This window comes from Dyadobacter sp. CY356 (genome assembly GCF_021440195.1).
Lineage (GTDB): Bacteria > Bacteroidota > Bacteroidia > Cytophagales > Spirosomataceae > Dyadobacter.
In genome coordinates, this window is record NZ_JAJTSZ010000001.1 from 403,701 (window position 1) to 519,043 (window position 115,343).

Annotated in this window: 100 protein-coding genes and 2 tRNA genes (2 of these 102 cut by a window edge); 56 read left to right on the plus strand and 46 right to left on the minus strand. The window is 41.9% G+C overall.

Annotated features, from left to right (window positions below; genetic code table 11):
• The 5 genes from LXL81_RS01725 to LXL81_RS01745 form a co-directional block, all read left to right on the plus strand.
• On the plus strand, positions 1-182 hold the 3' end of the coding sequence (locus LXL81_RS01725; protein WP_234644977.1) for a tRNA1(Val) (adenine(37)-N6)-methyltransferase. 541 nt of this gene lie to the left of the window's left edge; only the last 182 of its 723 coding nucleotides appear in the window; its start codon lies beyond the left edge, outside the window; it ends in the stop codon at positions 180-182.
• A 63-nt stretch (positions 183-245) separates the two neighbouring features.
• Entirely contained in the window at positions 246-1,220 is a 975-nt protein-coding gene (locus LXL81_RS01730) for a glycosyltransferase family 2 protein (protein ID WP_234644978.1), read from the plus strand.
• Between the two features lie 50 nt (positions 1,221-1,270).
• Positions 1,271-1,882 (plus strand): inorganic pyrophosphatase, encoded by a 612-nt coding sequence (locus tag LXL81_RS01735; protein ID WP_159466805.1) that lies wholly within the window; start codon positions 1,271-1,273, stop codon positions 1,880-1,882.
• Positions 1,883-2,124: 242 nt separating this feature from the next.
• Positions 2,125-3,720 carry a peptide chain release factor 3 gene (locus LXL81_RS01740; RefSeq protein ID WP_234644979.1) on the plus strand — a complete coding sequence of 532 codons (1,596 nt, stop codon included), beginning with the start codon at positions 2,125-2,127 and terminating at the stop codon, positions 3,718-3,720.
• A 95-nt stretch (positions 3,721-3,815) separates the two neighbouring features.
• On the plus strand, positions 3,816-4,163 hold the full coding sequence (locus LXL81_RS01745) for a hypothetical protein (RefSeq protein WP_234644980.1): 348 nt from the start codon (positions 3,816-3,818) through the stop codon (positions 4,161-4,163).
• Between the two features lie 288 nt (positions 4,164-4,451).
• Here LXL81_RS01745 and LXL81_RS01750 read toward each other — a convergent pair whose 3' ends face one another.
• From LXL81_RS01750 to LXL81_RS01765, 4 genes are all read right to left on the minus strand, one after another.
• Positions 4,452-4,814 carry a DUF4890 domain-containing protein gene (locus tag LXL81_RS01750; protein WP_234644981.1) on the minus strand — a complete coding sequence of 121 codons (363 nt, stop codon included), beginning with the start codon at positions 4,812-4,814 and terminating at the stop codon, positions 4,452-4,454.
• 68 nt (positions 4,815-4,882) lie between these two features.
• Positions 4,883-5,626 (minus strand): DUF3307 domain-containing protein, encoded by a 744-nt coding sequence (locus LXL81_RS01755; RefSeq protein WP_234644982.1) that lies wholly within the window; start codon positions 5,624-5,626, stop codon positions 4,883-4,885.
• A complete protein-coding gene (locus LXL81_RS01760) occupies positions 5,619-6,260 on the minus strand; it encodes a SatD family protein (RefSeq protein ID WP_234644983.1) in 642 nt (213 codons plus the stop codon). Before LXL81_RS01760 ends, LXL81_RS01755 begins: the two co-directional genes overlap by 8 nt.
• Positions 6,261-6,339: 79 nt before the next feature.
• Positions 6,340-6,627 (minus strand): hypothetical protein, encoded by a 288-nt coding sequence (locus LXL81_RS01765; protein WP_234644984.1) that lies wholly within the window; start codon positions 6,625-6,627, stop codon positions 6,340-6,342.
• Positions 6,628-6,808: 181 nt separating this feature from the next.
• Between LXL81_RS01765 and LXL81_RS01770 the strand changes: the two genes are divergently transcribed.
• Positions 6,809-9,838 carry an amidohydrolase family protein gene (locus tag LXL81_RS01770; RefSeq protein ID WP_234644985.1) on the plus strand — a complete coding sequence of 1,010 codons (3,030 nt, stop codon included), beginning with the start codon at positions 6,809-6,811 and terminating at the stop codon, positions 9,836-9,838.
• Between the two features lie 46 nt (positions 9,839-9,884).
• The gene (locus tag LXL81_RS01775; RefSeq protein WP_234644986.1) at positions 9,885-11,222 is read left to right on the plus strand and encodes an amidohydrolase family protein; all 1,338 of its coding nucleotides are present in this window, start codon (positions 9,885-9,887) and stop codon (positions 11,220-11,222) included.
• A 108-nt stretch (positions 11,223-11,330) separates the two neighbouring features.
• On the opposite strand, the gene LXL81_RS01780 is transcribed toward LXL81_RS01775, so the two are convergent.
• The 6 genes from LXL81_RS01780 to LXL81_RS01805 form a co-directional block, all read right to left on the minus strand.
• Entirely contained in the window at positions 11,331-12,173 is an 843-nt protein-coding gene (locus LXL81_RS01780; RefSeq protein ID WP_234644987.1) for a S1 RNA-binding domain-containing protein, read from the minus strand.
• A gap of 149 nt (positions 12,174-12,322) precedes the next feature.
• Positions 12,323-13,654, minus strand: coding sequence for a TolC family protein (locus tag LXL81_RS01785; RefSeq protein WP_234644988.1), 1,332 nt, complete (start codon positions 13,652-13,654; stop codon positions 12,323-12,325).
• Positions 13,655-13,695: 41 nt separating this feature from the next.
• Positions 13,696-16,791: an efflux RND transporter permease subunit gene (locus LXL81_RS01790; RefSeq protein WP_234644989.1), complete on the minus strand. Its 3,096-nt coding sequence runs from the start codon at positions 16,789-16,791 to the stop codon at positions 13,696-13,698.
• Between the two features lie 36 nt (positions 16,792-16,827).
• Positions 16,828-17,937: an efflux RND transporter periplasmic adaptor subunit gene (locus LXL81_RS01795; RefSeq protein ID WP_234644990.1), complete on the minus strand. Its 1,110-nt coding sequence runs from the start codon at positions 17,935-17,937 to the stop codon at positions 16,828-16,830.
• Between the two features lie 153 nt (positions 17,938-18,090).
• Positions 18,091-19,341, minus strand: coding sequence for a chorismate-binding protein (locus LXL81_RS01800; RefSeq protein ID WP_234644991.1), 1,251 nt, complete (start codon positions 19,339-19,341; stop codon positions 18,091-18,093).
• A 61-nt stretch (positions 19,342-19,402) separates the two neighbouring features.
• Positions 19,403-19,828, minus strand: coding sequence for a hotdog fold thioesterase (locus LXL81_RS01805; protein WP_234644992.1), 426 nt, complete (start codon positions 19,826-19,828; stop codon positions 19,403-19,405).
• Positions 19,829-19,911: 83 nt separating this feature from the next.
• Here LXL81_RS01805 and LXL81_RS01810 point away from each other — a divergent pair, with 83 nt between their 5' ends.
• The 4 genes from LXL81_RS01810 to LXL81_RS01825 all read left to right on the plus strand — a co-directional run bounded on the left by LXL81_RS01810 (position 19,912) and on the right by LXL81_RS01825 (position 23,560).
• Positions 19,912-20,556 (plus strand): histidine phosphatase family protein, encoded by a 645-nt coding sequence (locus LXL81_RS01810; protein ID WP_234644993.1) that lies wholly within the window; start codon positions 19,912-19,914, stop codon positions 20,554-20,556.
• Positions 20,557-20,660: 104 nt separating this feature from the next.
• On the plus strand, positions 20,661-21,734 hold the full coding sequence (locus LXL81_RS01815) for a sensor histidine kinase (protein ID WP_234644994.1): 1,074 nt from the start codon (positions 20,661-20,663) through the stop codon (positions 21,732-21,734).
• 84 nt (positions 21,735-21,818) lie between these two features.
• Positions 21,819-22,553, plus strand: coding sequence for a LytTR family DNA-binding domain-containing protein (locus LXL81_RS01820; RefSeq protein ID WP_234644995.1), 735 nt, complete (start codon positions 21,819-21,821; stop codon positions 22,551-22,553).
• A gap of 200 nt (positions 22,554-22,753) precedes the next feature.
• The gene (locus tag LXL81_RS01825) at positions 22,754-23,560 is read left to right on the plus strand and encodes a DUF3298 and DUF4163 domain-containing protein (RefSeq protein WP_234644996.1); all 807 of its coding nucleotides are present in this window, start codon (positions 22,754-22,756) and stop codon (positions 23,558-23,560) included.
• 1 nt (position 23,561) lies between these two features.
• Here LXL81_RS01825 and radC read toward each other — a convergent pair whose 3' ends face one another.
• From radC to LXL81_RS01845, 4 genes are all read right to left on the minus strand, one after another.
• Complete coding sequence (gene radC / locus LXL81_RS01830) at positions 23,562-24,266, minus strand: RadC family protein (protein ID WP_234644997.1); 705 nt, start codon at positions 24,264-24,266, stop codon at positions 23,562-23,564.
• 70 nt (positions 24,267-24,336) lie between these two features.
• Positions 24,337-25,797: a hypothetical protein gene (locus LXL81_RS01835; protein ID WP_234644998.1), complete on the minus strand. Its 1,461-nt coding sequence runs from the start codon at positions 25,795-25,797 to the stop codon at positions 24,337-24,339.
• Between the two features lie 228 nt (positions 25,798-26,025).
• Positions 26,026-26,772: a zinc ribbon domain-containing protein gene (locus LXL81_RS01840; RefSeq protein WP_159466785.1), complete on the minus strand. Its 747-nt coding sequence runs from the start codon at positions 26,770-26,772 to the stop codon at positions 26,026-26,028.
• A gap of 106 nt (positions 26,773-26,878) precedes the next feature.
• Positions 26,879-27,979: a Nif3-like dinuclear metal center hexameric protein gene (locus LXL81_RS01845; RefSeq protein WP_234644999.1), complete on the minus strand. Its 1,101-nt coding sequence runs from the start codon at positions 27,977-27,979 to the stop codon at positions 26,879-26,881.
• Positions 27,980-28,138: 159 nt separating this feature from the next.
• Here LXL81_RS01845 and LXL81_RS01850 point away from each other — a divergent pair.
• The 4 genes from LXL81_RS01850 (at position 28,139) to LXL81_RS01865 (ending at position 30,077) form a co-directional block, all read left to right on the plus strand.
• Positions 28,139-28,215: transfer RNA gene (locus tag LXL81_RS01850), tRNA-Asp, on the plus strand.
• A 25-nt stretch (positions 28,216-28,240) separates the two neighbouring features.
• A tRNA-Asp gene (locus LXL81_RS01855) sits at positions 28,241-28,314 on the plus strand.
• A gap of 190 nt (positions 28,315-28,504) precedes the next feature.
• Positions 28,505-29,092 carry a transposase gene (locus LXL81_RS01860; RefSeq protein WP_234645000.1) on the plus strand — a complete coding sequence of 196 codons (588 nt, stop codon included), beginning with the start codon at positions 28,505-28,507 and terminating at the stop codon, positions 29,090-29,092.
• The gene (locus LXL81_RS01865; RefSeq protein WP_234645001.1) at positions 29,064-30,077 is read left to right on the plus strand and encodes a transposase; all 1,014 of its coding nucleotides are present in this window, start codon (positions 29,064-29,066) and stop codon (positions 30,075-30,077) included. Before LXL81_RS01860 ends, LXL81_RS01865 begins: the two co-directional genes overlap by 29 nt.
• A gap of 182 nt (positions 30,078-30,259) precedes the next feature.
• On the opposite strand, the gene LXL81_RS01870 is transcribed toward LXL81_RS01865, so the two are convergent.
• From LXL81_RS01870 to LXL81_RS01880, 3 genes are all read right to left on the minus strand, one after another.
• The gene (locus tag LXL81_RS01870) at positions 30,260-31,459 is read right to left on the minus strand and encodes a tail fiber domain-containing protein (RefSeq protein WP_234645002.1); all 1,200 of its coding nucleotides are present in this window, start codon (positions 31,457-31,459) and stop codon (positions 30,260-30,262) included.
• A gap of 172 nt (positions 31,460-31,631) precedes the next feature.
• Positions 31,632-32,279 carry a hypothetical protein gene (locus LXL81_RS01875; protein ID WP_234645003.1) on the minus strand — a complete coding sequence of 216 codons (648 nt, stop codon included), beginning with the start codon at positions 32,277-32,279 and terminating at the stop codon, positions 31,632-31,634.
• A gap of 22 nt (positions 32,280-32,301) precedes the next feature.
• Positions 32,302-33,279, minus strand: a complete 978-nt coding sequence (locus LXL81_RS01880; protein WP_234645004.1) for a T9SS type A sorting domain-containing protein — start codon at positions 33,277-33,279, stop codon at positions 32,302-32,304.
• 404 nt (positions 33,280-33,683) lie between these two features.
• On the opposite strand from LXL81_RS01880, the gene LXL81_RS01885 reads away from it, so the two are divergent.
• The 9 genes from LXL81_RS01885 to LXL81_RS01920 all read left to right on the plus strand — a co-directional run bounded on the left by LXL81_RS01885 (position 33,684) and on the right by LXL81_RS01920 (position 38,431).
• The gene (locus LXL81_RS01885) at positions 33,684-34,292 is read left to right on the plus strand and encodes a recombinase family protein (protein ID WP_234645005.1); all 609 of its coding nucleotides are present in this window, start codon (positions 33,684-33,686) and stop codon (positions 34,290-34,292) included.
• Entirely contained in the window at positions 34,292-34,465 is a 174-nt protein-coding gene (locus LXL81_RS01890) for a hypothetical protein (RefSeq protein ID WP_234645006.1), read from the plus strand. Before LXL81_RS01885 ends, LXL81_RS01890 begins: the two co-directional genes overlap by 1 nt.
• A gap of 62 nt (positions 34,466-34,527) precedes the next feature.
• A complete protein-coding gene (locus tag LXL81_RS01895; protein ID WP_234645007.1) occupies positions 34,528-34,737 on the plus strand; it encodes a hypothetical protein in 210 nt (69 codons plus the stop codon).
• 49 nt (positions 34,738-34,786) lie between these two features.
• Positions 34,787-34,978 (plus strand): hypothetical protein, encoded by a 192-nt coding sequence (locus LXL81_RS01900; protein WP_234645008.1) that lies wholly within the window; start codon positions 34,787-34,789, stop codon positions 34,976-34,978.
• Positions 34,979-34,980: 2 nt separating this feature from the next.
• Entirely contained in the window at positions 34,981-35,265 is a 285-nt protein-coding gene (locus LXL81_RS01905) for a type II toxin-antitoxin system YafQ family toxin (RefSeq protein WP_234645009.1), read from the plus strand.
• Between the two features lie 1,529 nt (positions 35,266-36,794).
• On the plus strand, positions 36,795-37,052 hold the full coding sequence (locus LXL81_RS29230) for a sulfatase-like hydrolase/transferase (protein WP_409013843.1): 258 nt from the start codon (positions 36,795-36,797) through the stop codon (positions 37,050-37,052).
• Positions 36,994-37,224, plus strand: a complete 231-nt coding sequence (locus LXL81_RS01910) for a hypothetical protein (protein WP_234645010.1) — start codon at positions 36,994-36,996, stop codon at positions 37,222-37,224. The genes LXL81_RS29230 and LXL81_RS01910 overlap by 59 nt, the downstream gene beginning before the upstream one ends.
• The gene (locus tag LXL81_RS01915; RefSeq protein ID WP_234645011.1) at positions 37,221-37,469 is read left to right on the plus strand and encodes a sulfatase-like hydrolase/transferase; all 249 of its coding nucleotides are present in this window, start codon (positions 37,221-37,223) and stop codon (positions 37,467-37,469) included. Before LXL81_RS01910 ends, LXL81_RS01915 begins: the two co-directional genes overlap by 4 nt.
• Before the next feature lie 5 nt (positions 37,470-37,474).
• Positions 37,475-38,431: an NAD(P)/FAD-dependent oxidoreductase gene (locus tag LXL81_RS01920; protein WP_234645012.1), complete on the plus strand. Its 957-nt coding sequence runs from the start codon at positions 37,475-37,477 to the stop codon at positions 38,429-38,431.
• A gap of 326 nt (positions 38,432-38,757) precedes the next feature.
• Here LXL81_RS01920 and LXL81_RS01925 read toward each other — a convergent pair whose 3' ends face one another.
• The 10 genes from LXL81_RS01925 to LXL81_RS01970 form a co-directional block, all read right to left on the minus strand.
• Positions 38,758-41,016 carry a TonB-dependent receptor gene (locus LXL81_RS01925; RefSeq protein ID WP_234645013.1) on the minus strand — a complete coding sequence of 753 codons (2,259 nt, stop codon included), beginning with the start codon at positions 41,014-41,016 and terminating at the stop codon, positions 38,758-38,760.
• Positions 41,013-42,344, minus strand: a complete 1,332-nt coding sequence (locus tag LXL81_RS01930; RefSeq protein WP_310589541.1) for a HupE/UreJ family protein — start codon at positions 42,342-42,344, stop codon at positions 41,013-41,015. Before LXL81_RS01930 ends, LXL81_RS01925 begins: the two co-directional genes overlap by 4 nt.
• A 7-nt stretch (positions 42,345-42,351) precedes the next feature.
• Entirely contained in the window at positions 42,352-43,590 is a 1,239-nt protein-coding gene (locus tag LXL81_RS01935; protein WP_234645014.1) for a DUF3500 domain-containing protein, read from the minus strand.
• Positions 43,591-43,701: 111 nt separating this feature from the next.
• The gene (locus LXL81_RS01940) at positions 43,702-44,814 is read right to left on the minus strand and encodes a DUF3500 domain-containing protein (protein ID WP_234645015.1); all 1,113 of its coding nucleotides are present in this window, start codon (positions 44,812-44,814) and stop codon (positions 43,702-43,704) included.
• A 153-nt stretch (positions 44,815-44,967) separates the two neighbouring features.
• Entirely contained in the window at positions 44,968-45,672 is a 705-nt protein-coding gene (locus LXL81_RS01945) for a LytTR family DNA-binding domain-containing protein (protein ID WP_234645016.1), read from the minus strand.
• Entirely contained in the window at positions 45,669-46,850 is a 1,182-nt protein-coding gene (locus LXL81_RS01950) for a sensor histidine kinase (RefSeq protein WP_234645017.1), read from the minus strand. The genes LXL81_RS01945 and LXL81_RS01950 overlap by 4 nt, the downstream gene beginning before the upstream one ends.
• Positions 46,851-46,946: 96 nt before the next feature.
• Positions 46,947-47,534, minus strand: coding sequence for an RNA polymerase sigma factor (locus LXL81_RS01955; protein WP_234645018.1), 588 nt, complete (start codon positions 47,532-47,534; stop codon positions 46,947-46,949).
• A 174-nt stretch (positions 47,535-47,708) separates the two neighbouring features.
• Positions 47,709-48,008, minus strand: coding sequence for a DUF3500 domain-containing protein (locus LXL81_RS01960; protein ID WP_310589542.1), 300 nt, complete (start codon positions 48,006-48,008; stop codon positions 47,709-47,711).
• A gap of 138 nt (positions 48,009-48,146) precedes the next feature.
• Positions 48,147-48,398, minus strand: a complete 252-nt coding sequence (locus LXL81_RS01965; RefSeq protein ID WP_234645019.1) for a hypothetical protein — start codon at positions 48,396-48,398, stop codon at positions 48,147-48,149.
• A 234-nt stretch (positions 48,399-48,632) separates the two neighbouring features.
• Positions 48,633-49,484, minus strand: a complete 852-nt coding sequence (locus LXL81_RS01970; protein ID WP_234645020.1) for a ThuA domain-containing protein — start codon at positions 49,482-49,484, stop codon at positions 48,633-48,635.
• A 179-nt stretch (positions 49,485-49,663) separates the two neighbouring features.
• Here LXL81_RS01970 and LXL81_RS01975 point away from each other — a divergent pair, with 179 nt between their 5' ends.
• Positions 49,664-49,900, plus strand: coding sequence for a hypothetical protein (locus LXL81_RS01975; RefSeq protein WP_234645021.1), 237 nt, complete (start codon positions 49,664-49,666; stop codon positions 49,898-49,900).
• 144 nt (positions 49,901-50,044) lie between these two features.
• Here LXL81_RS01975 and LXL81_RS01980 read toward each other — a convergent pair whose 3' ends face one another.
• Positions 50,045-51,793 carry an alkaline phosphatase gene (locus tag LXL81_RS01980; protein ID WP_234645022.1) on the minus strand — a complete coding sequence of 583 codons (1,749 nt, stop codon included), beginning with the start codon at positions 51,791-51,793 and terminating at the stop codon, positions 50,045-50,047.
• A 378-nt stretch (positions 51,794-52,171) separates the two neighbouring features.
• Here LXL81_RS01980 and ppk1 point away from each other — a divergent pair, with 378 nt between their 5' ends.
• Positions 52,172-54,196 carry a polyphosphate kinase 1 gene (ppk1, locus tag LXL81_RS01985; protein ID WP_234645023.1) on the plus strand — a complete coding sequence of 675 codons (2,025 nt, stop codon included), beginning with the start codon at positions 52,172-52,174 and terminating at the stop codon, positions 54,194-54,196.
• 76 nt (positions 54,197-54,272) lie between these two features.
• Here ppk1 and LXL81_RS01990 read toward each other — a convergent pair whose 3' ends face one another.
• Genes LXL81_RS01990 through LXL81_RS02000 form a run of 3 tightly spaced genes read right to left on the minus strand, consistent with a single transcriptional unit; the run spans position 54,273 to position 57,597 of the window.
• Positions 54,273-55,436 carry a glycosyltransferase family 4 protein gene (locus LXL81_RS01990; protein WP_234645024.1) on the minus strand — a complete coding sequence of 388 codons (1,164 nt, stop codon included), beginning with the start codon at positions 55,434-55,436 and terminating at the stop codon, positions 54,273-54,275.
• Between the two features lie 2 nt (positions 55,437-55,438).
• Positions 55,439-56,425, minus strand: a complete 987-nt coding sequence (locus tag LXL81_RS01995) for a lysylphosphatidylglycerol synthase transmembrane domain-containing protein (RefSeq protein ID WP_234645025.1) — start codon at positions 56,423-56,425, stop codon at positions 55,439-55,441.
• Positions 56,426-56,436: 11 nt separating this feature from the next.
• Positions 56,437-57,597, minus strand: coding sequence for a glycosyltransferase family 1 protein (locus LXL81_RS02000; RefSeq protein ID WP_234645026.1), 1,161 nt, complete (start codon positions 57,595-57,597; stop codon positions 56,437-56,439).
• 479 nt (positions 57,598-58,076) lie between these two features.
• Between LXL81_RS02000 and LXL81_RS02005 the strand changes: the two genes are divergently transcribed.
• Together LXL81_RS02005 and LXL81_RS02010 are read left to right on the plus strand one after the other, a co-directional pair.
• A complete protein-coding gene (locus LXL81_RS02005) occupies positions 58,077-61,358 on the plus strand; it encodes a TonB-dependent receptor (RefSeq protein WP_234645027.1) in 3,282 nt (1,093 codons plus the stop codon).
• Between the two features lie 16 nt (positions 61,359-61,374).
• Complete coding sequence (locus LXL81_RS02010) at positions 61,375-62,904, plus strand: RagB/SusD family nutrient uptake outer membrane protein (RefSeq protein ID WP_234645028.1); 1,530 nt, start codon at positions 61,375-61,377, stop codon at positions 62,902-62,904.
• A 181-nt stretch (positions 62,905-63,085) separates the two neighbouring features.
• Here LXL81_RS02010 and LXL81_RS02015 read toward each other — a convergent pair whose 3' ends face one another.
• Entirely contained in the window at positions 63,086-63,370 is a 285-nt protein-coding gene (locus LXL81_RS02015) for a DUF3606 domain-containing protein (protein WP_234645029.1), read from the minus strand.
• Between the two features lie 136 nt (positions 63,371-63,506).
• Between LXL81_RS02015 and LXL81_RS02020 the strand changes: the two genes are divergently transcribed.
• Together LXL81_RS02020 and LXL81_RS02025 are read left to right on the plus strand one after the other, a co-directional pair.
• Positions 63,507-63,998, plus strand: a complete 492-nt coding sequence (locus LXL81_RS02020; protein ID WP_234645030.1) for a CinA family protein — start codon at positions 63,507-63,509, stop codon at positions 63,996-63,998.
• 61 nt (positions 63,999-64,059) lie between these two features.
• Positions 64,060-64,731, plus strand: a complete 672-nt coding sequence (locus LXL81_RS02025) for a DUF6766 family protein (protein WP_234645031.1) — start codon at positions 64,060-64,062, stop codon at positions 64,729-64,731.
• Between the two features lie 76 nt (positions 64,732-64,807).
• Here the strand turns inward: LXL81_RS02025 and LXL81_RS02030 are convergent, their stop codons facing one another.
• Both LXL81_RS02030 and LXL81_RS02035 read right to left on the minus strand, forming a co-directional pair.
• A complete protein-coding gene (locus LXL81_RS02030) occupies positions 64,808-65,488 on the minus strand; it encodes a DsbA family protein (protein ID WP_234645032.1) in 681 nt (226 codons plus the stop codon).
• Between the two features lie 20 nt (positions 65,489-65,508).
• On the minus strand, positions 65,509-66,468 hold the full coding sequence (locus LXL81_RS02035) for a manganese catalase family protein (protein ID WP_234645033.1): 960 nt from the start codon (positions 66,466-66,468) through the stop codon (positions 65,509-65,511).
• 418 nt (positions 66,469-66,886) lie between these two features.
• Here LXL81_RS02035 and LXL81_RS02040 point away from each other — a divergent pair, with 418 nt between their 5' ends.
• Positions 66,887-67,408: a DUF4142 domain-containing protein gene (locus tag LXL81_RS02040; RefSeq protein ID WP_234645034.1), complete on the plus strand. Its 522-nt coding sequence runs from the start codon at positions 66,887-66,889 to the stop codon at positions 67,406-67,408.
• 81 nt (positions 67,409-67,489) lie between these two features.
• Here the strand turns inward: LXL81_RS02040 and LXL81_RS02045 are convergent, their stop codons facing one another.
• Positions 67,490-67,909: a response regulator gene (locus tag LXL81_RS02045; protein ID WP_234645035.1), complete on the minus strand. Its 420-nt coding sequence runs from the start codon at positions 67,907-67,909 to the stop codon at positions 67,490-67,492.
• A gap of 216 nt (positions 67,910-68,125) precedes the next feature.
• The gene (locus tag LXL81_RS02050) at positions 68,126-68,575 is read right to left on the minus strand and encodes a hypothetical protein (protein ID WP_234645036.1); all 450 of its coding nucleotides are present in this window, start codon (positions 68,573-68,575) and stop codon (positions 68,126-68,128) included.
• Between the two features lie 218 nt (positions 68,576-68,793).
• Here LXL81_RS02050 and LXL81_RS02055 point away from each other — a divergent pair, with 218 nt between their 5' ends.
• The 4 genes from LXL81_RS02055 (at position 68,794) to LXL81_RS02070 (ending at position 71,706) form a co-directional block, all read left to right on the plus strand.
• Complete coding sequence (locus tag LXL81_RS02055) at positions 68,794-69,936, plus strand: zinc-dependent alcohol dehydrogenase (RefSeq protein ID WP_234645037.1); 1,143 nt, start codon at positions 68,794-68,796, stop codon at positions 69,934-69,936.
• 18 nt (positions 69,937-69,954) lie between these two features.
• Positions 69,955-70,434 (plus strand): hypothetical protein, encoded by a 480-nt coding sequence (locus LXL81_RS02060; protein ID WP_234645038.1) that lies wholly within the window; start codon positions 69,955-69,957, stop codon positions 70,432-70,434.
• 38 nt (positions 70,435-70,472) lie between these two features.
• Positions 70,473-71,036, plus strand: coding sequence for a DUF4142 domain-containing protein (locus tag LXL81_RS02065; protein ID WP_234645039.1), 564 nt, complete (start codon positions 70,473-70,475; stop codon positions 71,034-71,036).
• 205 nt (positions 71,037-71,241) lie between these two features.
• Positions 71,242-71,706: a hypothetical protein gene (locus LXL81_RS02070; RefSeq protein ID WP_234645040.1), complete on the plus strand. Its 465-nt coding sequence runs from the start codon at positions 71,242-71,244 to the stop codon at positions 71,704-71,706.
• 14 nt (positions 71,707-71,720) lie between these two features.
• Here LXL81_RS02070 and LXL81_RS02075 read toward each other — a convergent pair whose 3' ends face one another.
• The 4 genes from LXL81_RS02075 to LXL81_RS02090 all read right to left on the minus strand — a co-directional run bounded on the left by LXL81_RS02075 (position 71,721) and on the right by LXL81_RS02090 (position 74,367).
• Positions 71,721-72,206 carry a response regulator gene (locus LXL81_RS02075; RefSeq protein WP_234645041.1) on the minus strand — a complete coding sequence of 162 codons (486 nt, stop codon included), beginning with the start codon at positions 72,204-72,206 and terminating at the stop codon, positions 71,721-71,723.
• Between the two features lie 357 nt (positions 72,207-72,563).
• Positions 72,564-73,346: an NIPSNAP family protein gene (locus LXL81_RS02080; protein ID WP_234645042.1), complete on the minus strand. Its 783-nt coding sequence runs from the start codon at positions 73,344-73,346 to the stop codon at positions 72,564-72,566.
• Between the two features lie 118 nt (positions 73,347-73,464).
• Positions 73,465-73,890 (minus strand): DUF4345 domain-containing protein, encoded by a 426-nt coding sequence (locus LXL81_RS02085; protein ID WP_234645043.1) that lies wholly within the window; start codon positions 73,888-73,890, stop codon positions 73,465-73,467.
• Between the two features lie 48 nt (positions 73,891-73,938).
• Positions 73,939-74,367 (minus strand): response regulator, encoded by a 429-nt coding sequence (locus LXL81_RS02090; protein WP_234645044.1) that lies wholly within the window; start codon positions 74,365-74,367, stop codon positions 73,939-73,941.
• Positions 74,368-74,893: 526 nt separating this feature from the next.
• Here LXL81_RS02090 and LXL81_RS02095 point away from each other — a divergent pair.
• The 6 genes from LXL81_RS02095 to LXL81_RS02120 all read left to right on the plus strand — a co-directional run bounded on the left by LXL81_RS02095 (position 74,894) and on the right by LXL81_RS02120 (position 81,808).
• On the plus strand, positions 74,894-76,462 hold the full coding sequence (locus LXL81_RS02095; RefSeq protein ID WP_234645045.1) for a carbon-nitrogen hydrolase family protein: 1,569 nt from the start codon (positions 74,894-74,896) through the stop codon (positions 76,460-76,462).
• A gap of 579 nt (positions 76,463-77,041) precedes the next feature.
• Positions 77,042-77,629, plus strand: coding sequence for a Crp/Fnr family transcriptional regulator (locus LXL81_RS02100; protein ID WP_234645046.1), 588 nt, complete (start codon positions 77,042-77,044; stop codon positions 77,627-77,629).
• Between the two features lie 92 nt (positions 77,630-77,721).
• The gene (locus LXL81_RS02105) at positions 77,722-78,474 is read left to right on the plus strand and encodes an SDR family oxidoreductase (RefSeq protein ID WP_234645047.1); all 753 of its coding nucleotides are present in this window, start codon (positions 77,722-77,724) and stop codon (positions 78,472-78,474) included.
• Positions 78,475-78,679: 205 nt separating this feature from the next.
• Positions 78,680-79,429 carry an SDR family oxidoreductase gene (locus LXL81_RS02110; RefSeq protein ID WP_234645048.1) on the plus strand — a complete coding sequence of 250 codons (750 nt, stop codon included), beginning with the start codon at positions 78,680-78,682 and terminating at the stop codon, positions 79,427-79,429.
• A 68-nt stretch (positions 79,430-79,497) separates the two neighbouring features.
• Positions 79,498-80,637, plus strand: a complete 1,140-nt coding sequence (locus LXL81_RS02115; RefSeq protein WP_234645049.1) for a Gfo/Idh/MocA family protein — start codon at positions 79,498-79,500, stop codon at positions 80,635-80,637.
• A gap of 16 nt (positions 80,638-80,653) precedes the next feature.
• A complete protein-coding gene (locus LXL81_RS02120; RefSeq protein WP_234645050.1) occupies positions 80,654-81,808 on the plus strand; it encodes an alkene reductase in 1,155 nt (384 codons plus the stop codon).
• 73 nt (positions 81,809-81,881) lie between these two features.
• On the opposite strand, the gene LXL81_RS02125 is transcribed toward LXL81_RS02120, so the two are convergent.
• On the minus strand, positions 81,882-82,547 hold the full coding sequence (locus LXL81_RS02125; protein ID WP_234645051.1) for a hypothetical protein: 666 nt from the start codon (positions 82,545-82,547) through the stop codon (positions 81,882-81,884).
• 89 nt (positions 82,548-82,636) lie between these two features.
• On the opposite strand from LXL81_RS02125, the gene LXL81_RS02130 reads away from it, so the two are divergent.
• Both LXL81_RS02130 and LXL81_RS02135 read left to right on the plus strand, forming a co-directional pair.
• A complete protein-coding gene (locus LXL81_RS02130; protein ID WP_234645052.1) occupies positions 82,637-82,984 on the plus strand; it encodes a helix-turn-helix domain-containing protein in 348 nt (115 codons plus the stop codon).
• Positions 82,985-83,217: 233 nt separating this feature from the next.
• The gene (locus LXL81_RS02135; RefSeq protein WP_234645053.1) at positions 83,218-84,117 is read left to right on the plus strand and encodes an SDR family oxidoreductase; all 900 of its coding nucleotides are present in this window, start codon (positions 83,218-83,220) and stop codon (positions 84,115-84,117) included.
• A gap of 131 nt (positions 84,118-84,248) precedes the next feature.
• Here LXL81_RS02135 and LXL81_RS02140 read toward each other — a convergent pair whose 3' ends face one another.
• The 5 genes from LXL81_RS02140 to LXL81_RS02160 all read right to left on the minus strand — a co-directional run bounded on the left by LXL81_RS02140 (position 84,249) and on the right by LXL81_RS02160 (position 93,398).
• Complete coding sequence (locus tag LXL81_RS02140) at positions 84,249-85,358, minus strand: PepSY domain-containing protein (protein ID WP_234645054.1); 1,110 nt, start codon at positions 85,356-85,358, stop codon at positions 84,249-84,251.
• An 87-nt stretch (positions 85,359-85,445) separates the two neighbouring features.
• Positions 85,446-87,815 carry a TonB-dependent receptor gene (locus LXL81_RS02145; RefSeq protein ID WP_234645055.1) on the minus strand — a complete coding sequence of 790 codons (2,370 nt, stop codon included), beginning with the start codon at positions 87,813-87,815 and terminating at the stop codon, positions 85,446-85,448.
• A 140-nt stretch (positions 87,816-87,955) separates the two neighbouring features.
• On the minus strand, positions 87,956-88,333 hold the full coding sequence (locus tag LXL81_RS02150) for a hypothetical protein (RefSeq protein ID WP_234645056.1): 378 nt from the start codon (positions 88,331-88,333) through the stop codon (positions 87,956-87,958).
• Positions 88,334-88,639: 306 nt separating this feature from the next.
• A complete protein-coding gene (locus LXL81_RS02155; RefSeq protein WP_234645057.1) occupies positions 88,640-89,254 on the minus strand; it encodes a YdeI family protein in 615 nt (204 codons plus the stop codon).
• Between the two features lie 25 nt (positions 89,255-89,279).
• Positions 89,280-93,398: a hybrid sensor histidine kinase/response regulator transcription factor gene (locus LXL81_RS02160; protein ID WP_234645058.1), complete on the minus strand. Its 4,119-nt coding sequence runs from the start codon at positions 93,396-93,398 to the stop codon at positions 89,280-89,282.
• 607 nt (positions 93,399-94,005) lie between these two features.
• Between LXL81_RS02160 and LXL81_RS02165 the strand changes: the two genes are divergently transcribed.
• From LXL81_RS02165 to LXL81_RS02225, 13 genes are all read left to right on the plus strand, one after another.
• Positions 94,006-97,251 (plus strand): TonB-dependent receptor, encoded by a 3,246-nt coding sequence (locus LXL81_RS02165; protein WP_234645059.1) that lies wholly within the window; start codon positions 94,006-94,008, stop codon positions 97,249-97,251.
• Between the two features lie 7 nt (positions 97,252-97,258).
• Positions 97,259-99,073, plus strand: a complete 1,815-nt coding sequence (locus LXL81_RS02170) for a RagB/SusD family nutrient uptake outer membrane protein (protein ID WP_234645060.1) — start codon at positions 97,259-97,261, stop codon at positions 99,071-99,073.
• Positions 99,074-99,224: 151 nt separating this feature from the next.
• On the plus strand, positions 99,225-100,277 hold the full coding sequence (locus LXL81_RS02175; protein ID WP_409013858.1) for a glycoside hydrolase family 43 protein: 1,053 nt from the start codon (positions 99,225-99,227) through the stop codon (positions 100,275-100,277).
• Positions 100,278-100,316: 39 nt separating this feature from the next.
• Positions 100,317-101,405, plus strand: coding sequence for a Gfo/Idh/MocA family protein (locus LXL81_RS02180; protein WP_234645062.1), 1,089 nt, complete (start codon positions 100,317-100,319; stop codon positions 101,403-101,405).
• A 64-nt stretch (positions 101,406-101,469) separates the two neighbouring features.
• The gene (locus LXL81_RS02185; RefSeq protein ID WP_234645063.1) at positions 101,470-103,161 is read left to right on the plus strand and encodes a glycoside hydrolase family 43 protein; all 1,692 of its coding nucleotides are present in this window, start codon (positions 101,470-101,472) and stop codon (positions 103,159-103,161) included.
• An 85-nt stretch (positions 103,162-103,246) separates the two neighbouring features.
• A complete protein-coding gene (locus tag LXL81_RS02190) occupies positions 103,247-103,768 on the plus strand; it encodes a VOC family protein (RefSeq protein WP_234645064.1) in 522 nt (173 codons plus the stop codon).
• 27 nt (positions 103,769-103,795) lie between these two features.
• Complete coding sequence (locus LXL81_RS02195) at positions 103,796-105,361, plus strand: glycoside hydrolase 43 family protein (RefSeq protein WP_234645065.1); 1,566 nt, start codon at positions 103,796-103,798, stop codon at positions 105,359-105,361.
• 59 nt (positions 105,362-105,420) lie between these two features.
• Positions 105,421-107,346, plus strand: coding sequence for an alpha/beta hydrolase-fold protein (locus LXL81_RS02200; RefSeq protein ID WP_234645066.1), 1,926 nt, complete (start codon positions 105,421-105,423; stop codon positions 107,344-107,346).
• Between the two features lie 168 nt (positions 107,347-107,514).
• The gene (locus LXL81_RS02205; RefSeq protein ID WP_234645067.1) at positions 107,515-108,606 is read left to right on the plus strand and encodes an endo-1,4-beta-xylanase; all 1,092 of its coding nucleotides are present in this window, start codon (positions 107,515-107,517) and stop codon (positions 108,604-108,606) included.
• Positions 108,607-108,709: 103 nt separating this feature from the next.
• Complete coding sequence (locus tag LXL81_RS02210; protein WP_234645068.1) at positions 108,710-111,373, plus strand: sialate O-acetylesterase; 2,664 nt, start codon at positions 108,710-108,712, stop codon at positions 111,371-111,373.
• 79 nt (positions 111,374-111,452) lie between these two features.
• Positions 111,453-113,585: an alpha-glucuronidase family glycosyl hydrolase gene (locus LXL81_RS02215; RefSeq protein ID WP_234645069.1), complete on the plus strand. Its 2,133-nt coding sequence runs from the start codon at positions 111,453-111,455 to the stop codon at positions 113,583-113,585.
• Between the two features lie 213 nt (positions 113,586-113,798).
• Entirely contained in the window at positions 113,799-114,503 is a 705-nt protein-coding gene (locus LXL81_RS02220; protein ID WP_234645070.1) for a DUF1080 domain-containing protein, read from the plus strand.
• 64 nt (positions 114,504-114,567) lie between these two features.
• On the plus strand, positions 114,568-115,343 hold the start of the coding sequence (locus LXL81_RS02225) for a sodium:solute symporter family transporter (protein WP_234645071.1). 841 nt of this gene lie beyond the right edge of the window; the window shows 776 of its 1,617 coding nt (coding positions 1-776); its start codon is at positions 114,568-114,570; the stop codon falls past the right edge of the window.

Here is a 115,343-nt window from a genome sequence, read left to right on the forward strand (position 1 = left end):
GGGAACTAACTTTATATCATCAAAAAGGAAAGAAACCTTTTCGGAAATTGATGAGTTTTCAATCGATTGAAAGTGCTGATATCGGGCAGCTTATCGCTGAATTATTTATCTATGAAGAAGATGGGAAAACCTTCCATCCGGAGTTCAGGAAATTATTGAAAGACTTTTATTTACAATTTTGATCAGGAAAAATACGAACTTTGCACCTTAATCAGGGTGTGCAGGTATCACCCCAGTACATATTCATGACTAATTCAGCAATTCAGATATCCGTTGTCGTCCCGCTTTTCAATGAAGAAGAGTCTTTGCCAGAGCTTAGCGAGTGGATTGCGCGCGTGATGAATGAAAATAATTTCACATATGAGGTCCTGTTTATTGATGACGGAAGTAAGGATCGTTCCTGGGATGTTATTGTAGATCTATCTCTGAAAAACCCGCATATCAAAGGGCATCGTTTCGTTCGTAATTATGGAAAAACAGCTGCCTTACAAACTGGTTTTCAGGCTGCTCTTGGAGATGTGATCATCACCATGGATGCTGATTTGCAGGACAGTCCTGATGAAATTCCGGAACTTTATAGAATGATCAAAGAGGATCGATATGATCTGGTTTCGGGTTGGAAGAAGAAAAGATATGATCCGATTACCAAGACAATTCCTACCAAAATTTTTAATGCAGCTACGCGTGGAATTTCCGGTGTAGAGCTGCATGATTTTAACTGCGGACTCAAAGCTTACCGGAAAGAGGTGGTTAAAAATGTTACCATTTATGGGGAAATGCACCGATATATTCCTGTTATTGCCAAATGGAATGGTTTTGGTAAGATCGGCGAGAAGGTAGTACAGCATCAGGCGAGGAAATACGGATACACAAAATTTGGACTGGAAAGGTTCGTTTTTGGCTTTCTGGATTTGCTTTCGATTGCATTCGTCAATAAATTTGGACGGCGTCCAATGCATTTATTCGGCAGTCTTGGAACGCTTATGTTTTTTCTCGGAAGCCTTATTGCTTTTTGGCTGCTTGGAACAAAAATTTATAAAATTTACATTTCCCATGAACAATACCGGAATGTGACCGAAAATCCATTGTTTTTCCTTGCACTGGTAGCAATCATGGTCGGTTCACAATTATTTCTGGCAGGATTCCTTGGAGAGCTTTTTGTAAAACAATCCATATCAAAATCGGGTGACTATCTGATTTCAGAAAAAGCGGGAGAATAACAAAGAAAGATTAGATAATTAAAATTAGATCATATACATTTTACCTTATAATGAACGCAAACGTACACAAAGCCCATCCCTGGCATGGAATTCCGATGGGAGAAAATGCACCGGATCTTGTAACTGCATTTATTGAAATCGTTCCTACGGATACTGTTAAATACGAAATTGACAAGCAGACGGGTTATTTGAAAATTGACCGTCCACAAAAATATTCCAACATCGTTCCGGCACTTTACGGTTTTATTCCAAAAACATATTGCGCGGATAAAATTGCTGAACTGGCAAGAGAAAGATCTGGCAGAGACGTTACCGAAGGTGATGGCGATGCGCTTGATATTATCGTTCTATGCGAAAAAATTATTTCTCATGGTGATATCACCTGCCAGGCAAAACCAATCGGCGGAATTCGTTTGATTGATGGCGGTGAAGCGGATGATAAAATCATCGCAGTTTTGAAAGGTGATGAAGTTTATGGCGCTTACTCAGATATCAGCGAATTGCCGGCAGGTATCGTTGAGCGTCTGAAACACTATTTCCTTACATACAAAAACCTTCCTGGCGAAAAAGCACATATCGAAATCACGAATGTGTATGGCCGTGAAGAAGCGCATGAAGTGATCATGACTTCTGTTGAAGATTACAAGGATTCTTTCTACTGAATACCACCGTTACCCCAGGTAATGATGAAGGTCAGTAATGAAAATAAGCTTTAAGCTGACTGATAGTTAATAATATAGCCGCTCCGGATACGGGCGGCTATGTTTATTTGTATCTTTGTGGAAATTTTGAAAAAAAGGAATTCTTTCGTATCCGTTTTGTTTGGCAATCTTGTTGAATTTTAGGTTTTAAAATTCAGTTAAACAATTTGTTATGACAAAGTTGTGGATAATAAAATATTGTAATGAGTAATATAGAAGAAATAAAAAAACGGCGGACTTTCGCGATCATTAGTCACCCGGATGCCGGGAAAACAACCTTAACTGAAAAACTGCTTCTTTTTGGAGGAGCTATTCAGACGGCGGGTGCGGTTAAATCCAACAAGATCAAAAAAACCGCGACTTCCGATTTCATGGAAATCGAGAAGCAGCGTGGTATTTCGGTTGCAACTTCGGTAATGACTTTTGAATACCGGGATCTGTTGATTAATATTCTGGATACACCGGGTCACAAGGATTTTGCTGAGGATACATATCGTACCCTTACGGCTGTCGATAGCGTAATTCTGGTGATTGACTGCGTAAAAGGTGTTGAAGAGCAAACGGAAAGGTTGATGGAAGTTTGCCGGATGCGTAATACACCGGTAATTGTTTTTGTAAATAAACTGGATAGGGAAGGGCGTAATCCGTTTGAATTGCTTGACGAACTAGAAACAAAACTGGGTATCCGTGTGCGTCCGCTTACCTGGCCGATCAATATGGGTGCTGATTTCAAAGGCGTTTACAGTTTGTTTGAAGAAAAACTTTATTTCTTCAAAATCAATAAAACCAAAATTGAAAGTAACGTCGTTGAAATTAATCTTGGCGACGATAAACTTGAAGAGTTACTTGGTTTAAAAGACGCAATTCAACTAACCGAAGATGTGGAATTGGTTGAAGGTGTTTATGACGAATTTTCCAATGAGGCATATGCAAGCGGACAGCTGGCTCCGGTTTTCTTTGGCAGCGCAATCAATAACTTTGGTATAAAAGAATTGCTGGACACTTTCTGCGAGATTTCTCCGCTTCCCCAGCCGCGTCCAACAGACGTGAGAGAAGTGGAACCGACAGAATCTAAATTCAGTGGTTTTATATTTAAAATCCACGCTAACCTTGATCCCCGTCACCGCGACCGGATCGCGTTTTTGAGGATTTGTTCGGGTAAATTTGAAAGAAGAACTTTTTATCACCACGTTCGTTTGAACAAGGATGTGCGTTTTGCGAGTCCGTTCACGTTTATGGCTTCTGATAAAAGTGTGATGGATGAAGGTTTCCCGGGCGATGTGGTTGGTTTATATGATACAGGGAATTTCAAAATCGGTGATACATTGACCGAAGGTGAAAATCTGAATTTTGCCGGTATTCCAAGTTTTTCTCCCGAGATTTTTAAGGAATTGATCAACCTGGATCCGATGAAATCCAAACAATTGGAAAAAGGCATTCAACAGCTTACAGATGAGGGTGTTGCGCAGTTATTCAATCTTGATCTTGGAAACAGGAAAGTGGTAGGAACAGTAGGGGAGCTTCAATTTGATGTAATTCAATATCGTTTGGAACATGAATATGGTGCAAAATGTCGCTGGGTTCCAATGAATATCACACGTGCTTGCTGGCTTACCGCTGATGAAAAGCCAGCGATGGATGAATTTATCCGTTTGAAAGGAAACCAGATTGCTTTTGACAAAGACCGTAACCCGGTTTTCTTTGCTGAATCTGACTGGATGATCCGTATGAACCGTGAAAATAATCCGAAAATACATTTCCATTTTACGTCTGAGTTTAAGACGGAGGTGGCGTTGTAACGTTACTTTTTCTTGCAAAACCAGTCTTTGTAATCTAATAAGCTTAGCCTTTAATTAATTTCGTTAAATTTGATTATAAACAAAGTTTAGGAATCATGTTAACAACCGAAGTGATACCGTCCGAATTGATCTTTGAAGAAATTGATGGCAGACCTTTATTTTACAAAGGTTACAAGCGGGTTTTGGAAGGTAAGAAGGAACCGGAAAGTATCATGGGCAGCAGTTTTATACAAAGTCTGATCGTTAGTATTGTATGTGCTTATTTAAAGGAAATATTGACAGGATTTCCATATTGGGTTGTTTCCAATGAAGTTGGACTTCATATCTCGGACGGTAATAATCTGGCAAATGATATAGCGGTTTTTGATAAAGGGGCAATTATAGATGTGTTTTCTGAAAACTATGTTTCTGTTGCTCCAAGAATGCAATTGAAGTTGATATAAAAATCGAAACAGAAGATATACCCAATTCGACAGATTATATTTTTTTAAAAAGTGACAAATTAATCGAATTTGGAGTTGAGCGAGTTCTCTGGATATTGACTGGAAGCCGTAAAATATTCATGACGGATCAATCCCGGAAATGGACAATTCATGAATGGGATGAAACATTGCCCGTTTTTGATAATCACGAAATATGCTTAAATGATCTATTGAAAAAAGAGGGAATAATTTAATTGAGGTTTGAAAAAAAAATGTGCTGACAGTCATTCAAACTGCCAGCACATTTTTTTAATTCCTTGGCCCTCTGCCAGCTCCGCCATTTTTCCGGCGTTCTTCCATCGCAGTTTTGTATTTTTCCTGCTGTTCGGGTGTTAGCAATTTTTGTAATTCGGTATTGAAAGTTTCCATTGATTCTCTCATTTTTGACCGGTCGGCATCCTGAGAATTTCTCATTTCTTCCATTTTCTGTGCGCGTGTCAAATTCAGGGTATATACCTGTTTTTGCTGATCTGCCGTAAGTCCAAGGGTCTCTGTCAAATTTTTAGTCTGGTTTTCTGCCCGGGCTTCGGGTGTCATTTTAGCCATGTCGCGCTGTGCGAAAGCTGTAAAACTCGCAAATGCCATTATGATGGCAATAATTCCTCTTTTCATTGGTTTCAAAGTTTTGATACCACGGTTAGAGCAGATTTTAAGAATAAGGTTTAAACAGTGAAGATATTTTAATAAAATAATCTTGTTGCTAATGCAGTACATATTGCGGCAGTATAACTCATCAATGTTCCAACAAGAATATATTCGGATTTTTTGCTGATATATGTTGGTGGAATTTGTTCGGCAGCAGCTTTGTCGTTGTAGCGTAATAGTGATTTTGCCGCAATTAAAAATCCGATAGCCGAATATTGACTGAGTAAAACAAAAACGAATATGAGTAACCTTTCAGACATTCCTATCCAGCGTCCCGCGTTTGCGAGGTTGTCATCGGCATGTGGTAAAAGTTTGTCGAGCTCATCGCGCCAGGGTTTGGTTAACATACCAACCAGAAATGAAACGGGTGAAAGCACGAGAAATGTTCCCGTCAGGATTACGATGATCCTGGCATTATTAAACCATTCTTTCAGGTGATCTAATTCAATAGAAAAGGAACTGGTTAAAATAATGGCTGTTAGTATAATACTTACAAGATGAGCAATTTGATCGCCTATAAACCAGCTTGTTGTTCCCTTTTTGTCAAATTCAAGTTTGAAAATATCAATAATTCCATGAACCAGGCCGAGGATAATGGCGGGAAAAGGGTTTTGAAAATGCCCTAATAAGACGTATGAAGTTATAATGACAATGCCGGTATGAGCATATAAATATTTTGAACGAAAGGATTTTTCTCTTTTATCTATAACCCACGCTGTGGGCTGCCAGTAAAAATCAGCCAGAACATGTGCCAGCAATAACAGTAGGAACTCAATCATTTATTTTGATGTATAGTGCGAGATGTTCAGGAAATGTACGAAGAAAATGCTCCATTGCCCACCATTTTGATGACGTAATGCGTTGACTGACTGCCGGCTGGCTTATAGAAAGCTGTGCAACTATTTCGGAAATATTTTTATTTTGAATAAGTGCCGCTATAACTTCACTTTGCGCTGTTGTCCAGTTTTCCATCAGGGTTTCCAGCAAGTCCATAATAGCATTCAGCGGCTCAGAATTTTGAGGAAGCGCAATACCAATCCGTGCTTTTTGTTTCTTTATGTTGTCAGCCAAATGTCCGGATAACCGGAAGGCTTCTCCATCAGAAGTTCCAGGTCTATCGGTTAATAAATCTAACGTTCCGATACCAATAGCAATCCTTAAATCGCTTTTGGGGGAATAGGATCTCATAATTGTGCGGGATAAAACTGCAACTTTTAAAGTATCCTCCGGATTTTCCAAAACACCTTGAAAGCTATCTCCCCGGTATATTTCAGGCTTTAATAGCCATTTAAATGAACCATTATCATGAATAATAGCAATCAATGCCTCCAGCCATTTTCCAGTTTGTTCAGTAGAAAAATGGGTTGAATTAACCATGTCTGCCGTTATAACGGCCTGATATTTCTTTTTCATATAAGTAAAAAAGCTTATAATTATCAAATATAAGGCTTTTTGCTTATATATACAAAATATAAGGTTTTAGCCTTATATTTTATATTGAAGATTCTACCAGAAACTCCCATTCCTCCTTCAATGAACCTTTAAAAACATCAGCTCCTGCACGCCTGTACCAGTATCCGGCGTTCCATGTATCACCTTCAACTCTGTGTAAATATGCATGGAGACGATCATAAGCTTTTGTACCTTCCTGACTTTGTGCAATGTCGTGGGCAGCTTCCCAATTTTTATTTGCATCATACCAGAGCGCTTGTAAAATCACTGAAATTCCCTGTGGCGGTTCCGATTGTGAAAGACTGGATTTAAATTGATTGTAAGTCATAGAAGTATTAGTGAATTTAATTTGATACAAAAGAACAAACGAGTATTGTAATTCCAAGTACGTATAGCACAGATACTACATTAAATCATTGTCAGACCAATATTTAGTGTTTTCATCGTATATTGTCTAAACATTCCCTTATTATCAATAAACGGTTATCTTTTCCAAAACTCCTATTTCTATGATGAAAAAATTATCAACGTTAGTTTTTGGACTGACCTTAACTTCGTTGTGCCATGCCCAGGAAACTTTTCCCCGCAATGGTACCTACGATGAAAGAACAGGACGATATGCATTTACAAATGCCAATATTGTAGTCGATTCCAAAACAACAATTTCAAATGGAACGCTGCTGATAGAAAACGGAATAATCCGTGAAGTCAGCAAGCAGGTAAAAATCCCGGCTGGTGTTGTGGTGGTCGATCTTAAAGGCAAGTATATCTATCCTTCTTTAATTGATCTGGATTCTGATTATGGAATGCCGGAAGTGAAAAATGAAGCTCGCGGTCGCGGACGCCAGACTCCGCAGCTTGAATCAAATAAAAAAGGTGCTTTTGGATGGAATCAGGCTGTGCAACCAGAAAATGATGCAAGCCAGGTATTTAGTCCTGATTCAAAAAAAGGTAGCGATTTACGCAAAATCGGATTTGGAACGGTATTGACTTATTCGCACGACGGAATCGTAAGAGGAAGTGGTGCAGTCGTAACACTTACAGACGAATCTGCGAATAAAGCGCTTTTGAACGGAAAAGCATCGGCACATTTTTCATTTAGTAAAGGGACTTCCGGACAAAATTATCCGTCTTCAGGAATGGGTGCGGTAGCTTTGCTCCGCCAGAATTATTATGATGCGGATTGGTATGCAAAAGGAGGAAAAGCAAAGGAAACAAACCTGTCGCTGGAAGCTTTTAACCAGATAAAAACTTTGCCTTCATTTTTTGAAACCAGTGATAAGTATAGCCTGCTGCGTGCCGACAAAATCGGTGATGAGTTTGGAACGCAATATGTCATCAAAGGCGGGGGAGATGAATACCAGCGTCTGGAGGAAGTAAAAGCAAGTAAGGCAACGCTGATTTTGCCTCTGGATTTCCCTGCGGCTTATGATGTAACAGATCCCTGGGATGCTGATGCAATTTCAGTCGCGCAGTTGAAACACTGGGAAATGGCACCTGCAAACGCATCGGTTCTTACAAAAAGTGGTATCAGTTTTGCTTTTACAGCTGCTGATTTGAAGAATAAAGCTGACTTCTGGTCTAAAATCCGTTCAGCCATTGAATATGGTTTGCCAAAAGAAAAAGCACTTGAAGCTTTGACAACAACGCCCGCACGTTTGATCAAAGCTGATGGGCAGGTGGGAAGTCTGAAAGTGGGTATGCTGGCCAATTTTCTGATAACTTCTGACGATCTGTTCAGTAAGGATAACGTCATTTACGAGAACTGGATACAGGGAAAGAAATTTATTCTTGCCCCGATAGACGCGCCGGATCTGCGTGGTACGTATTCCTTTTCAATCAATAAAGCGGCAACAGGAAAGATCGAAATATCAGGATCTGCCGAAAAGCCGGATTATAAAGTTATTGTAAAAGATACGGTCAAAATTACACCCAAAGTAATGCTTACCAATGATCTGCTGACGCTGACGTACCAACCTGAAAAGAAAACGCCCGGAACTGTCAGATTAACAGGATGGATTGCAGGAAAAGGTTTGGCCGGAGAAGGTATGTTGCCTGACGGTACGCCGCTTACCTGGAACGCAACTTTGACAGAACCATACAAAATAGTGGCAAAGAAGGATACAGCTGTGGCCAAAATCAAAGAAACCGGCCCTGTATTATATCCTTTTGTCGGTTTTGGAAATGAACAGCTTCCTAAGTCGGAAACTGTATTTGTAAAAAATGCAACGGTCTGGACAAATGAAAAAGACGGTATTTTACAGAATGCTGATGTAATAATCCAGAATGGAAAAATCTCGAAAGTGGGTAAAGGATTATCTGCTCCTTCCGGCGCACGTACGGTGGACGGAACTGGTAAACATTTGACAAACGGAATTATTGACGAACATTCGCACATTGCTTTGTTTGCGATTAATGAAGGATCTCAGACCAGTTCTGCCGAGGTTCGGATGAGCGATGTCATCAATCCTGATGATGTAAATATTTACCGCCAGCTTGCAGGTGGTGTTACAACTTCGCACTTGCTACATGGTTCTGCCAATGCAATCGGTGGACAAAGTGCTTTGGTGAAACTAAAATGGGGTGCCACACAATCAGAAATGCTGATACCGGAAGCTAAAACGATCAAGTTTGCTTTGGGTGAAAACGTGAAGCAGTCCAACTGGGGTGATATAGCCCGCGTTCGTTTCCCGCAAACCAGAATGGGCGTCGAGCAGGTTTATTTTGACCATTTCATCCGTGCAAAAGAGTATGCAAAAGGATGGAAAGATTATAACGGTGCTTCAAAGAAAGCCGGTCTGGAAGTACCCCGCCGTGATCTTGAACTGGAAGCTTTGGCCGAAATTCTTGATAATCAGCGTTTCATCACCTGTCACTCTTATGTTCAGTCTGAGATCAATATGCTGATGCATGTGGCTGATTCACTGCACTTCAAAATTAACACTTTTACCCATATTCTGGAAGGTTATAAAATGGCTGACAAAATGAAAACCCGCAATATTGGCGGATCAACTTTTGCTGACTGGTGGGCTTACAAAATGGAAGTAAAAGAAGCAATTCCTTACAATGCTGCGCTGATGTATCATGAAGGAGTTACTGTGGCGATCAACTCTGATGATGCGGAAATGGCGAGAAGATTAAACCAGGAAGTTGCAAAAACCGTAGTATTTGGTGGCGTGCCGGAAGAAGAAGCCTGGAAAATGGTAACATTAAATCCTGCAAAACTTTTGCATGTCGACAATAGATTGGGAAGTATCAAAGCCGGAAAAGACGCAGATCTTGTGCTTTGGAGCACGCATCCTTTGTCAATTTACGCACGTCCTGAGTTCACAATGATAGAAGGCGCTGTTTATTTTGATCGTAAGGAAGATGTTGCCAAGCAAACAAAAGTAGCTGCGGAGCGTGAGCGTCTGATCCAAAAAATGCTAAGTGACAAGGCAGATGGCAAGCCAACGCAAAAGGCACCAATGACGATGCCTCGTATGTGGCACTGTGAAGATGTCATCGGTATTCATGCTGAACATGAGGAAGGAAAATAAAAGCTTCTGATTTTTTCTTTCATCATTTACTCATTCAAATTGTCTTATGAAAACAAAAAAATATAATAAGCTGAATTCAGTTTTGCTAGGTTTTGCAGCTGCTTTTTGTCTTACAGCAACAGGTTTTGCGCAGAATCCTGCACCTGCAAAACCTCAAACCAGACCTATTATACTGGCAGGTGCAACCATTCACCTTGGTAATGGAAAAGTAATAGAAAATGGTGTGATTGGTTTTGACAAAGGTGTTATTACGCTTGTCGAAGGGGGAACCAATTTGGGTAGCGTTTGGACAAAGGGAGATGTGGAGACGATTGATGTCAAAGGAAAACATATCTTCCCCGGCATTATCTCTATGAACACAACCGTTGGTATCCAGGAAATTGCTTCTGTTCGTGCTACTTTGGATTATTCAGAAGTGGGTGAGATTAATCCGCATGTGCGTGCTTTGGTGGCTTACAACACCGATTCCGAAGTAATTCCAACTTTACGGAATACGGGGATTCTTTTATCACAGGCAGTTCCCCAGGGTGGCGTTATTTCAGGATCTTCTTCTGTGTTTTATACCGATGGCTGGAACTGGGAGGATGCGGTTTTGAAAAAGGATGATGGAATCTGGATCAGCTGGCCTCCATATTTATCAACCAGTTTCAACTATGAAGATTTTTCAGTCTCTTTGAAAAAGAATGAAAAACGTCAGGAAACGATTGATTTATTCAGGAGTACTTTTTCAGATGCAAAAGGATATGCTGCAATCAGCAAACCTTCGCCGATGAATATTCGTCTGGAAGCGATGAAGGATATCTTCGCAGGAAAAGCCAATCTTTATATCCGTGCCGATTATGCAAAGGATATTATTGAAGCGGTGAAATTTGCTCAGGAATTTGGTATCAAAAAGATTGTAATCGTAGGCGGGGATCAGTCATATAAAATAACGGCGTTTTTGAAAGAAAATAATATCCCGGTTGTTTTAAATCAGGCACACAGACTTCCAAATGCAACGGATGAAGATGTTTATCTTCCTTATGAACTTCCGGGAATTCTGACGAAAGCTGGTGTAAAAGTTGCGATCAGTTATGCTGATGAATGGTGGAGAACGCGTAACCTTGCATTTTTGGCAGGCACTTCTTCCGGTTTTAGTGATATGAAACCAGAGGAAGCATTACAGTTGATCACAAAAAATGCCGCTGAAATTATGGGTGTTGATCAATATGTAGGAACGCTGGAAAAAGGGAAACAGGCATCATTGGTGGTAACAGGCGGAGATTTGATGGATATGCGTGGCAATTCTGTTTCTATGGTGTTTATCAAAGGAGGAAAAGTTAACCTGGATGACAAGCAAAAACGTCTGTACGACAAATACAAAGAAAAATACGGACAAAAGTAATTTAGGTTACACAGAGGTACACAGAGAAAAGAGAGAGCCACGGAGATAAAATTTAAATCTCTGTGGCTCTCTTCATTTACTCTGTGGTTCTCTGTGTAACCTGCAAAATTATTCTCCTTCTACCGAATAAATTCCGTCGCTCGCAATTCGTATCAGACCTTGTTTGTATAGGCCGCCAATTGCTTTTTTGAAGACTTTTTTGCTGATTCCAAGTTGTCTGTTTATATCTTCCGGAGCGCTGCTGTCGGATAAGTTCAGATATCCGTTATTTTTTTTCAGGTCATCCAGAATACGTTGTCCGGTGGGTTCTACGACGTTTGCATATCCCTGTTTTTCCAGACTGATATCCAGTCTGTTTTCATCTCTGATTTTTTTGATATAACCTTTAAGGCTATCACCAACGTTTAGTGGTTTGAAAATCTCGTTAGCATATATCAGCCCTTTGTGAAACTGGTTGACAACCACGTTGTAACCAAGATCCGTTTTTTTCCATACAAGCAAATCTACTTCGTCGCCTTCTTTGACAAGCAAACGTTCGTTTTCCAGATATCTGTCCAGTTTGGTTGTTGCGATCAGGCGTGAAGTTTTCTGGTCGAGATATAAAAATACCACGTGCCATTCATCAATTTCCATGGGTGTTGATTGCTCTCTGAAAGGCACAAAAAGATCTTTCTCCAAACCCCAGTCCAGAAATGCGCCATGCTCGGAAATATCTTTTACTCTTAGATTAGCAAATTCGTTCCGGACAATTTTTGGCGTTTCCGTTGTAGCAACCGGACGATCTTCTGAATCGTTATAAACAAAAACCTTGATGACATCATCAATCTGCATGTCATCCGTTTTGTATTTGTTGGGAAGCAGTACTTCTTCACCTTCCACATCACCCAAAAAGAAACCTACGCTTGTATCACGAAGGATGGTGAGGTTGTTATATTTTCCTATAAAAAGCATTCTTTATTATTATTTTTTGACACAAAGGTAACGGTATAAACCCGGATTTGCATTCTATTAATCGACTAACCGATTCTATCTTTTTTAAAACAAAAAAACCACCCGGGAAAAACCCGGGTGGTTGGATCATTTTATGTATAAATAAAATATTACATCAATGTATTTGTCAATCTTTTCAATTCAATTTCCGAAGACTTTGCTGCATAATTAAGATTGATCAAACGGTACCCCGCTTCCTCAAAACTGCGCTGTGCTTCTCTCACATCAATAATGGTTGCCTGAATAAGTTGGAAACGCTGTAATGTCAGGTCAAGCAGCTGCTGACTCAATTTATAATTTGCTTTCTGCGATTCAAGTTGTTCGAGAGAACTTCTGTAAGTCTGGAACATTTTCATAGCCTGTGCAGAATAATCACGAACCAGTACCTGTTTTTGAGATCTTGCAGAATTGGCATTAATTTCCGCAACTTGCTGCTGACGTTTAAAGGTGCTGCCATTGTAAATCGGCACGTTTAAAGTAACACCCGCACTTGGTGCCGAAACCTGGTTAAGAAGCGTAAAACCTGCTGAACTTTGCGCTCTGGTATAGTTATAACCTAAATTTAGACGAACCGTAGGATAACGTAACGCAGCGGTTTCACGAATTATTAACTCGGAAATCCTGATCTGGTTGTCGGCCGCTTTGATATCGGCATTCACTGCAAGTTTTTCAAGTACGTTATCAATGTTCATAGCCTGATCCACCATAATCGTATCCCGGATAGCTACCGGGGACTTTGGGTCGAGTGCGAGCAATCTTAATAATTCTGACTTGGCAACATCAACTGCCAGTTGTTGGTTGGTCAAAGTCTGCGTTAGTGTGTTCAGATCGATTTGTGCCTGAAATAAATCCGCATTGTTTGCCATCCCGGCCGTTTTTCTTACCTCAATAATTTCCAGGCGTTTTTGTGAAGCAACGATAGAGAAACGCACAGTATTCATATAACTCAACTGACGAACGACATCATAATAACTCGTCATCACAGCGGCAATCGTATTCTGTATCTGGGAATTTAATACTTCACTGCTTTGACTTTGAAGTTCAGCAAGACGTTTTTTTGTTGCCACCACTCTTTTTCCGTTGTATAAAAGAATACTCGCAGTAATACCTGCATTGGTGTTGTTACCAGCTGCGCCACGCCTTTTCGTACCAGGCCCGGTTTGAAGTTCCTGGGTGATGTTCTGAATTTGTTCCACATTGGAAGCCGTAGCTGCTATCAAGGGCAGTCCGCCGGCAACGCCATAATTATTGAGTAATGTATTGGCTTCTACATCGTTTTTGGCAATCTGAATTTCCAGACTGTTTTTTAACGCAATCGCAATAGCATCATCCAGTGTTATCAAAGAGTCTGCTGCAACCTGACGGCTCATGGCTGAGCTACCGGTCAGGAGTAGAAAAATTACAATTTTAAAACTGTTGTTCAAGTTTTTGAGCGGGTTCATGCAAAACCTATATTGACTTATGATGATTAAACAATTCGTTTTTAAGCGGTGGCCGGAGCTTCTTCCGCGGCTGCCAGTTCTTCTCTGTGTTTGTTATGTTTAGGGGATATAAAAGTGTATATCGCCGGAATTACAAACAAGGTTAAAATCAGAGAGAATGTCAAGCCACCTACGATTACAACACCCAGTGGCACACGGCTTGTAGCCGCCGCACCTAAACTTAATGCAATCGGCAACGCGCCAAAAGCCGTTGCTAGGCTGGTCATTAAAATCGGGCGCAAACGCTGAGTTGCTGATTCGATAACGGCTGGCAATCGTTTCATACCATGTTCCCGCTTCTGATTGGCGAATTCCACAATCAGGATACCATTTTTTGTCACAAGCCCGATTAGCATGATCATACCGATTTGAGAGAAAATATTGATGGTTAAACCAAAAATATACAAACTCAAAAGTGCTCCTGCCAAAGCAAGAGGAACGGTAATCATGATGATAAATGGATCTGTAAAACTTTCAAACTGACCTGCGAGTACCAGATAAACCAGTAGGAGGGCCAATCCAAATGCAAAACTTGTGTTGGATGAACTTTCTTCATAATCCCTCGAAGGTCCGCTCAATGAGGTTTGGAAAGTTTCGTCCAGCAATTTATTGGCAATGGTGCGCATCGCCAATACACCGTCTCCAACTGTTTTTCCTTCAACAAGAGAAGCAGAAATGGTTGCGCTTTTATACCGGTTGTAGTGATATAATGTAGGTGGGCCGCTTTGCTCCACCATATTCACAACGGCTGTCAAAGGAATATTTTGTCCCCGGTTATTTCTTACATATAGTTTTTCAATATCCGCAGGTTTATCACGATCTGCACGTTCAACCTGTCCGATAACCTGATATTGCTGCCCGTTACGGATGAAATAGGCTAACCTCCGTCCACTGAATGCAGCCTGAATTGTTGCGGCTACATCGGTAGTTGAAAGACCAAGGTCACGCGCTTTTAAACGGTCGATCGTTAACTGAACTTCGGGTTTGTTAAACTTTAAGTTAACATCAACATTTTGAAAAACAGGATCTTTTCTGGCTTCTTCCAAAAACTTTGGAAGTACTTCAGAAAGTTTTGCAAAGTCGAGATTTTGAAGGATAAATTGTACCGGAAGCGCACCACGTGAGCCAATACCCACCGCAATGGTTTGTTCCTGAACAGCAAAAATCCGGGCATCGTTAAACTGCGGAAGTTTTTTATTAATAGCCATTGCAATGTCGTTCTGGCTTCTTTTTCTTTCACCGGCTGGTACCAAACCAATCCGGCCGGAAGCAGCATTAACACCGCCTCCACCAAAACCAGGTGTAGAAGAAAATACAAAATCTCGTTCAGGAATAGAGTCGTTCAGGTAGTTAACAACTTCATCAGCGATACCCTGCATTTTGTCATAACTGGTACCTTCCGGTGCCGACATACTCAGACGGACACTATTGCGATCTTCCATCGGAGCAAGTTCGCTTGGCAAATGTTTGTATGTAAAATATATGATTCCAACACAGACCAATACCAGAACCCAGGCCATCCAGCGTACTTTAATAAAACCGGAAAGCATTCGGTTGTAGCCATTCTCCATTCCGGTGAAAAACGGTTCAGTTTTGTTGTAAAACCATCCGTGACCGGCATCTTTACGGTTCAGGAACACGTTCAGAACTGGTGTAATTGTCAGGGAAACAAAGGCAGAGATCAATACGGCTGATGCCACTACAATACCAAATTCCCTGAATAAACTTCCCACAAATCCTTCAAGGAAAATTACGGGAAGGAACACAACGGCCAGCGTCAGCGAAGTCGAGATAACCGCAAAGAAAATTTCTTTACTACCTTCCAGTGCAGCCTCTCGAATAGGGAGGCCTTCTTCAAGCTTTCGGAAAATATTTTCTGTTACTACAATACCATCATCCACCACAAGTCCGGTTGCCAAAACAATTCCCAAAAGTGTCAGGATATTGATTGAAAAACCGAAAAGGTACATGACAAAAAACGTAGCCACGAGGGAAATCGGAATATCGATCAAAGGGCGTACGGCAACCAGGAAATTCCGGAAAAAGAAAAGAATTACAATAACCACAAGCCCGAACGATATGATCAGCGTTTCTTCCACCTCTTCTACGGACTGACGAACAAGACGGGTATTATCAATCAATACATTGAAAGTGATATCTGACTTATTCGATTTAGCAATCTCTGCAAGGCGTTTATTAAACACTTCCGAAATTTCTACGTAGTTGGCACCTGGTTGTGGAATTACAGCCAAACCTACTGCATATACACCATTATATTTCCAGCTTTGCTCTTCCGTTTCAGGACCAAGCTCAACTTTGGCAACATTGCTAAGCCGGACAATTCCGGTACTGTCATTTTTAATGATAAGATCACTAAATTCCTTTTCAGAAGTCAGCCTTCCCATCGTACGGATGGTAAGTTCGGTTTCATTACCGTAAATTTTCCCTGCGGGAAGTTCTACGTTTTCTGCCGTCAATGTTGTGTTAATGTCATTGAATGAAACATTATAAGCACTCATCTGATCGGGATTCAGCCAGATACGCATCGCATATCTTTTCTGACCAAAAATATTAATGGCACTTACACCGTCAATCGTTTGCAAACTTTGCTGCAAAACATTCTCTGCATATTCGCTCAACTCCAAAAGCCCTTTTGAAGGACTTTGCACCGCCAGAAGCAGGATAAAATCACTATTGGCATCAGCCTTCGCCACAACCGGTGGAGCATCGATATCCTGCGGTAAATTTCGCTGGGCCTGACTTACTTTGTCGCGCACGTCATTGGCGGCAGCTTCAAGGTCAATTTCGAGGTTAAATTCAACCGTAATGTTACTTGAACCGATCTGGCTGGAAGAACTTATACTCTTAATACCAGGAATACCATTGATACTTTTTTCAAGTGGTTCGGTAATCTGGCTTTCAATAATATCGGCATTCGCACCTGTGTAGCTGGTCCGGACGTTTACAATGGGAGGGTCAATGGCGGGATAATCCCTCAAAGACAAAAAGTTATAACCTACCACTCCAAAAAGGATGATGAGCAGGTTCATAACCACGGCTAGTACTGGCCGGTTCAGTGATAATTCCGAAATATTCATAGGTTGGTTGGTCTGGGAATCAGGAACCGAATATCATTATTCAGCTTTTGTTGAATTCAGGGTTTTTACTGCTCTCACTTTCACAGGCGCATCGGGACGGGCGAACAATACCCCTGAAACTACAACGGAATCACCAACGCTGATACCACTTGTAACTTCCACAAAATCAGCCTTACGAACGCCAGTTTGTATGCTGACGAAAACTGCCTTTCCTCCTTTTACCGTAACGACTTTTTTATCTCTCGATTCCGGAATTATACAGTTCGTAGGAATCAGGATACTGCTTTTTTGCGCTCCTGCATTCAAAAGAACCTTCGCAAAAGAACCTGGGCTAGGGCTTCCTGATGCCAAAACTGCTCTCACCGTAATATTTCGTGTCGACTGATCAATGATGGGTTCAGTCGCGATGATCCTTGCTTTTTGTATGGTGCCTTTCTGATCAATAATAACATCAACGGTACTCCCTTTCTGGACAAATGTCTGGTACACTTCCGGTACCGTAAAATCAATCCTTAAATTACTTAACTGCTGCATTGTAGCAATAACTGTCACAGGAGACACATAAGATCCCGCGCTGACTTTTCTCAAACCAACCACACCTGTAAATGGTGCACGAATAATTGTTTTGTCAATTAAAGCCTGGGTATATGCCATATCCGCCTTCAGCGAATTAGAGTTATTGATAGCAAGGTCGTAATCAGCCTGATTAACACCATTAATGGCTATTAGTTTCTTTAACCGATCTTCTGTCACTAAGGCATTATCTAAAAGAATTTTAGATTTATTCATCTGAGCGGTAAGGTCTGCACTGTTGATCCGCCCGATAACTGTTCCTTTCTGGATCGTCTTCCCTTCCGGAACATCCAGAAAAGTCAGAAGTCCGCTTACTTCGGGATGTAATTCTGCAAATTCATTGGCAACAACCGTACCGTTTACTTCAACTTTATCACTCACATTTTCTTTTGATGCAATAATTACATCGACAGTTGTGGGAGCAGATTTGCCGTCGTTTTTTTTGAAAGTATCTTTTTTTTCACCGCAAGAAAAAAGCACAGTGCTAAAAGCGGCAAGGAAAAGAGAAGAAAGAAAAGATTTTTTTAAACTGGATCGATATAGAAAATCCGGACCTGGAAGAATGCAATTCATAAAGGTAGTACTATTTCAAGGTATTTTTAAATTATTAAATTGTTAGGAATAGTTAACAACCAGAAAACGTGCAAGTTTCCTGAATGTTATGTAAATGTAACACGGGTTGGATAGTTTTCTACTATAAAAGTTTAACGGCCCGATGGAATTTTTTTAAAATTCTTTTGCAATCACCTTCAGAAGTGTATCACATTTGAGCTCAGTTTCTTCCCATTCGCGCTCAGGAATTGAGTCTTCCGTAATGCCTGCACCGGCATAAAACGTGGCAGTGCCATCTTTCAGCCGAACGGTTCTAAGATTTACGAATAAATTCGTATCACCTTCAACCTGAACCGGTCCAAGAAAACCGCTGTAAAAAGAACGGTCATATCCTTCAATTTCTGAAATAAATTTAAGGCTTGGAATTTTTGGAACTCCGCAGATCGCAGACGTCGGGTGAAGCAGCCGAAGCATAACCGACGACAGCTCCGGAAAATTGAGTGCGTTGGTATCAACTTCAAAATCGCTCCGGAGGTGATAAAGGTTTCCTGCCAAAACAGTTTTCGGGCCTGTTTCCAGATATTCCCTCAATCGAATTTTTTTAAAGCATTCAATAATGTAACGACTTACCAAAGCCTGTTCCTCAATTTCTTTTTGGCCCCACTTAATGTCATATTTTGCCAGAAGATCTCCGTTTTCGTCTTTTGCTTTTTGAGTACCCGCAAGGGACATGGTTGTAAAAGTCCCCTCTGCCGTTTGTTGTACCAAAGCTTCAGGACTGGCACCTAACCAGATTTCTTTTTGATCTGGTAGATTAACAAGAGAAACAAAAGCATGAGCATATGCTTTTGCCAATTTTTGAAACGCTTTTGCAGGTTGAAAATGCTCAGTGTAGGAAAGTTCTTTTGTTCGGGACAAAACGACTTTATGAAACTGTTTTTGTTTGATTGCAGAAACGGCAAGCTCTACGGTTCTTTCAAAACGTACTTTTGTGTGCTGATCAGGTAGCGTAGAAATAAGCAAAGGCTGGTTTTCAGGATTTTTGCCGGTATCGCTTTTTTTAATTTCAGATGCGGAGTTAATGAGTTTTATAACTTCCGGATGTTCCTCCCCGAGCTTATTATCAAGTTGTTGAAGCTGACCGTTTTCGGAATAAACCGCAATAATATCGCCCTCCATAAAAAGGACGTTTTCATTTTCATTCCAATGAAAGGGACTGATCATGAACCCCGGAGAAAGTTTGTCAACATCCGGCTGGCAGCTGCGGATCCCTTCTCTGATCGATATTAATAATTTTATTTCACTGGTATAAGGAAGTTTCCACATTGCACATGGAAAACCCAGTTCTTTTGCTGCTTTCCAAAGTTCTTCTGCTTCAAAACGTTCTAAAATGGACTGGGCCGTTCTAATTTGTGTCGAAATCATTTATATAATCTTTAAACAGGCAAAGGCCTGCCCTGAATCCCATAACTTAATTTTGTTGAAATTAACGGTTCGCACTTACAATGGCGACTGTCAAACGACTCACGCAAACCAGTTTGTCTTCCTCATTTGTGATTTTTATATCCCAGATATGCGTCGTTCTTCCAACATGTATAGGTGTAACACGTCCATAAACAAATCCGTTCTTTGCCGGCCGCAGATGATTTGCATTTATTTCAAGCCCGACCGCATGTTGATTATCCGGATCTTTCAGACATAAAAATGAAGCAATACTTCCCAGTGTTTCAGCCAGAACAACGGACGCTCCGCCATGCAGAATTCCAAACGGCTGATGCGTGCGATGATCAACCGGCATCCGCGCCACAATATAATCTGTTCCTATTTCCATAAATTCAATACCAATATGATCGGCAATAGTGTTTTTGCTAAAAGAATGAATGGCGTCAAGAGAAATGGATGTTGCGAACATATAAAAATTGTATAAATTTGTACCTGCTATATTAGTCAAAAACAAGGTATTTGCAAAAATAATATTTAAATAATACAATTATTTTGAAAAGAAAGTCTATATATCTCATTCGCCACGGTGAAACTGATCTTAATCGTAGAGGAGTAGTTCAGGGAAGTGGTGTAGATTCTATGTTGAATGAATGGGGAGAGGCCCAGGCTGCTGCTTTTTTTAATGCTTACCAGCATGTACCTTTTGACAAAATATATACTTCAAACTTACAGCGGACGCATCAGTCTGTCCGTGGTTTTATAAAACAGGGAATTCCACACGAAAGTTACGCGGGGCTGAATGAAATTTCCTGGGGCCTCCGTGAAGGAAAAGAACCGAACACCGGAGACATAGGTTACTACCGCGATCTTGTGCTTGCATGGAAAGCCGGTGATTTTGATAGTGCGGCCGAAGGTGGTGAAAGCCCGATCCAGGTACGTGACCGTCAGATTCCGGTGGTAGAAACAATTCTATCCCGCCCGCATGAAAGAAATATCCTTATAGCCATGCACGGCCGGGCAATGCGCGTTTTGCTGACAATTTTGTTCAACCAATCGCTGATTCATATGGATGATTATGAACACAGCAATTTGTGTTTGTACCGCATCAATTATTCGTACGATACCGGTCTTTTTGAGATGGAGGTCAGAAACGACACAACGCATCTGCTTTCACTTGAAATTCCCCAAACCTTGTAGAAGACCGTTTGTGTACGGGCAATTCCATTGATGTATTTATGGCGGAAAACTGGCCGGGGTGTTATACTTTTGTGGCTTAGTTTTTCAGCTGTAACCTTTAACTGATGTCCAAAAGGAAAATATACTGGACTTTGCAAATCGTGGGCTGGACCTTGCTCATTATGTATGAGTTTGTGTTATACACCCTTGAATACGGATTTGACCGCACCAATTTTTATAGCAGCATTGCGAATATTCTTCTGGGCATTACGCTCACACATATTTACAGGCTTGTAATCCGCAGATGGAACTGGTCCACACTGCCTTTGCCCAGGCTTGCCCTGCGGGGGATAGCTTCTGTATTATTTTTAGGTTTAATTATGACGGTGGTCAATCTTCCTCTTGATCGAAAAATTTTAGAAGAAAATCTGATGAACCAGCCGTTCGTTTTCTGGAATTATTATGCCGGCTGGTGTAAGAACTTACTGGCCTGGATACTTTCCTATACGGTTTATCATTATGTTGAACAAAACCGTTTGACCGATTATGAGAAAATCATGTTGAAAACTTCCATGCGTGAGGCCGAGGCGAAAGTCTTACGTTCTCAGCTGAATCCGCATTTTACATTTAACGCACTGAACAGTATCCGGGCGTTGGTTTTTGAAGATCCGTCCCGGGCGCAGATAAGCATTACACAGTTATCCAATATTTTACGAAATTCTCTTCTGGCTGACCGGAGGAAAACGGTTGATTTACAGGAAGAATTAAAAACAGTTGTAGATTATCTTGAACTAGAAAAAGTTCGATATGAAGAGCGTTTACAATATACCATTGAATCCAATCCCCAGGCAGTTTACTGGCAGGTTCCACCGATGATGCTACAAACTTTGGTGGAAAATGGTATCAAACATGGTGTTTCAAAGGAAATGGGTGGAGGTTTTCTGGAAGTAAAGTCGGATATTGAAGACGATACGCTGATTATTTTGATCAGAAATACGGGGAATTTAATTAGTGCGCCAAGTAATCTGGAAAATATGGACTCGGGTGGGGTGGGGTTGAAGAATACAGCGGAAAGACTTTCCATATTATATGGCAAAGGCGCATCGTTCAGGATTTTTCAGGAAAAGGAGGGCGTTGTTTGCTCAGAAGTGAGAATTCCTACACTTTCTGATCAGATGCAGCTTTTGCAGGTTGACTAATCCGTTATCTTTGTAAGTCACCGAATTCTAATTTTAAGTAACGATTCAAGATTTTTATTTAATAAACAATTCCCGAAAACTGCCATGAGAACTCTTATTGTTGACGACGAACGCCTAGCAAGAAATGAACTTAAAAGATTACTTGAACCGTATACCAAAATTGAAATTGTAGGAGAAGCAGCCAATGCGGAGGAAGCTTTGGTGATGATCGACGATTTACAACCCGAACTTTTATTCCTTGATATACAAATGCCGGGTAAAAACGGCTTTGAGCTGTTATCTTCTATTGAAGGAAAAAGTCCGGAAGTTATTTTTACAACTGCTTATGATGAATATGCGATCAAAGCGTTTGAATTTAATGCGCTTGATTATTTGTTGAAACCGATCGATACAGAAAGGTTAAAAGAAACAATCCACAGAATTGAAGAAAACCAGGCACATACTGAAATTCCTGTTTCGAACCACGAAAGGGTAGAAAAAATTCTAGGAGAAAATGATCAGGTTTTTGTTAAAGACGGTGAAAAATGCTGGTTTGTCAAACTGGGAAAAGTAAGATTGTTTGAATCCATGGGCAATTATGTTCGGCTGCATTTTGACGATCAGAAACCATTGGTACTAAAATCGCTTAACAACCTGGAAGAAAGACTCGATCCGGGTACTTATTTCAGAGCTAACCGTAAACATATTATCAATCTTCACTGGATAGAAAAAATTGAACCCTGGTTCAGCGGTGGTCTTTTGGTGACTTTACAAGGTGGAGATAAAATTGAAATTTCACGTCGGCAGGCAATTCGGTTTAAAGAATTGATGAGTTTGTAGATTTTTTATTACTGGTCGGACGTTTATGGGCCGTACCCGTCCGACGGTTTTTTTACCGTCGGACGGGTTTACAAACTTTGAATAATTATCCATACAAATCACGGCAACACAAACTTTAATAATTATCCATACAACGCACAGCTATACAAACCTTCTCATAATTATTTAGTCAACTCACTCATCAACCTAAAAAAATCAACATGCATATTTTCCCAAAACTATTAATATTTAGCATCCTTATTTTCTTTTATGCCTGTACATCTTCCACTAAAAAGGAAGAAGTCAAAACAGAAAGAGCAGGGAAATTTAATAAAATGGAGCTGGGGAATTGTGATACAACACTAATCGGCGGAGTAAGTTTAAGGATTAATGTCTGGGAGCCCGTTGGTCAGGACACAGCTGCTGGTACGATCCGTGCTTTTCTAAATCAAAAGTTAATTGACCGGATAAACGATTATGCAGATTCTGCCAGTATAGCAGCTCATCCCGGATCTGATAAAAGTATCAGGAATGCTTACGACGTTTTCTCTTCCAATTATACAAAATTCAAAACTAAATTTCCTGAGGCTCCGGGATGCTGGGAAGTTGATTTGAAAGGCGATACAGTTATGGTTTCCCCGAAAATCATGCAGTATCAAATGGATCATTATTCATACACCGGCGGCGCACACCCAAATACTTTTCGCACTTACTATGTTTTTAATATTACAACCGGGAAAGAGTTAAAGTCAACTACTTTCCTTTCGGATTCTGTTGCTTTGCTAAAAAAAGTTGAAAAGTCATTCAGGAAACTTGAAAATATAGCAGATACAACCAACCTTGAAAACGCCGGGTATTTTCTAATGAATCATAAATTTTTTCTACCGGCAAACTACGCGTTTACGAGAGAAGGCATTTTCTTTTATTACAATCCATACGAAATTGCGGCTTATGCCCGTGGTGCAATCACGTTTACAATCCCTTACTCTGAACTGGAAGGAATTGTAAAAAAGGAACTGATTTTTTAGGTTAAAAAATCTCTTCGTCCACGAAACTCAAAAATCCCTTATCGGTAAAAATGATATGATCAACCACCGGCAGATCAAGAATCATTCCGCATTTTTTTAATTGTTTGGTCAGATTAATATCCTGTTCACTGGCTTTCAACTGGCCGGAAGGATGATTGTGAACCAAAATAATGGCACTGGCCATATTTTCCAGCGCATGTTTGAAGACCATTTTTGGATCACATACAGTTCCTGAAATGCCTCCGATACTAACCGCCACAGACTTCATAACCTCGTTTGCCCGGTTGAGCATCACGATCCAGAATTCTTCATGTGCTTTGTCCTGAAGATGTTGTCGCATTTCGTCGTAAACCGCCTGGGAAGTGTTTATAATCCTCCGTTGATCTGGAATGTGATCGGTCCGGCGGCGTCCCAGTTCAAGAGCGGCAATAATGGTTATGGCTTTTGCTTCTCCAATACCTTTATTTTTCATCAGGTCTTTAATACCCTGACGCGCCAGCTCACTAATGTTGTTATGAACGGTATTCATAATTCCTTTGGCGACATCAACGGCAGATAACTTCACCGTGCCGGAACCTATCAGGATGGCAATCAGCTCTGCATTGGACAATGCTGCTTTTCCCTTCAGAAGTAATTTTTCGCGTGGCCTGTCTTCTTCTGCCCAGCTTCGAATGTTGTTTGGATTATAAAGATTGTCTTCTGACATAGGAAAGTTTTTAATCCCTATGACGCCAGAAATGATTTTTAGTCATGCAGAAAATTGTCAGATATCGGTATTATTCTCCCAATTCCGTAAGCGCAGCTTTTGCTTTATTGTCGATACTATTTTTATATTCATGTTTTTTGTAGGACATGGCTTTTTTGAAATAGCTGACAGCCAGAGTTTTATTCTTTTTGTCCCGGGAAATATAACCCATCTGTAAGGCAGCGGACGGTCCAAAAGTCTGAGAAGTCCCTGAGCTCAAAAATATTGCCCGATCATAATAGGGAATAGCACGATCAATTTGATTCATTTTTTGAAGAATTCTGCCTTTCCTATAATTCAGTTCAGCCTTATCTGCTGGCGATGAAAAAGACTTTTCGGTATAATTATCAATAAAATCCCAGGCCTCCGTCAAATATCCACCGTCTGTCGAATACCGCGCCTTGTAAAGGATTTTTTGATCAGGTAATATTTTGCCATCTGCATATTCTTCTGACAAACGTTGTGCAAATTTATCACCTTCAACAATAGTGCTTCCTTTACTTCCGGCCAGCTTGATATATTGAATCGCTTCGGAATCACGATCGGCCAGCCAGCGGCTCATAAAAAGTTTTAAGTTGCTATCTTTTATGAAGTTAAAGCCTTTATACTTCTGTTGGAATTTGGAATAGAAGAAAAAGGCGATATCATATTTACCTTTTTGCAGAGCAATTTCCCCACGCAGGTAATCAAGAAAGGGAAACGAAATATAGTCCTCGCCGCTGGGTGCATAATTCAGATAATAAAGTGCATCCTCACTTCGGCCTTCTTTCATCAAAATTGTTGTTGCAAAAAAGTGAAGTAACAGATTATCAGGCTGACTTTTTGGTAATTGCTGCACAAGGTTTCTCTGCGCATCGCTAAGCTGCAAAGTATAGGCATGCAAAAGAAGGTCAATAAGTTGCGCTTCCTGTTTAAAAAATGGCTCTTCGCGCTCTACAAACTGTATCTCCTCAATGCCTAATTTTATATTTCCTTTTAATCCAAGAATTTTGGTGACCCAGGTATAATTGTCAGGTACAGAGCCGATTAATACATGTAAAAGTCCGAGCGATTTTAGTGTGGGATTAAATGACGGGAATTTTTTTCTGTTGTCCTGTAACAAATGATAAGCTTTGATAATGTCCCAGGAAGCGCTTACTTCATTTCCAAATTTCATTTTAATAAATGCCCAATGCATCCGGATCTCAGCCTGAAAGAAACGCTTATAGGGCGAGGAATTGGACAGTTTGGTCAGATCCAGCAAGCGGCTGTCTTCCTTGTTACTCCATTCTTTAAAGGCAGCTTTGTCTTCTGAAATCAGGAGATAATGCAAATCTGCATAATTGTCGAGATAGGTAATGAAAGCATTTTCCGGATCTGCTTTCCGCTCTTCTTCAATCAATACCCGGGCAGGTTCAATCCTTAATTTTTGTATTTCAAAATACGCCTTTTGCAATTTTGGAGTGAAACGAACATCGTGATAGTTTGCGGCCTCTGTTTGTAAGGTACTCAAAAACAAGAGTATAACTAAAAAAATATTAGCGTAAACTTTCAATTTTGATTTGTTAATGATTTTATATTTTTTCACTGGATTACTTTCTGAGAAAATTAGCCTTAGCCCTGCAAATTTAAGAAGAGAAAGTTATCCTCTGCTATTCGACAGGAAATCAATTAAATCAAAAGCACAAAAAAAGGTTGTCCGGTGAAGACAACCTTTTAATATTATAATTTCTGTAAAACCCTAGCGGCGTTGGTGAACTGGCTCAACGCTTTCAACATCGGCAAGGATTCTTCCGCAATGTTCGCAAACGATAAGTTTTTTGCGTTCACGGATATCTGCTTGTCTTTGAGGAGGAACGATGCTGAAACATCCTCCGCAGGCGCCACGTGATACGTGTACAACAGCAAGACCGTTCATCGAATTGTCACGTATTTTTTGATACGATTTCAACAAGCGTTCTTCGATTTTCTTGATATGTTTTTCGCGTTCTCCTAAAAGACCTTTTTCCTCAGCTTCGCTTTCGCTTGTGATCAGAGAAAGTTCACCTTTTTTGGCTTTCAAATCTTCATTTCTTTCATTCAAAGTAGATTCTGCACGGTTTGCATCATCTTCGATCAATCTGATACGGGCTTTGGCTTCGTTGATTTTCTTGTCAGCCAATTGCATATCAAGTTCCTGCAATTCAATTTCCTTTGTGATAGCATCGTATTCGCGGTTGTTACGAACATTCATTTGCTGATCTTTATACTTTTTGATCAGCTTTTCGCCATCCTTCTGGGCATTTTTAAAGCTATCGATTTCTGCGTTCAGTGCAGCGATTTCGCTTTTGAATTTTCCTATTCTTGTTTCAAAACCAATGATTTCGTCTTCCAGATCTCTAACTTCTTCGGGAAGATCGCCACGGGTCTTTCTGATTTCGTCCAGGCTTGAATCAATTTCCTGAAGTTTCAGGAGAGCGTCTAATTTTTGTGCGATTGTATTTTCCATGTATGTCTTTAATGGACTTGTTTCAATGCGTATTATATGAGTGGGACTATAAGGCTGAATCTCTTCTTCTTACTATTTTGGTACTAATCTGCTCAATAACTTATTATTAAACAAAATATCGTACCGGATTAGTATTGACGTCTGACAAACAGAGTGCGAAATTACTAAAAATTCCTGATAAATAGTTGTATAATAAATCTTTCGTGAATACTTCGCTCTCAAAATGGCCGATATCACAGATCATGATGCTATTATCGGCATCAAAAAATTCATGGTACTTATAATCGGCAGTAACGAAAACGTCTGCTTTTGCCCGAATGGCGTCTGATAAAAGGAAACTTCCCGCGCCTCCGCAAACAGCAACTTTTTGTATTTTTTTATTTAACGGCACCGTATGTTTAACGAGTGGCGTTTGCATCTGGTTTTTTAAAAATTGTAAAAAGCTTTCCGGCTCCATCGCTTGCGATAAATCCCCAATCGCACCCGCACCAACTTCCTGGTTTTCGTTTTCCAGATTTTGGAGATAATAGGCGACTTCTTCGTACGGATGATTATCCTTCATAATTTTCAAAATGGCGGATTGCATATAGGCTGGAAACATTACTTCAATTCTGTTCTCCAAAACCTCTTCATTTTTTCCTTTTATACCAACAGCAGGATTTGCTGATTGTCCGGGTTGAAAAGTGCCGGTGCCTTCCGTACGGAAACTGCAATTTTTATACTGACCAATTTCACCTGCACCAGCAGCAAACATATGATCTAAAATCGTTTGGGTATTTTCAATGGGAGCGAAAAAAGTAAGTTTTGTAAGCAGCTGCTTTTTTGGTGCTAATACCTTTACGTTACTTAAACCAAGTTTTTCAGCGATTTTCCAGTTTACTCCGTCAATAACGTGATCCAGATTTGTGTGAATTGCATAAATAGCAATATCATTTTTGATGGCCTTTATGACAGTTCTTTCAACGTAGTTGCTGCCGTTTAATCTTTTGAGTCCTTTGAAGACAATCGGGTGATGGGCAACAATCAGATTGCAATTTTTTTCGATGGCTTCCTGAACTACCTCCTCAGTGGTATCCAACGAAAAAAGTACTCCTGTTACCAGCGTGATCGGTGATCCTACAAGTAATCCGGCATTATCGTAACTTTCCTGGTAGGAAGGAGGAGCTAGTTTTTCAAGTTGATGAATAACGTCTTTTATTTGTGTCATTTTTTTAAGCTGCAACTATTTGATAGCCAGAAAGAATTTGTTTTTTTGAATTTTTATTTGCAAATTAAACAAGATTTATTTGTCAAACGTATTGCAATCAAGAATAATAATACTAGTTTTGCACCACAATAACCCGGAACGACGGGCGAATGTTAACTTGGTTTGGTAGTTCAGTTGGTTAGAATACATGCCTGTCACGCATGGGGTCGCGGGTTCGAGTCCCGTCCAGACCGCCAAGTTTATTGAAAGATTGAAGCTATTGGTTTGGTAGTTCAGTTGGTTAGAATACATGCCTGTCACGCATGGGGTCGCGGGTTCGAGTCCCGTCCAGACCGCAAGTTTTTTGTGCAAAATTTAAGAAATCCTGTTAAAATTTAGTTTTAGCAGGATTTTTTTTGTGCTTTTGATGTTCAAAATCTCTCAAAATTAAAAAGTGTCTTAGGGGCTGACCAAAAAGCCAAAGCCCTTTATCTACTTTGTAGATAGAGGGCTTTTTTGTATTTTTAATTACCACATTAGAAATACATGAGCAAGATAAAAAAATCTATCGTCTTTAAAGAATACTGCCCGCAGCAGCTATTATTTTTACCACCTTCTCTTGAAGAACTGATACCTTCTACGCATTTGGTACGGGTTGTTAATGAAGTAGTTGAACGGATGGACATCACAGAGCTGATGAACCTTTATGAAGGTGGGGGAACCAGCGCATACCATCCGCGGATGCTGCTGAAAGTCTTACTTTATGCGTATTGCATCAAGATATATACTGGCAGAAAGATAGCCCGTGCCCTGGGTCAGGACATCCATTTCTTCTGGCTGAGCGGTATGAGCCGGCCAGATTTTCGGACCATCAATACTTTCCGGAGCAGCAAAGCCAAAGAAGTGATTGAAGTGCTGTTCAGCTCCATGCTGGTGTTTTTGATGGAACACAAGTATATCAAAATGGAGTACTATTTCTGTGATGGCAGCCCATTTATGGCCGATGCCAATAAGCACAAGATGGTCTGGAAGAAGAATGCCCTCCGGTATAAGGCATCAGCAGAACAGAAATGCCATCAGCTGCTCAAAGAGATTGATGCGCTGAATGCATCCGAATTTTACCTACGGAAATAAAGATCTTGAAGAATATGGATCACAGCCTGTTAGCCGGCAAGTTCTGGCCAGTCAGATCGACCAGCTTAATGAAAAGATTAAGAATATCAGCGTCAAAAAGACAAAACGCAAAGCCCAAAGCCTGGGCAAACAACTGGTAGAAACAGCAGATCGGATTGAGAAATACGAGCAGCAGATTCTTATCGCGGGCAGCCGCAGTGGCTATAATGTAACAGATCAGGACGCCAGTGCGATGATGATGAAAAATAAGGTTGAGGTACTGCCCGCATATAATGTGCTGGCGGGCTGTGAAGATCAGTTTATTACCAGCGTAAGCCTGCACCAGAATACCAATGATGGCACCTGCTTCAAAGATCACTTGGATCAGCTCTCAGTTCAGCAGTCTGTGACCCCTGAAAACATCATTGCTGACAGCATCTTTGGTACCGAAGAGAATTATGAGCTACTGGAAAACAAGGGGATAAACAATTATCTGAAATTCCCTCAGTTCCATAATGAGCAAAAGAAATCCTATAAGAATAACCCTTTTTTAAAAGAGAACTTCTATTACGATCCCGCTGCGGATAGCTACACTTGCCCCAATAAGCAGCAGCTTACTTTTCGAAGCAGCTATAAGCATACACATAAAAAAACAGGTTATCAGTCATATATAAAGGAATACGAATGTACGGACTGCACTGATTGCCCATTCTACGAACGCTGTTGTAAATCTACCCAAGGGCATAACCGTACACTCAAAGTTAATGAGCGGCTTGATCAATATAAGCAACAGGCACGGGACAACCTTAACTCACAGAAAGGTTTTGAGCTCCGCAGACGAAGAAGTACTGAAATAGAAAGCTGCTTTGGCGACATAAAAGCCAACATGGGTTTTCGCCGCTTCCATCTTAGAGGCCTTAAAAAGGTAACTACTGAGTTTACCTTGGTTGCTAAGGCCCACAACCTGAGAAAACTGCATCTCAAAAGACAAAAATCAGCAGCTTAAGAAGAAAAAATGGCCAGATAGCTGCTCTTACGAGTACTTTCTGGCCATTTTTTATAAATGAATTAAATAGCGAAGCTAAAAATTAAAATGAAGCTCTTTTATTTATAAATCAAAGAACCCTTTTTGGTCAGCCCCATTGCCCATTTGGAGGTAGAAGACGGAGCTGTTTGGCAACACTTTCCTTATTTCGATACCCTTGAAATGGCACCGGAGGCCATAATTGTGGAAAGCTGTCTTTCAAATTGCTGCATTTTCTCTTTCATTGATTGAGTTTCTGCTTTCATAGACATCTCTGCTTGTTTCAGGTTTTTATTCTCTGCTTTTAAAGCTTCTACTTCCTTTATTAAAGCCTGTATTGCGATCAGGTTCACGCCGTCAAAATCAGCCTGGTTAATAGACTTATCTTCTCCGACTATCCCCAATTCGTCGTGCCCGAAGGCTGCAAAAAAGTCCTGGGCCATTGGGCCGTAATGACGATATTGCTTTATGTCCTGTCCCTTATAGTTCCAGCTTCCCAGCCTCATACTGCTGATTTTTTTAAGAAATAGCAACCCATCAGTAGTACGAAAGTTTTCTTTCCGTGTTGAGTCAGATATCACTGACCATGCATTAGCATTGGGTTGAAGCTCTATTCCGGATGGGGAGTTCTCTTGTCCGGCGTTGCTGGTATAAAACACATAACCTCCGGCAAAGTGCATCATCATCTGGTTATTAGCTGTGGTGCTGTAGTAAGAACCCAAGCTACTACTATTATCACCTATAATAAATGACCCTATATGATTTGCTTTAACAGCAGAACCCATAGCCGTTGATAAACTCCCGCTGGCAGTTGTATTACTGCCTAAGGCAGTTGAAATGAAGCCGCTCGCTTCTGTATTAAATCCCATAGCAGTTGAGTAAGCTTCAAGAGCTCTTGTATCCCTTCCCATTGCCGTTGAGTAAAATCCAAATGCGCTTGTACCGCCACCCATTGCCGTTGAATAACTACCAATTGCCAATGTAGCGGAACCCAATGCAGTAGAACTAATTCCAATAGCCATCGAGCGATTCCCCATAGCTGTTGAATAATATCCGCTTGCTTTTGTATCAGCACCGCTGGCGAAGGAATACTGGCCAACATTCGCTTTGTCCCAATTGTTATTCGAGGCGAAATTATCAGATATTCCTCCAGCCCGGAAGCCACCATTGCTTGCATACCAGATCATTTTTGGTGAAATTTTACCTGTCCCTGCCTGTACACCTACGGTATCAGCTCCAAATAGCACTGTTTTTCCTTCTGCAACGTTCAAAAAAGCTTTGGGCTCTGTTAGACCAATCCCTACCTGGGCATATAAACTGGTAGATATCGCGATAAAAAACGAAGAAATTAGGGTTTTTTTCATAGTATTCTTGAAGTGAATGGATAAAGTTGTATGTTTTGGATTGCTACAAATGTTGGTGTTATCTTCTTGTGATTTGGTTACAATTACCATATAACTGCCCGAAACAAATACCGCTTCACGGTCCGTAGCTATGATAACATTTTAAATATATTAACGGTGCTTTGTTTTTTACCTAGTAAACCATAACCCATCCGTTCACGTAATCATTATTGCTGATATTGTAATTACTAGTATTTCTTATAGCAAGACCAATCTGATACGTACCTGCCGGAAGCATGGGAGATACTGTTGCTGAATAGGTTCGCTTTTCATTGACCAAACGATGCGCAATGTAATTACCGCCATTTAAACCAGTTATAGTACCACTAACCAGTTGAAAACTAATATCAATGTGAATATTATTATCAGTTAAACGATTGCTTCCTAGAAAACCTAAACCAACAACAGCCGATGCAGTAATCTGTTTGCTTGAAGTAAGCGTGATCGTTGTCTTGGGTCTTGCAAACACATATGAATTACTGGAAGGAAATGAATTACCGGCGAATCCACCAAAAACACTTGTACTAATCAATTCCTGTGGCTTTGCGGAGGTATTATCCCCTCTTAAGTAGGTGGTCCTGTCCGCCGTGTCGGCCGCGGCCAGTTTGTTAAGGGTAACTGCACCACTGGCGAGCTTAGACGTTGTCCCGTCAGGTGTGGTTTTTCCAACACCAACCTGCGCCTGCAATGAGATAAGTTTCAGCATGAGCAATGCTGCCAGGTGATTGATTGATTTAGGACGTATTCCAATTTGAAAACAGGCTGTATATAAGTTTTTCATTCCTGAGTTAAGTTAAAATAAGCTACTGTTTGATCACTTTAATTGCTGCTGTGCTTCCGTCATTTAACTGGATCTGAACTACATACTGGCCAGCAGGGAAATCTTTCATATTAATTTCTGTGGACAGCGGTTTTTTGTGCGTCTCAAAAAGCGTATTTCCCTTTACGTTTAAAAGTTTGACAGCAGCCATATTCTCCCAATGTTCCATGCTGATCCGGACTTTTTCACTGGTAGGATTAGGGTAAAGAGAAACTTGGTAAGGCTGTTCAAAATATAGCGCACGGATCGTGCTGTAAGCATACGACTGATCTTTGTCCACCATTTTGAGCCGGTAGTAGTTAGCGCCCGCTGATGGAGAACCGTGCGAGAAACCATAGTTTTTCAGACCACTGCTCTGATTGGCTGCTGTGATCCTGGAAATAGTGTTCCAGTCTTTCGCATCACTGCTGTGCTGTAAATCAAAATAGTCGCTGTTCAACTCGTAAGTGGTTGACCAGTTTAAAGCGGCTGCTGACGCTTCCTTTTTTGCTGTAAACTCCAGCAAAGTGACCGGAAGAGCACCGGGCTGTGCTGCGGTTACGGCACTGAATGTAGCAGGGGCAATCAGGTCATTATAGATGTAATGCGAGGTGGTATTGACCACGCTGCCAGCTGTGGTAACCGGCTTTGAATTTTGATAAGCTACCTGCAGCATCGTTTCGGTGTTCCCGTTAAGTTCGGAGGCAAGGTAAAACTGCCCAAGCCGGCCCGCAAAGGTAATCGGTGCGTCAAAGGTATAAACGCGTGTTATACTTGGAGGACTTCCTGGCAATGCTGCAGGGGAAATTGTTAGGGTATTGTTCTGGATACTGAATGTTGCCGTTGGCTGGAATGTAAGCCCGTCAATAGCAACACTGGTGCCAGCGGAGATGTAAAATCCTTCGGCACCTGAGGTAAATTGCGCCTTGGCATTAAAAGACCATAGCAGTGCCAGCTGGCAATAGAGTAAATAATGCTTCATAAGCAGTTATTAATAAGAAAAGATGATGGAGAAATACACGTATAGTTACATCATGTAAAAGTAGGGCTTTATATATATAATTCTATAACTTAAAACCTTTCAGCTATAAGCTCTACAATAAACATATTACACAGTAAAATTCAGTAGATAAGTCGATTAAGTAACCGGAGCTGATTTAAAGTTGCTTTTGGTTATTACAGAATTGATTTTTTGGAATATTTCTTAATGTTTTGGAATAAGCTTACCATTATATTTTTTTAACCGTGTCCATAAAAACGGAGGTATAGTGAGATTGAGACTTGGGGCCGGTTACGCATCTTATTTTTTAATCCTCATGTCTCAATAACTTGTATCATTAATCTAAGTTCAATACATTTGAGTATACATGAGTTTGTGAGACAAATATGATAATAGGTTACGCCAGAGTTTCTTCAAAGGATCAAAATTTAGATCTTCAAATTGAAGCGTTAAAAAATGCAGGTTGTGAAAAAATTTACAAAGAGAAAATTTCAGGAGCCATAAAGGAGCGTCCGGAACTTGATGCAATGATCAGTCAACTTAGGGTAGGTGATACTATTGTCGTTTGGAAACTAGACAGGCTTGGTAGAAGCCTGAAAAATATCATTGATCTTGTTCTTGATTTCAATCAGAAAGACGTAGTAGTCAAAGGGCTAACGGATGGGGTTGATACGTCTACCAGCAACGGAAGATTATTTCTAAATATAATGGCATCATTGGCAGAGTATGAAAGAGAGTTGATTAGAGAACGAACTACCGCTGGGTTACAGGCTGCAAAAGCTAGGGGACGTCTTGGAGGTAGACCGAAAGGGTTGAAAGCCGATACTGTTGGGAAGTTATCCATTATAAGGCGTCTTATTAAGGCTCCTGATTATGAACCAGAGAAAGTTTATATCCCAATGGGGCTGAGTCGAGCTACTTATTACAGATATTTGAAGCTCATTCAACAGCATAGTGATCTGGAATTAAAAACATTGATTTTAAAAAAACGTTGATGGGAGAGATAGCAAAATTGATAGAAGACATTACACCATTCGAGCTAGCCAGGCTTAGGGAAAAACGAGTGGAGCATTCAACCAGAGATAAAGCAAGGCTTCTTGTAAAAGTGATTGAAATTGAGGAACTTTTGAATTTAATGGGAAAGAAAATTGAGATAATAAATATTTAATAAATGTCACTTTATATAACCTAAAAGGGTTATATTTGTTTATTGTTATAATATACCAATTTATGAAAATATTAGTTGAAATACCCGATAATGATGCAACTTTTGGAATGAAAGTTCTTAGAAGTCTTTCTTTTGTCAAAAATGCAAAACCCATGAGTTCTGGGTCGATTAACCTATGGGATGATTTGAAAGAAGCTGCAAAGGATGTAAGGCTGCACAAGGAAGGAAAAGCAAAATTGCAATCTTTGGACGAGCTTCTAATTGAAGTATAGTATTCTATTTACTGAGCGATTTAGTATAAAATATAAACGGTATTTTAAAATGATAACACTAACAATTGAATTGCCCGAAGAAGAAACGTCTTTTTTTAAGGAATTTTTAAGTAAGATTCATGGTAAGATTATTTCGGAAGATAGAATTCCAAACGAGGAAACAATTAAAGCGATGAAGGAGCTTAAAGAGGGGAAAGGATTGAAATTCAATAGTGTAGATGAATTATTTAAAAGTATCTGAACATGTTTCAAGTAGTTACTTCTAATAAATTTCTCAAAGATTTGAAATTGCTTAAAAAACGTAGTGTTGTTGATTTTAAGTTATTGCAAGATTTCGTTAATGAACTTGCAATACTCGGAGCTAAGGGGTTGGATCAAAAGCACAAGCCGCACAAATTGAAAGGAGAATATAGTGGTTATTGGGAATGTCATGTTAAACCAGACTTATTGTTAATTTGGGATGAAGGCGAAAAACTTATGCTACTTGAATTGGTCAGGACGGGTACGCACTCTGATCTATTTAAATGATCCCAACAAACGAAGCTCTTTTGTGAAGAAATTAATTATTCCAGTTTTCAAGTTTTAGTTGCCCAGAAATTGAGAGACCGTGAATTTTATTTAAACGTAACAGTAAATTGAGAAAAATTCACCCAATTATTTATGTGTTTTGTAATATTGTTGCATTTAGTTTATTTAGATACTTGACAGTCATAGTGATATTTTACGTATGGGGCACAAATGGATATCACTATGAATTTTGGCACTATATGCCTGCTCTCTTCATTCAGCTTTCTATCATGATCTCCATTGAAAAAAAAATTTCAGTAGATGTTATTATACGTCACTTAACGATATTTTTATTATGCGTGTTTTACATTTGTAGTCATTATGAACTAATCTCATCACTCGTTTTTCCGGTAAGATAAGATCAAAATGAACCGTAAAAATTTCCACTGATATGACTTTAATTCTCATAGAGAAAAGCTAGCCCTTACGTTCAGCATGTTTTGAAAAGAATAGAAATACAAAAGATCTTATTGAACATAAAAAGTATATTAACTTATTTTCGGGGAACTACTTACAGCAGTTTTGGGGCGAGACTCAGTATGTTAACCAATAAACTTATATGCCACCTTGTCTCAAAAAACGATAGCAACACCATGTAAATTATTGTGGAGCTATATAATGGATCAACAAGTACTGTTGTCAAAACCAAAAGTCATTTAAAGTCTCAAAACGAACTTAATTCGGTTGTAGGAAATACTACATTTCAGATCAAATGTCATAAAAAATGAATTGAAAGCAAAGAAATACCTTTCACTCTAAGTAGCTCAATATTAATTTGAAATAGTACAGCGCTTTGTGCTAATAACTACTTATTATATTAAAGATCTTATATAAGTGATTCCCAAATCGATCAATGACTGGCAAATTTAATCGCTAACATTCAGTTTTTTAATTGTCAAATCAGTTACTTTTTTAAAACTTTATAATTGTACGAATTGCTGCTCAAAAATTAGGAGTTAAGTTCAACAGGATGCTTTGCAATAAACGCCACTTATGGTTTTCAAAGACTTAACGGGGAAATCAGTGCGTAAAACGTGTAGTTTTGAAATATTGGTATTCGCAATTAATTGATATACAGTGTTATATTGGTTAGGTTCGAGTCCCGTCCAGACCGCACCTTTTTTGCAAAAGTTAAGAATCTTGTTAAAGTATAATTTTAGCAGGATTTTTTGCGTTTTAGATCACCAAAACGTTCGGTAATGCTCAAATCTAAAAAGCGTCTGATGTGCTTGTAATTGATTTTTTAGTCAGCCTGAACGTGGTTGTGGACAAAACGCGACGGTAAAATATCTTACCAATTTTAAAAAGATTGTTATTAGCTGTGTCAATAATGGATGGATTCCTGGTGATCCGTTAGCTAGATTTAAACTTTCAAAAAAGAAAGTAGAGAGGGACATATTGTATAAGGAAGAACTGCAGGTCATTGCGTGCAAGGAATTTGGTATTGAAAGACTTTCTCAGGTTAGAGATATCTATTTTGTTCTCAGGGTTTGCCCGTTCAGGAAATTACAATATCGGATCTTTTAAAAAAGAACGGTTACCAAACCGGTATTATCGGCAAGTGGCATCCGGGGTTCAGCCAGCAGTTTTTACCATTGCAACGCGGTTTCGATTACCATTACGGGTTTACGAGGCTTTCTCCTATTTTGACGATAATACCAAAACCATCATGTTCACCACCCGGGCGTTATGCACTCTTATATATGGGAAGCGGGCACCACAGGTCCGGCAGCGAAGAGGCGCAATAACGAGATCATTAAAGTAGAAGAATTTTACACCAATGCCCTCGCCAGAGATGCCACGCAATTCATAGAAAAAAACAAAGACAAGCCTTTTTTCTGTATGTTCCGTTCAATGTGCCGCACACACCTTTTCAGGCGACGCAGCAAGATGTGGACCATTAAACGGCCAAAGGCGTGAAAGACCTGAACAAGGCTGTATATTATTCGCTGATAACCGGACTTGACCAGGCGGTAGGCGATATCAATGCAAAAGTGGAGGATTTGGGCTTGGAAGAAAACACATTGATCATTTTCCTGAGCGACAACGGCGGCGCGCCCTACACGCATGCAACTGACAATGCGCCTTTGGGGGGTGGGAAGATGTCGCTCTACGGGGGTGGGATCAATGTTCCTTTTCGATTGCTCTGGCATCTTTTAATTTGAAAGCCTTGCCACCAATCAGCTGGACGGCAAACCGGTTTAAAACCAAACAGGCACGCGGCCTGTGGGCAGGAGTTGCGGCTCATGCGGTCCAGCCTTTTAACAATATCGCATCCTCCGCCATCGGGCTCGTGATGACCTCGGCGGCTCATATTGGTGGCTGGCCAATCGTAGAAGGGGGCTCACAATCCCTTGCCAACGCGTTGGCTTCGTACTTTATTTCTCTTGGAGGAAAAATTCAGACAAGCCAGTTTGTTAAATCCATAGACGAATTACCTTCTTCAAAGGCAGTACTTTTTGACGTTGGGCCCAGGCAGCTCATTTCAATCGCCGGGAACAAGCTTGGAACTTCTTACATCAGCAGATTGAAAAAGTTTAAGTACGGTATGGGTGTTTTTAAAATAGATTGGGCACTCAACGAACCGATTCCTTTTACCAACAAACATGCATCCGGGGCAGGGACAGTGCATCTTGGCAATACTTTTGAAGATATCTCATACAGTGAAAAAATAACCTCGGAGGGCAGGCACTCTGATAAACCGTATGTACTATTATCGCAGCCCAGTTTGTTTGATAAAACCCGCGCTCCTGAAGGAAAACATACCGCGTGGGCTTATTGTCATGTTCCAAACGGCTCTCAGGTTGATATGACGGATATTATCGAAAATCAGGTCGAAAGTGTTGCGCCGGGTTTTAAAGATACAATTCTGAAACGAAGTACATTTAACACGATGCAAATGCAGGAATATAATCCGAATTATGTAGGCGGTGATGTTGTCGGTGGACTTCAAAACCTGGCGCAGTTATACAGCCGCCCTGTTTTGAGTTTATCTCCTTACAGGACTCCTGCAAAAGGAATTTACTTATGCTCAGCTTCTACTCCTCCGGGTGGTGGGGTACATGGTTTATGTGGTTATTACGCGGCAAAACAGGTATTAAAAGACCTGTTTGGAAATGTCCATTAGTCCGTTTTCTACCTTAAAAATATTTTACAAGCACATTTTTTCCTCCACACATATTATCAAAAAATCAAATTCGCACTGAAAGCTTTAAATTTTTTAGCAGAAAACAAGATAACGGACTCGTCCTTGGGTATTAAAGTATCCGGCAATGTTACAATGGTTTATTAGCAAAATATTTTTCTACCATTTCAGTATGAATTTTCTATTATACTGAAATTTTTGTTTGTACGATTAAGCTAAAATACAACAGGTCACTTCAAATATTCTTCCAGCTTGTAAGCATTGCTTTCAACTGTTCGGCCTGATAACCGGAGCGACCTTGAGCTCGTTTATTTGAGAAAATAAGTAAAGCTAAGTTTGGCAGCAAATGGCGTCCCGGGCGTGAAATGGATTTCTTCAACAGAAGCAGTTTCGCCTTTCAGCCGGCTTTCTGTTGCGAACTGTGTTTCCTTCCAGCGTGTGTTGAAAAGGTTTTGTATCGACAATCCAAACGCATATCGGGATTTGGTGTAATTGAGCTGCAAATCGTTGACAAAATAGCCTTTGGCCACAATGCTGTTATCCTCATTAGCGGGCCTTGATCCCATGTAACGGTAACGCAGTGATCCACTCCAGGCACCTGAATTCCTAAGTGATAATCCGCCTGCCGAGGTCAAGATGGGAGCAAGTGGAAGGTAATCTTGTCCGGCTTCGGCGTCTATTGCCCGAGGTTTTGCGGCATTCAAATCCAGGTCAGCATACAAATGCCTGCTCAGCTGATAGCGCATGGAAAAGTCAAGACCGTACCTACGCGTTTTACCACTGGGCTCAACGACGCCTTCGTCACCTACATACACAAACTCCTGCTGAAGCCACAGGTACCATGCAGCTGCATTGATCAGAAGTTTAGGAAATGGCTTAAAAATTGTCCCGGCATCAAAGCCATAGGCTGGCGGCAGGGTTTGTCGCCCGTTTTCCGCTACAACCACTCTGGTATCATTCGAGTGGAAACTTTTTCCTGAGTTAAAATACAGTTGCAGTCCAGGATTAACGGTATAGTAGAGGTTCAGTTTCGGGGAAACGATAGCAGCTGTGCTTTGCTTTTTGGGCGTCGTCAGCAGCAGATCTTCGTACTGGTTTCTGAAATAATCCAACCTTACACCTGCGTTCAAAGAAAAATTATCTGAGAATTGGATAAGCTCATCCAAATATGCTGCTGCATTAATCTCGTTGATGTTGCCATACTGCTGGCGTTCGAGGATTTCTGTCCGATTTTTGGTGTGAGAGAGCTCGGTCCCGCGGGTCAGATCCTGACGGTATTGCAAGCCGGCCGTAGTGGTGAAGCTGATGTTACTAACATAGTTTGTGCGTGAAATGCTGCCATTGTAGCCGTAAAGGTCCCGCTTTTCCTTTTGACGGATCTGGTCGCCATTGATGGAGTCTTTCAAAAAGAATGTAAAGTTTGAATACAGCTCAAAATTATAGTTACTATAAAAAAGCTGGTTTTTGATGGTATAACCGCTGTTTGTTACAGTAACAGTCTCTGCATTGAGATTGGTCCGGCTCGTCTGGCCACCTTCGGTAGGATCAACGGATCCAAAAAAACCAGTAAGCCCTGATTCAACCGCGCGCTCAGGGATTTGTCCGGAGTGGTTCCATTTGCTCCAAAATGTCGAACCACTCAAAGTCAGGTTTGTATTGGAAGACAAATGGCCGTGATATCTTCCCTGTAAGTTGAAACGTTTAAATTTCTGCGGATTGTCGAAATAGGAATCTGAGTAAGAATATTCTGACGCCAGGTAAGCCGATTGATTTTTCTCTTTTCCTTTCTGACCTAATAAATCCAGCCCGCCAACAGCACGGAATGTCCCATATTGACCCCCTTCCAGTTTAATAAAGCTATGCTCCAAAGTTTTTTTCGTTTTGAGGTCCGCCCAGCCTGCGGTTGTAAAGTTGCCTTTATCGGTGGTGTAAGGGCCCTTTTTGAAATCAACGTTTTCAACAAGCTCTGGAATCACAAAATGGAGGTCCGCATAACCCTGGCCGTGTGCATGTGAAACCATATTGACCGGCATGCCGTCTACGCTCAGGCGGATGTCGGTGCCGTGATCAATATCAAAGCCTCTTAAAAAGATCTGTTCAGCCTTTCCACCACCGGCATGCTGGCCAATAAAAAGTCCGGGAACGATCCGCAATATTTCCTGTGAATTGGTAATGGGACGTATCCGGATATCCAAACTGCTGATCAGCTGCTGGTCAGGTGCTTTCAAACCGGATATTGTCACCGTGCTGAGCGTTACCGGCGATGCGGCCATTTTGATTTGGACTTTGGTGGTCAATTCATTGGCTACTACAACATCCTGAACCTGTGGTGCATATCCGATGTGTGAAAATTCCAGCTTATAACCCGATGCGACAAGACCGGTGAACCGGTACCGGCCAAGCTCATCGGTCAATGTAGATTTTCCTATGCCCACCAGCTGCACACTGACCCCACGAAGCGGAAGACCGCTGCCTGCATCCGTCACGCGTCCTTCAAGTGAACCCAGGTGCGCATAGGCAATTGAGGTAATGATTGAGAATAAAAATGAAAGTAATAACGGTTTCATATGACGTCAGTGTTTTTGGTTTGCCGGATCCTCCATGTGAAAAAAAGCGCCGTCAAAGCCAAAATAAGAAGTATATAAGGCGCGTACCCAGCTACATGTTCGACCATTCCGGCCCATGCATTTGCGTTACCAGTCACACGCTCAACAGTCCAGGCAATTGCAGCCAACGCTGCTAAAAATGCGCCTGTAAGCCGGACAAAACGATAAGCAGGCGTGCGGCTTGGCAGGATCAGCCAGGGAATTGTAACCAGGATAATCAGAAGCTGCATAAGCTCGATACCAACATTGAAACCAAGAATGCTGAGTGCCATTCTACCTGCATCAAGGGAAAGGTTTGCCAGCGTATTTGCAAAAGCCAGTCCATGGATCAAACCAAAACCAGCAGCAATCCAAGTCTCCTTACCCGGGAAAATCGGGCGGATTGCATGCATGGCAGAAACAAGAATAGACAAGGCAATGAATATTTCAATGTATTGGGATGGGAGCCTGACCCAGCCAAATGCCCCGAGTAATAGAGTAATGGAGTGTCCCACTGTAAATGCAGTAACGATCCAGAGCAGACGTGACATACTATACCGAATACCTCCAAATTTCGTCCAGCGTTTTCGTGTATATAACAATGGTGCAGGCAATAGAAGCACCAACAGGAAAAGCAAGTGATCCGTACCTTCGGCAATGTGTTGTATGCCAAGCCGGACCATGGATACAAAGCCTTTCCACATATTTCCCGGTTCGAGGCTAATCGTTAATGGTAAGATCCTGTTATTGACAATATCCAGTTCGATAACCCCAACCTGGCTGGGTGATTCTTCGGAAAGCTTACCCGTCTCCCAATCCTGGCCGACAGACACTAATATTTTATGGGTCACTACCTGGTGAAGTACCGCATCATAATCAAAAATAAATTGCCTGACGTCTGCTCCTTTTGGAGGGGTGAGTTCCAGCTGGGCAGTCAGTTCGCGGTAAACGCCGTTAATGGCATTTTGTGTTTCATGCACCTTTAAGGCCCCAACTGTTATGTGCCAAGGTTTTCCATCGATTGTTTTAGGTCTGATATGTTTGATTAAATAAGCCCGGAGCGGCTGCCCGAGCCTTTCAATCAGCCCTGCGGAAGAATCGTTGACTGACATACCAATCGCCGCCTGAAGCTCACTCAGTGGTATCTGAAGTTCGGCGCTGATGTGATTCGCGTGTACCCTCAGTAATACAACCGAATTGGGCATAGGGTGCGCCTGGGATCTGCCAGGTATCAGGCAGGATGCGATACTAACTAGAAACATCATTAGCCACTGGTCCCAGTGGCTGATGATAAATGAATGTCTTTTCAAGGTGGATTTATTTAGTTCCGCCATAATCAGTCGTACGGTCTCGCCATACTGAGTGAGGATGTGGCATATTTTTGATAATAACCCCGCCCTGATAAGAAAATTCGATCCACACGTTTGGGCCGTCGATACGAATGTAATCATTTGAAGCGGTCACGCTTGTATTTCCGGAATAGGAAATATAAGTTTCTGCCAGCTCGTTTGTATACTTATCCAACACTGCTGCTGCTGAAACTGCATCCAGGTCATTCACATAAAGCTTGATTGCGTTCAGAACAAGTGCTTGCTTGTCAGAGCTCAGGCCACCGACTTTCAGGCCCACCTTTGTGGTTGGGAATTTCCAGTCCTGGCCTGGGCCCAGTACAACGTCCCCAAAAGTAGAAGTTATCTTAGCAGCTGCTTGCTCGCTGGTGCTAAGGCCGGTCAGCATGGCCGCGAATGCCAGACGCTCCTGTTCCATAGGTTGGTAAGTTTTGCCGTTTTCAGTGACGGTGTATGTAGGTTCAATCGCCCGGAATGCTGGCGTATAGCCGGATCCGCCAGTGCCATTGAAAGTATAAGGCTGCGTATAATGATGGCCTGTGAAGAGCAGCTCCCAAGTGCCTGTGGTGCTTGGCGTTCCTAATATAGAAACGTAGTAGTTGCCGGCACCGTAAGTGGTCCCGCCCCCGTTTACCGCCAGGTAATTGTCGGCGACCATACTTCCGATCATCTCGTCATAACCTTCATCTGTCACATTAAGGGCCAATACCGCGAGCATCAAATCTTTAAAAGCGGTTCGCTGAGATGCATCTAACGATGCAAGGTTGATACCATAACGGGCAGATAATCCGGCAGGCAAATTTGACCATTTTTGTGCATTGGCGAGTGTATAGGGAAGTTGTGTGGCCGATAGCTGGGTTGTAGTCAACGTTGCTTCAAAAGCCTGGGTCAGGCAAACAACCTTGGCCAGACCGGTAGCACCTGCACAGCTCGTATTTGTCATAAGCATCGTATACATGGCAGCTGTCACAGCAGTAGAAGTTTCGACAGATGCACCAGAACCACTGCCGCCAGGACCACCAGTACCCATCGAATCATCAGGCATACCTGTCGAATCAACGGACATGGCAGTCGAATCAACTGTCGTGCTCGTTGAATCAACCGAAACTTCGGGATCTGTCTCGGGTATAACATGATCTTTACAAGCAATGAAGGTTGCCAGAAAAAAGCCAAGTAAAAGAGTGAAAATTGAAAATGGTGTTTTCATAATTGTTTGCTATTTATCGGTTTGATAAGAAAAGAAGTTTAATCTTAATGCACACTGGTAAAGTGTTACTGTGCAAGCCTTTAAAGCAGCTAATTGAATTTAAATGGAAGGTTAGTTTCCTCCGTAATCCCCTGTACGGTCACGCCATACGGAATGGGGGTGTGGAGTATTTTTGACGATGACGCCACCCTGATAAGAGAATTCGATCCAAACGTTTGGGCCGTCAATCCGTACGTAGTCGTTTTGCGATGACATGGCCGTTGTTCCCGAATAGGAGATGTAGGTACTGGCAAGTTCGTTGGTGTAAGTGCTCAGAATCGATGCAGCAGAAGTTGCATCCAGGTCATTCACATAAAGTTTGATAGCATTGAGCACCAATGCCTGTTTGGAGGCTGATAAGGTGCCTACCTGTAATCCCGATTTCGAAGATGGAAAGGATCCATCTTTGCCCGGACCAAGTAAAATATCAGAATAAGTACTGGAAAGTTTGGCTGTGGCCTGCTCGGCAGTACTTAGCCCGCCAAGCATAGTAGCAAATGTTGTCCTTTCTTGCTCGAAAGGCTGGTAAGTTTTTCCATTGGCCGTAACTGCTGCCGCTGGCTCAACGCCTCGGAACGCAGGCGTAACACCGGTGAGTTGGCCACCGTTAAATGTATAAGGTTGGGTATAGTGGTGGCCCGTAAAAAGGATCTCCCATAAGCCCGTAGTACTTGGTGTACCTAAAAATGACAGGTAATATTCACCCGCACCGTAGTCTGACCCGCCCCCGATTGTATTCAGATAATCGTCTGCCACCATGTTTCCGAGCATTTCATCGTAGCCTTCATTGTCTACGCTTACATCCGTTAACGCCACCATTAAATCCCGCAATGCTGCTAGCTGGGTATCGCTTAATGATCCCAAATTAATACCGATCCTGGCTGATAACCCTGCTGGTAGATTAGACCATTTTTTTGCATTACTCTGGCTGTAAGTCAGCTGCATGGTCGAAATCTGGCTGCTGCTCAAAGTTGCCTTAAAGGCTTCGGCCAGACAAACTGCCTTGGCCACGCCGGTTGATCCGCTACATGACGTGTTGGTACTGGTCGTAGACAACAAGGCCGCTGTAATCGAAGACGAAGTACTGCCCGTATCTGGCGTAACGTCGGTGTCATTTGAACTGCACGCCAACGTGAAAATGGTCAAAAGCATCAGGCCCCATCCTGACTTGTAAATCGCTTTCATCTGTCTGATTAATAAGTGAATAATAGTACAAGTGTACTTCTTATTCAGATTCGCGCTGGGGTGGAAAAGTGTGAAAAACTTGTGGCTAATCGGGCGAATGTTGTGGCTAATAAAATTTTATTGTTATCAATCAGGAAAAAGCTGCGATGGACATTATTTCATAAACCTGGCTGTAAACTCATTTTCGTAGCTGCTGCCAATTGGTATCTCTTCATCTCCGATGGCAATAATCTTGTTACGGATACCCTGGATTTTATCCAATGCTACCAGGTAAGAACGGTGCACACGTAAAAAGTTTGTTTGGGGTAATTTATCCAGCATTGCTTTCATTGTCATACGCACAACCAGAGGTCGTCCGTTTCGGACGTGAATTTTTAAGTAGTTGTCCAGGCCTTCAATAAAAAGTATGTCGCTAAGTTCGATTTTCACCAACCCATAATCAACCCTGAAAAACAAGTGAGCCGGTTCTCCGTCAGCAGCATTGCCTGCATTCTGCCGCAATGCCTGTACCCGATCCTGAGCCTTTTGTACAGCTGATGTAAATCGCTCAAATGAAAAAGGCTTTAAAAGGTAATCCAAAGCCTGTACTTCGTAACTTTCAACGGCAAATTCGCTGTATGCTGTTGTGAAAATAACTGCGGTTTGCCGGCCAACCGTTTTTGCAAATTCCAGCCCGGATTCTTTGGGCATATTGATATCAAGGAATACCAGATCAACCGGGTTGCTTTCCATGTACAGACGTGCTTCGCCTGTCCGGGTAAATGATTTTAAGGAGGTAATGGATTCCAGCCTGCTACAAAATGTTTCTAGGACATCCAGCGCAGGGCGTTCATCGTCCAGGGCAACAGCTTTTATCATCTAAGTCGGAGATTTAAAACTACCAGAAACTTCTTGCCTGTATCATCGATGGTCAGCTCGTGTGCGGCCGGATAGATCAGCCTGAGCCGTTCTTTTGTGTTACTGAGGCCAATGCCGGTCGACGCTTCCAGGTGGTTTATTTCTACTTTATTGTTTGATACTACAAAATCCAAACCGTCTTCGTTGATCTTTATATGAATATCAATCGGTGAATCTTCTTCCGGATTTACCCCATATTTAAAGGCATTCTCGATGAATGAAAAAAGGATCAGCGGAGCGATCTGAAAGCCATTTGTATCTCCATCCACCCGGTAGTCTACTTGCACAGCATCGCGTAACCTGGCTTTTTGCAACCCAATATAATTGTTTATATAATTTATTTCCGTAGTCAATGAAACGTGTTCCTGGTTGGCATCTTTAATAATATATCTGAGGAAATTTGATAATTGGACAATCGTGTCAGCTGTGCGTTCGTCTCCCCGGATTGCCAATGCGTAAATACTATTGAGCGTGTTGAATAGGAAGTGCGGCTGGATCTGAGCTTTAAGCTGCCTAAGTTCGGCTTGCAGTTGGTCATTCTCAACTTTTCTGAGTCGGTTTGTCGCCTGAATGAGAATCGATATCAGCGAGCTGACACTGCCTATCAGGAAAAAGATGGCCAGTTTTGCCGGTAATAGCAGCGAGGTACCAGGCGGGCCATCAACATGGGGCGCTACGGGAGGCCCCAGGCGGTCTTTTGATGAAGGGCCATGATGTAAATCCGGCGGCCCGAAGTGCACTCCGTCCGGATTTCCAGATTTTTTTAATGGTTTGCCCCCTGGAACTGGGAACAACATTTCTGCCAAAAATATCTGCCTTGCCCAACCGGCCACTGTATTTTCATGTGGCGGCCGGAAAAATACCCATTGCTCAATGCGGTAGGGAAGATAAACTGCCCCTAGAATACAGCAAATCATTATAAAAAAATATTTGCGGTAATATTTGTTCAAAAACCAGCGTGGCACAAAAACCGTATGGTTATAATATGTGAATAATATCAGGAAAACATAGGCAAGCCCGTTCTGGACCAAATGTTCATGTGGGTCCAGGGGCTGCCAACTCACGCCGCTATATACAAAATACAGAACCGGGAGAGCTGCCAAAGCTGCCCCGATCAGTAGCGGCGTGCCAATTTTCATTAAAAAGGGTTTCATTCTTACAAATCAGTCATAAACAGTAAAGTAGTCTTAACTTAGGCTTTTTGGATTTTCTAAATTAGATCAAGTTATAAAATATTACCGGCATCTTTGCCGAAGATGCGGATATTGATCGGTCATCAATTCTTGCAGCCGCAGTCTCGCCCTCGAAAAATGCGATCGTATGGTAGCGGCGTTGATCTGCAACAGCTCAGATATTTCCTTTAATGAATAACCATCAACAACATACAATAAAAATACTGTTTTATAAATTGGTTTTAATTGCTGAATGACTTTCATAACATCATCCGCAGCGATGTGGCTAATGACATCGTCATCGGCACTATATTCAAAAGAATCATCGTAGCTGGCGTAATAATCCCGGTATTTACGGTTTTTGCGATATTTACTAATGGCGGTGTGAACAAGGATTGTCCGAAGCCAGGCCTTGAAAGGCTGTGAGCGATCATACCTGCCTAAACTGTTAAACACCTTCAAAAAGCTTTCATTAAGTACCTCTTCGGCTTCTTCTGGGCTGGCAGTATACCTTAGGCAAATGCTTTTACCATAGCCAAAGTATTTTTTGAAAAGCTCACGTTGGGCTGATCTGTTGCCCTGGAGGCAGGCATCAATAACAGATTCTAAATTATTGGGATCAAAAATGACCCGAAGCATAAAACCATGCATAAACCTCGTTTTAAATACTTTTGCAAGTTTAACGATTGTGACTATCGGTGGGAAAAAGAAGTGACCAATGGAAGGAATGTTGTGGTTAAAATCAAATTTCCTGGGCAGCTTAACAACATTATGCCCATCTGGTATGTTACCGGATGAGCATATGCTGTTAGCTACATATTTTATTTATTTGCCACCATAATCACTTGTATGGTCTCTCCAAACTGAGTGGGAATGAGGCGTATTTTTAATGATTACGCCGCCTTGATAGGAGAACTCGATCCATACATTGGGTCCATCAATGCGTACATAGTCACTTTGCGTTGACATGCCCGTTGTTCCTGAATATGAAATGTAGGTGTTTGGCAATTCTGTTGTGTACTTGGCCAGTACCGTCGCAGCTGTCGCTTCGTCAAGATCATTGACGTACAGTTTGATTGCGTCCGGCAACAAAGCCTGCTTGGCTGAACTTAGCACAATAGACATATCCCGCATTTGCGACCCGCGGGGATCTATCGTTTACTCAAAAACCGAAAAAGGTCAAATCGATATGAAAATCAAAACGAAAACTGTGAACAATAAAATGGTGAAATAAATAGATTTACAGACGACGGTTTATTATGTTCAGGTGCATATATTGCATCTTCCACCAGCAGATTCCAGGTCACGGCGGACCGCGTTCGTTACTCTGTTGAGAAGTACAATTTTGTCGTTGTAAACCAATGTTTTTTGGGCTATCAGATAGGCGCGCTGCTCGGTATCATAATTCTCGGTCCGTATCATGATATCCGGATGAACAGGACAAGTGAAGGCAGCTTTGGCTTTAAGTATTGACATACGGGCAACCGTATCAATATATTCTGTAAAATGATCCATGATGATGAAGTTCTGTATAACTAAGGAAAGTTAACATATTAAACCAAAACATTTGGATTTTTCAGATGACCGTTTGATTAATATTTTTGAAGAAAAATTTTTCGATTTATATCATGATTGCAGCAAAGGTTTGGTCTGGCGACCTTGTAAGCTGTGCAACCGGTCAGAGAACTCGATAGGGATTGTCAATCAAAAAATGGTATAATTAGGACAATTACGGATAAATCCGGCAGATTATTTGAGTGACCAGTAAACGGCATTTTGCAGTAAATTAACAAAGTCATTATTCTGCCAAACTGCTTTATCATGGCCCATTGAAGTATAAAATGTTTTTCCCTGACCGACATTTCGGTACCAGGCAACAGGGTGGTATTTACCCATGCCAAAATCTTTATCGTTCATTAAAAATATGTTTCCACTTGGAAGAATCTTTTCGCCATTAATGAATGCAACAATTTTTGCGTCCTTTGGCTTCGAATAGTAAATATACCATTCGTCTGTTTGCTTCCATGATGCGGGTAGCTGACGTGTAAAAGTAGAATCTATGCCTTTCTCAACATTTACCTGCGCCGACTGAAGCTGTGGATGAAGCGGGTGATGTGAAAAACTGGCTCCGATAAGATTTTTATTCATCCAGGGCCAGTCGTCGTGGGAGAAATCGCCGGCACCATGAATTCCCATTAATGTGCCACCCGATTCAACAAAATGCTTCACCGCCATTTGTTGTTCAGCATTCAGTAGCCGGCCTGTTCCGTTATTAATGATTATAACTTTAAAATGCTTTAAAAGTTCGCTGGTGAAAACGCCGCCTTCTTCTGTTTCATAGATATACCAGCCATTTTTCTCGCTCATATTCAGAAACACACGCTTGGCTGCGTCGATGGATTCCGAATGCCTGTAACCTGTTGTTTTAGAAAATAATAGTATAGAAGGCTTGGCAGACGGAAAATTGATCACAGGCTGATCGGTTTCAAATTTTACCGGAAAGCCATTTTTAATTCTGTAAATAAACAGACTGGCAGCAGCGACAAGTATCAGCATCAATGTACCTGCACCAAGTAGCAATATTTTAAAGTTTTTTTTCATGCGCACAGCGTTATATATCTGACAAGATCACTATTCACAAAATCTAATGACTACTGTATTATTTAAAACTGAATTAAGGTCACCCACTATTTTTTTGTTGCTCATATATGGTTTGTAAACATTAAAAATTTAAATTGATGTGCAATCTGATTCTTCAAACTTTATAAAGCCATACCAGCATGAGTGTCGATAAATATTCTTTGCAAAACGAAATCGTTGAAGCAGTAACAAGCCGGCTGGAATCTTCAATGGTGCTTTCAGACAAAGCAAAAAACAGAATAGCCAAGTCGGGAGGAAAACTTGCTGAAAGATTGATGATGATCTTTGAAAAACAAGAGCGGAAGGCTGCAAAAAAAGCGGCTGAAAGCGGGAGTGATCCTGATGATTTTTCCGAAGAGACAAGCGGTGAATCTTAAAGAAACAAAGTCAGAACTTCAAAATGAGACAGTTATTATTGGACAGAAAGAAGAGTCTCGTTAAAGAAAAACAGGTAAGGTTAAAAGGTTGCTGACCGGCTTGCGCAGGCAGCAACCTTTTAACCAAAATAAAAAACTACCGGTTTACAAACTAATTGTTTCGCTATGTCCTGTTGTGGTTGTCGTGTTCAATGTTGAAATCGTGGCCACATATCTCCATTCCGCAATGGCCTGGGTTATGGTGAATTTTGCCATCACATAGCCGCGTTTGGAAGCGTCCACATAATTCAGATCATCAACCAGGAGTGCCAGCGCCTGTTCAAACCCTGCCAAAGAAACCGGATCGGTCCCCAGATATTCTTCAAAACCAGGAGAAGTTACAGAGGAAGCAGCAAATTCCTTTCCTATTTTTTCTGTGCCTGCTGTTGTCAGGTCAGAATACCAGCCATTGTGTGAATCACCCGACAAGGCAATAAGTTTCTTGCCCTTTGCCAATGCATATACTTTTTCACGTTCGGCAGGATATCCGTCCCAGGCGTCCAGGTTATAGGGCAATACTGTGCTGATTCTGGCAATTTCCTGGGGTGTTAATGTAGGATCTTTGGCGAGAGAACGCGCCTTGATCTGTGTCAAAGCCAAAAGCAGCGTCTGAAACTTTTGAAAAGTCGCTGGCGTTGCCGAGCCCAATGCCGTAGCTTCACCAACAATTTGCGTGATGCCAATAAGTAATTCTGCCGGCACATACATTTTTCCCATCAATACCTGTTGTCCAAGTACCTGCCACTTACCTTTTCCAGCTTGAAGAGCACTGCCCAGCCATGTAAGCTGCTCAGCACCTAAAATAGTTCTGGATGTATTCAGCCAGTCTTTTTGAAAGGCAGCTGCGTCCAGAACGCCGCTACTGTTAAAGTAATCTGTGTAGGAAAGTTGTTTATCGCGGCCAATTACCCGGGTATCGAGCATGTGAAGGTCAAGAATATCTCCAAAAGTAAAGCTGCGGTAGATTTTCGGATCAGACAAAGTCCGGACCCCAATGTATTCATGATATGCTTTAATTGCGTTTGCTTTGCGGGTTTCAAAGCTTCCTTCTCCTGCATTGTGATTCTGGGCACCGTCTTTGTAAGCATCATTGGCGATCTCATGATCGTCCCAAACACAGATAAACGGTTTTTTCTGATGAGCCAGCTGAAGTTGCGGATCACTTCTATATTGTTTAAGACGTGTGCGGTAATCATCCAGGCTCAGAATTTCATTTTTAGGTGCATGTGCTCTACCCAGGGAGGCAGTGTTGGAATTGGTTCCGTACTGCCCTTCACCATATTCATAGATGTAATCACCAAGGTGCAAAATTACGTCAGCGTCGGATATTGCCATTGCTCCGTAAACATTGAACAAACCAGCTGCGTAGTTTGAACACGAACATACTGCCATTTTCACTTCACTGCGCTCACCTGCCTTTGGAAGTGTCAATGTTTCGCCGGTCACTGAAACCGTTGCAGTATTAACGATCGTAAAATTATAGTAATATTTTTTGTTGGAGTCAAGCCCGCTGATGTCGATGCTCACGGTAAAATCGTCACCCGAAAGTGCATCCACCATTTCAGTTTTCAGAATGGAATTGAAAGAAGGATCTGTGGCAAGCTTGTAAGAAAGCGTTACTTTGTCAGTGCTTACAGCGGGTGTCACCCTCGTCCATAGGATTATTTTACTTTCTGTTGGATCAAAACTGGCAACACCGTAGTCAAAACTACCCTTCTGGCCGGGATCATTCGGGTCGGGTATGTTATGATCGGTGCATGAGCCCACCAGCACGGATGATAAAATCATCCCGGAAATGCCCAATGCCGATTTTTCAATAAATGCCCTTCGGTTAATAGAATTTTTATTTTTCATACAGCTGTTTTGTGAGTTGTTGTAATCTATAAAGTTAGTCCCCCGGTATTTCCTGCAAATCACCAGAGTTTTAAGATCCTATTAAATTATTGCTTGGTACGGGTAAAGTACTTCAACCATTGTAAAATTTGCGTATATATAAAACCGTTCAGCTTTATATTTGGTCAACATGATAAGGCGTATTCCATGTAGTATTTGTCCGAAGCAAATCATTATTCTGATCTTTTTAATTTTACCTACTCTGGAATCAGGTAAACTTATTCCCAGCTTGGGAAAACCAAAAGATCAGATTCAGGTGGCACATTTTTAATTGATTCTGTGACACGGCACCATAAATTTTGAAATTAATGATCCTTACAAAATGTCTGATTAATCAACATGATGACCAAATACTCTTATTTTGACCGTGACCTGAGCTGGCTTTCTTTTAATGAAAGAGTGTTGATTGAAGCTGGCAGGGAGATTGTGCCGGTTTTGGAAAGAATAAAGTTTTTATCCATATTTTCTTCGAATCTGGATGAGTTCTACCGCGTCCGTATACCCATTATGCTTGCAAAGCAGCAGCGGGGCAAAAAAAGTATTTATGACAAGGCGGCAAAAATTATTTACAATCAGCAGATTCAATTCAGAAAGATTTTAATAGAGTCAGTCATCCCGGAATTGAAACAGTCGGGTGTACATTTTTACTATCAGGATCAAACTCCACAAATGCTCGATGATCAGATTACGGAGTATTTTTACTGCCATGTTGCAGGACTTTTAAAACCTGTTCTGTTAGAAAAGGGAGCGTCATTTTTTCCCGCTAATGACAGGCTTTATATGGTGGTCCTTTTTACTATTGAGCAAAAAGGAGAACAGATCGCGATTGTAAACGTCCCGACTTTTCATCTGGATCGTTTTATCACAATTAAATCAGATAATACCGATCACATTATATTTTTAGAAGAAGTAATCAAAAAAAATCTAAAAAGTCTTTTTCCTGACGCGACTCACATTGAATCTTTTAATATTAAAGTCAACCGGGATGCGGAACTTGATCTTTCTGAGGATTATGGAGAAGACATGACCGAGCTTTTAGAGCGGCAGCTCCGCAAGCGAAAGTATGGTTCTGCTACACGATTCTTATATGAGCCGGGACTATCTGCACAGCATTTACAGATTCTGGTCGACGCGCTGGACTGCAAACAGGCCTCTGTCGTGGAAGGTGGAAGGTTTCACAATACAAAGGATCTTGCATCCTTACCGGTAAAAGATGCTATGCTTTGCTATCCGGACTGGCCGGCAAACAGGAAGGTGCGTGGAGTCAGCCGTGATATGACTTTATTTGACACACTTGCCAAAAATGATTTGATGGTTCATGCTCCGTACCAAACGTATGACACCGTATTAAGATTTTTTAATGAAGCGGCTATTGATCCTTCTGTTGAAGAAATTTACACAACCATGTACCGGGTTGCCCATGATTCAAAAATCGCGCTGGCATTGATCAGTGCAGCTAAAAACGGAAAGAAAGTTGTTGTTCTGGTAGAACTGAAAGCCCGGTTTGATGAGGCCAATAATATTCGTTGGTCAAAGAAACTTAAAACGGCTGGTGTGAAAATCGTGCATAGTGTCAACTCCATTAAAGTGCATGCTAAACTGGCCTTGGTAAAAAGAAAAGATCCGGTAAATCCACTTTTGGGAATACTGGCTACCGGTAACCTGAACGAAGGTACTGCGCGTTTTTACACAGACCATATCCTTCTCACATCACACCAGTCCATGCTTGGTGAGGCAAAAAAGCTGTTTCGTTTTTTAAGCAAAAAGAAAAGACCGGAAATTACTGACAAGATCGTTTTTGAGCATTTGTTGGTAGCTCAGTTTAATTTGCAGGAAAGATTTTTACAGCTGCTCGACCGTGAAATTATTCATGCAAAGAATGGTTTACCCAGCGGAATTACAATCAAGCTGAACAATCTGGAAGAGCAAGTGCTGATCAACAGGCTGTATGAAGCTTCCAATGCAGGGGTGAAAATTAACCTTCTTATCAGAAGCGTTTGCTGCCTGGTTCCGGGTGTGGCCGGGCAAAGTGAAAATATTACGGTTAAGCGGATCGTTGACCGTTTTTTAGAACATGGCCGGATTTTTATTTTTAACAACAACGAGGATACCGAAATATATATGGGTTCGGCAGACTGGATGAACCGCAATATTTATAAGCGAATCGAAGTGATCTTTCCTGTTTATGATCAGAGATTAAAACAGCAGCTGCTGCAAATGATTACACTTCAATGGGAGGATACAGCGCAGGCAGTTACGCTTGATAAAAATATGAAAAACGTCTTTGCTCAAAAAGATAAAGGAATTCGCTCTCAGGAAGCTATCTATAAATTTTTATCTGATCATGAGTCTGTCAATAGTTAAATAAAATATCCAGCGGTTTCAAATGAAGATATTATAAATGTCTGACTTGCTATATTTTTCGAAAAGTACACCTTAACTAATTCAGCGAGTGGAACTGTTCGGCATATTGCTGCACCATTTTATGCCATCCAAATGTTTGCTGGGTAAATATCCGGGAACTGGCCGATGCTGATGCAAATTTTGATGGGTCTTTAATAAATACATTTAGTGCCTGAATCCACTGTTCATGGTTTTCTGGTTTAAGTAAAGTGCCATTTAGCCCGTCATGTATTGCACTGGTTATACCATCAATATCAGAAGCAAATACCCAATTTCCGGCCAATGACGCTTCCAGGCATACCAATCCGAAACCCTCCATATCGCCTTCGACTTTGATGTTGGGCATTATAAAGGCATCTGACAATGTAAGAATTTGAACCAGATCCTCCTGCGGAAGCTTGCCCAGATGTAAAACCTTATTTCTCGTTTCAGATCTTTCAAGTAAGATCCGTAATCTATTTTCATCCGAGGGGTAACCCAAAAGCAGCTGAATTTTCGAGCTGATCTTCTCTGGTATCAGGCTCCGGAAAATATCGGCCCGCGGTCTTTTTCTGTGGAATGGACCTGCCATCAACAGGATGAAATCACCATTTAGCCCGGGCAAAACGTTTTCTAAAAACCAGCTGAAGCCTTTACGTTTCACCGGTCTTCCTAATGCGATGAGCACAGTTTTTTGGCTCAAATCAATAGCATACTGCTCCTTAAATTTGATTGTAAAGTGTCCGCAAGCGGCAGCTTGGGAAAGTGCATGGTCTACACCGTTGGGAATAGTAATCACCTTTTGTGGTTCGATACCTCTTTCTATGCAGGCACCGGCTGTGGCCTTACTTACGGCAATAATCAGATCATAGCGGTTAAGGGCTGGAAAAATAAATTTTTGATAGATTTTGCTGGGGAAAACCACATCAAGGCCGTGAACAGTGACCACCCGGCGCAGGTGCCGGTAGCGTTTGTGAAGCAAACAGACCGAAGCGATCAAGGCATCATTAAAGTGAATTATGGAAATAGAAGGGAATTCTTTTATGATTTTATCAATTTTCTTTTCCAAAGAAAGAAAGAAAAAAAGACGGCTTCCTGATCCGGTATAAACCAGACTATGTACTACTGCAAATTTCTCAAAGCCTTTAATCAATTCGAAACTCTGCTTTTCCATACCACCGACAGAAGGAGGGAATTTATGACTTACAAACAATATCTCCATGATTAAACATCAGCAATGGCTGTCATTTTTTTGTTGTAAAAAAGGTATACTACCAATCCGAAAAGTATCCAGAAAAGTTGACGCGAACGCCTCAGGATTGAAACAGTCAACCAAATACCTGTGTCCGAAACTCCGATCAGTTCAAGCATGACCTTGTTGCCGAACTCTTCTACCCCAATCTGAGCCGGGACAAAAGCACCGGCCGCTTTAAAAATGACAACTCCCATATCTACAAAAAGTACATGGAGTACAGTGGCATTTATTCCAAAAAATTTCAGGATAAAGAATACTTCCAGTGAGCCGACAATCCAGTGGGCAGTAAAAAACAGGATGCAAAGAAATACACCCCTTTTGTTTGCCTTAAAAAACAGATTAAACTCTGAAATTATTGGCCTGATCATAAGCTTCCTATCAAGATATTTGAAAAGCTGCAGAGCTTTCGGGTATTCTATCAATTTTTTATAAACTGAATTATTTCTTAGGCCAAATGCGATTGCAATTATGCACAGGCCAATTCCAAAGCCAAGTGTAATCAGTTCAAAAAGCCCGGGGATGCGTTTATTATCGAGAAGAAAAACAAGAATAAGTGCCAGGAAAAATAACGCTAGCTGTGTAGCTGCCATCAGTATCCTGGAAATCAATAATGAGGCAACAACTGTTGTTTTTTCAAGGCCTTTTTCTTTAAGAAGATAAACCTTTAAAGCTTCTCCACCGATCACACTGGCCGGGTTTATAATGCTGAACATCTCGCCCAAATGCCTGATAACAAATAGATTTATTATTCCGATTTGCTTTACCTCTTTACCCAGGCAGTATTTCCAGCCAATCGTTGCAAGCAGATAGGCCGTGAGGGTAATCAACAGAAGATACAGAAAATGAAACCCGAAACTTTTAATTGTGACCGCCACGACTTGAAAATCAGTAGCCTTTAAAAAAAGAGCAAAAAAAACGATTACAATTAATATGGTTATGATTTTTAAAGGTTTCATTCAAGTGATTTCTATACGTTCAGTACCCCGGAAAGATTATGAATTTCAGTAAAATAAAGATTGGTTAATCTATTCCAGTCCAGGCAAAGACTGTAATTCCTTCCTCTTTTTGAAAACTGCTGCCTTAGCATGGGATCGTTTATTAAAATCTGCATTTTCTCAACATAATCGCCTTCATTTTCAGGATGGCACTTAAATCCGTTGACTCCCTGGGTAACCAGGTCAGCGGATCCGCCTCCATCGGCTATAACACAGGGTAAACCCGAAGCCATCGCTTCTAATACGACATTGCCGTAAGTTTCCGAGATTGATGTAAAAAGAAAAATATCCGAAGACGCATAAAGTTGCGAAAGCTGCAAGTGGTCAAGCGTGCCTGTGAAAATGGCGTTTTGCATGCGCCTCTGACAATCTATTTTTGCGGTTCCGTCACCGGCAATAATAAAGTTATAAGGAATTTCATTTTCCTGACAATAGTCATAAATCCTGATCAGCGTTTCAAGATTTTTTTCCCAGACTAGCCTGCTTGCAAAAAGGATTATGGGATGATCATTCTGTGTTAAGGATCTTGCAAAACCGGTAGTTTTTTTGTCAGGAGAGAAAAGTGATGTATCAATCCCACGTTTCCAAATCTTCATTCTTGCCGGTTCGATCCCCATTTGGTACATTTCTTCTTCAATGCTTTCTGATGGGACATAAATCACATCGCACTGGTTATAGAAGCTCTTTTGAGCCAGACATAATTTTGCTTTTGCAATATCAATCAGAAAGGGTGCCTTGCTTAAATAGTAATCCAGATAGGCGATGAAATGTGTATGGTAAATAGTGAGCACCGGCAGATTTTGATTTTTTGCATATTGCAGGCCAAAATGCCCCAGAAATGCTGGTGTTGCAATATGAACAATGTCCGGGCAAAAGTTGTCAAGCTTTCTTTTTAGTTCAGTTTCCGCTAAATAGGGCAGTGCCATGGTGTAGTTCTTATTGAAAGGCAGCGAAACACTTGGCACAGTGACACAGTCAAAATCGAAAATTTTCGCTGGCCCGATCCCGCAGATAAATAGAAATTCGAACTCCTCCCTTGGTATGCGCTTGATGATCTGAAACATGGTGCGCGAAGCACCATCGAAATCTTCTATCAGGATTTCGGCAAAAAACGCGACTTTGATCTTCTTCATGATGAAGTGCTTAGATTTAATCCAAGCCATAAAGATATACCGCTGTTCAAATTTGAAACAGGTTAAATGCAATGATTACAATTACTTAACAATGAATGGAAGGTCTGGTGCACACAGATCAATAAAATACATATTGAATCTGCATGTCCAATTTTCTTTGACTTGCCGGTTAGGAAGCAAACTTAAATGTGAAGTTGTTTCAATGAGCTGCACATTCCGGAATTCTGTCGCTACTTAATGTAAGATGAACCGGCTATTACCCGACTTTTTTCAACTATAAAACCCTAATTGAATTTTAGGGAGTTATAGTAGTATCTTATTAAGTGTATTATTTAAATAATTATATTTCATAATATTCAGGTTTCCGTGGCTTAACAAGCAACAGATACCTTTGGGCTTCTGATAATACTGTTGTAAAGGGGTTTTATGTATTTCACTCAACTGTCAATTATTTATTTTGTCCAATTTTATTAACTATTATGAATAGAATTTTTATACCTATTATTCCTGTGTTTCTTGCAGGCATTTTGGTTTTTACGCCTAAAAAATCCAATGCTTTGGATTTGGTATTTAAGCCAATTGGCAGCCCTGTAAAACACGGAGGCATTATAGAGAAAATCACTGTCAGTGGAAAGGTTACGGATGAAGGAGGAGTGCCGCTGCCCGGTGTTAACATACTTGAAAAAGGCAGCAACAAAGGTGCTTCCACAGATGCAGAAGGCAATTTCTCACTTGAAACTTCTACGGGTTCGACGCTCGTGTTTTCATTCCTTGGATTTATTGCCCAGGAAGTGGTTGTTTCCAGTGTTCAGCCTGTCCGTATTTCGTTGAAAGAGGATGCTTTGATGCTTAACGAGTTTGTCGCCGTTGGCTATCAGACCATGCGGAAAAGTGATCTTACCGGCTCAGTTTCAAGCGTCAAATCAAAAGAACTGAATTTGGCTGCTCCTACAATCGGGCAGGCACTGGTTGGTAAGCTTGCCGGTGTGCAGGTATCTCAGGTGAGCGGAGCGCCATACACAAGCACAAAAATCCGTGTGAGGGGTATAGGCTCGATCAATGCAAACTCAGATCCTTTGTATGTGATTGATGGATATCCGGCAGGAAATGATGTATTCATCAATCCAAATGATATTGAGTCGATCGACATTTTGAAGGATGCAGCTTCCGCAGCCATTTATGGTTCCAGAGCATCGGGTGGGGTCGTTCTGATTACTACCAAGCGGGGTAAAGACGGAAAAGGTAAACTGGAATATGATGTTCAGACCGGGTTCAATCAGGTTAGCAAAAAAGTGAAGCTGATGAACTCCTCAGAATTTGCACAGCTTGTAATTGACGGAAGAAATAATTCTTACCGCGATTTTGTAGAAAATTCCGGAGCAGTATGGTCTGACGCCATGAAATCGGACGATAACGCAACAAGAACCAAAAGAGTTGGAAACGGTGGAAGTATCACGATCCCGGAATCCATTTATAACTTCGCTACCCAGCAAATGATCACACCTGCTGTGGACACAGACTGGCAGGATGAGCTTTACAGAAACGGCGTTTTCCAAAGACATAATGTTTCATTTTCCGGAGGTAAACAAGATCTTCATTATTATTTGAGCGGCGGTTATCAAAATCAGGATGGTTTAATCGTCGGTACCGGACAAAAGCGAATCAACCTTAGGGCAAACATTGATGGCAAGGTCAATGATAAAATTACAGTAGGCGGAAATTTCTCTTTTACGCAAAACGAAAACCAGGAGATCCAGGAAGGACGCTATGATCACAGTCCGGTAATGGCTGCGCTTCTTTATGCTCCTTTTCTGCCATCGCACAATGCAGACGGCAGCATTGCAAAATTTGGTATGGGCGCGTTATCTGCCGGAAACTTCGGAATCCAGAATCCGGAAAACCCGGTAGCACAGGCAACAGAAACAAACATTAACCGGAAGGGGCTCAGAAGCAGCTACAACGTAAACGCAACTTATCAGATCATTAAGGATTTATCCTTCAAGGTCAATCTGGGTATGCTGACCTATAATGAAAAATACAACTATTATTTGCCGACCAGTCTGAGCTCGGGAAACTTTGCACCATATTCGGTTCAGGCACAGACAGCAGCGAAAGCTACTGCACAGACCATTACCCAAATTGATCAGCTTGCAGAGTTTACCCTGAATTATAACAAACAGTGGGGCAAACACCACGCAGATGCTTTGGCAGGTTACACGATTCAGAAAACAAGCAGTGACCTGATTAAAGTTTCTGCCCAGGGTTTCACAAACGACCGGATTCAGGAAATCTCTGCCAAAGGAGCTGACGCAGCGTTTTTCTCGCTTGACAAGGCTGAAAAATATGTTTACTCACTGCTTTCATATCTGGGACGAGCAAATTATAATTATGATAACCGCTATTTTCTAACCGCAACTTTCCGTACAGACGGGTCGTCGCGTTTCGGGGCGTTGAACCGCTTTGGTTATTTTCCTTCCGTATCAGCTGGATGGAATATTTCGGATGAATCTTTTTACCACAGTTTTCTGGGGGCAGAATCAACAGTTAAATTACGTGCGAGCTGGGGTTTAAGCGGTAATAACAACATTGGTAATTACAACTCCCAGCAAGTAATGGCTTCCCCGGGTGGTGTGGTTTTTGGAAACAATACCATTGCATCTGCGCTTTGGGCTGGTGGTGTCAAAGATCCGAATCTGGGATGGGAATCTACCTCACAGTTTAACGTAGGTACCGACATTACACTTTTAAAGGGACGGCTTGGGCTTATGGCCAATGTTTATCTTAGTAATTCTTATAATCTTTTGTTTAACCAGTCTATTTCAGCTATTTCGGGTTCAGCGATTGCCGGAAACTCATCGATCCTTACCAATCTCAAAGATTCGAAAATACAAAATAAAGGATTTGACTTCCAGGCTGATTGCCGGCTTGTTTCTGCACGTGATTTCAAATTAAACCTGACGGGAAATATTTCGCTTAACCGAAACAAGGTACTGAACATGGGCGGCGCCGGGACGATTATTACCAACGGAGCAGAAAGATCCTATAAAACGCATATTACCCAGCAGGGTTCCTCGGTCGGAATGTTTTACGGGTTTAAAGTACTTGGCATTGTCACACCTGAAAATATAGGTGAAGTCGCTCCGTCAACAGCCACCAGTCAAAAACTAAGACTTGGTGACCTTTACTTTGAAGATGTCAATAAAGATGGTGTGGTGAACGATGCTGACAAAACTGTGATTGGTAATCCATATCCGAAGTTTACATATGGACTGGGATTAAACGGTAGTTACAAAAACATTGATTTCAGCACTTCTTTTAATGGGTCTTACAAAAATCAGGTACTGGATGGTCAGGATTATTACCTATTTAACCTTGAAGGATCTGGGAATCAATATACAGAAGTTAATCAGCGGTACCGTTCTGAATCTAGTCCCGGAAATGGATCTGTGTACAGGGCCACACGCGGTGCCTCGCAAAGTAACAGCACCCGGTTGTCTACATTTTACATTCAGGATGGTACTTATTTCCGCTGCACCGATATTACAATTGGTTATACGATTCCTAACCTGTTAAACGGCAAGCTGGGAATTAGTAATGCAAGGATCTATGCCAGTGTTAATAACGCTTTTACATTGTCCAAATATAAAGGTTACAATCCCGAAGTAGATTATAACAACGGATCAAATCTGACACCTGGTGTTGATTACGGGGTATATCCGCTTGCAAGAGGTTATAATTTAGGTGTTAAACTTGTTTTTTAAAATAGAAGAAATGAAAATGAAAAATATATATTTATCCGTGTTCAGCCTGATGCTGGTGATCGGAGCCAGTTCTTGTAACGACCTTTTGGAGCAGTCCGACCCGAATGCTGTCACAGTGGACGATTATTTTAAAACAGAAAACGATATACAGCTTGCTGTAAACGGCATTTATCAGTCTTTAAGGAGCTCAGATGCGGTAGGGGAGAACAGTGGTCTGTATACCGACGAACGCTCTGATGATACCGGGACCAATGACAATCAATCCAATTCAGGAGAGCCTTTTCAATTTAATAACTTTTCGTTGCTGCCAAGTAATACCTGGCTGAAAAATCATTGGAATGCGCTCTATCAAACAATCACGCGAAGCAATATTGTACTTTCCAATATTGACAACATAACGTTCTCAGATGCCGAAAATAAAGCGAAACTGACAGCAGAAGCTAAATTTCTAAGAGCCTACATTTATTTTCAACTGGTCCGTAAATGGGGGGATGTGCCTTTGGTAACCAAGCAGTTGAAAACCACCGAGGAAATAACAATGTTTACCGCCCGGGTCAAAAAAGAAGAGGTTTACAACCAGATTGTATCGGATTTGAAAGATGTAATCGCATCACCTCTTGCTAATTTACAGACTGGTGCAAATGTTGGCAGGGTCTCAAAAGCTGCGGGGAACGCGCTGTTGGGACAGGTATATCTGACTATGGCAACGACGCTGGATCAGTCAGGAAAGGCAGCTAATCTGGCCAGTGCAAAAACATATCTTGAAGCAGCCTATGCAATGAAAACCTTTGGCAGCTTAAAGGAAATCCCATACACCGATGTTTTTGATGTAGCCAAAAAGTCTACTTGTCCGGAGCTTATCTTTCAGATTGTAAACAAACAAGGCGATTTGAATTACTCCTCAACTATTGCAGCAACTACTCAGGCAAAAGGAGAAACTATTAATTCTCTGAAACCATCAACCGGAACAGGTACCAACGTCACACATGACCTGGTCAATGATTATGAAAAGGGAGATCTGAGAAAAGATTTTTCTATTAAATATGCCAGTGATGTTACTGTGCAGGACTGGTTCATTACAAAATTCAGAGATGCGAGCACAACAGCAGGCGTCAATGGCTATGGTGGAAACGACTGGGTATTGATTCGGTATGCAGATGTGATTTTGATGCTGGCGGAGGTAAATATGTATCTTGGAAATGACACGCAGGCAATCACTTATCTTGATATGGTCAGAGAAAGAGCCAAAATGCCAGCCTATGCAGTTAGTAAACTTGATGCTTCTTACAGCAGTAAATACCCGACCTTAAAGCTGGCAATCCTGCATGAAAGGCGTGTAGAGCTTGCCTTCGAGCATCACCGCTGGTTCGATTTGCTCAGAACTTTCACAACCCAGGAACTGATGAGCTATATGCAGTCTAAAAATCAGCAGGATTTTGGAAACGCAAAGCTTAGTAATTTCTCCTTGAAAGACCGTTATTATCCAATACCTTTTGATGAAAACAAGCTGGATCCGGTTAAAATGTACCAGAATGAGGGTTATTAGAAACTCTTGACTAACTTAATAATTCAGAAACGGCAGCCGGACGCAAATCGTGACGGCTGCCGTTTCTTATTGATATGAATGCCATGTGTTTGTAAACAAATAGTCGGCAAGTTTGTCATAAGTTTATTATCAGACCCCATGCTGTTTTATGAAATCCTAAAAACGCTATTAATTCAACAGATCAATTTTTTGCCAGATATTCCCTGACGGCATTCACGGATGTACCGACCGCTTCAACTGCCTCATTGAGCTTTCCTCTTGAAACACCAAGTGCTTCAGTCCAGTAAGCCACTTCATAATTTTCATTTATATTGATACGGCTGCTATCTGCCGGTCCCACTTTTGTTTTATCATCTGCCATGATTGTTAGTGTTTTGGTTTGAATCGCGATGGCTACAAAAGTCATACCTCCCGGTATGGAAGAAATGCTGGTACATTGAGATTTTGCTGAATCAATTATTTGCATTCAGGCTGGTCAAACGCATTCATTAGAGCAATGGTTGACATGGCACATTTTTATTACAAAGTTGCACATCAAATCATAATGATCAAACTAAATCAGAACATGAAGAAATCCAGTATATCACGTTATCGCCACAGCCATGCCAACTGAACTGATAACCAGGTGCAGCAAAATTTTAAAAGAAAAAGGATTGTCTATTGCCTTTGCAGAAAGTGCAACAGCAGGGCGGCTTGCATCAGAATTTTCCCTGACCGAAGATTCGGGCAGCGTTCTTAAAGGAGGCCTGGTTTGTTACGACGCTCAGGTGAAGGTGGATGTTTTAGGTATGGATCCTGGATTTATCAATGAATTCACCCCGGAATCAGAAGAAGTCACAAGAGAACTGGCTTTACGACTAAGGAATCTGATCAAGTCTGATATCCAGGTTGCCGTTACGGGACTGATTTCTCCTGGTGGCAGCGAAACGCCAAAGAAGCCGGTAGGAACTATATTCATTCATGTGTTGATAGGAAAAGAATCCATCGCAGTAAGAGAAGTATTGGAAGGATCACCGGAGCAGATCGTGCTTCTGGCCGCAGATCTGGCCTGTAAAACAATTATGAATGAGTTAAGCCAACAGGCTTCTGAGTAAGATCAACGTTGGCTGTGAAACGATCCGGCTAATATTTACCAATTTATTACACAAGAAAAACATGAGCTCTTTATCAAATCGTCAGTCATTTTTTTATAAAAACGGGTTGGGCATAGTAGCCCTGACTTTATTCGCAGTGGCACTTGTCGGGCAGGCACTTACCGGCTGGCATGAGCATAATTCAGAGACCCAACAAGAAGGTGGTGCTGCCATTGGATTGCTTATGTACCTGGGCAGCGGCCATTTTATTTCTGCCACCTTTGAAAATTTTGAAAGTGAATTTTTACAAATGGCCTTATATGTAGTTTTGACTGTCGGACTTCGTCAAAAAGGATCTGCTGAATCCAAATCACTTGATGAGCCGGAAGAGGTTGACCGCGAGCCTGTCGCCAGTGCTGACGCCCCGTGGCCGGTTAGACAAGGAGGGCTGATTCTGAAAATTTATGAGAACTCTCTGTTTCTTGCATTTGGTATTCTGTTTTTGATTAGCTGGGGATTACATTTTTACGGAAGCTGGGTAGATCATAACGAACAAAATCTGCTCACAGGCCAGCCGCACGACAGCGTAGCTGATTATTTGTCTCAAGCCAATTTCTGGTTTGAATCCTTTCAAAACTGGCAAAGTGAATTTTTGTCGATAGCAAGCATTGTGCTGCTCACGATATTTTTAAGACAGAAAGGATCGCCCGAATCCAAGCCGGTTGATGCACCAAATTCAGAAACAGGTAAATAATAAGATTAGAAAACCAGTAAAATGCTGCCCTGATAGCCAGCATTTACTGGTTCAATATGTAACAGTCCAGGATTTCTTATAAAGATGTAACCTCCGATGAAATCATTTGGATTTGATTAAATGCATCCACAAGTGCTTCATACGGTCGATATCCTGTCATGATTATGCCTTTTCCACCTTTTGTAAATGTCATCGTCGGAAAACGGCCGATTTTGTTATAAGCTACCTGGCGCAGATCAGAGCGGAATGCATCGCGACTTTTGTCATTATCATAATCGTCGGAAAACTGGTCAAAATCCAGGAATTCCGGATGATGTACTCCAACGTTATAAGCGATTTTCAAAAGCACATCTTTTTTAGATATATCCAGCGAATCTGCCATAACAGCTTTCCATGCAGCTTTCAGGAAAATTTCTGATGCCTGAAAACTTTGAAGAGCAGCGGTTTTGACAGCAATACATCCCGGATAGGATGAAGCCGGCGGGTTATCGATCCAGATATTTTCATTGATAGCAGCACCCGTCTTGTGGCGGGCTTCCATCCAGATGGGCCCCATTTGCGCCGGTCTGCTTACAGAATTAAAAGGATCATTAAATTTTTTCCAGTCAGCGATCATACCACCCAAACAATATGAATAGGTGATCTCGTTTTGAAAGTCTTCAATAAAACGTTGCCAGTGCGTTTGAAACGCCCAACTCCAGCAACAGAGCGGATCGGTATAAAAAACAATTTTTACCCGATCCGCCTGATGGTTCATCAATTCCAATTTAGTTCTGTTTACAGTTCACTGATCAAACCGCCTGTTTTATCATATGTGCTCCACTGCATATCGATTTCCTCGGTAGCACTTGTGATTTCCTCGCTTCGAAGTTTGCTCAGCTCGGCTTCAAGTTCTTTGATTGTTTTTTGGGTACGGTCCGTTCCTGTTGGCGTCATATTGGTAAGACCCTCTGAATCCAGTACTTGCTGTAAAGGATCTTCAATGTATTGCCAGGTTTCGCCAAGTTGGGTACTGCTGCCTTCATTCCATGGTCCGCGGGCCTCAGATCCACTTGACATGTTGTAATAAAGATTACTATATCTTGGATCACCCTGAAGAATACCAGGTGGGAAGTTAGGCTGGATTGTCGCCAGGGCTGCTTCAAACATTTGATAATGAGCGATTTCTCTTGTCATCAGGAAATTAAGCGTTTCCTTGACATAAGGATCGTCGGTGAATTTCATAAGATACTCATAGACGATTTTTGCCCTGGATTCGGAAGCAATATTTGAACGTAGGTCCACGGTTAAATCCCCGTTCGCCGTTACATAAGCAGCCGTCCAGGGAATACCGTTACTATCCGTTAAAGCCGGTCCACCTCCTGTAAGAACGCCAAAATGAGGGTTGACAATGGCTTCATGGATGAAATCTTCTTTTGCCGCTGTTCCGTCCAGCAGTTTCATGATTTCGGATTCATCAGAAGCATTCTTCAACTCGCCATTTACTCCGCTTAATAACATCTGGATGGTAGCCCCAACAATTTCAAGGTGACTAAATTCCTCTGTCGCAATATCCATCAGCAGATCATACTTGTCCGGATACGGATTTTTGACACTGAAAGCCTGCACAAAATACTGCATCGCAGCTTTAAGCTCGCCATTACTACCGCCAAACTGCTCCAATAGCAATCTTGCAAATTTCGGGTCTGGCTTAGATACTCTTGCGTTAAACTGTAATTCTTTGACGTGATAAAACATAGGCTTATTGGTTTGGTTGAGAATCCCGGCCCTTGTAAAAACCTGTGCCATAGATCGTATGGCTACTTCGGTAATTAATTTCTACAAGGTGGGGAAACAGCAAGGTTGGAGCGGATATTTTTTTAAAACATTTTATTTACGGGATTTTTGAATAATGCGGCGGTTTCAAAAAATTCATGATTATTATAGAATCTGATCAATGTAATTTCCTGTGAAATAACCCGGATTTTTGAATTCTTGATGCCATCGGGATATTATAATTTGGCACGGTTTTTACTATGCCCCAGCGAATTTTTTATACCACGTTCCGGAAGAATACTTCCACGCTATAACCAGGAATTCAGTTATGGCGTCGTGTCAACAATACGCTTTCCAATAAATTCTTCAATTAACTTTTTCACTTAAATTAAAGATGTCAATGAGATCGATTCTTCTTTTAACAACATGTGTACTGCTTGCAGCTATACTGGCTTTTTCGGACAGGTTCATTAGTGATTCTATGGATAAGGCTTTTGTACTTTCTGCCGCGGATGGTGGAATGCTTGAAGTCAAACTCGGCGAGCTGGCTGTCAAACGTGCAGCAATGCCAAAATTTAAAGATTATGGCAAAATGATGATCAATGATCACACGAAGGTCAACAATGAACTTAAAGCACTGGCTAAGAAAAAAAAGATCAGCATTCCTGCATCTCTGAGTGCTGGAAAGCAACAGCTGCTTGATAGCCTGTCTGCAATGACCGGAGAGAGTTTTGATATGCTTTATATGAATATGATGATTGCTTCTCATGAAGAAACAATTGGGCTTTTCCAAACAGAATCAACCAGTGGAAAGGATGCAGATTTTAAAAAATGGGCAGATTCAAAAATTCCGGCATTAAAACATCATCTGGAAATGGCCAAAGGATTGTTTCCTGATAAATTGCAGGGAGCAACAAATTAAGATTTTCGTATTCTTTTAAGGTCTGGGGCAGTACCTTATCGTAAGGTTACAAATAAAGATTTATGGATTTTGCCCTTCATTTCAGTCGAGCCAGAATTCGCAGATAGATTGAACTGTACCCCGTAAAATCTGGAATTCAAAAGGTTTTAGAATGACTGCGTTTGCCCCGGCCAGATAGCACTGCTGCACCTGATAATCTGAAAAATCATTGCTCATGATCACAACAGGAATGTCGTGTTTGATCATTACATTATTATTTTTCGGATTTTTAAGCATTTTAAGCAGCTGTAATCCATTAATTCCCGGCATATTGAGATCCAGTACAACCAGGCCTGGCATTGGTGACGCTTTTGTGAAATGTAATGTCTCTATATGCTGATGACATGCTTTTGCACTTTCAAAGAACTTCACCGGATACGACTTTTCAAGTCCTTTTAGTACTTTGAAGAAAATAAACTGGTAATCAATATTGTCATCTACAACGAATATTTCCCGGCCCATAAAATAAATGTTGATTCTTGAAAAAAATTAGGATTTGACGTATTTGCGGCGGGTGATAAGTAAAACCATGCCTGCCCATGTTGGGGAATTCAAAATAAATATTAAAATTGTTTAATATTTAATAGAAAAACTTGGATTATAAAAGGGTAAATACATTTCAGTTATAATACTGTTATAGCCAGTCTGAACTGACTATGCCTGATTTTAAAAAGTTAATTAATCAACATTGTTTTCCAGGTCTGGCTTTTCGATTGCCGCCAATGTCAATCCGAAAATTATGTGCGCTATGATCAGCTGGGCATAAAAACCTTTTTTGTTTGTCTTATGAATACCGTGCTGATTTTGAAATAACATTTGCCATGAAAGAATCCCGGTTAGTCCGGCAATTGCCCCATAAAAAAGTCCGTTTCGAAAAGTTGCTTTTTTATTTTCAAACTTCAGGAAGAGTTTGTAGCCGGCTGCGAAACCTGCTCCTATAAGATAATGCGTAACCCAGCCAGATGGCAGGGAAATTTTTTCTTTTACATCCACACTTTCAAAGAAATCAGCAAGCAGTTCAGGTTCTCTGAAATTTTTATTCTTTTGATCAGACACCATATAGCTGAAAAACGTCATGGCAGATGTTGCCGCTACGGATGATAACACGACTTTGGCGGCTGGTTTCATTATAATCAATTTTAAAGATTTGGCATTGATTCAGTTGATTGTGAAGTTGGTAAAACACGTGCCATTGATCCAGGGAATTTCCACAGCGAGATAAGCCTTATACTATTCTTTGTTACCCGGGAAATTTATTTTGGTTAAAAATGAAAAATGTTTGGGCATGATATTTATCTACTCTCGCCGTCAAATTTTTTTTTCATCACAAACTAAAACGGAGAAATATGCTAGCAATGAATTATCGGGGGCCATACCGAATTCGTGCAGATCGTACGAAACCAATACCACAGATCGAACATTCCGGCGATGCAATTGTGCGGGTGACCCGGTCCTGTATCTGCGGTTCTGATCTTCACCTTTACCATGGATTAGTACCTGATACAAGAATTGGGACAACTTTTGGACACGAGTTTGTAGGCGTTGTTGAAGAAATCGGATCAGATGTAAGGAATCTGAAAGTGGGCGACAATGTCCTGGTTCCATTTAATATTTCCTGCGGCAAGTGTGTGTTCTGTGAGCAGGAGCTTTATGGGAACTGCCACGAGTCTAATCCCGAAGCAACGGCCGTAGGCGGTATTTTTGGTTATTCCCATACAGCGGGTGGATTTGCCGGAGGACAAGCTGAGTATGTGCGTGTTCCCTATGCGGATGTCGGGCCAATGATTATTCCGGATGATATTGACCATGATGATGCGGTGCTTTTGACTGATGTTGTCCCCACCGGCTATCAGGCGGCAGAAATGGCCGGAATTAAACCGGGTGATACGGTTGTGGTATTTGGCGCAGGGCCAATCGGAATAATGGCTGCCAAATGTGCCTGGCTTTTTGGTGCCGGACGTGTCATTGTGATTGATCACATCGAATACCGCCTTGAATTTGTAAAACAATATGCACAGTGCGAAGCCTATAACTTCCGTTCGCTTGAAGATCCCGTACTTTTCATTAAAAAATCAACAGACTGGCTTGGTGCAGATGTCTGTATTGATGCAGTCGGTTGCGAAGCCGCAGGAAGTGCCTTCCAGACGATTACAGGAAGAAAACTGATGTTGCAGGCTGGCTCTGCCACTGCCTTGCACTGGGCAATCAATGCTGTGAAAAAGGGTGGGATCGTGTCAATTGTCGGGGTGTATGGGCCAACCGGAAATATTATCCCAATCGGGAATGTGGTTAATAAAGGAATTACAATCCGTGCTAACCAGGCCTCGGTCAAACGTCTTCTGCCGAGATTAATAGAGCATGTCAGGGCTGGCCGAATTGATCCAAAAGGTATTATCACGCACCGCGTGCCACTGGAAGAAGTTTCTGATGCCTATCATATTTTTTCAGCCAAACTGGATAATTGTATCAAAACAATCCTGATCCCATAAGCCAAAAATATAATCATCATGAAAAAAACACAAAAGGATTATACTCACATCAATGGCTGGGGTATTGATCAAAATCCAAGTGACGTACCGGCTTATCCGATGAAACACCGGACAGAAAATGATAACAAAGGTATGATTTGGGAGCGGCCTGCCATGCAGCCCGAGACGGTGGAAATACTTCATTCAAATGAACGTCCTGGGTTGACAGCTGTTTTTGGAACTCCAATCCCGCCATCCGGTATAAGCGGTAATATCCGCCGGTTTGCCTTCAGATATAGTGAGTCGCATGCTATGCACTGGCTTGCACTGCTTTTTGCAGATCGTGTTCAGATGTTTGAGGGAATTGCCGACGATTTTAAATCCGGTTATGTTCCTGACCTATTTTCAGAACTGGGCGGGCGGGCCGAATTAAAGCATAATCCCGCAGGCCTGGTTAAAAAAGCCTTAGTTGGCATTGCACTGGCGAGTCTGGTGGTTGTGCTGGTGAGAAGAAAATAATACAAACTTTAATTATCAACAAACTAAATGTTAAAATTATGAAAAAGTTAAATTTAATGATCTGGCTTTCTGTGATGGTTTTTATTGCGGGTGCCTGTAAGGACGACGATGATGATAATCAGGATGATGTGACAAATGCTGTAACTGATAAAGACAGAAACTTTATATTAAATGCTGCCGACGGCGGTATGTTTGAAGTGATGGCTGGCCAGATGGCCGTAACAAAAGGTGACTCGATGTACAATATGGTCATGACCGATTCTATGAGTGTGCGCTCTTTCGGTCAGATGATGGTTACGGATCATACAACGGCCAATAACGAGTTGAAAGCACTTGCGGATGAACGTCAGGTTACTATACCAACCACGCTGACTACCGCTAAACAACAAAAGATCGATAGTCTTACTGCTGCAAGTGGCCAGGCATTCAATCAGATGTATATTAAAATGATGGTTACCTCTCATCAGGAAACAATCAATCTGTTTCAGACAGAGTCTACTGGTGGCGATGATACTGAAATGAAAACTTGGGCATCCGGTAAGCTTCCTACGCTTCAACATCACCTGGAAATGGCACAAATGATGCAGGATTCAATTCAATAACAATTAAAACGTGCAAAAAAGCATCTGTTTTTTTAATACTGCCCCAAATAGTCACACACTATTTGGGGCAGTATTAAAAAGTAATTGAAATAACACAGGCGCATTGCAAATTTTGGCATAGATATTATGCAGAAATACATTGATTTGACAAACAGACCAATGATAGGGAAAAAGGTATTACTAATCATAAACGAGTAAGACGACCATGATCATTTCTGAAATAAAAACGCTGGTATTTTCACCAAAAGTTGTACTGGACGGCATGCCTGCCGGATTCTCAGGAAGCTTTAAAATGCTGCATATGGAAACCGGTCAGCTGTATCAATACCGGGTTCATGTTCCTAAACATGTATACGTAGGAACCCAGATGTCCGGATGCGGTAGCCGGGAAGAAGATTTAAAATGGTGGCAGTGCATGTTTTATGGACTGACTAAATTTATCGCAGATTACAACAACTCATACGGCCACCTGCCATCTGATCAGAATACCTACAATGATCGCCGTGGTTATACTTCGGATCGGCAGCCATTCGGAGAAAAGATTCAATTTGTAGTAGAGGAAAAAAAGCGTCGGTTTCTGGAAGATAAACAGGTGGTGCTTTACAGCAATACCACCAACAATATCAACGTAACTTCTAAAACTGAACAAGGAAGATTTCACCAGGCGTGAACTGTCGCAGCCACTTATTGATTAGAATTCGAAAGACTTTTGGATCCCGTCACGCTTGCCAGTTTGTTATCATCCACCCAGTAGTTGCAGATTTTAATCAGCATTTGTTTTAAGTCTTCAACTTCAACAGGCTTGATGAAATATGAAGCTGCTCCGGCTTTATAACATTCATTGATATCTTCTTGTCTGGCGATGCTGCTGAGCATGATAACAGGAATGGTTTCCCACACAGTAACTGCGTTAGATGGAGTTTGACGAAGCATTTTCAGAATTTCGAGTCCGCCGAAAGGGGGTATTTTTAAATCAAGGATTATTAAAACGGGACGTCGTCCTTTAAAATTTTCATCGGATTGTAAAATCATATACTTAAATAATTCCTGAACGCCCATAAATGACCTGATGTGATACTTGGGCAGGTACTGGGCAAATATAGTTCGTACGATCTGACGAAAATCTGCCGAGTCCTCTACAATAAATATTTCTTTTTCTAAATTTTCCATTTGAGTAGTTGTGATGGTAAGTAATTGTGAAAGTGGGATAAGGTACTCCGCAGAAGTGCAGGTGTAAAAACCTGGTTTGAAATGCGGTAATTTGAATTTGTAATTGTAGAAAAAAATGTTTTTGTTTCAGGTAAGAATTTTTCCGTTCCTCCCAATCAAATCTCTCTTAGGTAAGCATACGGGTATTGTTCTAACAAAGCCGTGCCAATGGATTCTAAATTATCACGTAACCGGTTGTGGATGGAATAAAGAAAGTTGATTTCTAATATTTATGTAAATTCCGGTTTATAAAAAAACGAACCCTGAATTTTTCAGAGCTCGTTTTTATGCAATACTATTGTATATCAGCCTTCTATATTATATCTCGGAATAAGTTACCGGATGAAGCAAATAAATATCTGCTCTTAAAAAGTTATGCGCATACTCAGCACGGGCATTTAATTTTATCCATTCGGGATCAGCACTGAAAGCTTTCCAGTGCGCATCACGTTCTGCCTTATTTTCAAAAGATGTCATGTAGACCAGACTGGGCAATTTACTGCCTGCCAAAACTTTTCCGCAGAATACGGTATTAAAATTAAGACGTTTAAAAATATCAAGTTCCCCATTATTGAACTGGCTTATTTTATTATCATGCAGTTTTTCACTGGCTGCTTCATATCTTCTTAATTCATAGATCTTATCAGCCGCCTGTGATTTGAGCGCCGGTACCTGAAGCACTGGCATCCCTGCAATCGACTCCATCAGAATGGATTCGAAATTTTTGAAAACCGGGTTGTCAAAACTGGTATTGAGATAATCATCAGCAGCAGCCAAATAGCCTTTGTCTCCCGCTATTTTTTCTGATAATGATAAAAACTGTTTTTCTGACTTAAACGGAATCAGAACATAAATAAGTGAATCTGCATCAGCGCCAGCTTTAAAAACGCCTATTTTTCCAATGCCTGCACGATGAAGTGCTGGCAGGTAGGCCTGTTTTAAGTAGGTTTCCAGACGTTCGCGCTGGGAATTATCTTTCAAATGATAAATTTTTAACTGATAAAGTTCTCGTTTTTCCGCAAAACCGGATGCCTGGGCGAAGGACATGATCATGAACAAAAGGGCGGCAAGTGTTCCGGAAAGTTTAAATCTGGTCGTCATGTTGTTGTTTAATTTTTACTGTTTTAATGATATCTCCAAGTTTAATAGAAGCTTTTATTATGGTGTATTTACTGTAATGATTAATGTTTGGTGCGCACATGAAGGTTTTAAAAAGGCATTAAATTGCATCTTGTAAATGCGCATTCTGATATTCTGAGGCTAATTTTTTTTGCCAAAAAACAATGATGATCGGCGAAGTCAGTTCTACAACCAAAAAAACAATAAAAGGAACAGGCGGTAATCCCAAATCAAAAATAGATATCAGCCTGCCAAGTCCACCCAAAAAAATGGTACTACAAATTATTCTGCATCCGGTTGTTTCTTTTTCAATGACTGGCGTTATGTAGTAAAATGACAAGGCGACAGCGATGGACATGGCATTCAAAAAGCGGAGATTACTATCTAAAATCAGGTTTTCTGGTAAGCTTTGATTAAAAAGCGGATTGTATATTCCCGCCAGACCAATAAGCCCGGATAGGAGTGGTGCAGCTGCAAGTATTCGAATCACCCATTGAAGCTTTTTTTTACTGGTAACTGTTTTCATAATGGGGTTTTTGATAAGAATATTTCTCATATGCCGCGCATTTGACAATCAGACTCTAAAATTGTTGGGTGCTGCACAATTTTTCCAATATCGCACAATAACACTAACAATATCCCGCAATTCTTCAAATGAGTTTTTCTTAACGAAGAAGCCTTGTGCAGATGTGCTGTAAGCATCAATAACCATTTGTTGATCAATAGCAGTTGAAAAAAATAAGTAGGGAGTGCATTTCAGCTTTAATTGTGCATCGGTATGAAGCTTGTTTCTTAACTCAAAACCATTCAGTTTAGGCAAATTAATATCAGAAAGAATAAGAAACGGTGACACGTCCGGTTTATGCAGATAGTCAAGGGCTTCAAGCCCATCCGGAAAATAGACCACCTTATTAGGGAAATTTAATTCCTTGAAAACTTCCTCTAACAGAAACTGATCGTCATCATCGTCTTCTATTACTATAATTTCCCCGTTCTTATTCATTCTATGGTTGCTTTGATAATCGCCGGTTTTATACAATTATCAGGCCACTGTTCGCCCGTGCGGTTATTATATACTTGTTTTTGACATGCCGGAATTCGAGGTGTTATATTAGTTTGAGATTTTTACCGCTTCGCTTTACATTTCATTTGAAAACCGGATTTGTATTTTTAACAGGAAAATGCCAATGCGAAATTTAGAAGCAATGATCTAAGTTAGTGCCAGTTTTTTCAGTCAATATTCTTAATTTGATTACGGCCAATATAAAACCCGTCGGGTTGTCTGCAATAGTTTTATTCCCTGGCGCTCCTTCATTTTTACGAAAACTTCCCTGCTGATTCTTTGCTACTTCTCTTTATTATGCGCAATTTTAACCTAACCTATGGTTTTGAAGAACCAGGGAAAGCGGCAATGACCAATTGTCATGCAAACAATCAGCAAATAAATTATTTTAAATAACCCGCTACAAAAAGCAAAAAAACAATCTGCGGAATTCCCTGTCAGAGCAGGTAAAACGGAGTGAATGAATATGGAACCAAACAAAGACACAAAGTCAATTGAAAATATTGAGCTGGTTTTTTTAAAACCGGAAGATTACGAGGAGATTAAGGAAATGATGATTGAGACCTATTCCAGTATGCCGGATGCTTATTGGAAAGAACATCACATCAGAACACTGACAACTATTTTTCATGAAGGACAGGTAGGGATAAGGGTAGATAATGAACTGGCCGGGTGCGCATTATCAATTATTGTTGACTACGAAAAAGTTGATACAAAACATACGTACCGTCAGATAACCGGAAATTACAGTTTTAATACCCATACCAAAAAAGGTGATGTTTTATACGGGATTGATGTATTTATCAGTCCTAAATATCGGGGTCTGCGACTGGGAAGGCGTTTGTATGATTACAGAAAGGAGCTTTGTGAGAAATTAAATCTGAAAGGAATTATTTTTGGTGGCCGGATCCCTAACTATCATCAGTATTCCGATACAATCTCGCCTAAGGAATATATCGAGAAAGTACGTAATAAGGACATACATGACCCTGTTCTGAATTTTCAATTATCTAACGATTTCCACCCGGCCAGAATTTTGCAGGGGTATCTCGAAGGTGACAAAGATTCGAATGAATATGCCGTATTGCTTGAATGGGATAATGTTTATTACGAGAAAAGCTCCGATCAGGCAGCCTTTACAAAGTCAATTATCCGGTTGGGATTGATACAATGGCAGATGCGGTTGTATAATGACTTTGATGAACTGATGCAGCAGGTTGAATATTTTGTGGATGCAGTATCGGGTTACAGATGTGACTTTGCGCTGTTTCCTGAATTTTTCAATGCGCCTTTGATGTCGGATTATAACCATCTTGCAGAAGCGGATGCCATTAGAAAATTAGCAGAATATACCGAGAAAATTGTTGCCCGCTTTTCCGAGCTTGCCATTTCCTATAATATCAACATTATTACAGGAAGTATGCCGGAGGTGGTTGATAACAGTCTATATAATGTAGGGTATTTATGCAAAAGGGACGGCGGTATTGAGCGGTTTGAAAAGCTGCATGTAACGCCGGATGAAGCAAAAGTTTGGGGTATGCAGGGCGGAAATGCCTTGAAAACTTTCAATACGGATTGCGGGAAAATAGGTATCCTTATTTGTTATGACGTTGAGTTCCCGGAATTGAGCCGCATTTTGGCAGATGAAGGAATGAATATTTTATTTGTGCCTTTCCTTACCGATACTCAAAATGGTTATTCAAGAGTAAGAAACTGTGCGCAGGCGAGAGCTATTGAAAATGAGTGTTATGTTGCTATCGCGGGTAGTGTCGGCAATTTGCCAAAGGTTCATAACATGGATATTCAATACGCACAATCCATGGTTTTTACTCCTTGTGATTTTTCGTTTCCAACCAACGGAATAAAAGCGGAAGCAACGCCAAATACCGAAATGATTTTAATTGCTGACGTTGATATTGATATGTTACGGGAATTAAATCAGTTTGGTAGTGTTCGGAATTTAAAAGACAGACGAACAGATATTTATTCGATCACGCGTAGAAACGAGATCAAAACAAATAAAATTGATGTCTGAGATGCCATAGCGCAAATCGCATAACATTTTTAAAAGCTGCGGAATTGTTCAGGATATATTATCACCTGAACAATTCCGCAGCTTTTTTTTTACAGATTACGTCCCAATCACAGTATCTTAATTTACCCTGCAAAATTTTAGATTTGGATGGCTGCCAGGCAGAATAAAGTTGAAATAGTTCACCCTTATTTCTTGATTAATTTCATTTTTAAACCCTCAGGATTGTCGGAATTTTGACCATTAAATTTATAAACAGAGTAACTTCTGTATCAATTTGATCAATCTGATTTTTAAAATTAAAGTTAATAACAAATTACCATCATGAGTAAATTCGTAATAATCGGAGGGACAGGAAATGTTTCCGGAATACTTTCCGGAATTTTATTAAATATGGGGCATGCGGTTACTGTGGTTGCCGGATATGATTAATCCGACAAAATTATTAGATTTGGTTAACTCATTTCCGGGGTTAAATTTTTAGTCATAATTCTTAACCCCGACATTCACAAATATGATAGACTACAATACCATTTCCCCAACCAAATAAGGGAACACTTTTAAATCAAGCCACACCCCGCCATGGAAGAATTCCTGCCGATATTAAAAAATGTTGCCCGTTATATTACTTTGACTGAGGACGAAAAAACTTATTATACTTCGCTGCTCAAAGTCAAAAAAGTCAGAAAAAAGCAATACATCGTTCAACCGGATTTTGTTTGTAACCACAGAACGTATATTGCCAAAGGTGCGATGCGTTCCTATCTGATTGATGATAAAGGGCAGGATCATACAGTGGCCATCGGCATTGACGACTGGTGGATTGCCGACTTTGCCAGTTATATCTATCGGGAGCCTGCAACATTGTTCGTTGAAGCTCTTGAAGACAGCGTCCTGATCCAGATATCTTATGAGGATGAACAGGAATTACTGGAAAATCTCCCTCAGTTTGCAAAGTTTTATCTCAATCTTGTGCAGTTTGGCTTTGCAAATCTTCAAAGGCGTATACTATCAGATATCAGCCTGAATGCAACACAGCGTTATGAAAATTTTCTGCTTAAATACCCGGCCATGGCAGCCCGCATTCCGCAGTATGCGCTGGCATCTTATCTGGGCATTTCACATGAATTGTTGAGCAAAATCAGAAATAAGCGGGCTAATAATAGTTGAAATAATTCACCTTAATTTCTTGTTATTCTTCATTTTATAGCCTTGATTTTAAGCGGAACTTTGGTACTGTCAAAACCAATTAAAAACTTAAAATGAAAAAGCTAGAAGATAAAATAGCCGTTATCACCGGCGGCAACAGCGGGATAGGGCTTGCCGTTGCCAAACTGTTTGCCCAAGAAGGTGCCAAAGTTGTGATTACGGGCAGAAATCCGGTTTCCATTCGCAGCGCAGTTATTGAAATTGGTCATGGATCAGCGGGATTGGTCAGCGATGCCGGTAATGTGGATTGCCTTACGCAAACTTTTGAGGATATAACAAAAAAATTTGACGGTAAAATAGATGTGCTGGTAGTGAATGCAGGCGTATATATCACCGCACCGCTCGCCAGCTATACCGAGGAAATGTTTGACCAGACAAGTGATGTCAATTTTAAAGGTGCATTCTTTTCCGTTCAACGGGCTTTGCCATATCTTAAAGACGGAGCCTCCATTATACTGACCGGATCAACTGTTGCGGAAACTGCCAAAATCAACGGGGCTGCTTTTGCTGCTACGAAAGCGGCATTACGGTCTTTGGCAAGAAGTTTTTCAGCGGAATTACTTCCAAGAAATATCCGTGTGAACGTTGTTTCTCCCGGCCCCACCGATACGTCTGTGTTCGGCCGGACTGGCGCTTCTGAATTACAGATTGAAAATGCTAAAAAAGCTCTGATCGATCATACACCTTTGAAAAGGCTCGCAAGTGCCGGGGAAATTGCTGAAACTTATCTGTACCTGGCATCCGATGATTCCGGATATATGCTTGGTGCGGAGCTAGTGATAGACGGAGGATACAGAAGTTTATAAATTTTGATTTAGAAAACAAGACACAAGGCCTTCGCAGAATAGCGGGGGCCTTATGAATTTTCTGATCAAATGACAAATTTATTGGCACTTCAACACAGTAAAAAGTTGAAATACTTCACCTGAATTTCTTGTATTTATTCATATTAATACCTGCCTGTTAACCGGACCTTTGACTCGTTAAAAATTTAATAAATCAAAGATCAAAATGAAAAAGTTAGAAAACAAAGTAGCTGTAATTACAGGCGGAAATAGTGGGATAGGGTTATCAACTGCGATTTTATTTGCGGAACAAGGTGCCAAAGTAGCCATTACCGGCCGTAATCAGGCATCTCTTGAAACGGCGGCTCAAACCATCGGAAATGGTGCCATAGGTATTGTAAGTGATGTGTCCGATTTGAATAATATCAAGAACGCTTACGAAGAAGTCAGTGACAAGTTTGGGAAAATTGATGTGCTGATTGTCAATGCAGGTATTTTTTTAGCCGGACCACTTGCTGATTTTACAGAAGAACAATTTGACCAGACCAGCGATGTGAATTTCAAAGGAGCTTTCTTCTCCGTACAAAGAGCATTGCCTTATCTGAACGATGGTGCTTCGATCGTATTAACCTCAACCGCATTGAATGAAAAAGGTTTGGGTATAGGGGCAGCATACTCCGCATCCAAAGCAGCAGTACGTTCACTTGCAAGAAGTTTCTCAGCTGAACTGTTGGACAGAAATATCCGCGTAAATGTTTTATCTCCCGGCCCGATCGATACGCCGATTTTTGGAAGAGGTGGCGGATCAAAAGAAGAAGTGGATGGCACGAAGGATTATTTTGCAAGTATCAATCCATCTAAACGTCTGGGTTTACCGATGGAGATTGCAGAAGGTTTTCTTTATCTGGCCTCTGATGCTTCTAAATATATGTTAGGTGCCGAACTGGTACTTGACGGTGGTGTGAAAGGTTTATAAACAGTACCATTGACAGAGCCTGGTATTTAACAATAAGATGCCAGGCTCCGTCAAATTGAGCAGCAATCATGTTAGCAGACAAAACAAAAAATGAAATAACTGGCGGTGGAAATTCGTCAGGGAAAATCCGTGTCGGTATTATCGGTGCAGGCAATTGGGCCAACTATGGACACATCCCATCCATGCTCTTATTGCCGGGTTATGAAGTGGTTGCCATACAGAGCCGGCGTCCTGAAGCAGCTGAGGCCGCAGCCGGTAAATTTGGAATTAAATATGTTTCCGGATCCGTTGATGAACTGGTCAATAATCCGGAAGTTGATATGGTTGCTGTATTAACCACAGCACCGCAACACGAAGCAGGTATCAGGGCGGCTATTGCTGCCGGAAAAGACGTTTATTCTGAATGGCCATTTACAACCAGCACGCAAATAGCGGAAGAGCTGCTGTTACTGGCAAAAAACACCGGAGTGAAACATGTGATCGGCCTGCAACGACGGTTATCACCAACCAATCGCTACATCGCGGATCTTATCAGAGAAGGATATATCGGTAAGCTGCGTTCGGTAAGGCTGCATGTGAGCATGAATTATCTGCAGGCGATTCGCACCAAATCATTACGATGGACTGCACCTGCTGATGATTTTTCGCATACGATCGCGATTTACGCGGGTCATTTTCTTGATGCGTTATTTGAAACCGTGGGTTATCCTGTCAGCTTTTTTAGCGAACTGGTAAATCAATTTCCAGTGGTTACGATTGCGGAAACGGGTGAAAGGATAGAAACGACTGCACCTGATCAGCTTGTGTTAAGCGGAAGACTGATCGGTGACGCTGTAATTTCGGTTCATATTGAAGGCGGAAAACGCAACAATTCCGGCGTGCAGCTTGACATCACCGGCGATCAGGGTGACCTGAAAATTACCAACGTTTCGGCTTTTGGCGGAGTGGGAGAGGATTATCTGATCGAAGGTGCCCATGGTGATAATCTTCCATTGGAAACATTGGTCATTCCGGATTCATACCATTGGGTACAAAAACCCGGAATGGGTTCAGGTGCGCTGGAATTGACCAATCTTTACTATGCCTTTGCGGCTGATATTAAAAATGGCACACACGACGCCCCAACTTTTGAGGACGCTGTGAAAATGCACAAATTCTTTGACCTGATGAACGAGTCCTCGACGAAGGGAATCAGCGTCACTTTGTAATATTAATTATATAAAAATGAAAACAATAAATTATGTAAATGGCAATCTGGCGGATTCCAGGCTGTTTACCCCAATAAATCTTGGTCCGATTACACTGCCACACCGCGTGGTGATGGCTCCTTTAACCCGTTTACGTTCGGAACAACCAGGCGATATTCCCTCAGATCTTATGGCTGAAATGTATGCGCAAAGAGCAACGGATCAGGGATTAGTTATTGCCGAGGCTACCACCGTTTCGATTCTAGGCCGCGGTTATCTTGGCGCGCCCGGTATCTATACAGATGAGCAGGTGACTGGCTGGAAAAAAGTAACGGATGCCGTGCATGCAAAAGGTGGAAGAATATTTCTTCAGCTATGGCACGTAGGAAGACAGTCTCATGTGGAAATGACCAATGGTCAGACACCGGTTGCTCCTTCCGCTGTTCAGTATGAGCAGGTTGTCATTACAAAAGACGGATGGGTTCCGGTATCGCCTAACCGCGCACTGGAAATCGAAGAAATACCCGGGATCGTGGAAGAATTCCGTATGGGTGCAGTACGTGCTTTGGCCGCAGGCTTTGACGGAGTTGAACTGCATGGAGCCAATGGTTATCTGATCGATGAATTTTTACAGGACGGAACCAATAAACGAACTGATAAATACGGTGGTTCTTTTGAAAACCGTTCCCGGTTTCTGATGGAAATACTTGAAGCCGTAATTCCGGTTTGGGGTGAAGGCCGCGTTGGCGTTCGTTTAGGCCCGAGTGGGATCTGGGCATCTATGTCTGATAGTGATCCGGAAGCGTTATTTGGTTACGTGGCAGAACAACTGAATAATTATCCACTCGCTTATCTGCACATTATCGAACCGCGTGTTGTTGGCGGAGAAGCACCGGTGGAAGGAAGACCACCCGTAGCGGCCGTAAGTTTACGGAAGATTTATAATGGTACTATTCTTGCCGCAGGTGGATTTGAGCCTGATTCAGCGAAAGAGATTATAGAAAACGGTGATGCAGATATGGTTGTTTTTGGTCGCCATTTTGCAGCGAACCCGGACCTTCCGTCAAGAATTAAATTTGGTTATCCGTTAAATCCTTACGACCGGGATACTTTCTGGGGCGGTGATCACCGTGGTTATACCGACTATCCGTTTTATTCAGAAATAGAAAGTGAAGAGTCCATTTCAAAATAGAATAAGATAAACAAATAAAAATAGCGGTCTCATTATTGAAAAGAGACCGCTATTTTTTGTTTAAAAACTTGTGTTATTTCCGTCTTACCATCGGTATCTGCAAGTTTGTCGGCCGGTTTTCTTCGGTATCAAAGCCACGTCCGTCGATATTCCTTGCTCCCCAAAACATCATATCGTGGTTTAAAAAGATCAAATCATATTCTTTAAAAATCTGACCTTCCGCTAAACCGAATGGTGCAAACGCTTTCTTCAAAATGCTTTGCGTTTCACCAACTTTCCATACGTTAAAACCCTTGGTGTATTGATTAAGCACGTCTGCAAATCCTTGTAATAATGGCGTAACTTCATATTTTTCATCGGCCATAAAGTCTACCTTTTGCGCACCCTCTGCAATGGGATGATCACCTTTCCATGCCGTGTGACCTTTGATTTCCATTTTTGCCAATGGCACTTTTCCATAAGGGTCAGCAAAGTTTGTTACCGTAAGTTCAAATTTATTGTCAGGCAAAAATGTAAATTTTCTGGACAGGTAAAATGGTTTCAGTGTCCCGTCCGGATTTTTGTTGTTGCCTGCCCGGATTTCTGTGGTTATACTTTCCCAATTTCCTAACGCCTGTTTTTCTGTTTGTTCAGTTGTCATTGTCTTTAATTTAGTGTGATTCATATTTACCTGGGCAATTGAAATGCTGCTCGCCCCAAATACCAATAATACAGTTACTGCTTTCAGTGTTTTATACATTTCATGTTGTTTTACAACGCAAATTATTATTATTGTCTAAATATTTTTATTAGTATTGATTTATTGGCTTAGTACAAAATAATAGACTATTGGAAAATAAAAGAAAGAACAAAGATTTCAATCCATTCAATTGCGGCGTTACCCACTTTCTGAATATTGTTGGTGGCAAGTGGAAGGTGTTGGTCATTTATGCAATCAGTAAAAACTGTAATCGTTTTAGTTTGTTGCAGAAAGCTATTCCACAGATCAGTAAACAGATGCTTATTAACCAATTGCGTGAACTGGAAGATGACGGAGTGCTGAAGCGCAAAATTTTTGCAGAAGTCCCACCGCGGGTTGAGTATGAACTTTCGGAGTACGGAAAGTCAATGATGCCCGTTATTTTAACTATTCAGCAATGGGGACAGGAAGATTTAAACGCAAAAGTTGCTGTTTAGCAGGGTGAGCAATGGTGGTATTAGTCCAGGCGCGACTACATCCGATACCGAATTCCCAACCCGGTATTTCAATTCACCGTTTATTTTACCAAATAATTTTCAGCAAATTTTCGGGCAATTCCTTCCCGACTTAAATACTTGGCAAAGTTTTATTATAGTACCGCGCGTAGAAACCAATGTTCAAAAGTTTACAGGTTTCTAAATACTATTTCAATAAATAAAACTTCATTAACATGTCTGAAACAATCAAAAAATCGCTTCAAAATCCTGTTGACAAATATCCCAAACCACCTTTTAACAAACAGCCTCAGCAAGTGCCGGGACTGGCTTCTAAAATGGATCCTCAACCTGACCATGGTGAAGAAACCTATAAAGGATCCGGGCGTCTGGCAGGCAGAAAAGCGCTTATAACAGGCGGAGATTCCGGAATTGGACGTGCGGCTGCCATTGCTTATGCGCGCGAAGGTGCAGATGTGGTTATCAATTATCTGCCCCAGGAACAATCTGATGCCGATGAGGTGATTGCACTGATTGAGGCGGAAGGCAGAAAGGGATACGGAATTCCGGGTGATATTACCAAGGAGGATTTTTGTCAGCAACTCGTGCAAGAAGCTATTCAAAAATTGGATGGTCTGGATATACTTGTAAATAACGCAGGGCACCAGCAGGCAGTGGATTCTTTGCTTGATCTCACTTCAGAAGGTTTTGACGCAACAATCAAAACGAACATTTATGCACCTTTCTGGATCACGAAGGCAGCTTTACCACATCTGGCTCCGGGTTCAGTTATTATTGCGACATCGTCTGTCCAGGCATATGACCCATCCGAAAATTTATTTGATTACGCCCAGACAAAGGCTGCCAATGTTGCTTTTGTTAAATCACTTGCCAAGCAATTGGGACCAAAAGGCATAAGGGTAAATGGCGTTGCACCTGGCCCTGTATGGACACCGTTGCAGGTTAGCGGTGGACAGCCACAGGATTCTATTGTGGAATTCGGGAAAGTAACGCCACTGGGAAGGCCTGGTCAGCCAGCTGAGCTCGCATCAATATTTGTGCAGCTTGCAGATGGTGACGCCAGCTTCGCCACCGGTCAGATTTACGGTGCCGCGGGTGGTAACGGACATCCATAACAATTACAGCATTTATCAAAAAAAGCAAGTACGACCAAAAGGTTGTGCTTGCTTTTTACTTTTCGTCCATACTAAGCAGACAGAAATCCGCCTGACATTTGACAGCACTTATTTCTATCAAAGTTTCAGCATTATACACTTGATCTGCTCGACCGTCTCCACCAAAGCAAAAAACCTGTAATCGCCATCAGACCAGGTGTCAACCCAATGATAGCATAAAATATTTTTATTATAAGCCCGCCAAAATTACCCACATGTAATGGATGAAAAGTGGCTTCGATCCGTTCGCCAAAAGCTTTGTCGGCTAACCGGTTGACTTGATATATTTGTCCCGTTTGCTGATCAATTTTTACGGAATTTAAGGCTCCCCAAAGTTTCCATTGTCCTTTTTCATAACCTCTGACTTCGAATTTTCGTACAGGCTGGGTTGGCAGATAAACATAGGTCGGATCCATATCCGGCTGAGCCTGCAAAGCTTTGCTATACATTTGGTCGGGTGAGACAGAGAGTAAGGTATTAGGTTTGGTTGCGACTAATTCATTTTGCCAGGTTTTGGGCTGAAAGGCAAACAGATTCATCCAGAAACCGGTAAAAAAGATGACCGCATTGAAAACCAATGACCAGACCCCGATGATGCGGTGCAGGTCAGAACTGATTGTCCGCCAGTTTTTCCATTTGACAGAAACCTGAAAAGTCAGCACTTTCCATATCATTTTCTGATAAACAATAACACCCGTAATGATGGATAAAAGCATTATAATTCCGAAAATGGCAGTAAGTGCGGCCCCGGGAATACCAAGTTGAAAGCTGAAATGAAATTGAAACAACCATTCGATCAGGCTTGGTGTGAATTGACTGGCCGGCCCTTCGCGGAGCACAGCACCGGTATATGGATTAAATGAGATCAGAGCCAGGTCATATGTTAACAGTTGCTTATCGTTAAAATAGATCCTGAAATTATAAGCATCATCGGGTCCGGCATCGGGATTGAGCCAGGCAATAACGTCCAGATTTGGATATCTGGCTGTAATGGATTGATAACAGTGGGCCAGCGCTTCATTCGGCTTGACATTTCCGGAAGGTGAAACATGAAGCAATTCCTGATTTGCAAACTTGTCAAGTTCTGTACGAAATACGAGGATTGAACCGCTTAACCCAAGTAAAATCAGAAATATTCCCGCAACCAAACCGAGCCAGCTATGTATTTTAAACAGGTTTCTCCTGATATTTCCTTTTTTCATTAAAATAACAAGTAAGTGCATCGCAGCTCTGCGATTTGATTTTTATTTAGAAAAAATACGGGGCCGTATGAAAGCCCCGTATTTGTTTTACCAAAGCTGATAATTTACCCCAAGCCTGACATTGAAAGGATCGCCGAGCCCCGCTGTGGTCACACCCGACCGGCTTCCTGTAAAGTAATGCTTGTTAGTCAGATTGTATGCGTTAAGCTGAATTTGATATCTGTTACGTGAATACGTTACGGCAGCGTCCAGTACTGTATAAGATGGGAAAATGAAGTTTTGATTGCTTAATAAACCCACCTGGTCACTCACATACCGGATACCCGCCGCAATGCCAAGTCCACCCAGTGCCTTGGAAGGCAGCATATATTTACCCCAGAAATTGATCTGATGTTTCGGTGCGTTGGCAAAACGATCTCCCTTTTTACCATAACTGCTTGTGCTTACAAGCACGTGCTCATTAAAAGCATATCCCGCAACCAGGCTCAGCCTGTCCAGATTTCCGTTGATGGAAAACTCGCCGCCCCTGCTTCGTGTACCGTCAATGGCAGCTTGCCGGTGCGAGTTTTCTTCGGTGGGTGCTGCGGTTAGAATATTGGCATAATTGATCTGGTAAAGTGACAAAGTAGTGGATAAATGGTTATTTGCCAGATCTGCTTTGCTGCCTATTTCATACTGCGTTGCCTGGCGGGTTGGGAACGGCCCGCCTGCCAATACATTGTTTGATGTCTGAGGGTTGAAAGATTTCAGATAGGTGCCATAAACAGATACATTTTTGGCGGGCAGATATACCACACCGATCCGGGGAATCCAGCCCGATGTTTTCAGCTGGTCACCCTGTTTGTTGTCACGATCCGATAACGGGGTTTCTTTGCCATTATAATTGTCATAACGCAGCGATAAAAGCACTTTTAATTTCTCCCCAATGCTAACCTGGTCCTGAATATAGCCGCCGATCAGATTGGTCACGCGTTTGTTGTCATCAGATTCATCGGCAGGTATAGAAGCATCCGGAACGCTTCCGCTATAATCCGGGTGCAGGATAGAAATACGGGTTGATCCTTTGTATTGATAATCATTTTTAGTCCAGCCATACCGGTTATAATCCGTTCCGGCAATGATCTGATGTCCCAGGAAATCTGTTTTTACGGAGTAAGTCGCAAAAGCAGTTGTTTGCAGACTGAAACGATCTGTTTCCCAATCCTGGAATCCTCGGCTGATAGAATCATTTCGAATTCTCCCCACCGGAATATGGTCCGTATAATCCAGTGTATTTCTAACAATCCGCTCCACAACCGTAAGTTTCAGGCTTTCATTAATCTGCTGATTAAAACTCAAAGTAGCTGATGTATTGTGGGTTTTGCCATAATCCGTCGGGCTCTGAATTGTCAGATTTTTGGGATAATAATTAAAATCAAAGGTTCCGTCAGGCCGGGAATAGATATAACTCCCGTTGTCATATTGTTGAACAGCGCTGGCATAAGCATAGTTAATTTCCAGATTAATAGAAGTGTGGTCATTAATCAGATACGTAAGCGAAGGTGCGATGAAAAGATTTTGTTTTTTCTGATAATCCCGGAAGCTTTCAGAGCGGTCGTAGCCGATAATGGCGCGGTATAACAGCTTTTTTTGATTTGAAACAGGTCCTGTAAAATCAGCAGATGCTCTGGCAAAACCCCAGCTGCCCAGCGATAGATCTACGCTGGCTCTTTTTTCTAATAAAGGTTTTTTAGTGACAAAGTTTACCACACCGCCAGGCGATCCTTCACTAAATAATGCCCCGGAAGGACCACGGAGCAGTTCCACGGACTCGACATTATACAACAACGGCTGCTGGCTCCACAAGAATAAATTACCCCTGATACCATTGTAAAGCAGAAAGCTTGCGTCATTTGGCGAGTAAGCCGTGAAGCCGCGCATCTGAAACGAGCCATTCCCATTGTTTGCTTTCATACCGGTGAAGGTTCCTGCAATCTCATTCAAAGTGAAGGCTTGCCGGTCGCGTAATAAAGCAGACGACACCACCTGAACAGATTGCGGCGTAGAAAGTAAGGGTTGGTCCAGACGGGTGGCACCTGCGGACGACGATACCCGATAACCGTTTTTTGCCGCACTGACGACCACTTCATTCAGCTCCTGTTTGCTTTCAGAAAGTTGAAGATTGAGGAAAGCATTCTTTCCTTTTGAAATGCTCAGCCTTTGTGTATGGGCTGTATAACCAACATTTGAAACAGTCAGAACGTATACACCCGGGAGAATACCAGTCAGGCTAAATCGTCCGTCAGCATCGGTAGTAGTACCCATTTTACTGTTTTCAAAAGTAATGGATGCACCTCCAACGGGCTCCTGATCTGCGTTTGTAATATGTCCATTCAGAGTGCCATACCCTGGTTGAGCGGCAGACTTAATGTTATTACCCAAAATGAGTAATAACAGAAATAAATATTTGAATTTCATCAACAATTAAGCTATCCTATCCGAAAAATGAATAGGAGGTGAGTAGAATTTTTTTGAATTAAAAATCTGAAATTGAAGTCATGACATTTCCCGCAAAAAGCAATGTGCTTTCGCTTGACATGATAAGACAAACATGATAATTATGCGCAGGGCGGAGGAGCAATAATGGTAAGCGGAGCCTGGTAGGCTGCTTGCCGGTATTGAAAAATAAGCTTTTGATTTGAGGAAAAGGCTTTTGGTAAAAACTCAAAAGAAATCAGCGGAGATGAAAATAGCTGGAGAGAAGGTAGATTTTGAACTTGCTCACTGGTTTGCTGATCCTTTTTTTCTTCCTGTGCTTTCAGTTTTTTTGCCAGGTAACAATGCCCGTCACAATGCAGCTGTGGCTTATCGCGGTTTTCACAAAGTACGCGGGTGATGTAATCCTTGTTAATTTGATAATAAGCTATGGTTCCCCACTGACTAAAAGTCGGTAGAATAGTAACAATGAGCCATATGTAAATCAGAGTAACTTTCATGGGATTTGGCCGCAAATATAGCAATGGAAAACGTTTCCCGGGATTATAAAAAGGAAATTGTTTGTTACAAAAAGCGAACCACCATTCAAAGTGCCTGAAATCTGGCCCTTCCATTATGAAATTGAAAGGTTTTGTCAGCTAAGCATTAGCTCCTGAATTGAGTCCTTGAAGCTACTGCGGTTCAGACAGTTAGACGCGGTAAATCGTGTGACAGGAATATGTTTCGCCATAGGCGCCGGACTTCAAACAAAAGCGTTATCAGCTCAAAATCGAATCCTGAAACATTTCAGCGTAAACTACCTCTTATCAACTTTTTCTCTGCGCACTGAATTGTTTTGGTTTCTGGTTTTTCTCAGCAAGTTCCACAATTTCAGATATTCGTTTTTCTCTCGTTTCCACTCTTTTGGCAAGTACCAGCCATTGCAAAATATTTCGCTTATCTGACCTGCTCAAACCTGAAAAATATAGTTTTGCGTTAGGCCTTTTTTTAAGTTCTTTATCAAGGTCGGCAGGAATGATAAGTGCTTCTGCTTCGTCTAAAATTGTCCAGGAGCCGTTTGCTTTGCCTTTTTCTATTATTTCAAAACCCGCTTTCGTCATAAGATTATCCTTTATCAGGCGCTCAATCTTATCCTTATTTACTTTTGACCAAACGCTTTTTTCTTTCCTTCTGGTGAAAAACTGCATGAATCTTTCATCGTCAAGAGGTTTCGCCTTGCTGTCTATCCAGCCAAAACAAAGTGCCTCATCGACGGCTTCGCTGTATAATACGGACGGTTGATTTGATTTTTTCTTATAATATATCAGCCAGACCGACTTTTTTTTATCATGGTTTTCCTGAAGCCATTGACGCCATTCTTCTCTGCTTTTCGGGCAAAAAGTTGGAGTTTCATCTTCTGTTTTACCTTTTTGTTTTTGCATCGTAACAAGAGATCAGTAATTCAGATTAGCTAACGATTTGTGGAAGGTGTCTTCGCTTTTTTAATTTATATTCCGTCGGAAGCATATTGAACTTGGTCTTGAATGATTTCGCGAAATAATTGGGCGCCGTAAAACCCGTCATATAAGATATCTGCGAAATACTCAGGTCGCTGTTTTCTAGTAACAATGCTGCCTTTTCAAGTTTGATGGAACGAATAAATTCTATGGGTGTTTGTCCGCTCATTTCTAGAACTTTACTATAAAGCGTCCCCCGGCTCATACCCACATGTCGGCTCAAATTCTCAACGCTAAGTTGTGCGGTGTGAAGATTTTCTTCGATATAAGAAAGCATGTCTTTAAGCAATTTTTCCTGACTTGATTCCATTTGCAGCGGTGCGTCAGAAACTTTGATCTGTCGGGAATATACACCTTTCAGAAGTCTGTTTAACAAGATCAGGTTGTTGATCTTGGCGTTCAGGATTTCGAAATTGAAAGGTTTTGTCAGATAATCATTGGCTCCCGAGTTGAGTCCTTCCAGCTGCTGCTGTTCACCATTAGATGCAGTAAGCAAGATGATCGGAATATGTTTTGTCCTTTTGTCCGCTTTGATCTTCTGACTTAACGTGATCCCATCCATTTCCGGCATGGCAATATCACTGACGATCAGCTCCGGGTGGTGGCTCAACGTTTTTTGCCAGCCTTCTTTTCCGTTATTTGCTTCAATCACATGATAAAAAGGCATCAGACTTTCTTTCAGATAGTGTCTGAATTCTTCGTTGTCTTCAATAATTAAAACACTTGACGGGTCTTCAAGATTTGCTTTCTCTTTTTTATTTCCCGCAAAATCCTGATCGGACGAAGGCGTACCAAGCCTATCAGAAGCAGATTGCTCAACCGGCAAAAGTGGCATTGAATTTAGCACAACAGGAAGCTGGACTATAAACGAGCTTCCCAACCCCGGCTGACTTTTTACGGTGATTGTTCCCTGATGCAACTGAACAAACTCCCGCACAATCGAAAGCCCGATTCCGCTTCCCTGGTTCAGGATTGACATATCAGTATCATCCTGAAAAAACCGTTCAAAGATCTTTTCATGATTTCCCTCCGTAATACCCACGCCGGTATCTGTTATCGAAATGTTAAGCCACGACTTGTCATCGGGAGAATCTTGCTGAGAAATTTCCAGTTTTACTTCTCCTCCTTTGGGTGTAAACTTGAATGCGTTCGAAAGCAGATTGAAAAGTATCCGTTCCAGTTTTTCCGGGTCAAAATCCATGTACAACTGGGCAATGGCACTTTCAATTTTAAATTGAATACCTTTTCTAAACGAAAGGTCGCTGAATTGTTCGCAAGTATCCTTGATAAAAAGAATAGCATCCTTCGTTTCCAGATTCAGCTTCACTTCCTGCTGCTGCATATTTTTAATGTCCAGAAGCTGATCAACGAGATTGAGCAGTCGTTTGGCATTTCTTTTAATTGCCAGAACCGGTGAATTCAATTCCGTTGCCTTCGTTTTGACCAATAAATTTTCAGTAGGAGCAAGAATCAGAGAAATGGGCGTCCTCAGTTCATGACTTAAATTGGTAAGAAACTTGATTTTTTGTCTGTCCAGTTCTTTTGCCTGTTCAGCCTCCGCATGTTTTTGCTGCTCTTTAAACTCCCGTTGAAGTTTTTGAATACCCCGGCGGCGCATTGCAAATACAACAGCTATTGGCGTAAGAAGATAAAAGATATAGGCATAAATGGTCAGATAAAAGGGTGGTTTTACATTGATATTTATTGAGGTAGTCTGTGGACTCCAAATGATACCGTCACCGCTTGCCTGGACTTCAAACACATAACTGCCCGGACTCAGATTGGTATAACTGGCAAAATTATTTAGTCCGGTTTCATTCCATTCCGATTGCATACCGAGAAGCCTGTGCCTGTAATGCATCTGTCTCGGATTGGTATAGTCCAACGCGGCATAACCGAGTGAAAAATTCTGTTTGTAGTCAAGGTTGATCGTTTTGGCAACGGAGATATCCGCATCTATTAAATTTGAATCGGCCGGCGTGATGCTACGGTTACCAATACGCAGATCTTTCAGGATGATAGGTGCTATGTTTTTGCAATCGGGCAGACTGCGTGTGTCGATGTAGTTGAATCCGGCAATTCCACCGAAAAACAGGATATTATCAGATGTCCGGATACCTGAGCCCAGTACAAACGTTTTATCCTGAATTCCGTTGTAAGAGCTGTAATTGGTGAATTTTTTATTTTTCGGATCAAAAAAACTGATTCCCTGATTGGTACTCACCCAAATGCGCCCCGTATCATCTTCTAGGATTTTGTTGATGACGTTGCTCGCCAGTCCTTCCTTCTCTCCATAGGAAATAAATTTTTGTAACCGCTGATCAAAAAGAGCCAGTCCTTCTCCAAACGTGCCAACCCAGATATTTCCTTTTTTATCTTCTATTATGGATGAGACGATGTTACCCGGGAGATTACTGGATTGTTTATCCAGCAATATGGATTGTCGATTGACGGGATCAAAAACTGCCACACCAGTTCCATGTGAGGCGATCCAGATCTTTCCCTGCCTGTCCTGCAAAATATCCCTGATATAACCATTGAGTGGAATAATCCGCTGAGAAGCGGGAATAGCCAGATCAAAAAATCTTTCAAAACGTTTTGTTTTCGGATCAAACAAATGTACACCGCCACCATTGGTACCCACCCACAACTTGCCGGATCTGTCCTTTTCCAGACAGAAGATTTCATTATTATTCAGGCTTGACAAATCTTTCCCACGGATATATTGATTGTAAGCTCCTGTTTTTGGATTTAACTGGAACAGGCCGTCCTGAAACGTGCCTATCCAAAGTTCGTTTTCAGCAGTCAGTTCCAGTGTCAAAATGGCTAGTCCCGAAGCGGCATTCCTGTTTTGGGGATTGATATTGAATTTTTTGAAAAGATTCCTTTCCCGGTCATACAAATTCAGACCTCCGCCGTCTGTGCCGACGAACAGGTCACCGGTTGGTGTCTCGGCAAATGAAGTGACAAATGGCGCGCTCAGACCAAACGGATCATTGGTATCAGATCTTTTCAATCCGAAAATGGCTAAATTTTTGTCGTACTTATTTACTCCACCTTTATATGTACCCAGCCAGCAGATACCTTGATTATCAATCAATATGCTGCGTACCGATTTATTGGTTAAACTGAATTCAGTCCTGGCATCGGGCCCATATCGTTGAATATTTCCATTACGGGTATCAAGAATATTGAGTCCGGCGTCGGTGCCTATCCACATATTATGGTCATTTTCCAGCGTGATCGCAAAAACCATATTGGAGCTCAGAGAATTTTTATTGCCGGATTCAAACTTGTATTGCTTTAAAATCTGCCCGTTTGAATTTAACTTAAATACACCACTATAAGTACCGATCCACAAATTTCCGTCCCGTTCTTCGATGATAGATTTCACTGTCCGTGCACCAGCTTCATCCGGTATAACCTGAAGATAATTGATATATTCATTGTCTTTATGGGAAGGATCAATGCGATACAGACCATTTTTAGAACCAACCCAAACCTTGTTTTCACTGTCTATCGCCACACTTAGTATCAGTCCTTTTGAAATATCATCCGGCATGTTGGGTATTGATGAAAATGTGCTGATCTGATAACTTTTGGCGTCCACATTAAGCAATCCACTGGTGGTTCCTACCCAGAGTTTCCCTGTCCGGTCGCTGGTTATACTTGTAACACTGTGAGGGGAAGGTATGCTCAGAAATGAATCTTTCCTCCTGTCGTAAAGATGCAATCCGCCCTCAATCGTACCAACCCAGATACGGCCCATCCGGTCCTGGTGTAAGCTGGCAATGTCATTTGATTTTAGTGAAGTTGAATCCTTTTTATTGTGACGGTATACCGTTACATCGGTGCCGTCAAATTTGTTAAGACCATCATCCGTTGCAAACCACATCAGTCCGTAACTGTCTTTTAAAATAGCTGTTACCGTATTAGACGACAATCCATCCATGGACGTAATCGACGTAAACTTCGGTTCCGGACGCTGAGCCTGGGCTGTGAACCGGGCAGTACATAGTATGACCAGTGAGCAGGCAAAGCAGTATATAAATTTGATTGTTATGCGCATTGATCCAAAAGAATTAAAAAGCCAGCCAGTGTTGAGACGATCATATTAAAATACCTGTGAAAATGGAATAACCTTTTTCCGTTAAAAACGACAGCGCCATAAGAGCTTGCTGCAACATTCCACATGCGAAAAACGATATTTTAATCCTAAAAATGCAAGTTTCTCCTTGAATACGGCATTTTTTTAGTGGATTTGAACAATAGTAGCGGTAAAATGAACAAATCTGCTCACAGTTGACATAGCTGGCGTGTTACATTTGTCGACAATTAATCAAATAATATCTGGGAAAAATGATGAACTGAATTGGTGCACTAATTCAGACTTATCCATTACCAATTGCAAAATTACCTTGCACAGTAAAATCATACAAAGGGAATTTTTATTACAGAACTATGCCATAATTAAGTAATGTCAAATTGACACTAATTTATCACTAAAAGCCAAATAAAGCGTTCGTGAAACTGTATCTGATCCAAAAAATAATGAGATGGCGCTACACCAATTAAAAAATTTACCAGGAAGTACTACGTGGCTTCACAAACTGAATGACAGCTATTATTCAGACGCTACGCAAAATCATTCGAAAACTTCAAATCATTCATAATATATGCAAGACTCTTTATTAAACCGTAGTATGCTGGCAAGGGTCGGGGCGATCTGTGGCCTGCCTATCCTGCTGCTGGGCGGGGTTCCAACTGGTGCTTATGCCGGTGCTACTGCTCTGAATATTAATAGCAGAATTAAACCTGGCTCATTTTCCTTTGCCGATGTAGAAATCAAAGGTAAGGTAACTGGTGAAGACGGTGCCGCGCTTCCTGGCGCAAGTATTCTGATCAAGTCCACCACCCGTGGAACCATCACAGATGCGGATGGAAATTTCAAACTCAATATTGCCGATGATGCCAATACAATTCTGGTGGTATCGCTTGTCGGATATGTTTCGCAGGAAGTTGTTGTGGGAACACAAAAAGTCGTGAACGTACTTTTGAAAGGTGACAATAAAGTTTTGGATGAAGTAGTTGTAGTAGGTTATGGCGTGCAAAGGAAAAGGGATGTGACCGGCTCTGTTGTTTCTGTCAGTGAAAGTACTTTAAAGGAAGTTCCGGCACCAAACCTTATCAACCAGTTGAAAGGTCGTGCGGCAGGTGTTTCTATTATTAGTAACGGAAGTACGCCTGGTTCTCAGGGACAGATCAGAATCAGGGGAAACCGGACGCTTACGACAAGTTCAGGTACGGCGGATAGCCAGGATGGTCCACTTGTGGTGGTTGATGGGATTCCTTTCGGTGGTTTGAATGATATAAACCCGGACGATATCCTCAGCCTGGAAGTGTTAAAAGATGCTTCCGCAACAGCGATTTACGGTTCCCGCGGGTCAGGAGGCGTAATTTTGGTAACAACCAAAAGAGGTAAGGTTGGTAAACCCGTATTCAGCTATGACGGATATCACGGAGAAACCCGGGTAATGGGCAAATTCAATGTGATGAATGGCCCGGAATATGCTCAGTTCAAACTTGACGCGGCCAAATATAACCGTACAAGCCCTGGAACATCCGGTTATGTGTTAACCCAAAAAGAGCAGGAAGCACTTGATAAAGGTATATCAACCGACTGGCAGGATCTGATTTACAAACCAGGTTTTATGTCTAATCATCAGTTAGGTGTGCAGGGTGGTAGCGAGACTACGCAGTATTCATTAGGTCTTGGTTATTTCAACGAAACCGGGATCATTCCAAGCCAGAATTTTCAGCGTTTCAATATCCGCGCGACCATTGATCAACGGATTGGCAAACATGTCAAGATCGGGCTTAATACGTTAAACACATTGACTTACCAGAACACACCCGGCGGTGGCGGCATACCTGGCGGACTTGTGCGCCTTACACCTCTGGCGTCGCCTTACAATGCGGATGGTACGGTTAATACGTTTCCTTCGGAAGGTTCAATTGATGCAGCCGGCGTGAGTCCGCTTACAATTTTGACCAAAAAAGATTCTTATCTGGGACGTACACGCTCGCTGAGAACATTCAACAGTATTTATGCAGAGGTGAATATTTTACCAGGATTAAAATACCGGTTCAACGCAGGTTTGAATTTCAGTCAGTCCAATTATAACGGCTACAACGGTCCACTGACGTATTTCAATTCCGCTACAACACAAGCATCATCCAATGCCGAGATCAGTAACACAGAATATTGGGATGTGAACTTGCAGCATTTGCTTTATTTCGATAAAACATTTGCAGGAAAGCATAAACTGGGTTTTACCGCACTTTACGAGTATACCAAAAACCACTCGCTGGGCAGCCGCTTTACGGTGACAGGTGTTCCTGCGGATTACATCAAAACATCCAACTTTTCACTTGCATCGGGTCAGCCTGTCGCCAGTTCGGATTATGGCAACTCGTTTTCTGAAACCGGTTTGTTGTCTTATATGGGAAGGCTTAATTATAGCTATGCCGACAAATATTTGCTGACCATGACGTTACGTCGGGATGGATCTTCTACATTATCTCCTGGTAATCAGTACTTTAATTATCCGGCTATTGGTCTGGGATGGAATGTGATCGAAGAAACTTTTATGAAATCAGCCAGTTTGATTTCCAACCTTAAACTGCGCGGCGGCTGGGGTATTTCAGGAAACCGGAATGTTGGGGCATATTCAACGCTTGGAGCCTTAACAGCAGGCTATTACAATTTCGGAACAGGTACTGCCGGACAGCAGCTGGCTTATACAGTTACCAGTCTTCCCGCTAATGATCTTACCTGGCAGTCGACGGCGCAGCTGGATATTGGTATTGACTTTGGAATACTTAATAACCGCATTACGGGTTCGGTGGATTGGTATCATCAAAAAACCAAGAATATTTTGCTGTCAGTTCCGCTTCCTGCAAGTAATGGGGCAAGTTCTACTTTGAAAAACCTTGGTAAAACAGAAGGTAAAGGTGTGGAAGTAACGACAACCTTTGAGATCATCAGAAAGCCAAAAGGATTTAACTGGAGTGTAGACGCGACTTATTTCTTCAACCGGGAGAAAATCACGCAGCTTACAACACCAGAAGAAAAATCCAACATTGGTGCAGGATGGTTTGTAGGACAACCGCTTTCTGTTATTTATGATTATAAAAAGCTGGGTATCTGGCAGACGGCCGACAAGGAAAACGGTACTTTGGCCAAACAAACATCTCCTGTACAATACCCCGGGCAGATCAGAGTAGAAGACCTGAACGGTGATGGAAAAATTGACGCCAACGACCGTCAGCTTTTGGGTAATTTTCAGCCAAAATGGGAAGGAGGCCTTACTACCCGTTTCAGTTTCAAAAATTTTGATGCTTCTGTTGTTACTTATGCCAGGATGGGCATGAAAGTAATTGTGCCTTACCTTACCGGTAACTCCACAGGATCAGGCGGATTTGCCTTCTATAACCAAAGCCGTGTGAATCAGGTGAAAACGGATTACTGGACAGAAACAAATCCAACCAACGCATTTCCGGCTCCGGATGCCAGCAGCGCTGTGGCAAACTTTGGTTCTACTCTGGGTTATTACGATGGTTCCTTTATCAAATGCAGAAGCATTAACCTGGGTTACACTTTCCAGAGTAATGTTTTCAAAAAGATTGGTGCAACTTCGGCGAGGATCTACGTAAACCTGACTAATCCGTTCATAATCTATTCGCCTTTGGTGAGAGATAATCTGGCTATCGATCCGGAAGGAAACAGCTATGCAAGTGGCCAGTCGACGCTAAACCCGGATGCTTCCAGCGACCGCGGGACGCCGGAACGTCAGATTTCGGTAAATCTTAATAATCCTCCGGTAAGACAATTCACTGTGGGCGTTAACCTTAAATTCTAATCCGATCATGAAATCCATAAAAATACTGATTACTGCCGGGCTGATCGTTGCACTAAGTTCCGGTTGCGAAAAAGTGCTCGAAGAGCACCCGCAGTCACAGATTGTTCCATCTTATTTTAACAGCCCGTCCGGCGTTTTGGGAGGGATAGCAGGGGTCTATAATGATATACGGAGCCAGTGGGGTACAGAAGGGTTTACCGTTGAAATGCAGGCAGGGACGGATGAGTTTATCCAGGGTGTCAATGCCGGCACTGGTAATGCTTACACGTACAATGGCTTAAACAGTAGTAACTTCGGTTCTGCCTGGGGCGTAGCTTTTCAGGATATTAACACCTTGAATGGAGTGCTCCAATATGGTCAGACCATTGATCTGAACGAGACTACGAGGAAACAATACCTGGCACAGGCCAAATTTTTGAGAGCATTCTGGTATTTCTACCTCGTGCAGACCTGGGGCGATGTGCCGCTTCATACCGAATTCATTACCGAGGCCTCGCAGGCAGCCACCCGCCAACCTGCGGCAGAGGTTTACGAGCTGATCATTAAGGATCTTACAGAAGCTGCGGCGGACTTGCCCAACCAACCTACGGCTCCATTCCTCGGAAAAGCGGCAACCAAACCAGTCGCGCAATTCCTGCTTGCCAAAGCATACCTGACCCGCGGATGGCTGAACAATACGGCCAGTGATTTTACGGCGGCTGCAAAACTTTGTGATGAGATTATTGCCAATAAATCTGCTTATGGCCTGGATCTGTGGCAGGATTATGGCGATGCATTTGTTCCCGCAAACGATTATGGAAAAGAGACGATGTTTGTAAGCGACCACGTGCTGGATCCAAAATATGGTTATTACAGCGTTGGTGGAGCAGCCGGAGGAGGTGCGGCACAAAACCTGAGTCCATGGTTCACCAACTGGAATTATCCTAATAACAGTGGCATTAACTCGATCAAAAATGCTGCCGGCGTTTTCACCAACAGCGGAACTTCCGGCATGATCCGGGATTCTTACTACGGTCGCCCTTATGTACGGATGCGTCCGAATTCAGATAAACAACTTACGGGGACCCGTGCCGGGAAAAATTATTTCCTTGATCAGGCTTTCACAAACCGTGATGTCGATTCACGTTTTGCCAATTCGTTTTACACGGTTTATATTTCAAACACTGCGGTAACCAATACCCCAACCACTGCGAACAATACTCGTGGAATCGGTTATACCACCGTTCCCGGATCAGACACGGCCGTTTGGCTGCCCGATTATGAAGTGCCTGGTGCACCTCAGTTTGTAGGATCGAGACCATTTAAAGGTATTGTTGTGCCGCCAAGTCTTTGGAACAATGGTATATATCCTGCATTGAAAAAATACATGGATCCAAGTCGCGGTGCCAATTTTAATGATCCCTCTACGCGACCTTGTGTTTTATATCGCTTCTCGGATGTTTACCTGACAGGTGCTGAGGCAAATTTCAAAGCGGGCGACGCATCAAAAGCTGCAACGATGATCAATGTGTTACGGCAGCGCGCAGCATTCCGGAAAACCAATAGTACGGCTCAGAATACAGCTGCTGCAACGGCCATGAACATTACCGCCGCTGACGTAACCCTGGATTTTATCCTTGACGAACGGAGCCGTGAATTCTTTGGAGAATGGCAGCGGTGGCATGACCTTGTGAGAACACGTTCGCTTGTCCGTCGTGTGCAGGAATGGAACAAGGAGGCTGCTCCATACATCAAAGATTTTCATATGTTACGACCAATCCCGCAGTCGCAGATTGACAGGGTCGTGGAAGGTCCTAAGTTTCCTCAAAATACGGGATACTAGTTTAAAATGTTGATTAAAAACAATAAGCCTGGGACGCAGGACTGCCACAAATGCAGTTCTGTGTCTCAGGATTAGTTTTGTCAGGATTTCAATAAAACAACATAAGTAGTAACAGTCCAGCGATTTGCTTTTTGTATAAAAAACATAAATGATGATACGATTCAATAACAATCTTATAGCCACCTTCTCGATTATTGTTGCCATAGCCGGACAGGCGATCTGCCAGAAAGCACCTGAAAAGATCAAGCCTCTCGTAGACGGTTTGTACACTGCCGACCCCTCAGCCCATGTTTTCAACGGTAAAATTTATATCTATCCTTCGCATGATGTTGAAGCAGACGTGCCCCAGGATGACGAAGGCGGACATTTCCAGATGCGCGATTATCATGTTTTTTCCATGGACAAAATCGGTGGAAAAGTGACTGATCACGGTGTTGCGCTGGATGTAAAAGATGTGCCCTGGGCGGATAAACAAATGTGGGCACCGGATGCGGCTTACAAAAACGGCACTTATTTTCTTTACTTTCCTGCAAAAGACAAAGAGGGCGTTTTCCGTATGGGCGTAGCTACAAGTAAGTCGCCAAGCGGACCTTTTAAAGCTGAGGCAAAACCTATTGAAGGAAGTTACAGCATAGACCCGGCTGTTTTTACCGATACGGATGGTAAAGCTTATATGTATTTGGGAGGTATCTGGGGCGGTCAGCTTCAACGCTGGCACACGGGAACTTACAATAAATCATTAATGACTGATCTTGGCAAAGGCCATGAAAATGAACCTGCATTAAGCGCAAAAATTGCTGTGATGAAAGACGATATGCTTTCGTTTGCCGAGCCTTTGCGTGATGTTCAGATCCTTGATGAAAATGGCAAACCTCTACTTGCCTCGGATGCCAGTAAGCGCTTTTTTGAAGGTGCATGGATGCATAAGTTCAATGGAAAATATTATTTCTCTTATTCAACAGGTGATACGCACTTGCTTTGTTATGCAGAGGGAACTTCACCCTACGGGCCGTTTACTTACAAGGGCGTGATCATGAATCCTGTCGAAGGCTGGACGACGCATCATTCAATTGTTGAAGTGAAAGGAAAATGGTATCTGTTCTATCACGATGCTGAACTTTCCGGAAAAACTCATCTTCGCAGTGTAAAAGTCAGAGAGCTGCTGAGAGATAGTAATGGAAATATTAAGACAATAACTCCTTGATAATTAATATATTATTGTTCATTCCTATCAAAAATTAATATGCAAATCGAAAGACGCGATTTTTTATCAACCCTGACTTTGGCAGGAGCCGCCGCCTTATTTTCCGGTAACCCGCTGCTGGCAGCTACCGCGCAAAAAAAAGAAAAACTGGGCATCGCCCTGGTGGGACTTGGATATTACAGCACAGATCTTTTGGCACCGGCGCTTCAGATGACTGAAAAATGTTACCTGGCTGGTATCGTTACCGGAACTCCGGCCAAAGCTGAAACCTGGAAAGCAAAATATAAGATCCCTGATAAAAATATCTACAACTATCAGAATTTCGATCAGATTGCCAATAATCCGGATATCGATATTGTATATGTGGTATTGCCTCCATCCATGCACAGGGAATATGTGGTTCGCGCTGCAAAAGCAGGCAAACACGTATTTTGTGAAAAACCAATGGCGCCATCAGTGGCAGATTGCGAAGCGATGATTAAGGCTTGCAGCAGCAGTAAAGTTAAACTGGCTATTGGTTACCGTTGTCAGCACGATCCTAATATTCAGGCGATTATGAAGCTTGCCAAAGAGCCAAAGTTTGGTAAGGTGAAAATGGTGACAAGTGCAGCCGGGTATTTTGACGCGCGTACCGATCACTGGAAACAGAAAAAGTCGCTCGGCGGCGGTGTAATGGGTGATATGGGCGTGTACGCTTTGCAGGGAGCTCGGCTTGCCACGGGTGAGGAGCCCATCAGTGTTTTTGCCCAGGCTTCTACCACCCGTCCGGACATTTATAAGGAAGTTGAAGAAACCATGATGTTTATGCTTGATTTTCCAAGCGGTGCCAAAGCATCCTGCCAGACCAGTTTTGGCATCAATATGAATCATTTACAGGTTAATTATGAAAAAGGCTGGGCGAAGCTTGAACCGCAGTCGGGCTATAATGGGAATAAAGGAAGTCTGTCGGATGGAACTCTGATTCAATTTCCGATCAAGAATCAGCAGGCCAAACAAATGGATGAAGACTGCGATGCCATACTTCGGAACAAAGATTTAATTGCACCGGGAGAGGAAGGACTTCGGGATATCCGGGTTGTGGAAGCGATTTACAAATCGGCCGCCGCAGGAAAAGTAATAAAAATATAGGCAGAAGTATCTGCGGTTTACCACCGCTTATTTAGAAAACCGAATCGTTGATTAAGATTACTAAATGAAGACAAAGCATTTATTATATACAGTGTTTTTTGCCGGCAGCATTTTTTTTAGTGAATGCGCGAACGCTCAGACAACCACCATCGTAAACCCGATTTTAACCGGTTTTTACCCTGATCCGAGTGTGGTTCAGGTAGGAACGGATTATTATCTGGTCAATTCTACCTTCTCTTATTTTCCGGGAATTCCTGTTTTTCATAGTAAGGATCTTAAAAACTGGAAACAGATCGGAAATGTGATTGACCGCCCGTCGCAGATGGATTTTATGGGTGAAAAACTAACGAGAGGTTTGTTCGCACCGGCGATCAGTTTTCATAACGGGACGTATTATGTTACTTGCACGGATATCGATCACGACGGAAATTTTATCGTCACTTCCAAAAATCCTGCCGGTCCATGGAGTGATCCGGTCCGGGTTCCCCAGGTCCGTGGTATAGATCCGTCGCTGTTTTTTGATGAAGACAATAAAGCTTATATCATCTACAACAGCGATCCGCCTGAGAGAAAGTCATTATATCCAGGCCACAGAACAATCCGGATTTATGAAATTGATCCTGTCACTTTGAAGGTGATCGGCGACGAAAAACAGCTGGTCAATGGTGGTGTAGACCTGAGCAAAAAGCCGGTTTGGATTGAAGCACCGCATATCATGAAAAGAAATGGCTGGTATTATTTGTATGCTGCCGAGGGTGGGACTTCGGTCAATCATACAGAAGTTGTTTTTCGGAGCAAATCTGTTTGGGGACCTTTTGTGCCTTATGAAAACAACCCGATCCTGACGCAAAGAGGTTTGCCGGATGACCGGAAAGATCCGATTACTTCTGCTGGTCACGCGCAGTTTGTGGATGGCCCAGACGGCAAAACGTATGCTATTTTTCTTGCCGTTAGACCTTACGAGGGTAATTTCTACAACACAGGCCGTGAAACATTTATTGCACCAGTGGAATGGAAAAACGACTGGCCGATCATTAATCCAGGTAGCAAAGAGATCAAATACGAGTATGCTGTCAATTTTAAGGAAGTAAAACAAAAGGAGGCATTACCCCAGGCTGGCAACTTTGCGTACACACTGACTTTTGAAAAAACCTTGGATCCGGCGTTGCTTTTTATGCGGACTATTGATCGCAAATCATTTTCGCTATCACAGAAAAGCGGCCTGACGATGAAGTTGAAACCGGAAACGATTATGGAAATGGGTAACCCTTCCTTCATCGGGAAACGTCAGCAGCATTTGTACTGCACAGCGGAAGTTGAACTTGACTTTTCACCAAAATCTGAAAAAGAAAAAGCGGGACTAACTATTTTTCAGGATGAGTCTCATTTCTATTTTTTAAGTAAATCGGTTGAAAATGGAAAGCCCATGATTCAGCTTTATAAAAGCATTGCGGATAAAAAAGAGATGGAGCTACTGGCACAGATGCCCGTTACCGATGTTTCTAAACCGGTTAAACTACGCATCACAGCAGAAGGCGATTCTTACAGTTTTTATTTTTCAAAAGGAACTTCCTGGGAACTGTTAAAAGATAAGGTTGACGCTAAATTCCTGAGTACGCAGGTTGCGGGAGGGTTTATCGGCTGTTTGTTTGGCATGTACGCTACTTCATCGGGTGAGGCAACTACAAATTCTGCATCCTTTAAATATTTGAAATACAGCGGAAATGATCCGATGTTTCCAAAGGTATCAAAATAAGTTCAGGTGAAACTGAACCTCGTTTTATTCAATGTTCAGTTTCAATTTTTATTTAATTATTAAAAATATAGTCAGATTAAATTTTATGAAAAAGTCGATTTTCAGAAACCTGTTGACCATTTCCGCAGTGCTTTTTTGCAGTCTCGTCAATGCTCAGTCAAATTTTACCAACAAGTCAATCGGCGTAGGTGTGGTGGTTGCCGACATAAAGCGTTCCCTGGATTTTTATGTCAACGGAATTGGTATGGTAAAAACCGGCAATTTCACAATCAATGAAGAGTTTGGAAAAAGAGGAGGCCTGACCGGCGGAGAAGCCACCAATGTTAATATTCTGAAACTGGAAAACAGCCCTGAAGCCAGCGAATGGAAACTGATGAGTTTCGGTAAAAAAGCTGCGCATCCAAAACAGAAGTTCATACAGGACGATACCGGTGCCCAGTATATCACGATCCATGTTAAATCATTAAAACCAATCATCGAAAGGCTGAAAGGACAGAAAGTAGTTTTTCTGGGCAGTACGCCGACGCAGCTGAATAAAGATGCACATTTTGTTCTGGTGCAGGATCCGGACGGAACTTTTATAGAACTGATCGGGCCGATCGAATAACAAAACGGACCTAAGCGCCATTTCTCAATGAAAGAAAAAACTTTGTTTTGCATGCTTTTTTGTGTGTTGTTTTTGAGCGATTTGTCCAAAGCGCAAACGGCAGCCAACCCGGTCATTTTTGCCGATGTTCCCGATTTGGCTATGATACGCGTTGGAAACTCATATTATATGAGCAGCACCACCATGCACATGAGCCCGGGATTGCCGATCATGAAATCGAACGATCTGGTGAATTGGCAGTTGGTCAGTTATGCATATGACACGCTGGCAAATATGGACGAGCTGAATCTGACCAATGGAAAAAGCACCTACGGTCGTGGTTCCTGGGCCAGCAGTTTTCGTTATCACAATGGGTTATTCTATGTCACAACCTTTGCTCAGACAACTGGCAAGACCTACATTTTTACAACAAAAAACATTGAAAAAGGGCCCTGGAAAATGTCCTCATTTTCACCTTCCTATCATGATCATTCCTTGTTTTTTGATGGCGATGGTAAGGTTTATTGGATTTACGGAGCAGGTAAAATTAAAATGATTGAGCTGGAAGCGGATGCTTCGGCAGTGAAAAAAGGTGTCGCTGAGCAGGTTATTATTGAAAATGCAAGTTTGCCCTCAGGTACCGGCGGAGGTCTTCCTGCAGAAGGCTCGCAGCTTTTCAAGGTGTACGGTAAATATTATCTTTTCAACATCACCTGGCCCAAGGGCGGAATGCGAACTGTCGTCATTCACAGGGCAGATAAAATCACCGGACCTTATGAGGGCCGTGTGGGATTGCAGGATTTAGGCGTAGCGCAAGGCGGCCTGATCGATACGCCGGACGGGAAATGGTATGCCTATCTTTTCCGGGATTATGGTGCCGTCGGCCGGATTCCTTATCTCGTACCGGTTACGTGGAAAGATGGATGGCCGGTTCTGGGAAATGATGGAAAAGTGCCGGAAATACTTGACTTACCTGCCAGTAAGGGTTTGATGCCAGGCATCGTTGCATCGGATGATTTTTCACGTAAAAAAGGAGAATCTGCTTTACCACAGGTTTGGCAATGGAATCACAATCCCGATAATAACCTTTGGTCGGTGACAGAACGGAAGGGATTTCTCAGGCTTAAAACAGGGCGAATAGATACCTCTTTTGTAAGCGCCAGAAATACATTGACGCAGCGTACCGTAGGTCCGGAATCCTCTGCTTCGACTTTGATTGACATTTCAAAAATGAAAGAGGGAGATTTTGCAGGATTGGGATTATTGCAAAAAAACTATGGTTTTGCAGGGGTTAAGATGGGCAAAGACAAATCGTCGGTTGTTATGGTTCGCTCGTTAACGAGTGAGGCTGAGGAGATTGAAAGTATACCACTGGCTCAAAATAAAGTCTATTTTAATGTTGAATGTGATTTCAAAGACAAGAATGATACGGCCAGTTTCTATTACAGTTTGGACGGCAAATCCTGGTTGCCGATTGGTAAACCATTGAAAATGTCTTATACCATTCCGCATTTTATGGGTTATCGTTTTGGACTGTTCAACTATGCAACTAAAAACATTGGAGGATATGCGGATTTTGATTACTTCCACCTGGCCGTTAATCCATCAAAATAATATAGACTTTGTCAGTCGAAATTGATTTTAAATAAACTTAGAAATTACCCTTTCAAACCATGAAAAGAATTATATCAATTGTCACAAGCCTGATGCTGGTTGCGCTGGTAAGCAATGCCCAGGAAATCCTGAAAGAAATGCCCAAAGGTTATGATGTAGTGCAGGCCGGAATTCCTACAGGAAAAATTGATTCGGTTAAATACCAGTCAAAAACAGTTGGAACTACCCGCAAGGCACTCATCTACACACCTCCTGGTTTCAACAAAAAGAAAAAGTACCCTGTTTTGTATTTATTGCATGGCATAGGTGGAGACGAAAAGGAGTGGTTGAAAGGAGGTAATCCGCAGCTGATCCTGGACAATCTATATGCTGAAAAGAAAATTGAACCCATGATCGTCGTGATGCCGAATGGCAGGGCAATGAAAGATGACGCGGCTACGGGAAATATCATGGCACCCGACAAAGTTGCTGCGTTTGCGACTTTCGAACAGGATCTGTTGAAAGATCTGATCCCTTTTGTAGAAAGCAAATACCCGGTTTTAAAAGATCGTGAACATCGTGCTATCGCAGGACTTTCGATGGGAGGCGGGCAGTCGCTTAACTTCGGCTTGGGAAATCTGGATCAGTTCGCCTGGGTGGGTGGTTTTTCATCTGCGCCGAATACCAAAATTCCAACCGAGCTAATACCCAATCCTGAGGAAGCAAAAAAGAAATTGAAATTACTTTTCATTTCCTGCGGCGACAACGACAGGCTGATCACTTTTAGCAAACGGACGCATGACTATATGTTTGAAAACCAGGTTCCGCATATCTATTACATCGAACCCGGCGTGCATGATTTCAAGGTTTGGAAAAATGGTTTATACATGTTTTCTCAATTTTTGTTCCAGCCGGTTGACAATGCTTCTTTGTCAAAATACACCATTCTGGGAACGCGGGCGGCTACCAATATTCGTACAGCACAATACCCTCAGATTCTGCCGGACAACCGGGTCGTTTTTAGGGTAAAGGCGCCGGAAGCACAAAAAGTACAGATTGACCTTGGCAAAAAGTATGAAATGAAAAAGGATACCGGAGGTTATTGGGCCGTAACGACAGATTCTATCAGCAAAGGTTTCCACTATTATTCGCTTTTGATCGATGGCGTCGCTTTGGCTGATCCTGCGAGTGAAACTTTTTATGGCATGGGTCGCATGGCCAGCGGGATTGAGATTCCTTACCGGAATGGTGGATATTATGCGCAGCGGGATATTCCGCATGGCGATATCCGGATCAAAAAATACCTTTCCAAAACGATGGGTACCTGGCGTGAAATGTACGTTTACACGCCGCCTGGGTATGATAAATCAACAGAAAAATACCCTGTGCTATACCTGCTTCATGGCGGCGGAGAAGATCAGCGCGGCTGGGCTACACAAGGTAAGACGGATCTGATTTTAGATAACCTGATATCAGAAGGAAAAGCCAAACCGATGGTCATCGTTATGCTGGATGGAAATATGGGAGGCACGGGCGGCCTAGCCGGTTTCAATGAAAATGTGCTGAAACAATTTGAAAACGAATTGAAAATGGGTGCAATTCCTTTCATTGAAAGCAATTTTCGGGTAGAAACCGACGCAAAAAACCGGGCGCTTGCAGGTCTTTCGATGGGTGGACTACAAACTTTATATGCCGGAATAAAAAATACAGAAATGTTCTCCTCGCTCGGTGTTTTCAGTTCTGGCTGGTTTGCGAATAATACTGCCCTTTCTGATCCGCAATATGCCTTCATGAAAACCAATGCTGAAAAGATCAATGGCAACCTGAAAAACTTCTGGATCTCGATGGGTGGTGAAGAAGATATTGCTTTCAAAAATTGCAAGATCATGCTCGCGAAATTTGATGAGCTGGGTGTGAAGTACAAGTACAGCGAATATCCCGGCGGACACAGCTGGCCGGTTTGGAGACATGATTTGTTCCAGTTTTCGCAGTTAATATTTAAATAAAGCTGTCGGCAGTCGGCTGTCGGCGGTCGGCGGTGCAGCGTAGACAATCGGCAGTTGGCGAGCACTCATGGAAAATGGTCGGGTTGTGTTGTATGCAAAAATGTGACAGCCGACTGCCGAAAGCCGACAGCCCCAATAATTATCTCATTTTTTCAATCAACTTATCTCATGATAAAATCACAAAGATTAAAGTTTTGGGCTCAATGTGCGGTTGTATCGGCGACGTTACTTTCTTCAAATGAGATTTTGGCTCAAAAAACGCTAAAAAGTGCTTATAAAGATTTCTTTCCAATCGGTGTCGCAGTGGCACCCAGGAGCCTTACCGGGCCTGATGCCGAATTAATCATCACACAATTTAACAGTCTGACGCCTGAAAACGCGATGAAAATGGGGCCGATCCACCCGGAGCCAAACAAATACAATTGGCAGGATCCGGACGCTATTGTTGCATTTGCCCAAAAAACTGGGATGAAAGTAAGGGGTCACACGCTGTGCTGGCACAACCAGACACCGAAGTGGTTTTTTACCGATTCTACCGGCAAACAGGTTAGCCGTGAAGTACTTCTGGCACGTTTGAAACAACATATCATTGATGTGGTTGGCCGATACAAAGGAAAGATTTATGCCTGGGATGTTGTTAACGAGGCCGTGCCCGACACGAGCACAAGCATTTACCGCCGGTCAAAATTCTATGAAATCATAGGTGAAGATTATATTGAAAAGGCATTTGAATATGCCCACGCTGCTGATCCGGATGCAAAATTGTTTTACAACGATTACAATACTGAAAGCACAGCAAAAAGAGAGAAAATTTACCAGCTTCTTAAAAAGTTAAAAGACAAAAAAGTGCCGGTAGACGGCGTAGGTTTGCAGGGCCACTGGTCCATTTATGAGCCAACCGCACAGGAGCTTGAAAAGTCTATTCAACAATTTGCAAGCCTGGGTCTGGCCGTGCAGATTACGGAACTCGACGTTTCAGTACATCCAAAAGAGCATGAACGACGCGCAAAAAAGGCAACCGATACGGGTGAGCTGACTGCTGAAATGGTGGAAAAACAAGCTGCTCAGTACAAAATGTTATTCGATGTTTTCAGAAAATATAAAGGCACGGTTACGGGAGTGACTTTCTGGAATGTGTCGGACAAATATACCTGGCTGGATAATTTCCCTGTTCCAAACCGCAAAGATTACCCGCTGTTGTTCGATCAAAATTACAAGCCGAAAAAAGCTTTTGAAGGGGTTGTTGATTTTCAGAAGTGATATAGGGGAATGTGAACTGTGGTCAGGGGATTGTCATGTGTAGTCATTTATCGTTAAGATTGGGTGGCTATTAAATTGTAAGATTAAATTATCAGGCTTAGTAATGAGATTTTTAACGTTTGTAATTCTCCTGCTTTTTCTTTCCTGCGATCTTTCGGCGCAGGTTCGTTTGCCAAAGCTGATTGGTGATCACATGGTGTTGCAGCGGGATCAGCCCGTTACCATCTGGGGCTGGGCGGCTCCGAAGGAAAAGGTTACGGTGACGTTGAAAAACAAAAGTTATAAGACCGTTACATCTCAGGATGGCGAATGGAAGATCCAGCTGCCTGCACAACCTGCTGGCAGCGGTTTTGAAATGGTGTTAAAAGGTAAAAATCAGATCCTTATCAAAAATATTGCTTTTGGTGATGTTTGGCTTTGCAGCGGACAAAGTAATATGGTCATTAATATGGAACGAGTGAAAGAGCGTTTTGCAGACGATATCGCTTCGGCTAATTATCCTGACATCCGCAATTTTTTCGTTCAAACACTGACCAGTTTAAATGGCCCTGAAAAAGAATTTCCAGTTGGGGAATGGAAAACGGCCAATCCCAAAGATGTGCTTACCATGGGAGCGGTCACCTATTTTTTTGCAAAAGATCTTTATGATCAGTACAAGGTGCCGATCGGAATCATTAACAGCTCCGTAGGAGGTACGCCGATAGAAGCCTGGATCAGCGAGGGAGGTTACAAGGATTTTGCTGATATACAGAAGATCATTGCCAAAAATAAAGACACGGCTTATGTCAGTTCATTCAAACGCATTTTTCCAAATAACAGATCTCAGCCGAAAGTAACGGATCAAGGTCAGATTGAACATTGGGAAAATACTTCTTATCAACCAAAAGGATGGCGGAATTTTAACATTCCGGGTTACTGGGAAGATCAGGGCGTGAAGGATTTGAACGGTGTCGTCTGGTTTCGCCGGGAATTTAAAGTTCCTGAAAACTGGATTGGCAAGCCTGTGAAACTTTTCATGGGCCGCATTGTGGATGCGGATGAAATGTATGTCAATGGAAAAAAGATTGGAAATACCACCTATCAGTATCCGCCCCGCCGCTACGAGATTCCCGCCGTTTTATTGAAATCGGGTAAAAATACATTTGTCATAAGGGTTACAAATCAAGTCGGAAAAGGCGGTTTTGTTCCTGATAAACCTTATTTCATGACGGTCGATGATCAGCAGATCGATTTAAAAGGAACCTGGCAATATAAAGTTGGAGAAGTATATCAACCTCAGAAAAAAGGAAATTTTGGTAGTCCACTCGTGCATCAAAACCAGCCGACCGCATTATACAACGCCATGGTTGCGCCTGTTTTACTCACGAAACTCAAAGGTTTTATCTGGTATCAGGGAGAGTCGAATGTGGATAATCCGGAGCCATATAAGAAATTGATGCCTGCTTTGATCAACGATTGGAGAGGTTTATGGAAAAATCCGGATGCACTTTTTCTGGTCGTGCAGCTTCCCAATTTTCAGGACGTAAACTTCACGCCGGCAGAAAGTAATATGGCCTTAATCAGGGAAGCGCAAAACCAGGCGCTTGCCTTGAAAAATACGGCTTTGACGGTTACGCTGGACCTGGGAGAATGGAATGATATTCATCCTTTGAACAAAAAAGATATCGGAAAAAGACTGGCGTTGTCAGCAAGAAACCTGGCTTACAATGAAAGGAATGTGGTTTATTCCGGGCCGACGCTAAAATCACAGACTATCGAAAAAGATAAAATAATCCTGACATTTGATCATATAGCCAAGGGTATTACTTCCAAAGATTCTGAATCCTTGCGCTGGTTTAGCATCGCAGATTATGATAAAAAGTTTGTCTGGGCAACGGCCAGGATTATTGGAAAAGATCAGATCGAATTGTCGAGCGAATTGGTGAAAACCCCAAAATATGTTCGCTATGGGTGGCAGGACAATCCGGAAGGAATTAATTTTTATAATTCCGAAAGTTTACCCGCATCTCCATTCCGAACGGACGCAGAAGTGCTGGATGATTCGAAACCCTGGAAAGGGAAAAAATGCGCGGTTGTGCTGACTTATGATGATGCGCTGAATGTGCATCTGGATAATGTCATTCCTGCGTTGGATTCTCTCAGTCTGAAAGGTAGTTTTTATCTGACCGCTTCATCAGATGCCGCCCGAAACAGAATCAAAGACTGGCGCGCTGCGGCTGCAAATGGTCATGAACTGGGAAATCACACGCTGTATCATCCCTGTGACGCGACGGGCCCGGGTATGAGCTGGGTGAAACCTGAGTATGATCTGAGCAAATACAGTCTGGCAAGAATACAGGATGAAATCAAAATGTGCAACGCGTATTTAAAGTCGATCGACGGCAAAACGAAAAGAACTTTTGCATTTACCTGTGGACATAAAAAAGTAGCCGAAGGTGAATTTATTCAGACGCTTTCTGATGAATTCGTGGCGGCAAGGGCTGTCAGACATGAAATGCATTCACTTGATGAGCAGAATCTGATGGATATTGACTGTTATGGTATGTCTGGTGAAAGCGGAGAAAAAATGATCGAACTCGTCAAACAAGCGCAGCAAAGCGGTAAACTGCTGGTTTTCCTTTTTCACGGTGTGGGAGGGGAACATGCACTGAATGTTTCCAATGAGGCTCACAGCCTGTTACTACATTATCTGAAAGAAAATGAAAAGGATATTTATGTTGATACGATGCTGAATGTGGCAGAGCATATTAACAAAATGAAAAAATAATATTGTCAATGCTGGATTTTGCTGCCATAAAGTGCGACCCGAATTTAAGAAATATTACAAATCAGTAATTGGAAAAAATATGACTACCAGAATATACATACTTCTACTGTTTAGCTATATCCTGATCAGTGCTCCAACTTTTTCTGCCGACACTTTATCCACTGAGGGTGATGACGGGTATAAGCTTTGGCTAAAATATGAGCCTGTTGCGGATCCGGTTATTAAGGCTGAATACTTAAAATACACTGCATTTATTTCTGCGTCAGGTAAAGGTGACATTATGCATAGTGCTTCCCGGGAGCTGCAAACAGGGTTGAAAAGTCTTTTGGGTAAACAGGTTTCGTTGAACAATTCGGGTGGAAATAAATCCGGCGGTATCGTTTTACGACTGGAACCCAATGCAGACAAAAAACCGGAGGAAGGTTATCGTATTAAGTTGCTTGCTGGAAACATTGTGATCAGTTCTTCAACGGAAAGCGGCATTTTGTACGGAACTTTTGCCCTGCTGAGACATATGCAAATGCAGCTTTCAGTCAAAAGCTTGAATCTGACAAGCAGTCCGAAAGTGCAATACCGGATGCTGAATCACTGGGACAATCCGGATGGAACGGTTGAGCGTGGTTATGCAGGTTCTTCACTTTGGAAATGGTACGAATTGCCGGAGCGCGTGGACCCGCGTTACCTAGATTATGCCCGCGCCAATGCTTCTCTGGGAATTAACGGAACCGTGCTTAACAACGTAAACGCCAGTGCGCGGTTTATGTCGCAGGAGTACATCGTAAAAGTTGCGGCGGTCGCGAATGTGATGCGGAAATATGGTATCAAAACATATTTGTCTGTATACTTTGCCGCGCCAAAAACCCTGGGGGGACTTCCGACTTCCGATCCGCTGGACCCAAAAGTACGCGCCTGGTGGAAAGAAAAAGTAGCGCAGATATATAAAGAAATTCCGGATTTTGGTGGTTTTCTGGTGAAAGCGAATTCGGAAGGTGAACCCGGTCCGCAAGATTATGGACGGACACATGCAGATGGTGCCAACATGCTTGCCGAGGCATTTCAGCCGTATGAAGGTATTGTGATTTGGCGGGCTTTTGTTTACAAAGCGGATCCAAATGCGGATCGATTTAAAGCAGCGTACGAAGAATTTGTGCCGCTGGATGGAAAATTTGATCCGAAAGTAATTGTGCAGGTAAAAAACGGACCGATTGATTTTCAGCCACGTGAGCCATTTTCTCCTCTGTTTGGTAATATGCCAAAAACCCCTTTGGGAGTAGAATTTCAGCTGACGCAGGAATACCTTGGTTTTGCCACACATGCGGTTTACGAAGCACCCATTTTTAAAGAAAATCTGGATTCTGATACCTATGTAAATGGAAAAGGATCGACAGTCGCGAAAGTGGTGGATGGAAGTTTGCATGGTTATTCACGCACGCTCATGGCGGGTGTGGCCAACACGGGAAATGCGAAAAACTGGACAGGCCATCCGCTTGCCCAGGCAAACTGGTATGCATTCGGCAGACTGAGCTGGGATCATACGTTGAGTTCCGAACAGATTGCAAAAGAATGGACAGAGCTGACTTTGACCCGAAATAAAAAAGCGCAGGAAAATATTGTCGGGCTGATGATGAGATCTCGTGAAATCTATGTGGATTATGATACGCCACTCGGACTTTCGCGGCCCTGGATGGGCGTTCACTTTGCTCCCGAACCCTGGCAAAACAAAGGTTCCCGGCCTGATTGGACCGCCGTATATTACCATCGTGCAGATTCCACTGGATTGGGATTTGACAGAACTGCTTCCGGAAGTAATGCCCTTGGTCAGTACCGTCCGGAAGTGCAGCAGCAGTGGAATAATCCTGACAAAACCCCTTTGCCGTATCTTTTGTGGTTTCATCATATAGCCTGGGACAAAAAGCTAAGCACGGGACGGACGCTTTGGCAGGAACTTTGCACCCGTTTTTACACTGGTGCCGATTCGGTAGTCTGGATGCAGCAGCAGTGGGATCTGGCCAAACCAAATCTTGATTCGCAGGTATATACCGATGTGGCCGCGCGACTGAAAGTCCAGCATAGGGAAGCGATCTGGTGGAGAGATGCCTGGGTTTTATATCTGCAAACTTTCGCTAAACAACCCATTCCAAAAGGCTTCGAGCCACCGAAGCAGACGTTGGAAGAAGTGAAAAAATCCGTTAATATTTATTTGATGAAATAAGTTTGTTTAATGGGCATATCGGCTGTCAAACCATGAAATAATTGACATTCTTACCCTTCATTCGAACAAATGTGCTCACTTAAAACTGTGCACTCGCTATACCTTTGCCTGCTTATCGGCTAATCATATCCTGAGAAAGCCGGGCTGCGTATAGTGCGCGGCGAACAACACATTTGCACATTAGTAATTTCAATTAAAACATTAGAAACCACGATGAAGAAAAGTCTTTTGATACTAGCCATCACCTTATTATTTGTCTGGGAAGCTTCCGCACAGGAAAAAGTTGAGGCGGACAATAAATTATCCAAAAAAGAAAAGTCTGAAGGCTGGAAATTACTTTGGGATGGGGTAACAACCAAAGGCTGGAAAAGCGGTAATTCCGAAAGTTTTCCGACAAAGGGATGGTCGGTGGATGGCGGTTTGTTGAAAGTTTTAAAGAATGGCAAAGGCGGAGATATCATCACCGATCGGAAATACGAAAACTTTATCCTGAAAGTCGATTTTAAAATTACAGATGGAGCCAATAGCGGTATCAAATATTTCATAAACCGCGGCGGAATCGGATGTGAATATCAGATTCTGGATGATCAGCAACATCCGGATGCGAAGGGCGGCGTTGCCGGAAATCGCACGCTGGGATCTTTGTATGACCTCATTACTGCTTCACCCGACAAGCCATTTAACAAGGAACAGTTCAATACTGCGATGATCGTTGTGAAGGGCAACCACGTTGAACACTGGCTGAATAATATCAAGGTCGTCGAATATGAGCGAAACAATCAGATGTGGAAGGCTTTGGTCCATTACAGCAAGTATAAGGGATACGCTGATTTTGGTGCAGCTGCACAGGGCAACATCCTGCTTCAGGAACACGGCGATGAGGTTTGGTTTAAAAATATAAAAATATTAGTGCTTTAATTCGCTGTTAACCGGGAAGTTATATTCAATTAATACATCATCGAAAAATAAATTATACTTATCAATGAAGCAGTTACAGTCGCTGGATTACATTATTTTCTTTGTTTACTTCATCATTGTTTCAGTGTATGGCTACTGGATTTACCACCGTAAAAAAAGCGAAGCCGCGTCCACCAAAGATTTCTTTCTGGCCGAAGGATCGCTGACCTGGTGGGCAATCGGCGCATCTTTGATTGCTTCCAATATTTCTGCCGAACAGTTTATCGGGATGTCCGGAAATGGGTTTTCTATGGGACTGGCCATATCAAGCTATGAATGGATGGCGGCTGCAACACTCGTGATCGTCGCGCTTTTCTTCATGCCGATCTATCTGAAAAACAAGATTTTTACTATGCCTCAGTTTCTAAGTCAGCGTTATAATCCTACGGTGAGTCTGATTATGGCGATTTTCTGGCTGGGCTTGTATATTTTGGTCAATCTGACTTCGATCCTGTATCTGGGTGCGTTGGCCGTATCTGGTATCTCCGGACTGGATTTCGATCTTTGTATGTGGGGACTCGCTATTTTCTCCATCATCATCACAATTGGCGGGATGATGGTGATCGGTTTTACAGACGTTATCCAGGTATTTTTTCTGATCATCGGCGGACTTGCGACAAGTTATATTGCCATCAATCTGGTGTCTGATAATTTTGATACGACTGGTCTTTTGAATGGTTTGAAAATGATGACACAGCATCACGACGATCATTTCCATATGATTTTCAAAGAAGGCAGCACCCATTATATGGAGCTTCCCGGGCTGACCGTTTTGCTCGGCGGTATGTGGATTGTAAACCT

Coding starts and splice junctions, on each gene's coding strand:
- LXL81_RS01730 (WP_234644978.1), top strand. CDS start 246: ATGACTAATTCAGCAATTCAGATATCCGTTGTCGTCCCGCTTTTCAAT.
- LXL81_RS01735 (WP_159466805.1), top strand. CDS start 1,271: ATGAACGCAAACGTACACAAAGCCCATCCCTGGCATGGAATTCCGATG.
- LXL81_RS01740 (WP_234644979.1), top strand. CDS start 2,125: ATGAGTAATATAGAAGAAATAAAAAAACGGCGGACTTTCGCGATCATT.
- LXL81_RS01745 (WP_234644980.1), top strand. CDS start 3,816: ATGTTAACAACCGAAGTGATACCGTCCGAATTGATCTTTGAAGAAATT.
- LXL81_RS01750 (WP_234644981.1), bottom strand. CDS start 4,814: ATGAAAAGAGGAATTATTGCCATCATAATGGCATTTGCGAGTTTTACA.
- LXL81_RS01755 (WP_234644982.1), bottom strand. CDS start 5,626: ATGATTGAGTTCCTACTGTTATTGCTGGCACATGTTCTGGCTGATTTT.
- LXL81_RS01760 (WP_234644983.1), bottom strand. CDS start 6,260: ATGAAAAAGAAATATCAGGCCGTTATAACGGCAGACATGGTTAATTCA.
- LXL81_RS01765 (WP_234644984.1), bottom strand. CDS start 6,627: ATGACTTACAATCAATTTAAATCCAGTCTTTCACAATCGGAACCGCCA.
- LXL81_RS01770 (WP_234644985.1), top strand. CDS start 6,809: ATGATGAAAAAATTATCAACGTTAGTTTTTGGACTGACCTTAACTTCG.
- LXL81_RS01775 (WP_234644986.1), top strand. CDS start 9,885: ATGAAAACAAAAAAATATAATAAGCTGAATTCAGTTTTGCTAGGTTTT.
- LXL81_RS01780 (WP_234644987.1), bottom strand. CDS start 12,173: ATGCTTTTTATAGGAAAATATAACAACCTCACCATCCTTCGTGATACA.
- LXL81_RS01785 (WP_234644988.1), bottom strand. CDS start 13,654: ATGAACCCGCTCAAAAACTTGAACAACAGTTTTAAAATTGTAATTTTT.
- LXL81_RS01790 (WP_234644989.1), bottom strand. CDS start 16,791: ATGAATATTTCGGAATTATCACTGAACCGGCCAGTACTAGCCGTGGTT.
- LXL81_RS01795 (WP_234644990.1), bottom strand. CDS start 17,937: ATGAATTGCATTCTTCCAGGTCCGGATTTTCTATATCGATCCAGTTTA.
- LXL81_RS01800 (WP_234644991.1), bottom strand. CDS start 19,341: ATGATTTCGACACAAATTAGAACGGCCCAGTCCATTTTAGAACGTTTT.
- LXL81_RS01805 (WP_234644992.1), bottom strand. CDS start 19,828: ATGTTCGCAACATCCATTTCTCTTGACGCCATTCATTCTTTTAGCAAA.
- LXL81_RS01815 (WP_234644994.1), top strand. CDS start 20,661: ATGTCCAAAAGGAAAATATACTGGACTTTGCAAATCGTGGGCTGGACC.
- LXL81_RS01820 (WP_234644995.1), top strand. CDS start 21,819: ATGAGAACTCTTATTGTTGACGACGAACGCCTAGCAAGAAATGAACTT.
- LXL81_RS01825 (WP_234644996.1), top strand. CDS start 22,754: ATGCATATTTTCCCAAAACTATTAATATTTAGCATCCTTATTTTCTTT.
- radC (WP_234644997.1), bottom strand. CDS start 24,266: ATGTCAGAAGACAATCTTTATAATCCAAACAACATTCGAAGCTGGGCA.
- LXL81_RS01840 (WP_159466785.1), bottom strand. CDS start 26,772: ATGGAAAATACAATCGCACAAAAATTAGACGCTCTCCTGAAACTTCAG.
- LXL81_RS01845 (WP_234644999.1), bottom strand. CDS start 27,979: ATGACACAAATAAAAGACGTTATTCATCAACTTGAAAAACTAGCTCCT.
- LXL81_RS01860 (WP_234645000.1), top strand. CDS start 28,505: ATGAGCAAGATAAAAAAATCTATCGTCTTTAAAGAATACTGCCCGCAG.
- LXL81_RS01865 (WP_234645001.1), top strand. CDS start 29,064: ATGCATCCGAATTTTACCTACGGAAATAAAGATCTTGAAGAATATGGA.
- LXL81_RS01870 (WP_234645002.1), bottom strand. CDS start 31,459: ATGAAAAAAACCCTAATTTCTTCGTTTTTTATCGCGATATCTACCAGT.
- LXL81_RS01875 (WP_234645003.1), bottom strand. CDS start 32,279: ATGAAAAACTTATATACAGCCTGTTTTCAAATTGGAATACGTCCTAAA.
- LXL81_RS01880 (WP_234645004.1), bottom strand. CDS start 33,279: ATGAAGCATTATTTACTCTATTGCCAGCTGGCACTGCTATGGTCTTTT.
- LXL81_RS01885 (WP_234645005.1), top strand. CDS start 33,684: ATGATAATAGGTTACGCCAGAGTTTCTTCAAAGGATCAAAATTTAGAT.
- LXL81_RS01890 (WP_234645006.1), top strand. CDS start 34,292: ATGGGAGAGATAGCAAAATTGATAGAAGACATTACACCATTCGAGCTA.
- LXL81_RS01895 (WP_234645007.1), top strand. CDS start 34,528: ATGAAAATATTAGTTGAAATACCCGATAATGATGCAACTTTTGGAATG.
- LXL81_RS01900 (WP_234645008.1), top strand. CDS start 34,787: ATGATAACACTAACAATTGAATTGCCCGAAGAAGAAACGTCTTTTTTT.
- LXL81_RS01905 (WP_234645009.1), top strand. CDS start 34,981: ATGTTTCAAGTAGTTACTTCTAATAAATTTCTCAAAGATTTGAAATTG.
- LXL81_RS01910 (WP_234645010.1), top strand. CDS start 36,994: ATGCACTCTTATATATGGGAAGCGGGCACCACAGGTCCGGCAGCGAAG.
- LXL81_RS01925 (WP_234645013.1), bottom strand. CDS start 41,016: ATGAAACCGTTATTACTTTCATTTTTATTCTCAATCATTACCTCAATT.
- LXL81_RS01935 (WP_234645014.1), bottom strand. CDS start 43,590: ATGAAAACACCATTTTCAATTTTCACTCTTTTACTTGGCTTTTTTCTG.
- LXL81_RS01940 (WP_234645015.1), bottom strand. CDS start 44,814: ATGAAAGCGATTTACAAGTCAGGATGGGGCCTGATGCTTTTGACCATT.
- LXL81_RS01945 (WP_234645016.1), bottom strand. CDS start 45,672: ATGATAAAAGCTGTTGCCCTGGACGATGAACGCCCTGCGCTGGATGTC.
- LXL81_RS01950 (WP_234645017.1), bottom strand. CDS start 46,850: ATGAAAATTGGCACGCCGCTACTGATCGGGGCAGCTTTGGCAGCTCTC.
- LXL81_RS01955 (WP_234645018.1), bottom strand. CDS start 47,534: ATGCATGGTTTTATGCTTCGGGTCATTTTTGATCCCAATAATTTAGAA.
- LXL81_RS01960 (WP_310589542.1), bottom strand. CDS start 48,008: ATGTCTATTGTGCTAAGTTCAGCCAAGCAGGCTTTGTTGCCGGACGCA.
- LXL81_RS01965 (WP_234645019.1), bottom strand. CDS start 48,398: ATGGATCATTTTACAGAATATATTGATACGGTTGCCCGTATGTCAATA.
- LXL81_RS01970 (WP_234645020.1), bottom strand. CDS start 49,484: ATGAAAAAAAACTTTAAAATATTGCTACTTGGTGCAGGTACATTGATG.
- LXL81_RS01975 (WP_234645021.1), top strand. CDS start 49,664: ATGAGTGTCGATAAATATTCTTTGCAAAACGAAATCGTTGAAGCAGTA.
- LXL81_RS01980 (WP_234645022.1), bottom strand. CDS start 51,793: ATGAAAAATAAAAATTCTATTAACCGAAGGGCATTTATTGAAAAATCG.
- ppk1 (WP_234645023.1), top strand. CDS start 52,172: ATGATGACCAAATACTCTTATTTTGACCGTGACCTGAGCTGGCTTTCT.
- LXL81_RS01990 (WP_234645024.1), bottom strand. CDS start 55,436: ATGGAGATATTGTTTGTAAGTCATAAATTCCCTCCTTCTGTCGGTGGT.
- LXL81_RS01995 (WP_234645025.1), bottom strand. CDS start 56,425: ATGAAACCTTTAAAAATCATAACCATATTAATTGTAATCGTTTTTTTT.
- LXL81_RS02000 (WP_234645026.1), bottom strand. CDS start 57,597: ATGAAGAAGATCAAAGTCGCGTTTTTTGCCGAAATCCTGATAGAAGAT.
- LXL81_RS02005 (WP_234645027.1), top strand. CDS start 58,077: ATGAATAGAATTTTTATACCTATTATTCCTGTGTTTCTTGCAGGCATT.
- LXL81_RS02010 (WP_234645028.1), top strand. CDS start 61,375: ATGAAAAATATATATTTATCCGTGTTCAGCCTGATGCTGGTGATCGGA.
- LXL81_RS02015 (WP_234645029.1), bottom strand. CDS start 63,370: ATGCAAATAATTGATTCAGCAAAATCTCAATGTACCAGCATTTCTTCC.
- LXL81_RS02020 (WP_234645030.1), top strand. CDS start 63,507: ATGCCAACTGAACTGATAACCAGGTGCAGCAAAATTTTAAAAGAAAAA.
- LXL81_RS02025 (WP_234645031.1), top strand. CDS start 64,060: ATGAGCTCTTTATCAAATCGTCAGTCATTTTTTTATAAAAACGGGTTG.
- LXL81_RS02030 (WP_234645032.1), bottom strand. CDS start 65,488: ATGAACCATCAGGCGGATCGGGTAAAAATTGTTTTTTATACCGATCCG.
- LXL81_RS02035 (WP_234645033.1), bottom strand. CDS start 66,468: ATGTTTTATCACGTCAAAGAATTACAGTTTAACGCAAGAGTATCTAAG.
- LXL81_RS02040 (WP_234645034.1), top strand. CDS start 66,887: ATGAGATCGATTCTTCTTTTAACAACATGTGTACTGCTTGCAGCTATA.
- LXL81_RS02045 (WP_234645035.1), bottom strand. CDS start 67,909: ATGGGCCGGGAAATATTCGTTGTAGATGACAATATTGATTACCAGTTT.
- LXL81_RS02050 (WP_234645036.1), bottom strand. CDS start 68,575: ATGAAACCAGCCGCCAAAGTCGTGTTATCATCCGTAGCGGCAACATCT.
- LXL81_RS02055 (WP_234645037.1), top strand. CDS start 68,794: ATGCTAGCAATGAATTATCGGGGGCCATACCGAATTCGTGCAGATCGT.
- LXL81_RS02060 (WP_234645038.1), top strand. CDS start 69,955: ATGAAAAAAACACAAAAGGATTATACTCACATCAATGGCTGGGGTATT.
- LXL81_RS02065 (WP_234645039.1), top strand. CDS start 70,473: ATGAAAAAGTTAAATTTAATGATCTGGCTTTCTGTGATGGTTTTTATT.
- LXL81_RS02070 (WP_234645040.1), top strand. CDS start 71,242: ATGATCATTTCTGAAATAAAAACGCTGGTATTTTCACCAAAAGTTGTA.
- LXL81_RS02075 (WP_234645041.1), bottom strand. CDS start 72,206: ATGGAAAATTTAGAAAAAGAAATATTTATTGTAGAGGACTCGGCAGAT.
- LXL81_RS02080 (WP_234645042.1), bottom strand. CDS start 73,346: ATGACGACCAGATTTAAACTTTCCGGAACACTTGCCGCCCTTTTGTTC.
- LXL81_RS02085 (WP_234645043.1), bottom strand. CDS start 73,890: ATGAAAACAGTTACCAGTAAAAAAAAGCTTCAATGGGTGATTCGAATA.
- LXL81_RS02090 (WP_234645044.1), bottom strand. CDS start 74,367: ATGAATAAGAACGGGGAAATTATAGTAATAGAAGACGATGATGACGAT.
- LXL81_RS02095 (WP_234645045.1), top strand. CDS start 74,894: ATGGAACCAAACAAAGACACAAAGTCAATTGAAAATATTGAGCTGGTT.
- LXL81_RS02100 (WP_234645046.1), top strand. CDS start 77,042: ATGGAAGAATTCCTGCCGATATTAAAAAATGTTGCCCGTTATATTACT.
- LXL81_RS02105 (WP_234645047.1), top strand. CDS start 77,722: ATGAAAAAGCTAGAAGATAAAATAGCCGTTATCACCGGCGGCAACAGC.
- LXL81_RS02110 (WP_234645048.1), top strand. CDS start 78,680: ATGAAAAAGTTAGAAAACAAAGTAGCTGTAATTACAGGCGGAAATAGT.
- LXL81_RS02115 (WP_234645049.1), top strand. CDS start 79,498: ATGTTAGCAGACAAAACAAAAAATGAAATAACTGGCGGTGGAAATTCG.
- LXL81_RS02120 (WP_234645050.1), top strand. CDS start 80,654: ATGAAAACAATAAATTATGTAAATGGCAATCTGGCGGATTCCAGGCTG.
- LXL81_RS02125 (WP_234645051.1), bottom strand. CDS start 82,547: ATGTATAAAACACTGAAAGCAGTAACTGTATTATTGGTATTTGGGGCG.
- LXL81_RS02135 (WP_234645053.1), top strand. CDS start 83,218: ATGTCTGAAACAATCAAAAAATCGCTTCAAAATCCTGTTGACAAATAT.
- LXL81_RS02140 (WP_234645054.1), bottom strand. CDS start 85,358: ATGAAAAAAGGAAATATCAGGAGAAACCTGTTTAAAATACATAGCTGG.
- LXL81_RS02145 (WP_234645055.1), bottom strand. CDS start 87,815: ATGAAATTCAAATATTTATTTCTGTTATTACTCATTTTGGGTAATAAC.
- LXL81_RS02150 (WP_234645056.1), bottom strand. CDS start 88,333: ATGAAAGTTACTCTGATTTACATATGGCTCATTGTTACTATTCTACCG.
- LXL81_RS02155 (WP_234645057.1), bottom strand. CDS start 89,254: ATGCAAAAACAAAAAGGTAAAACAGAAGATGAAACTCCAACTTTTTGC.
- LXL81_RS02160 (WP_234645058.1), bottom strand. CDS start 93,398: ATGCGCATAACAATCAAATTTATATACTGCTTTGCCTGCTCACTGGTC.
- LXL81_RS02165 (WP_234645059.1), top strand. CDS start 94,006: ATGCAAGACTCTTTATTAAACCGTAGTATGCTGGCAAGGGTCGGGGCG.
- LXL81_RS02170 (WP_234645060.1), top strand. CDS start 97,259: ATGAAATCCATAAAAATACTGATTACTGCCGGGCTGATCGTTGCACTA.
- LXL81_RS02175 (WP_409013858.1), top strand. CDS start 99,225: ATGATACGATTCAATAACAATCTTATAGCCACCTTCTCGATTATTGTT.
- LXL81_RS02180 (WP_234645062.1), top strand. CDS start 100,317: ATGCAAATCGAAAGACGCGATTTTTTATCAACCCTGACTTTGGCAGGA.
- LXL81_RS02185 (WP_234645063.1), top strand. CDS start 101,470: ATGAAGACAAAGCATTTATTATATACAGTGTTTTTTGCCGGCAGCATT.
- LXL81_RS02190 (WP_234645064.1), top strand. CDS start 103,247: ATGAAAAAGTCGATTTTCAGAAACCTGTTGACCATTTCCGCAGTGCTT.
- LXL81_RS02195 (WP_234645065.1), top strand. CDS start 103,796: ATGAAAGAAAAAACTTTGTTTTGCATGCTTTTTTGTGTGTTGTTTTTG.
- LXL81_RS02200 (WP_234645066.1), top strand. CDS start 105,421: ATGAAAAGAATTATATCAATTGTCACAAGCCTGATGCTGGTTGCGCTG.
- LXL81_RS02205 (WP_234645067.1), top strand. CDS start 107,515: ATGATAAAATCACAAAGATTAAAGTTTTGGGCTCAATGTGCGGTTGTA.
- LXL81_RS02210 (WP_234645068.1), top strand. CDS start 108,710: ATGAGATTTTTAACGTTTGTAATTCTCCTGCTTTTTCTTTCCTGCGAT.
- LXL81_RS02215 (WP_234645069.1), top strand. CDS start 111,453: ATGACTACCAGAATATACATACTTCTACTGTTTAGCTATATCCTGATC.
- LXL81_RS02220 (WP_234645070.1), top strand. CDS start 113,799: ATGAAGAAAAGTCTTTTGATACTAGCCATCACCTTATTATTTGTCTGG.